Genomic DNA, 106769 nt, shown 5'->3' with positions numbered 1-106769 from the left:
TGTGGCGACGAGCAACGGCTTTGACTGATGTGGAGGTCTTGCAGGCCTCTTTGGCGACCTGCAGTTTGAAACGAGCGTCGTATCTGTGCATGTATTCCTCGGGGTTGGATCTGGCGTCCAACTCCCGGGGGTCACTTCAGGGATGGGTTTACGGCGTCTCCCGCAACCGGACCCACCCCGCCTACCCACGAGTAGCCAGCTTTTGCCGTCGCCGTTGATTCGGCAGGTGCAGGGCTGCAAGCCCTGCCGAACACCCCCTACCTGCGGGGTGCGAGCTGCTCGAGCATTTCCCAGGACTTCAGGCCGCGCGGCCCGAGGTGATGGGCCAGCACCCGCCGCATCGGCAGGCGCAGGCTGGCCAGGTCGGCGGCATGGGGTTCTTCGTCGGCCGCCAACGCCAGCAGCGCCGAGCCAGTGGCCGCCGCCCGGCGTTCCCCACCGCGCTCGCTCAGCAGGCGCTGCGCGCCTTCCTGCGGGTCCAGTTCGTAGCGCGCGGCCGGGTCGATCGGCTGGCCGTCGCTCGCGCTGTCCAGATCGAAACCCAGGCCCAGCGCGGACAGCAGCTCGCGTTCGAAGCGACGCAGGGTCCAGGCCAGGCCGGCGCCCACGGCCAGCCGCGCACGTGCCTCGCCGTAGGCCAGGTACAACCCGGGCAGCGGGTCCTGGCGCGGGGCCAGGCGCAGGGTCAGTTCACTCAGGTAGAAGCCGGCCAACATCGCCTGGCCGACCAGGCGTGGCGCGGCATCCAGCGCCTCGGCACCGCGCAGCTGGGCCAGTTCACCGCGCTGCTGGGCACTGAAGCGGATCCATTGCAATGGCTGCAGGGCAGCGCGCAGCACCTGGCCCTTGGCGGTTGACACACCACGCGCGAGCAGGCCGATACGGCCATGCTGCGCGCTCAGCACTTCGACCAGCAGGCTGGTCTCGCGGTAGGCCCGTGCATGCAGCACGAAGCCGGTGTCGTCCTCGATCAGCATCGAAGCGACCGCAACGACTTACTCGTAACCGAAGGCCTTCAGTGCGGCCTCGTCGTCGGACCAGCCTTCACGCACGCGCACCCAGGTCTCCAGGAACACCTTGGCCCCGAACAAACGTTCCATCTGCAGGCGGGACTTGGCGCCGATCTCCTTCAGCCGGGTGCCACCCTTGCCGATCACGATCGCCTTCTGGCCTTCACGTTCGACCCAGATAACCGCACCGATGCGCAGCAGGTTGCCATCTTCGGTGAAACGCTCGATTTCCACCGTGGTGGCATACGGCAGTTCCTCGCCGAGCTGGCGCATCAGCTGCTCGCGCACCAGTTCACCGGCCAGGAAACGCTGGCTGCGGTCGGTGATCTCGTCCTCGCCGAACATTGGCGGGGCTTCCGGCAGCAGCTTCAGCACATCGCGCACCAGCGCTTCCAGGCCGTTGCGCTTCTGCGCGGAGATCGGATGCACGGCGGCGAAGTCGCGACCTTCGGTCACCTGCTGCAGGAACGGCAGCAGCGCGCCCTTCTCCTTCAGGCGATCGATCTTGTTGACCACCAGCACCACCGGAATGCCAGCGTCGCGCAGCACATTGAAAGCCAGGCTGTCCTCTTCATCCCAGCGGCCGGCTTCGATCACCAGCAGGCCGGCGTCGACGCCTTCCAGCGAGCCGCGCGCAGCGCGGTTCATCACCCGGTTCATCGCCCGCTTCTGCACCTTGTGCAGGCCGGGGGTGTCGACCAGCACCAGCTGTCCTTCCGGATAGGTGGCGATGCCCAGCAGGCGATGGCGCGTGGTCTGCGGGCGGTTGGAAACGATGCTGACCTTGGCGCCGACCAGGGCATTGGTCAGGGTCGATTTGCCCACGTTCGGGCGGCCGATGACGGCCACGCTGCCGCAATGATGGGAAGTTTGTTCGCTCACTTGGAATCCAGTTGTTCTAGGACGGCCGCAGCCGCCTGTTGTTCGGCAAGCCGCCGCGAGGCGCCTTCGCCCTCGGTGCTGGCGGCCGGGTCGGCTACGTTGCAGCGTACCCGGAAGTGCTTGGCGTGGTCGTCACCGGATTCTGACACCAGCTCGTACTGCGGCAACGCCTTCTGTCGGGCCTGCAGCCATTCCTGCAGGCGGGTCTTGGGATCCTTCTCAGGCCGGCCCGAGGCCGGCAGCGCCTCGATCGAGGCACTGAACCAGGGCAGCACCACTGCCCGGCAGGCCTCGAAGCCGGCATCCAGGTAGATCGCAGCCACCACGGCTTCCACCGCATCGGCCAGGATCGAGTCGCGGCGATGACCACCGGACTTCATTTCGCCCGGGCCCAAGGTCAGCCGCTCGCCCAGTTCCAGGCTGCGCCCGATCACCGCAAGCGCGCCTTCACGCACCAGCTCTGCGCGGGCGCGGGTCATCGCCCCTTCGTCGGCCTTGGGCCAGCGCCGGTACAACGCCTCGGCCGCCATCATGTTGACGATGCTGTCGCCAAGGAACTCCAGCCGCTCATTGTGCGGCGCACCGGCACTGCGATGCGTCAGCGCCTGCTTGAGCAGCGCCGGGTCGCTGAAGGCATGACCGATCAGGTCGCCACGTTGGATGAATTTACTGGGCACCGCTTCGTGTCAGGTCCTGGGAAGAATCGAATTTGCCAACCACATCGAGGTTGCCGATCAGCTGACGGCGCACTTCGTAGTTGACCTTGAGGGTCCAGCCATTGTCGCGACGGTCGAACTTCACGTTGGCCGGCTTCACGTTGTCCGAGTAGTTGATGTACAGGCGCTTGAAGAACAGGTCCTGGATGCGCGCCGGCTCCATGCTGCCCACGCCCGGCTCGTTGGCCAGGCTCTTCATCGCCGAGCGCACAGCGTAGTACTCCTGATACATCGGGAACAGCTTCATGCCGATGTAGAGGAAGAAGCCCACCACGATCAGGACCGTCAGGAACGAGGTCAAGGTCATGCCACGCTGCGTGTTCATCGTCTTCATTGCGTTCTCCCCAGATACGCGTTGGATGTGAAGGTACTCAGTTGATGCTCGAGCCGATCCGCGACGGCTCGAAGCCATCCTTGCACAACCAGCCCTGGCAGTTCAGCCAGATCAGGAACGCCTTGCCGCGCAGGTTTTCTTCCGGCAGCAGGCCCCAGAACCGGCCATCATCGCTGTTGTCGCGGTTGTCGCCCATCACCAGGTACTTGCCGGCCGGCACGGTCCACTGGCCCTGGCCGCGCGGATAGTCGGTCTCCAGCACCGTGTGGGTGCGGCCCGGCAGGTGCTCGAGCAGCAGGTTGGCGCCCTCGCCCTGGCCCTTGTGGCCGGCGTAGATACCCTTGTTGTCATACTTCAGCGGCTCGCCGTTGAGGATCACGCCGTCGCCTTCGAAGACCACGGTGTCACCCGGCACGCCGATCACGCGCTTGATGAAGTTCTCGCCCTTGGCCGGATCGTTCTCGCCATGGCCGGGGAAGTGGAACACCACCACGTCACCACGCGACGGCTCGCCAAACGGCACGATCTTGGTGTTGCTGATCGGCAGGCGCAGGCCATAGGAGAACTTGTTGACCAGGATGAAATCGCCAATCAGCAGGTTCGGCATCATCGAACTGGATGGAATCTTGTACGGCTCCGCAATGAAGCTGCGCACGACCAGCACGATCGCCAGCACCGGGAAGAACGCACGCGAGTAATCCACCAGCACCGGCTCGGAATCGAGCAGGCCCGCGCGCTGGGCGCGACGCTTGGCGAGGTACAGCTTGTCCGCAAGCAGGATCAGGCCCGAGGCCAGGGTCAGCACGACCAGGAGGATCTCAAACAGTTTCATTCAGGGTCCTTTGCAACGTCACCAGACGACCGGCCCCGCAGGGCCGGTGCGGGCTTACTTGTTGTCCATCTGCAGCACGGCCAGGAACGCTTCCTGCGGGATCTCCACGCGGCCGACCTGCTTCATGCGCTTCTTGCCTTCCTTCTGCTTTTCCAGAAGCTTCTTCTTGCGCGAAACGTCGCCACCATAGCACTTGGCCAGCACGTTCTTGCGCATGGCCTTGACCGTGGTGCGGGCGATGATCTGCGAGCCAACGGCGGCCTGGATGGCCACGTCGAACATCTGGCGCGGGATCAGGTCCTTCATCTTTTCGCACAGCTCGCGGCCGCGGCGGTCGGCATGGCTGCGGTGCACGATCAGCGACAGGGCATCGACCTTGTCGCCGTTGATCAGCACGTCCACGCGCACGAACGGGCCGGCGTCGAAGCGCACGAAGTGGTAGTCCAGCGAGGCATAGCCACGGCTGACCGACTTCAGCTTGTCGAAAAAGTCCAGCACCACCTCGGCCATCGGCAATTCATAGCTGATCTGCACCTGGCTGCCCAGGTAATTGATGCCGATCTGGCTGCCGCGCTTTTCTTCGCACAGCTTGATGATGTTGCCGATGTACTCCTCGGGAGTGAGCACGTTGGCACGGATGGTCGGCTCGCGGATCTCCTCGACCTGGTTCACCGGCGGCAGCTTGGCCGGATTGTCCATGTTGATGATCGAGCCATCGGTCTTCAGGACCTCGTACACCACCGTCGGCGCGGTGCTGATCAGGTCCAGGTTGTATTCGCGCTCCAGGCGCTCCTGCACGATCTCCATGTGCAGCATGCCCAGGAAGCCGCAGCGGAAGCCGAAGCCCATCGCCTCGGAGCTTTCCGGCTCGAAACGCAGCGCGGCGTCGTTCAGGCGCAGCTTGTCCAGCGCTTCGCGCAGGTCCGGGTAGTCCTCGGCGTCGACCGGGAACAGGCCGGCGAACACGCGCGGCTGCATTTCCTGGAAGCCCGGCAGCGGCTTCGGGGCTGGGTCGCCGGCCAGGGTCAGCGTGTCGCCGACCGGCGCACCGTGCACGTCCTTGATGCTGGCGGTGACCCAACCCACTTCACCGGCCTTCAGCGCCGGCAGCACCTTGCGCTTCGGGGTGAACACGCCAACGTTGTCGACCTGGTGGTTGCGGCCGGTGGACATCACCTGCAGCTTGTCACCGGCCTTGATCTCGCCCTGCATCACGCGCACCAGCGACACCACCCCCAGGTAATTGTCGAACCACGAATCGATGATCAGCGCCTGCAGCTTGTCGGTGTCGCGCGGCGCCGGCGGCGGGATGCGGTGCACGATCGCTTCCAGCACATCCTGCACGTTCAGGCCGGTCTTGGCGCTGACCGGCACCGCGTCGGAGGCGTCGATGCCGATCACGGCCTCGATCTCGGCCTTGGCGCGCTCGATGTCGGCGGTGGGCAGGTCGATCTTGTTGATCACCGGCACCACTTCCAGGCCCTGCTCCACCGCGGTGTAGCAGTTGGCCACCGACTGCGCTTCCACGCCCTGGGCGGCATCGACCACCAGCAGCGCGCCTTCGCAGGCGGCCAGCGAGCGGCTGACTTCATAGGAGAAGTCGACGTGGCCGGGGGTGTCGATGAAGTTCAGGTGGTAGGTCTGCCCGTCCTTGGCCAGGTACGGCAGCGACACCGACTGCGCCTTGATCGTGATGCCACGCTCGCGCTCGATCGGGTTGGAGTCGAGCACCTGCGCTTCCATCTCGCGGGCCTGCAGGCCACCACAGAGCTGGATGATGCGGTCGGCCAGCGTGGACTTGCCGTGGTCGACATGGGCGATGATGGAGAAGTTGCGGATGTTCCGCATCGAATCAGAAGACATAGGTGGCGGCGGCGCGCGGCGTCGTCAGGGTAACGGCCGATTATCGCATGCCCGGCGCCCGCCCGCGAAAACGGCCTCATCGAGCCGGGCCCGGAATGGCCGAAGCCCCGCCGGGGCGGGGCTTCGGGGTAACCACGTGGCCGCCGGGGCGGCCCTGCACCGGCCTTATTGGCCAGCCTTGACCGCTACGAACGCGCTGTTGCCGCTGCCGGTGCGCACCAGCAGCATCACCACGTCGCCCTTCTTGTAGCTGGACAGCGCACGGTTCAGCGCGTCCACGCTGCCGACCTGGGTGCTGGCTACCTGCAGGATCACCATGCCCGGAGACAGGCCCGCATCGCGCGCGCCCTGGCCCTTGACCCCGGTGATGCGCACGCCCTCGCCCGATTCCAGGCCCAGCTGCTTGCGCTGCGGCGCGGTCAGGTCACTGACGTCCAGCCCCAGCAGGGCGTTGGCGCCGGCCTGTGGAGCCGCATCGCTGTTGCCGGCAGCCGGGCCACGCGAACTGGCCTGCGCATCTTCGGTCAGTGCGGTCAGGGTGGCGCTGAGGTCGCGCGGCTTGCCATCGCGGATCACGCCCAGGGTGACCCGGCTGCCCGGTGCCATCGCGCCGATCAGCGGGGGCAGGTCGGACCAGCTGTTGACCGGCGCGCCGTTCACCGAACGGATCACATCGCCGATCTTCACCCCGGCCCGGGCTGCAGCCGAGTCCGGCACGATCTGGTTGACCAGGGCGCCGCGGCTGTCCGGCAGGCCCATCGCCTGCGCTTTCAGGCCGTCGATTTCCTGCACCACCGCGCCGAGCTGGCCACGGGTGACTTTGCCGGTCTTCTTGATCTGCTCGACCGCGCTCATCGCCAGGTCGATCGGGATCGCGAAGCTGATGCCCATGTAGCCGCCCGAAGCAGAGAAGATCTGCGAGTTGATGCCGACCACTTCGCCACGCGTGTTCAGCAGCGGGCCACCGGAGTTGCCCTGGTTGATCGCCACGTCGGTCTGGATGAAGGGCACGTAGCGCTGGTCCGGCCCGCCGGTGCTGCGGCCAAGGGCACTGACCACGCCGGCAGTGACCGAGTGATCGAGGCCGAACGGCGAGCCGATCGCGACCACCCATTGGCCCGGCTTGAGGGAGTTGGAGTCGCCAACACGCACGGTCGGCAGGTTCTTGCCGTCGATCTTCAACAACGCGACGTCGTACTGCTGGTCGCTGCCCACCACTTTCGCGGTGAACTCACGGCGGTCGCCCAGCTTGACCTTCACCTCGCTGGCATCGGCCACCACGTGGTAGTTGGTCAGTACATAGCCATCGGGCGAGATGATGAAGCCCGAGCCCATGCCACGGCCCTTGATGCTGGGGCCGCCATCCGGCCCACCCGGACCCTGCCCGGGCATCGGGAAGTCCGGGCCGAAGAAGCGGCGGAAGAACTCCGGCATGTCATCGTCGCCCATCGGGCCGCGGGCGACCTGGCGGTTGTTGCGGACGATGGTGGTGTCGACGTTGACCACGCCCGGGCCGACCTGTTCGACCAGATTGGTGAAGTCGGGCAGGCCGCTGACCAGCGGCTGCGCCGGTGCCCGCGCTGCTGCAGCTGGCGCAGGCTGGGTCTGCGCGGCAGGCGCGGGGGCCTGTGCGCAGGCCACCAGGGGAAGGGTCAGGGCCAGCAGACCCATGGCCTGCGTGCGGAGTCGGGGAGTCATCGGACGGCAACCTCCGGATCGGATGGAAAGAGGAATACGGACCCCGCCGGCGGCGGGGCGTGAAAGCGCCCGGCTCAGTCGCGCGGGCGCGGCGGCACCGGCAGGTCGTCCTGCAGGCGCGGCTCGAACGGATAGAACGCCGCGCCGCCGGCATGGGCCGGGAAGCTGGCATTGAGTGCGCCACCGGCAGCGGGCGCCAGGCTGGAGCGCGGCCACGGCCGGGCCTGCAGTCCGCCCACCTCGCCGAACGGCAGGTTGCGGCTGGCGTTGGCCGGCACGGTCGGGGTCAACGGCGCCGGCGCTGCGGCGACGGCCCGTTGCGGGGCCTCGTCGCGCTGGGCGGCACGCGCAGCCTGCTGGGTACGCGTGGCGCTGGCACGGCGGGCGTCCTGACGACGGCTGGAAGCGGCCATCGCCACAGCCGGCGCAGCAGCCACGGCCATCGCGGCCGTATCCACCGAAGCCTCGGTCACCGGGGCCGGCGCGGTGGGCGCCGGCGCCAGCTCCGCCTGGCTGGCGATCACCTGCGGCGCCAGCGGTTCACCCGGCGTGGCCTCCTTCAGCTTCTCGCCGCCGATGAACAGCGCGACGGCGGCCACCGACGCGGCCAGGGCGGCGCCGCCGCCCCAGGCCCGCCAGCCACTGCGGCGTACCTGGCGACGCGGCTCGACCTGCGGCGCCGGTTCGGCCGCGATCGCGGCGGCCACGGCCGCGCTGAAGCCTGCCGGCGCCAGCGCCGACGCCTGCCCGCGCATCACGTCGCCCAGCAGCTGCCAGCGTTCCTGGCATCCGGCCAGCTCGGGGTCGTGCTCCATCCGGCGCAGCAGGAAGCGCGCTTCGTCGGCGCCCAGCTCACCATCGACCAGGGCCGACAGCTGCTCGCGATGGCGCTGGTCCAGGCGCTGTCCGGCGGGCGATTGGTGGTTCTGCGATTCGTTGAACGGTTTACTGGTCATACGCGGCTCTTCTCACGGGTGGCGCTGCCGATGTCCAGCAGCGGCCGGAGTTCGGTGTCGATCGCCTCGCGCGCCCGGAAGATCCGTGAACGCACCGTGCCGATCGGGCACCCCATCTTCTGCGCGATATCCTCGTAGCTCAGGCCTTCCACCTCGCGCAGGGTGATTGCCGACCGGAGTTCTTCCGGCAGCGCGTTGACGGCCTTCATTACCGTCTGTTCCAGCTCCTGGCGCATCAACTCGCGTTCGGGCGTGTCGGTGTCGCGCAGGCGGGTACCGGTGTCGAACTGTTCGGCGTCGCCGATGTCGATGTCATCGGTCGGCGGCCGTCGATTGTGTGAAGCCAGGTAGTTTTTGGCGGTATTCACGGCGATTCGATGCAACCAGGTTGAGAACTGGGCGTCGCCACGGAAACTCCCGATCGCGCGGTAGGCGCGGATGAAAGTGTCCTGGGCGACGTCCTGACATTCGCTCCAGTCGGCGATGTAGCGACCGACCAGGGCCACCACCCGATGCTGGTACTTGCGCACCAGGACATCGAAGGCGGCACTCTCGCCGTGCTGCACGCGCCGGACCAGTTCCAGATCCAGCTCCTGTGGTGTATCAACCTCGGCCATGAGGGGCCGCACTCCTGTCAGCCCAACCGACGTCGGGCAATGAGACTGCCAATCCCGGGAAAAGTTCAGTCGCCGATCACCTGGCGCCGCACCAGCTTTTAACCACCGTTCCGTTAGCGTCCCGGTCCACGGCCATGGATCCGGGGGCGCCACTCCCCTGCTATTGGGATTTGACGCGGGGGAAACAACCTCTGGATCATAGCCGCTTCTCCATACACAACCGGATGGAACGTCCATGCTCTCAGGCTTCGATGGTCTCCGCTTCAGCCACTGGCACCCCGAGATCCGCGACGACGGCGTGGTGGTTCTCTCCCTGGATCGTCAGGACAGCAGCGTCAACGCCATGTCGCAGGACGTGCTGCTGGAGCTGGGCGACCTGCTTGAGCGCATCGCGCTGGATCCGCCCAAGGGCGTGGTGATCCAGTCGCTGAAGAAGGCCGGCTTCATTGCCGGTGCCGACCTGAAGGAGTTCCAGGAGTTCGACCGTCGCGGCACTGTCAACGACGCGATCCGGCGTGGCCAGGCCACCTACCAGAAGCTGGCCGAACTGCCCTGCCCGACCGTGGCGGCGATCCATGGCCACTGCCTGGGAGGCGGCACCGAACTGGCGCTGGCCTGCCGCTACCGCGTGGCCTCCAACGACAGCAGCACCCGCATCGGCCTGCCGGAAACCCAGCTGGGCATCTTCCCGGGCTGGGGCGGCAGCGCCCGCCTGCCGCAACTGGTGGGTGCACCGGCGGCGATGGACATGATGCTGACCGGACGCACCCTGTCGGCCTCGGCCGCGCGGGGGATCGGCCTGGTCGACAAGGTGGTGGCGCCGGCGGTGGTGCTCGACACCGCCGTCGCGCTGGCGCTGTCCGGCACCAGCCGCCCGTTCAAGCAGCGCGCGATGGCCTGGGCCACCAACACCTGGCTGGCACGCCGGCTGCTGGCGCCGCAGATGGTCAAGCAGGTCGCACGCAAGGCGAAGAAGGACCAGTACCCGGCGCCGTACGCGCTGATCAGCACCTGGCAACGCAGTGGCGGCAAGCCGATCCAGGCGCGTTTGGACGCCGAGCGGCGCGCGGTGGTGAAGCTGGCCAGTACACCGACCGCGCGCAACCTGATCCGCATCTTCTTCCTCACCGAGCGACTGAAGGGCCTGGGCGGTGGTGATTCCGGCATCCGTCACGTGCACGTGGTCGGCGCCGGCGTGATGGGCGGCGACATCGCCGCGTGGGCCGCCTACAAGGGCTTCGAGGTGACCCTGCAGGACCGCGAGCAGCGCTTCATCGACCCGGCCATGGAACGCGCGCAGGCGCTGTTCGCCAAGAAGGTGCGTGACGAGAGCAAGCGCCCTGCCGTGGCCGCGCGCCTGCGTGCCGATCTGGAAGGCAACGGCGTGGCCGAAGCCGATCTGGTGATCGAGGCCATCATCGAGAACCCCGAGGCCAAGCGTGCGCTGTACCAGACGCTGGAACCGAAGATGAAGCAGGACGCGCTGCTGACAACCAACACTTCGTCGATCCCGCTGGTTGAACTGCGCGATCACATCCAGCGCCCGGCGCAGTTCGCCGGCCTGCACTATTTCAACCCGGTCGCGCAGATGCCGTTGGTGGAGATCATCCATCACGACGGCATGGCGCCGGAAACCGAACGCCGCCTGGCCGCGTTCTGCAAGGCACTGGGCAAGTTCCCGGTGCCGGTGGCCGGCAGCCCGGGCTTCCTGGTCAACCGCGTGCTGTTCCCTTACATGCTGGAAGCGGCCACCGCGTATGCCGAAGGCATTCCGGGCCCGGTGATCGACAAGGCCGCCGTGAAGTTCGGCATGCCGATGGGACCGATCGAACTGATCGACACCGTGGGGCTGGACGTGGCTGCGGGCGTGGGCCGCGAACTGGCGCCGTTCCTCGGCCTGCAGATTCCGGCGGCCCTGCAGACGGTGGAACAGGACAAGCGCGGCAAGAAGGATGGCCAGGGCATCTACACCTGGGAGAACGGCAAGCCGAAGAAGCCGGACGTGGCCAGCGATTACCAGGCCCCGGCCGATCTGGAGGACCGCCTGATCCTGCCGCTGTTGAACGAGGCGGTGGCGTGCCTGCACGAAGGTGTAGTGGCCGATGCGGACCTGTTGGATGCGGGCGTGATCTTCGGTACCGGTTTCGCGCCGTTCCGTGGCGGCCCGATCCAGCACATCCGTGCGGTGGGTGCCGATGCGATCGTCGAGCGGTTGAAGGCGCTGCAGCAGCGGCATGGCGACCGCTTCGCCCCGCGCCCGGGCTGGGACAACCCCGCCCTGCGCGAACCGGTGGTCTGAGTTTATCGGCCGGGCCTGCGGCCCGGCACCCGCATAGGCAACGTCAAGTTCCACAGCAGAAGCCAGAGCCAAAGCGGCTCTGGCTTTTCTGTTTGTTGGGCGGGTGGGTTGCGCAGGACCGTTGGCGCCATGGATGGCGCCATCGAGCCCCCATGGATGGGTTTACGGCGTGTCCTGCGCAACCCACCCGCCCGGCCAAGCGCGGTTTTTGATCTTGCTTCCGACTTCAGCGACCAACCCCACAGCCACGAGGGGCTGCGCCGTTGGCTGGAACAACCTGTTACCCATACGGGGCATGTACCCGTCACAGCTGCATGCGATGCTGACCACCTGATCCCTGCCAGCGAGAACGCCCGCATGACCACCATCATCGCCCCGCGCGTGCACGACATCGGCGGCCTCGAAGTCCGTCGCGCCGTCCCCACCCTGCAGGCGCGCAGCATCGGCTCGTTCGTGTTCGTCGACCAGATGGGCCCGGCACTCATGCACCCCGGCACCGCCATCGACGTGCGCCCGCATCCACATATCGGCCTGGCCACCGTGACCTACCTGTGGTCGGGCGCGATCGGCCACCGCGACACGCTGGGGTCGGACCAGGTGATCCGTCCCGGCGACGTCAACTGGATGACCGCTGGTCGCGGCATTGCCCATTCCGAGCGGACACCGCAACCGGACCGCGCCCACGACAACCCGATCCACGGCATGCAGACCTGGGTGGCGCTGCCGAAATCGCACGAGGAAATCGAACCGGCCTTCTACCACCATGCCGCGGCTACACTGCCCGAGCAGCGCCGCAACGGTGCCTGGCTGCGGGTGATCGCCGGCCGCGCCTATGGCGAGGAATCGCCGGTGAAGGTGTTCGCCGATACCCTCAACGTGGCGATCGATCTCGACCCGGATGCGGAGATCGATATCGATGACGGCCACCGCGAGCGCGCGCTGTACATCCTCGAAGGCGACGCACAGCTGGATGGCGTGGACATCCCTGCACAGCATCTGGTGATTCCCGAGGCCGGCGCACGCGGCCGCCTGCGCGCGAAGACGCCGGTGAAGGCGATGCTGTTCGGTGGCGAGCCGCTGGATGGCCCGCGCCACCTGTGGTGGAACTTCGTATCCAGCTCGAAGGAGCGCATCGAGCAGGCCAAGCACGATTGGGAGGCCGGCCGATTCGGCACCATTCCGGGCGACGACAAGGAGTTCATTCCGCTGCCGCAGTATTGAACATCGCGTGTTGCACACATCCGAGGGTGTATCCCTGCACCCGGCGTTGACGCTACAGTCACCCGCTGAGCACTGAAATGTGACATAAATCACACTTTCGCCCTCAAAGGAGTGCAACACATGAGCATGGGTAAACGCTTGTCCGCCGAATTCCTCGGCACGTTCTGGCTGGTGTTGGGCGGCTGTGGCAGCGCGGTGCTGGCCGCCAAGTTCGGTGGCGACGGCAATCCGCTGGGTATCGGGTTCCTCGGCGTCGCCCTGGCCTTTGGCCTGACCGTGGTGACCGGCGCCTATGCGTTCGGCCATATCTCCGGCGCGCACTTCAATCCGGCAGTCAGCGTCGGCCTGTGGGCCGGCGGCCGCTTCCCGACCAAGGACCTCGTGCCGTACATCATCGCCCAGGTGGCTGGCGGCCTGCTGGCCGGCTTCATCCTGCTGCAGATCGCGTCGGGGGCCAGCGGCTTCGCCATCGATGGCAGCCAGGCCGGTGCGTTCGCCAGCAATGGGTATGGCGCGCTGTCGCCTGGCGGTTACAGCGTGGCAGCGGCCTTCCTGTGCGAAGTGGTGCTGACCGCCGTGTTCCTGATCGTGATCATGGGCGCCACCCATGGCAAGGCGCCGGCTGGCTTTGCGCCACTGGCGATCGGCCTGTCGCTGACCCTGATCCACCTGATCAGCATCCCGGTCACCAACACCTCGGTGAACCCGGCCCGTTCCACCGCCGTGGCCTTCTTCGCCGGCAGCGGCGCAGTAAGCCAGTTGTGGCTGTTCTGGGTCGCCCCGCTGCTGGGCGGCGCGATCGGCGGCATCATCTACAAGTGGATCGGCAACGACCGCTGAGGCCTGTGCGCACCATTGCGGCCGACCATCGGCCGCAATGGTTACGTCTGCAACTTCGATTTGTGCGATCGCTCACGTTCCGTTAAGGTTGAGTTGACCGTCCGTGCACACGCCGGGCGGGGCGGCATCCGGGGATGGGATGCCACAGCCGCCAGTCCATCTGGTGGAGCCACACGACCGACCACCTTGGGGGATGCATGAAGTTCGCGCCTGTAGTGTTGTCGAGCCTGCTGTTCGCCGCAGCCCAGGCTGCCGCGCAGGCTCCCGCGGAATGTCCTTCGTTGCCGGCCAGCAGTGGCCTGCAGTGGCAGCAGCAGGTGTTGGCCGACCTTCTGGTCTGCCGCGCCAGCACCGGGGATGGACGCGAGGTACTGAGCCTGATGCTCAGCGCGCGTGACCCCAATATTCCGTTGAACCGGGCACTGCGCCAGGAAAAAGGCAGCTTCGGCGGTGAACCACTTTACTGGTACCAGCCCGATCTCGGTGGCCAGCAGCCGCCCGGCTATGCCGAGCGCCGCATCAGCGTGGTCAAGCTGGACAAGAAGCGCTACGCGCAGATTTCGCTGTACCCGGACAGCGCCCAGGAGCTGGGCTCGCTGCAGCAGTTGGCGCAGGGCATGAGCCTGACCCCGTCAGCCGTGGCCGCGGGGCGCTGAAGGTGACGGGGATGACTGCCTGGCAGCATCCCCGCAGGATCCGACTCGCGGGACGTCCGCCGGGCGTGGCCCGGCGGCGTTGCCGGCTTCTTTCGACGGGCCATGCCCGGCGCAATCCATCAGAACTTGCCTTCCTGGAAATCGACGAAGGCCTGCATCAGTTCCTGCCGCGTGTTCATCACGAAGGGGCCATGGCGCATCACCGGTTCGCGCAGCGGACGGCCGGCAACCAGGATCAACCGCGCGCCTTCACTGCCCGCCGAGAGGTGCAGTTGCTCGCCTCCGCCCAACACTGCCAGTTCCTGGCGTGCAACGTCGCGCGCAGCGTCCTGCTCGCCCACCGTCAGCCCGCCCTCGAACACGTAGGCAAAGGCGTTGTGCCCTTCCGGCAGCGTGTAGGTCCAGGCCCGATCAGGCGCCAAGGTGATGTCGAGGTAGAGCGGATCGGTGGCCGGTTGCACGATCGGACCCCGGGTGCCGTCCACGCTGCCGGCAATCACCTTCACTGTCACACCCGGCTCCGGCTGCACCACCGGAATCCGCTCGGGCGCGAATTCCTGGTACTTCGGGTCAGTCATCTTCTCCTTTGCCGGCAGGTTCACCCACAGCTGGAAGCCGCGCATCTGCCCGCTTTCCTGCTCGGGCATCTCCGAATGCACCAGGCCACGCCCAGCGGTCATCCACTGCACGCTGCCCGGGGTCAGCAGGCCTTCGTTGCCGTGGTTGTCGCGATGCCGCATGCGCCCGTCGAGCATGTAGGTGACGGTCTCGAAACCGCGGTGCGGATGTTCCGGGAAGCCGGCGATGTAATCCTCGGCGCGGTCGGTTCCGAATTCATCGAGCAGCAGGAACGGATCCAGATCGGGCAGCGTGGGGCCGCCGATGACGCGGGTCAGGCGCACGCCAGCACCGTCGGAGGTGGGCAGGCCACGGATGGTGCGCAGCACGCGGGCCGGTTCGGGAAGGCTCATGGCGACTCCTGTTGGATGGATGCCAGTGAAGATGGACGCCATACGGCCGTACGCCAATGGATGGCGCCGCAACCGATTGTTCCATCCCTGATGTTCGCTGCACGTCAGCACAACGAACGTACGACCAAAGTACTACCGCCGATTCGTCCTGCGCCAATTGACCCTGTCGAAGGCAAGCGGGACTCTTTGACTGTCTTTCCGGGAGAGAGCACCTCATGAAAGGGTTTTCAAAACTGGGCTGGGCGGTACTCGCCCTGCTCGGCGCATTCTGTCTGGGCACCGTGGCACTGCGCCGCGGCGAGCACATCAATGCGCTGTGGATCGTCGTCGCTGCGGTTTCGCTGTACCTGGTCGCCTACCGCTTCTACAGCCTGTTCATCGCCAACAAGGTGATGCAGCTGGATCCGACCCGGGCCACCCCGGCGGTGATCAACAACGATGGCCTGGACTACGTGCCGACCAACAAGCACGTGCTGTTCGGCCACCACTTCGCCGCCATTGCCGGCGCCGGCCCGCTGGTCGGCCCGGTGCTGGCCGCGCAGATGGGCTACCTGCCCGGCCTGCTGTGGCTGGTGGTGGGCGTGGTGCTGGCCGGCGCAGTGCAGGACTTCATGGTGCTGTTCCTGTCCAGCCGTCGCAACGGCCGCTCGCTGGGTGACCTGGTGCGCGAGGAGATGGGCCAGGTACCCGGCACCATCGCCCTGTTCGGTGCGTTCCTGATCATGATCATCATCCTGGCGGTGCTGGCGATGGTGGTGGTCAAGGCGCTGGCCGAAAGCCCGTGGGGCATGTTCACGGTGATCGCGACGATGCCCATCGCGATCCTGATGGGCGTCTACATGCGCTATATCCGCCCTGGCAGGATCGGCGAGATCTCGGTGGTCGGCCTGATCCTGCTGCTGGCCGCAATCTGGTACGGCGGCAAGGTCGCCGCCGACCCGGTGTGGGGCCCGGCGTTCACCTTCACCGGCACCCAGATCACCTGGATGCTGATCGGCTACGGCTTCGTCGCTTCGGTGCTGCCGGTGTGGCTGCTGCTGGCCCCGCGCGACTACCTGTCGACCTTCCTCAAGATCGGTACCATCATCGCGCTGGCCGTCGGCATCCTGATCGTGATGCCGGAACTGAAGATGCCGGCGCTGACCCAGTTCGCCGCCAGCGGTGATGGCCCAGTGTGGAAGGGCGGCATGTTCCCGTTCCTGTTCATCACCATCGCCTGCGGTGCGGTGTCGGGCTTCCATGCGCTGATTTCGTCCGGCACCACGCCGAAGCTGCTGGCCAATGAAGCGCACATGCGCTACATCGGCTACGGCGGCATGCTGATGGAATCGTTCGTGGCGGTGATGGCGCTGGTGGCGGCCTCGATCATCGATCCGGGCATCTACTTCGCGATGAACAGCCCGGCTGCGGTGATCGGTGCCGATGCAGCCTCGGCGGCGCACTACATCACCAACACCTGGGGCTTCACCATCACGCCCGAACAACTGACCGCGACCGCGGCGGCGATCGGTGAACCGACCATCCTGCATCGCGCCGGTGGCGCGCCAACGCTGGCGGTGGGCATCGCGCAGATCCTGCACGAAGCGATTCCCAGTGGCAGCGACGCGATGATGGCGTTCTGGTACCACTTCGCGATCCTGTTCGAAGCACTGTTCATCCTGACCGCAGTGGACGCCGGCACCCGCGCCGGACGCTTCATGCTGCAGGACCTGCTGGGCAATTTCGTGCCGGCCCTGAAGAAGACCGAATCGTGGACCGCCAACATCATCGGCACTGCGGGTTGCGTGGCACTGTGGGGCTACCTGCTCTATACCGGCGTGGTCGATCCGTTCGGCGGCATCCAGACGCTGTGGCCGCTGTTCGGCATCTCCAACCAGATGCTGGCTGGCATCGCGCTGATGCTGGGCACGGTGGTGCTGTTCAAGATGAAGCGTGACCGCTATGCGTGGGTCACCGCGGTACCGGCGGTGTGGCTGCTGATCTGCACCACCTATGCCGGCTTCATCAAGATCTTCGACAGCAACCCGGCACAGGGGTTCCTGGCCCAGGCACACAAGTTCCAGGCTGCCATTGCCAGCGACACCATCACCGCACCGGCCAAATCGGTGGCGCAGATGAAGCAGATCGTGGTCAATGCCTACGTCAACACCGGCCTGACCGCGCTGTTCCTGCTGGTGGTGGGCGCTGTGCTGGTGTATTCGATCAAGACCATCCTGGCGGCACGCCGCAATCCGCAGCGCAGCGACCGCGAGACCCCTTACGTGGCACTGAAGCCGCACGAAATGGTGGATCTGTGATGAGCACGCAACTGGTTCCCGCCGGCCAGTACCAGGCGCACCGCCGCATCTGGCGGCGCCTGGTGCAGACCGCACGTCTGTGCTGTGGCATTCCCGATTACGACAACTATGTCCGGCACATGCTGGAAAAGCACCCGGACCAGGAGCCAATGGACTACAAGACGTTCTTCCGCGAACGCCAGGAAGCGCGCTACGGTGGGCGCAATGGTGGCCGCTGCTGTTGAGGGTTGGGTGCCGGGCTTGCAGCCCGGCGCCCGCAGAGGCAACTGCAACTGCAACGGCGAAAGCGTCGGCTCTGGTTTTCCGTGAATTTGGCGGGGTGGTGTCGGATGGCGGGAAGCCGTAAACCCGTCCTTGGGGGCTTGGCCGCAGCATCCATGCCGCGGACACCCCGCCATCCGACACCACCCCACCTTCGACAGATTTCCGTTGACGGCAAGAAGCATCAGGGGGCAGATCCGTTTCCGCGGGGAAACGGATCTGTCCTTTCTTTGTTCATGGATACCCATGAAGTGCATCCACGCATGACGTGGATCTATCCGGTGGCAGGCAAAAAGAAAGCCGAGCGTGGGCTCGGCTCTGCACGGGGAAAGCGTGTCCACGGCAATTGCCGTGAACACGCAACATGATCGTCAGCTCAGGACTCAGCCGCCGGCCATCCACTTCAGGATCAGGCCGGTGACATACGCCAGCCCGGTGCCGGTGGCATAGCCCACCGTACCCAGCAGCACGCCCACCGGCGCCAGCGTCGGGTGGAACGCTGCTGCCACCACGGGAGCCGAAGCGGCTGCGCCGATGTTGCCCTGCGAACCAATGGCGAAGAAGAACAGCGGCGCGCGCAGCAGCTTGGCCACCACCCACAGCACCAGCACGTGGGTGGCCATCCAGATCGCGCCGAGCAGGAACAGCCACGGCCTGTCCAGCAGCGACAGCAGGTTCATCTGCATGCCGATGCAGGCAATCAGGAAGTAAAGGAACACCGTGCCCAGCCGCGAAGCGCCTGCCGCTTCCAGCCGGCGCGCACGGGTGAAGCTCAGGCCCAGGCCCATCGCCGTGGACAGCAGGATCACCCACACGAACTGGCTGTCCAGGCTGAACTGGCTGGCCCAGCTGATATTGGCCTTGAACCAGCCCGACAGCGGCGCGGCGATGGCGTGGGCCAGGCCGACGCCACCCAGAGCCACGCCGACGATCACCATCAGGTCGGTCATGCTGGGAATGCGCGCGTTCTGTGCCTCGTAGGCGCTGATCCGTGCCTTCATCTCGTCGATGGCGCGGGTATCGGCCCCGTTGCGGGTGTCGATCTGCTGCGCGCGGTTGGCCAGGAACAGCAGGATCGCCATCCACAGGCTGGCACAGGCCACGTCGACCACGGCGAACTGGCCGAAGGTGGTGGCGTCGGTGCCGAACACCTCGCGCATGGCCACCATGTTGGCGCCGCCACCGATCCAGCTGCCGGCCAGCGCGGCCATGCCGGCCCAGGTATCACCGGCCACGGTTTCCGGGTGGATCAGCTTCATCAGCTGGAACGAGACGATTGCGCCGAGCATGATGCCAGCGGTACCGGCACAGAACACGAGCAACAGCTTCGGGCCGAGCTTGATGACGCCCTTCAGATCGATCGACAGGGTCAGCAGGACCAGTGCAGCCGGCAGCAGCACGTCACGCGCGACCGGGTTGTACAGCGAGGTGTTGTGGCCATCGATGACACCGGCGGTGTTGTAGATGGCGGGAATGAAGTAGCACAGCAGCAGCGCCGGCACCCAGGCGAAGATCTTCTTCAACAAGGGGGTCGGACCACTGGCAGCCCAGAAGATCAGGGCCAGGGTGGCGGCGATCAGGCCCAGTCCAACGATATCGTTGCTGATCAGGGCGGTAGCGGGTTCGGTCGGCATGGGATCCTCTGTCGATCGAAAGAGCGGAAAAAAAAGCGCCGCATAAAGCGGCGCAGTTCCAGATTAACACTGTCTTCACGCCGGGTCATGCCGCAGCGCGGAGCAGGTCGGCCGCTTGATCAGGCGGGGCGCGAAGCGCCAAAGTCCAGGGTGACGCGTGTCCCGCGCAGCTCGCAGGGCTGCAACTGCAGTGTCCAGCCCAGGTGTTCACACAGCCGCGCGATCAGGTCCAGGCCGATGCCGCTGCCACGGTCGGCACGCCCGCCGCGGGCCATGCGTGCATGGATCGCCGCGATCTCCTCCGGGCTCATGCCGTGCCCGGGGTCCTGCAGGGTCAGCACCGCCGACGGACTCAGCTGCAGTTCGATATGGCCGCGACCGCTGTTCTCGATGGCATTGCGCAGCAGGTTGCCGATCGCCGCCTGCACCACCGCCATCGGCGCGACGATATCCACCGGCGCGGCCTGGATACCGATGCTCAGGTCCTTGTCGCCGAGGAGGTGGCGATGGTCGTCGACGATCTCCGGCAGCAGCTGGTCCAGCGCGATGCGCTCGGCACGCGCCGCCAGGCGCGCCGGATCGCGCGCCAGCACCAGCAGCAGCTCGATCAACTGCTCCACGCTCTGCGCCGTTCGCAACACCCGCTGCATCTGCTGGCGGGCGCGCTCGGGCAGGCCCGGTTGCTCCAGTGCCAGTTCGGCGGCACCGGTCATCACCGCGATCGGCGTGCGCAGTTCGTGGCTGGCGGTGCTGATGAAGACCCGCTCACGCTCGACGAACTGCTCATTGCGGTCAAGGTAATCGTTCAGTGCATCGGCGATGGTATGCAGTTCGGAACTGCCGCGTGGATCGACCTCGATGCGCTGGCCCTGCACGCCCGGCCGCAACGCGGCGATGTGCTGTGCCAGCAGGCTCAGCGGGCGCACCATGCGTTCCATGCCGAACGACGCCATCAGTACGGTGACGAAGATCATGATCACCCCGGCCAGCATCACCCAGCGCGTGGCGAACTGTTCCAGGTCATGAAAATCGGAAATGTCCAGAACCAGCGCGACCCGGCCCATCGACTCGGTTTCGCGCACCATCACCGCCGTCTCACGGCCCTTGATCATTACGCCGTCATGCAGCCCCGGATGCAACGTACGCAGAGCGTCGGGCAGGTTGACCGCATCGAAGCGATACAGGCTGAGCGTGTCCGAATCCTGCCAGCGGTAATGCGGCTCATGCTCGACGTGCTCGACGATGCTGTCCAGTTCGGAGTTGAGCAGTGCGCGCCAGGCGGCGTGCTCGGCATGCTCGTGCACATAGTTGCCAACGCTGAACACCGCCAGTGAAAGCAGCGCCAGATAGCCCAGCAACCACCACACGACCCGACGGTACAACGGGCCCGGCTTACGCGCCTTCATCGTCATCCTTGCCGGCATCGCTGGTGGAACTCACCGCCAACCGGTAGCCCACCCGCGGCAGCGTGTGGATCAGTTTCTTGGCGAACGGGCCGTCGACGCTGCGACGCAACTCGTAGACGTGCGAGCGCAGCAGGTCACCATCCGGCGGCTCATCGCCCCACAGGGCGAACTCCAGCTGCTGTCGTGTCACCGCCCCCGGGCTGGCCCGCATCAGCACTTCCAGCAATTTGCGGCAGGCCGGGTACAGGTGCAGCAGCTGGCCCCCACGCTGGGCCTCCAGCGTTGCCAGATCCAGTACCAGGTCGCCCACCTGCAGGCGCTTGCGCGGGTTGCGGCCCTGCGCACGCAGCAACAGCGCCTCCAGCCGCACCTCCAGTTCTGGCAGCGCGAACGGCTTGGTCAGGTAGTCGTCGGCACCGGCGCGGAAGCCGGCAATCTTGTCCGGCAGCTCGTCACGCGCGGTCAGCATGATCACCGGCACTTCCGATGCTTGCTCGGCGCGCAGCCGGCGCAGCACCTCCGGGCCCTCCATGCGCGGCAGCATCCAGTCCAGGATCACGGCGTCGTAAGGGTGGCTGCCGGCCAGGTGCAGGCCGGTGATGCCATCCGGGGCCACGTCAAGCACATGCCCGCGCGACTCGAAATAGTCGAACAGGTTGGCTACCAGCTGGCGGTTGTCCTCGATCACCAACAGACGCATGCACGAAACACCCACGGAAGTTCGTACCATGGTAGCGCCGCGCATGTCGGAATGCGGTCGCCCCGGCCCCGCTCTGACGCTTTTCCCACCCCCGCCACCTCAGAATGGCCGTTTTGCTCCCGGAGCCTGCCGTGCCCGTAGCCCTGCCCCGCCGTTGGCGCCTGCCCCTGTTGTGGCTGTTGATCGTTGCTGCGCTGGCAGCGGGGATCGGCCTTCGGCAGCCGCAGCCGCCGGACGAGCCGCGCTTCGTGCTGGCGGCCCGGACCATGGTCGAAAGCGGGCAATGGCTGCTGCCGCACCGAGGCGTGGAGCTGTATGCGGAGAAGCCACCGGTCTTCATGTGGCTGCAGGCGGCGGCCTACGAGATCGTCGGCAGCTGGCAGTGGTCGTTCCTGCTGCCGTCGCTGCTGGGCGCCCTGCTCAGCCTGTGGCTGGTGTCGGATCTGGCACGCCGGCTGTGGTCACCGCGGCATTCCCTGTATGCCTTGGCGGCGCTGTTCTGCACCCTGCAGTTCGGGCTGATGGCCAAGCGCGCGCAGATCGACATGGTGCTGGTGGGCATGACCACGGTGGCCCTGTGGGGCCTGATGCGCCATCTCTGCGAGCGCCGCAACCTGCCCGCACTGTGGCTGGCGGGTTTCGCGGCCGGCCTGGGGACAGTGACCAAGGGTGTGGGTTTCCTGCCGCTGTTGATGGTGCTGCCATGGTTCGGCTGGTGGCTGTACCAGCGTTGCCGCGGCCTCAGGGGGGATGGTCCGCACCCGGCAACGCTGCTGTGGCTGATCCCGGCCTTCCTGCTGGGCGTGTCGGTGTGGCTTGCGCCGCTGGGCTGGGCCCTGCTGCACACGCCCAGCGCCGAACTGCAGGCCTACGCGCATGAGCTGTTGTTCAAGCAGACCGGTACCCGCTATGCCAACGCCTGGCACCACCGCCAACCGGTCTGGTACTACCTGCAGGTGATCCTGACCCTGTGGCTGCCCGGCAGCCTGTTGCTGCCGATGCTGTTCAGACCCTGGTGGCGCCGCCTCCGCCGAGGCGACCGCCGGCAGTGGCTGCTGCTCGGCTGGGCCATTCTGGTGCTGGTGTTCTTCAGCGCCAGCCCGGGCAAGCGTGAGGTGTATGTGCTGCCGATGCTGCCGGCAATGGCACTGGCGGCGGCGCCACTGCTGCCGGGCCTGCTGCGCCGGCTGTGCGTGCGCCGCTACCTGTTCGGCTACAGCGTGGTGCTGATGCTGGCCACCGGCGTGCTCGGCGTCATGCTGTTGACCGAGCACCCTTGGGCCCTTGCGCAGCTTGAGCGCCGGGCAATGCCCGATACGCTGCTGCCGGTGCTGGGCGATGGCCTGCTGACCTTCGCCATCGCCCTGGCCACGCTGATCGTGTGGCTGCGGGTGCGCCGCGCCGCAACGCTGGTGCTGCTGACCCACGGCATGCTGTGGATGCTCTACGGCCTGGTGTTGATTCCGGCGCTGGATCCCTACGCTTCGGCATCGGCGCTGATGCGCCGGGTCGGCGCACGGATCGGGCCGGACGCCGAACTGGCGCTGGTCGCCTGGCGCGAGCAGAACCTGCTGCAGGCCGACCGCGCGGTGCGCGAGTTCGGCTTCAAGCGGCCTTGGGCCGAGCAATGGCACGATGCCGGCCCCTGGCTCGCCGAAGCGCCGGACAAGCGCTGGCTGCTGGTGCTGGACGATGCAATGAGTCCCTGCGTGGACCCGGCCAAAGTGATCGACATCGGCATGGCCAACAGGAATCGTTGGCAACTGCTTCCCGGCTCCGCGTGGAACCCGGAATGCCACGCCGAACGGACAGGATCGACCGCAGACGAAGACTGAACGTTGACGTGCGCCGGGGAGTCATTAACCCGGCGCGAACGGGCGTCCGACCCTTCTCCGACATCAAGGTGACGAGCATGAGCGCGGATTCCCGAACCGCCCCTTCCCAGCATGCCCGTTCGTCCCATTGATGCGGTTGCGCCGCCTGCGACATCGCCACTGGCGTCAAGATTCGCCGTAACTCACTTCTGGCTGCCTGTCGCAATCGGTCTGCCCCTGTTTACGCTGCTGATGGGTTTCGGCGGCGATCAATGGGTCGCCGATCACCTGTTCCGTCTTGAAGGTGGCCACTGGGCGTTGCAGGACGCCTGGGTCACCCGCACAGTGGTGCACAAGGCCGGCAAATGGCTGAGCACGTCGGCGGCGCTGGTCGCGATCCTGTTGTGCGTGCACCACTGGCGCAAGGGAGGCGATCGCACCCTGCGATGGGCGCTGCTTTATGTCGTAATTGCCATGGCGCTGGGGACGGGCGTGATCTCCCTGCTGAAGGCCCTGGTGCCGATGGAATGTCCCTGGGACCTGCTGCGCTACGGTGGCCATCAGCCCTATATCGGCCTTTTCACGCAGCGCCCGGCCGGAATGCCCGCCCAGGCGTGCTTCCCTGCCGGCCACGCCAGCGCGGGCTATGCGTGGCTGTGCCTGTACTATTTCGCCCTGCTGTGGCGCCCGTCGTGGCGCTGGGCTGGGTTGTGGATCGGCCTCGGCACCGGCCTGGTGTTCGGCATCAGCCAGCAGCTGCGCGGCGCGCATTTCCTTTCGCATGATGTTGCCACCGCGTTGATATGTTGGCTGCTGTCACTCGGCCTGTACCTGATCGTCAAAGGCATCCTGATCCGCCATCCGCTGGACCGTCCCAACCGCCAGGAAGCAAACGCATGAGTGCATCGGTCCAACGCCCCGCCGGCCCTTCTGCGTTGGCGGGTCTTCGCCACTGGCGGCCACAGCTGTCCACCGAAGCGCTGATCGCGCTGACCAGCCTGTTCTTCGCGGTGGCCGGCAACGGCCTGTTCTGGCACAGCGCGATGGCCAGCCATCCGGGCAGCCTGCGCTACGCGCTGTCGCTGCTGCTGTTGCTGCTGGGTGCGCACGGCGTGCTGCTCGGCATCCTGGTCTGGCGCTGGAATGCCAAGGTGGTGATCAGCCTGCTGCTGCTGGTGACCGCGTTCGCCGCGCACTACATGGGCCGCTACCACATCTACCTGGATGCGGACATGCTGCGCAACGTGCTGGCGACCGACCCCAAGGAAAGCCGCGAGCTGATGACCGTGTCGCTGATATGGCCGGTACTGCTGCTGGCGGTGCTGCCGATGCTGGTGCTGTGGCGCGTGCAGCTGCGCCGCCGCAGCTGGGGCCGCAGCCTGCTGTGGCGGCTGTGCTTCCTTGCAGTAGCCGCAGTGACCGCCATCGGCGGTGCCCTGATCTCGTTCCAGGATGTCTCGGCACTGATGCGCAACCAGCGTGAAGTGCGCTATCTCGCGACACCGGCCAATGTCCTGTTGGGCATGCCGCGTGCATTGCGTGGCGACAATCCGGTGCAGCGCGCGCCGAAGCTGCCGATCGGTACCGATGCCAAGGCCACCCCGCGCGCGCCGGCCAGCAAGCCGCGCCTGCTGGTGATCGTCATGGGCGAGACCGTGCGTGCGCAGAACTGGGGGCTCAACGGTGGCCGCAACACCACGCCGGAACTGGCGCAGGCCAGCGTGATCAATTTCCCGGACATGCACTCGTGCGGCACCAGCACCGAGGTTTCGCTACCGTGCCTGTTCTCCCCATGGGGTCGTCACGACTACGACGAAAAGAAGATCCGTGCGCACCAGTCGCTGCTGCACGTCCTGGACCGCGCCGGCATCGTGCCGTTGTGGCGTGACAACCAGTCCGGCTGCAAGGGCGTGTGCGAAGGCCTGGACTTCCAGTCGCTGTCCGATGCCACCACGCCGGGCCTGTGCGCCGATGGCCGCTGCATGGATGAGATCCTGCTGCAGGACCTGGCCACCCAGGTGCGGGCCAGGCCCGGCGACCGGGTGGTGGTGCTGCACCAGCTGGGCAACCACGGACCGGCCTACTTCGAGCGCTATCCGGCCGCCTTCGCCCGCTTCAAGCCAACCTGCGATACCCGTGACATCGGCCGCTGCTCGCGCGAAGAGATCACCAACAGCTACGACAATGCCGTGCTGTACACCGATCACTTCCTGAGCAAGACCATCGGCACGCTGCAGGGCATGCAGGACTACGACACGGCGATGATCTACCTGTCCGACCACGGCGAATCGCTGGGCGAAAAAGGCCTGTTCCTGCACGGCGTGCCCTACGCCATCGCCCCGGCCGAGCAGACCCGGGTACCGATGACGATGTGGTTCTCGCCGGGCTTCGCGAGCAGCCGCGGGTTGGACCTGCAATGCGTGCGCAAGCGCTCGACGGCATATACCGACCATGACAACCTGTTCCCGTCGGTGCTGGGCCTGATGCAGGTGAAGACCTCGCTATACGAGCGCGACCGCGACGTGTTCGCCAACTGCGAGAGTTGAGGGTTTGTCGGCAGGGCTGCGCCCTGCACCCGCCGAGGCCACTGCACAAGCAACGGCAACAGCAGAAGCAGGCGATTCGTGGCTTGGCGGGGCGGTGTCGGAATGCGGGGACGCCGCAAGTACGTCCATGTAGGCTTGGCAGCCGCATCCATGCGGCTGACACCCCGCACTCCGACACCGCTCCACCTCTGACAGATTGTCCCGATCTGGTAGATCCACGCCATGCGTGGATGAATTTCCATCGGAATCGAATAGTCGAATTGAATTCGAAAAGCATCCACGCATGGCGTGGATCAATGAAAGGTCGCGGAAATCTGTCGAAGGCGGGGTGGGTCCGGTTGCGGGGGCGTGAGCGCCATGGATGGCGCGACCGAGCCTCCATGGACGGATTTACGGCGCCCCCCGCAACCGGACCCGCCCCGCCAAACCACGGATCGTCCGCTGTTGCTGTTGCTTCGGCTTTGCCGTTGCTTGAAAGCCTCTGCGGGTGCCGGGCGCGGCCCGGCCGACTTCCGCCACTTGCGGTGGCAGCGACGGCCCACTAGCCTTCGGCCGTCGTTCACCACCCAAGGACCGCCCGTGAAACACCGTCATCTCCTGCTGGCCTCGGCTGTCGCCGCCGCCACGCTGGCCCTGGCCGCCTGCAAGAAGGAACCCACCCCAGGCACCGATACCGCCAGCAGCAGCGCCCCGGCCGGCGAAACCGCCGACCAGTTCGTGGCCCGCATCAATGCCGAGTTCAAGGCCGCCTACCCGGAGATGACCTCGGCGCAGTGGCTGTCCTCCACCTACATCAACAGTGATTCCGAACGCATCGCGGCCAAGGCCAACGAGCGCTCGCTGACCCAGCTCAACAGCTGGATCGAACAGGCCGCCAAGTTCGACGGCAAGCCGATGAGCGAGGACAGCAAGCGCGCGATCCACCTGCTGAAGCTGATGTCGTCGATGCCGGCGCCGCGCGACCCGGCCAAACTGGCCGAGCTGACCCAGATCGCCACGCGCATGGAAGGCAGCTATGGCGCCGGCAAGTACTGCACCGATGCCAACGACCCGAACTCCTGCCGGCAGCTGGGCGAGCTGGAGCAGGTGCTGGCACGCAGCCGCGACTACGACAAGCAGCTCGACGCCTGGCAGGGCTGGCACAGCACCACCAAGAACATGCGGGGCGACTATCAGAAGTTCGTCGGCCTGGTGAACGAAGGCGCCAAGGGCATGGGCTTCACCGATGCCGGCCAGATGTGGCGCAGCGGCTATGACATGCCGCCGGAGCAGATCGGCCCGGAAACCGATCGCCTGTGGGAACAGGTCAAGCCGATGTACGAACAGCTGCACTGCTATGCGCGCGCCAAGCTGGACAAGACCTACGGCAAGGACAAGGCCGAAGTGGGCAATGGCCTGATCGCCGCGCACCTGCTGGGCAACATGTGGCAGCAGGACTGGTCCAACCTGTGGGACCAGCTGGAACCATATCCGGGTGCCGGCAGCCTGGACATCACCGCTGCACTGGAAAAGCAGTACCAGACCAACCTGAGCGCGGCGCTGGCCAAGGCCGGCAAGGACGCCAGTGTGGCGGCCCAGTACAAGGCGCAGCGCGAAGCCGAACTGCGCACCGCCAAGCAGATGACCGAGCGCGCGCAGGACTTCTACGTGTCGCTGGGCATGCCGTCACTGCCGCAGTCGTATTGGGAAAAAACCCAGTTCATCAAGCCTGACGACCGCGACGTGGTCTGCCACGCCAGCGCCTGGGACATGAACATGGAAGGCGACGTGCGCACAAAGATGTGCATCAAGCCGAACGAAGAGAATTTCACCACCATCTACCACGAGCTGGGCCACATCTATTACGACCTGGCCTACAACCCGCTGCCGCCGCTGTTCCAGGGCGGTGCCAACGACGGCTTCCATGAAGCGATCGGCGACACCATCGTGCTGGCGATGACGCCCAAGTACCTCAGCTCGATCGGCCTGGTCGACGCGCCGACCGAAAGCCGCGAGGCGGTCATCAACAACCAGATGCGCATGGCGCTGTCGGGCGTGTCGTTCCTGCCATTCGGACTGATGATCGACCGCTGGCGCTGGGGCGTGTTCGATGGCTCGATCACCGCCGACAACTACAACAAGGCATGGTGGGACCTGAAGGCCAAGTACCAGGGCGTGGCCCCGGCCAGCAGCCGTGGCGAAGAATTCTTCGATCCGGGCGCGAAGTATCACGTGCCGGGCAACACCCCGTACACCCGTTACTTCCTGGCGCGCATCCTGCAGTTCCAGTTCTACAAGGGCCTGTGCGACGCCTCGGGGTACAAGGGCCCGCTGCATGAGTGCACCTTCTACGGCAACAAGGAAGCCGGCCAGAAGTACTGGGCGATGCTGAGCAAAGGTGCCAGCCAGCCGTGGCAGGCCACGCTGAAGGAGCTGACCGGCACCGACAAGCTCGATGCCGGCCCGATGATCGAGTACTTCACACCGGTCAACGAGTGGCTGAAGCAGCAGAACGAAGGCCAGATGTGCGGCTGGCAGGCCAACGCGGCCCCGGCGGCGAAATGAGAAAAGGGGCGGGTCCGCGAGGATCCGCCCCTGATGTAGCGCCGGGCCGCGCCCACGTGACCGGTGGGCGCCATTGCAGCGAACGCATCGCCATGCGCGCGGAGCCTTTCGCCAAGCAGTGAGAGTGATTCATGCCCGGCGGCTCTTCATCGCACCGCTGCGCTCGCCGGGCATGGCCCGGCGCTACCCACGGCGGATCAGCTGTTCTTCTTCGCTGCCATCGCCGCGGCCAGCTCGGCCTTGAACTCCTCGAAGGTCTGGCCCTTCTCCTTTGCTTCGGCCTGTGCGGCATCACGAAGTGCATCGGAGTACATCAGGCGCACCGGCGTGCCATTGCGTTCGTGCAGCTCACCGGCCTGCATGATCAGCGCCAGCACCTGCGCAGCGCTCTCGCTGTGGCCGGCGATGCGGCCATCCATGCCCAGCACCCATTCGCCATCGCGGCGAACGACACCGGCCAGCAGGGTGCGCTGCGCGTCGCGCAGTTCGGCATGCGGCTCCACCGGCGACGCCTGCGCGGCTGCCTTGTTGGCGGCCTGCTTTTCCTGGCGACGGCGCTGGTCGCGGCGGGTCTTGGAGCTGGTGGACATGGTGCGGTACCGCTGCGAAGGGGGCGCAAGGATAACGCACCCCGCCCGCAGCGCTGCTTCACGCGTGCTCGATCCAGCACGGTCAGTCCAGCACCTTGCCGTGCCGCCAGTAGCCCATGAAGGTGATCGCGCGGCGGTCCAGCCCGCAGTCGCGGACCAGGTGGCGACGGATCGCCATTACCGCCGCCGCCTCGCCTGCCACCCAGGCATACAGCGGCCCGGCCACGCGGGTATCGGCCTGCTCCCAGAGGATCTGCGTATCGACGTCGATCTCCTCCAGCGCATCGCCGGCAGCCGCGCCCGGGGCCGCTGCCAACCGCGCCTGGACCGCCTGCAGCAACGGCTGTCCATAGGCGGCCCGCCCGCGCGGCAGCCAGACCAGCTCGGCGCTGGAGGGCGCCTTCAGGTGCACGGCATCACCGGCCTGCGCCACCTCCAGCAGCGCCAGCGTGCGCGGCGGATCGACCATGGCCGCCAGTTCCTCGAGGATGCCGGCCACCGCCGGCAGCGCGGTTTCATCCGCCACCAGCAGCACCTGGCCGACTCCCATCGGCGGTTTCCATTCCCAGCCTTCGCTGCTGTCGGCACAGTCGGCATCGGGGGCCAGCAGCACTACGCGGTCGCCCGGGCGAGCGTGGACGGCCCAGCGCGAGGCCGGCCCGGTTTCGCCATGCAGCACGAAATCAACGTCGACCTCGCCCTGCTCGGCACGCAACTGCCGGATCGTGTAGGTGCGCATGGGCGGGCGCTGGTCGTCCGGCAGTGCCCGGTAGCGGGGATACCAGTCCTCGCCGCTGGGCACCGGCGGCACGTCCTGGCCGGGCAAGGGGAGAACACCTTGATGCGCTGGTCCGGGCCTTCGGTCTTCATCCGCGCCACGTCGGCACCGGTGAATACCATGCGGTCCAGGGAAGGAGAAAGAACGCGGCGCTCCTTCAGCGCCACCTCGAACAGGCGGTAGGTCTGCTGCGCAGCCATGGGGGAACCTCATGCAACGACATCGGATCGGCTGGCTGTCGTGCATCCACGCACCGGCTGGCTGGAGTCCCCAGCCTAGTCCGGTCGTTCCTCGCCGCAAGCGTTACGGGCATCGCGGCGTGCCCTACCCCTGCGCGCTGCTCAATCGCCCGTGCAGGCTGCCTGCGCCGCGCGCTCAAGCCGGTGCTCCCAGTACCAGAACACGAAGCCGGCGCCAAAGAACGCGGCCTGGCCCAGCGCCAGGTGCAGCGGGCTGGCACTGAGCAACGGCGACACCACGCCGGCCACCACGGTGCTGATCATCAGCTGCACGAAGGCCTGCAGCGACGAGGCCAGGCCGCGCTGGTGCGGATACATGTCCAGCACCGCCAGCGCCAGGATCGGGAAGATCAGCGCCATGCCCATGCCGCCCAGGAAGATCGGCAGCACTGCCCACGGCAACACGAACTGCGGCGACAGCGCCACGTAGCCGACATTCAGCAGCGCCGACAGCGCGCACAGGCTGAAACCGATGGCGACCTGGCGGGTGGGCGTGGTGTGCCCGGCCATGCGCCCGGACAGGAACGAGCCGGTGGTCATGCCGCCGATGGTGGGGATGAACAACCAGGCGAAACCGCCCTCGCCCAGGTGCAGGTGCTGCATCACGAACACCGGCGCCGACGAGATGTACAGGAAGATGCCACCGAAGCCGATGCTGCCGGCCAGCGCCAGGCGCAGGAAGCGCGGGTTGAAACCGATGCGCACGTAATCGCGCATCAACGCGTGCGGCGACAACGGCACGCGCGCTTCGACCGGATGGGTCTCCGGCAGGTAGCGTGCAGTGGCCGCCAGCAGGGCCAGCGCGAACACCACCAGGAACCAGAAAATCAGCGGCCAGCCGGCGCCACTGAGCAGGATCCAGCCACCGATGATCGGCGCGATGGCCGGGGCGATGCCGAACAGCATCGACACCTGGCTCATCAGGCGCTGCGCGTCGTGGCCATGGTAGAGATCGCGGATCACCGCGCGGCCGACGATCATGCCGACACCCGCCGACAGGCCCTGCAGCGCGCGGAACGCCAGCAGCGTGGCCAGATCGGTGGACAGCGCACAGCCGACCGAGGCGCCGACGAACACCACCAGGCCACCGAGGATCACCCGCTTGCGCCCCCACGCATCGGACAGCGGGCCATGCGCCAGGCTCATCAGGCCATAGAACAGCAGGTACACGCTGATGGTCTGCTGCACCGCCACCTCGTCCACCGACAGGCGCTGCGCCAGCTGCGGGAACGCGGGGAAGATGGTATCGATCGAGAACGGGCCGAACATGGCCAGGCCGGCAAGCAGCAGGGCCATGCGGCGGGTGGAGGGAGCAACGGCGGCGGTCATGAAGGAAGCGTCCGGCAGGGCCATGCGCGGCACGCACGGCGGGCGCCGGTCCCGCTGCAACGGGGACGGCGCCAGATGAATTCGGGTATCCGCCCATCATAGGTGGGGATTGCGCCCGATGCCATGCAGCGGTGCACAAAACGCACGGCCGGGCCATCGGCCATTCAGCCGCGGGCCCGCGCCGGGGCGCGGCCAGCGGGCCCGCAACGGGCTATAATCGGCGGGCAACACGGTGGGAGAAGCGGAACACCGCTGCCGAAGGCGCAACGCCCGTAATCGCTCAGGCCCGATACCACCCGTAACAGAACTCTGGAGAGACCGGTTCGATCCGGCGCCGAAGGGGCACGAAGCCGCGGTTTTCCGCGCTTCCAAACTCTCAGGCAAAAGGACAGAGGGGCGCCCCGCAGACCGCCGACCGGCGGCTTGTGCCCGTGCGTGTGCCCTTTCCTGACGGATCCTTCGCCATGTCCCAGAACACCCCTTCCCTGCGTGAGCTCGAGCACCACAATGCGTTCGTCGAGCGCCACATCGGCCCCAACGATGCCGAGATCGCGCAGATGCTCGACGTCGTCGGCCACGCGTCGCTGGATGCGATGACCGATGCCATCGTGCCGGCCAAGATCAAGTCGCCGGCGCCGCTGGCGCTGCCGGAGTCGATGACCGAAGTGCAGGCACTGGCGAAGATCCGTGCGATCGCCGACAAGAACACCGTGCTGCGCAGCTTCATCGGCCAGGGTTACTACGGTACCCACACGCCGAACGTGATCCTGCGCAACATCCTGGAAAACCCGGCGTGGTACACCGCCTACACCCCGTACCAGGCGGAAATCTCGCAGGGCCGCATGGAAGCGCTGATCAACTTCCAGACCCTGTGCGCCGACCTGACCGGCATGGAGATCGCCAACGCCTCGCTGCTGGACGAAGCCACCGCCGCCGCCGAAGCGATGACCCTGGCCAAGCGTTCGGCCAAGTCGAAGTCGGACACCTTCTTCGTGCACGATGCCGTGCACCCGCAGACCCTGGAACTGCTGCGCACCCGCGCCGAGCCCATGGGCATCGTGCTGCGCGTCGGCACCCCGGCCGAGGCACTGGAAGCAGAAGCCTTCGGCCTGCTGCTGCAGTACCCGGACACCTTCGGCCAGGTCGGCGACTACAAAGCGCTGGTCGATGCCGTGCACGCACGCGGCGGCCTGGTGGCCGTGGCCACCGACCTGCTGGCCCTGACCCTGCTGGCTGCCCCGGGCGAATGGGGCGCGGACATCGTGGTCGGCAACAGCCAGCGTTTCGGCGTGCCGTTCGGCTTCGGTGGCCCGCACGCCGCCTTCATGGCCTGCCGTGACGCCTACAAGCGCTCGATGCCGGGCCGCCTGATCGGCGTTTCGGTCGATGCCCAGGGCAATCCGGCATACCGACTGACCCTGCAGACCCGCGAGCAGCACATCCGCCGCGAGAAGGCCACCTCCAACATCTGTACCGCACAGGTGCTGCTGGCAGTGATGGCCTCGATGTATGCGGTCTACCATGGCCCGGAAGGCCTGACCCGCATCGCCCGCCGCACCCACCGCCTGGCCGCCATCCTGGCAGCGGCACTGCGCAACGCCGGCGTACAGGTCGGTGGCGACTTCTTCGACACCCTGCACGTCACCGGCGTGCACGCCGATGAGATCCACGCCAAGGCACGCGCCGCAGGTTACAACCTGCGCGCGATCGACAGCGACTCGGTCGGCATCAGCCTGGACGAGACCGCCACCCGCGCCGACGTGGTCGCGCTGGCCGCCGTGTTCGGCGCGCAGGCCGACATCGATGCGCTGGACGCAAGCACCGCCGACGCGCTGCCGGCCGGCCTGCTGCGCCAGTCTGCGTTCCTGACCCATCCGGTGTTCAACACCCACCACAGCGAGCACGAACTGCTGCGCTACCTGCGTTCGCTGGCCGACAAGGACCTGGCGATGGACCGCACGATGATCCCGCTGGGTTCGTGCACCATGAAGCTCAACGCCACCGCCGAGATGATCCCGGTGACCTGGCCGGAGTTCTCGCAGATCCATCCGCTGGTGCCGGCTGACCAGGCGCTGGGCTACAAGGAACTGATCGACACGCTGGAAGCGATGCTGGTCGAATGCACCGGCTACGACGCGGTCAGCCTGCAGCCGAACTCCGGCGCGCAGGGTGAGTACGCCGGCCTGCTGGCGATCCGTGCCTACCACCGCTCGCGCGGCGAGGGCCATCGCGACATCTGCCTGATCCCGGATTCGGCGCACGGCACCAACCCGGCCTCGGCGCAGATGTGCGGCATGAAGGTGGTGGTCACCAAGACCGATGCCAACGGCAATGTCGATGTGGAAGACATCCGCCTCAACGCCGAGAAGTACAGCGACCGCCTGGCCGCGATCATGATGACCTACCCGTCCACGCACGGCGTGTTCGAGGAAGAGGTGGTCGAGATCTGCGAGATCATCCACAAGCACGGCGGCCAGGTGTACACCGACGGCGCCAACATGAACGCCCTGGTCGGCGTGGCCAAGCCCGGCAAGTGGGGTTCGGACGTTTCGCACCTGAACCTGCACAAGACCTTCTGCATTCCGCACGGCGGTGGCGGCCCGGGCGTTGGCCCGTGCGCGGTCAAGGAACACCTGGCCCCGTTCCTGCCGGGCAAGCTGGGTGACAACGGCCCGGTCGGCATGGTCAGCGCCGCCAGCTTCGGCAGCGCCTCGATCCTGCCGATCAGCTGGATGTACATCGCGATGATGGGCCGCGAAGGCCTGCGCAAGGCCACCCAGGTCGCGCAGCTCAACGCCAACTACATCGCCAAGCGCCTGGCGCCGCACTTCAAGACGCTGTACACCGGCCGCAACGGCCTGGTGGCGCACGAGTGCATCCTCGACGTGCGCCCGCTGGAGAAGACCAGCGGCATCGGTGCCGAGGATGTGGCCAAGCGCCTGATCGACTTCGGCTTCCACGCCCCGACCCTGAGCTTCCCGGTGGCCGGCACGCTGATGGTCGAGCCGACCGAGAGTGAGTCGCTGCACGAGCTGGACCGCTTCATCAACGCGATGATCCAGATCCGCGAGGAAATCAGCGCGATCGAAGACGGCCGCCTGGACCGCGAGGACAACCCGCTGAAGAACGCGCCGCACACTGCCACCGCAGTGACCGCCAGCGAGTGGACCCACGCCTACCCGCGCGAACTGGCTGCCTTCCCGCTGGCCAGCCTGAAGCAGAGCAAGTACTGGCCGCCGGTGGCACGCGTCGACAACGTGTACGGCGACAAGAACGTGATGTGCGCCTGCATCCCGGTCGACGCCTACAAGGATGATGAAGTCGAGGCTTGATTCCTCGCGGCATCGGTAAGTGAACGGCCCGCGCAAGCGGGCCGTTTTCATGAGGGTGTGTGGACCAGGGCCCACACGCACAAACATCTGATCACGGGTCCGGCATCTGCCCCAGGCTCAACTGCCAGGACACACCGAACCGGTCCTGCACCCAGCCGTAGCGGTTGCTGAAGTCATAGTCGCCCACCGGCATCAGCCAGTGGCCGCCCTCGCCCAGCACGCGCGCGGCGCGCTCGAACTGCTCGGCGCCGGAGCACTCGACGAACAGCGAGATCGACGGGCTGAAGGTGAAATCGTGCACGTCCAGGCTGTCAAAGCACAGGTAGTGGGTGCCACCGAGCAGGAAGATGGCCTGTCGGACCTGCCCGGGCACGCCGGCACCGGCGCCGTCCGGATGGCGCTGCATTGCCAGCAGGCGGAAATCGGCGAAGGCCTCGGCGTACAGGGCCAGGGCGGCCTCGGCCTGGCCGGTGAACATCAGGAAGGGGCGACTGCGCAGCATGCGGTACTCCCGGTCGACGGGCCGCAGGCGGCCCACCTGCGCACAGTGCCACGCGGAGTGTGTGCCTGTTGTAGAGCCGAGCCCATGCTCGGCTGGCGATCGCGCAAACAGCAGCCTCGACCGTAGGGTCGGCTCTACAGAATCACGCCTCGCGCATGCGCCGCGCGATGGCGCTGCCGGCGGCGATCGTGGCGGTCAGCGCCACCATCGACAGGAACTGCAGGCGGGTGTGCGACTCGCTCAGCAGCAGGCCGAAGATCAGCGCCAGGATCGCCAGCGCGCAGCAGGTCAGCCACGGGAAGCCCGCCATGCGGAACGGCAGCCGGGTACCCAGGCGATCCGCGCGGCGGCGCAACACCAGTTGTGAGACCAGCGACAGCGTCCACACCAGCAGGCAGGTCGAACCGACGATGTTCAGCAGCACCGGCAGCACCCGGTCCGGGAACAGCAGTTCCATCACCGTGGCGGCGAAACCGAACAGCACGCTGGCCAGCACGGCAATCACCGGCACCTGGCGCGGATCGGTCCAGCCCAGCACGGCCGGGGCTTCGCGGCGCTGCGCCAGCGAATACATCATGCGCGAGGCGCCGTAGAGGTTGGCATTGAGCGCCGACAGCAGCGCGATCACAGCGATCAGGGTGATGGCGGTGCCTGCACCCGGAATACGGGCAATGTCCAGCACCGCGGCGAAGGGCGACTTCAGCGCCTCGCTGGTCCACGGCACCACGGCGATGATCACGCTCAGCGAGCCGATGTAGAACACCAGGATGCGCCACGCCACGGTGCGGATGGCACGGGCGATGCTGCGCTCCGGGTCTTCGGTCTCCGCCGCCGCAACGGCCACGATCTCGGTGCCACCGAAGGCAAACACCACCACCAGCAACGCCGCGCCGATCCCGGCCAGGCCCTTCGGCGCAAAACCACCATGCTCGGTGAAGTTGCTCAGCCCAGGCGAGGTCACCTGCGGGAGCCAACCCATCAGCAGCGCCACACCGATGGCAATGAACGCCAGGATCGCCGCCACTTTCAGGATGGCGAACCAGAATTCGAACTCGCCGAAGTTCTTCACCCCGAGCAGGTTGATCGCGGTGAAGAACAGCATGAAGGCCAGCGCCGCCATCGGTACAGGTACTGCTGGCCAGACCGTGGCCAGCAGACCGGCCGCTCCCACCGCCTCGGCGGCGATCACGATCACCAGCTGCACCCACCACAACCAGCCGACGGTGGCACCGGCGGTGGCGCCCATGGCATCGGCGGCATAGACCGAGAACGCGCCGCTGGTCGGTTTGGCCGCCGCCATTTCGCCCAGAGCGTTCATCACGATGATCACCAGCGCGCCGGCGACCAGATACGACACCAGGACCGCCGGACCGGCCGCCTGCACACCTACGCCCGAGCCGAGGAACAGGCCGGCGCCGATGGCGCTGCCCAGGCCCATCATGATCAGCTGGCGGGGCTTGAGCGAATGTCCGAGGCGGGACGGCGAAGCGGTCGGAATCGAGTTGGGCATCGGCAGGGCTGGCGGCGGGCTACAGGGGCGACACCTTACCCTGTCCCATGCCTGCGGGGATAGGCACAGCGCAGCAGGCGGCTCAGGCCAGTGCCGGCTCTCCGACACTGCCACCAATACGGGCGCGGTAGGCACGCGGCGAGAAACCGGTTTCAGCCTTGAACTTGCGGGTAAAGGCGCTCTGGTCGCTGAAACCGCAGGCCTGGCCGATGCTGGCGATGCTCTCGTCACCGTGCAGCAGGTGCATGGCCATCTGGATCCGCAGCCGGGTCAGCACCTGCTGCGGGGTCATCTGGAACACCTTGCGGAAGCTGCGCTCCAGCTTGGACAGCGAGAAGCCGGTGATGTCCAGCAGGGTCTGCATGCGCACGTTCTCGGCGTAGTGCGCGTTGAGGTGGGCCAGCGCCAGCCGCAGCTGCTCGTACTGGGTGCCGAGGCTGTCCTTCTGGCCCAGGTCGCGGGAAATGCCGATCAGGCCCTCGATGGCGCCATCGACCAGCAGCGGGCGCTTGCAGGTCAGGCACCAGCCCGGTTCGCGGTTGGCGAACAGGTGCAGCTCCATCAGGTTCTCGATCACCTCGCCGGACAGCACGCGGGCATCCTGGTCGACATAGTCCGCGCTGAGGCCGGTCGGGTAGATCTCGGCCGCGGTCCGCCCGATCACGTCCTTGCGCGCGCGCAGGCCCAGCCGTCGCAGCATGGTCTGGTTGACGTGGGTGTACCGCCCCTGGCGGTCCTTGATGAAGAACAGCACGTCCGGGATGGCGTCGAACAAGGCTTCGATGTCGGCGGGCTCGACTCGCATGCGGCAAGCATACCCGAGCCCGCTTTTGCCCGTACGTTCACCTTTGCCGGACCGGGGTTTAACGGGCTCGGTTCCAGTGTCGTGGTTCCCTTTGACGATCCGGAGCCACCCTCCATGGCCGCCAGCAAGCAGACCGGCAAGCGCGCAACCACCCCGCCCGAAAGCCACCCACGGGGCAATGGCGATGAGCTCCACCAGCAGGCCGGGGGCAGCCATCCGGTGATGACCACCGATCAGGGCATCCCGGTGGCAGACAACCAGAACTCCCTGCGACAGGGGCCTCGGGGGCCCACGCTGCTGGAAGACTTCATCCTCCGCGAGAAGATCACCCACTTCGATCACGAACGCATTCCCGAGCGCATCGTGCATGCACGTGGCAGCGCGGCACATGGCTACTTCGAGTTGACCCGGTCACTGGCCGCCCATACCCGCGCGCGCATCCTGACCGAGGTAGGGGTGAAGACACCCGTATTCACCCGTTTCTCGACCGTGGCCGGTGGCGCAGGCTCGGTGGATACCCCGCGCGACGTGCGCGGCTTCGCGGTCAAGTTCTATACCAGGGAGGGCAACTGGGACCTGGTCGGCAACAACATTCCGGTGTTCTTCATCCAGGACGCCATGAAATTCCCGGACCTGGTGCACGCAGTGAAGATGGAACCGGACCGTGCCTTCCCGCAGGCCGCCTCGGCCCACGACACCTTCTGGGACTTCATTTCGCTGATGCCCGAGTCGATGCACATGATCATGTGGGCAATGAGCGACCGTGCCATTCCGCGCTCGCTGCGCATGATCGAAGGCTTCGGCGTGCACAGTTTCCGCCTGCTGAACGAGGCAGGCGAGTCGACCTTCGTCAAATTCCATTGGCGGCCAAAGCTGGGCATCCAGTCAACGGTCTGGGACGAAGCGCTGAAGCTGCAGTCAGCCGACAATGACTTCCATCGCCGCGACCTGTTCGAGGCCATCCAGCGCGGCGACTTTCCCGAATGGGAGCTGGCGGTGCAGTTGTTCACCGAAGAAGAAGCCGACGCATTCCCGTTCGATCACCTGGACCCGACCAAGATCATTCCCGAATCGCTGGTGCCGTTGCAGGTGATCGGGCGCATGGTGCTGGACCGTTGGCCCGACAACTTCTTCGCCGAGACCGAACAGGTGGCGTTCTGCCCGGCCAACGTGCCGCCGGGCATCGACTTCAGCAACGACCCACTGCTGCAGGGCCGCCTGTTCTCCTACCTGGACACCCAACTGCTGCGCCTTGGCGGCCCGAATTTCCACCAGATCCCGGTGAATGCCCCGAAGTGCCCATTCGCCAATCATCAGCGCGACGGCCACATGCAGATGCAGGTGCCCAAGGGCCGCGTCGCCTATGATCCCAGCTCGCTGCAGGAGGACTCACCGCGTGAGACGCCTGCGGGTTTCCGCAGCCACGCCAGCGCCGACGATGGCCGCAAGGGCCGTACCCGCGCGGAGAGTTTCGCCGACCACTACAGCCAGGCCCGCATGTTCTTCCGCAGCCTTGAAACGCCGGAGCAGGCGCACCTGGCATCGGCGCTGGTGTTCGAGTTGTCCAAGGTGGAAACGCTGAAGGTGCGGGTACGTACCGTCAGCCACCTGCGCAACATCGATGACTCACTGGCGCGGCGCGTGGCCGATGGTCTGGCCTTGCCCGCCCTGCCCGACCCGGCACCCACCGCCACCCCGGCGCGGGACATGCCTCCCGCTCCCGAGGTGCGTGTGATCGGACGCAACAAGCCTACCCTGCAGGGTCGCTGCATCGGCATTCTGTTCGACGAAGGCTCCGACGCCCGCATCATTGCCAGCCTGAGCAAGGCAGCCAGGAAAGCAGGTGCAGACGTGAAGCTGGTCGCGCCCAAAGTCGGTGGCGCCACGCTGAGCGATGGCGCGATGCAGGCGGCGGATGGGCAACTGGCAGGCACGCCATCGGCTGTGTTCGATGCGGTGGCCGTGGTGCTGAGCGTAGACGCATCAAAGGCGTTGTCGAAAGAGAGCGCCGCGCTGGAGTTCGTCAGCCAGGCGTGGGCACACCTGAAGGCCATCGCCAGCGACGCGGGAGGCCAAGCGCTGCTGAAGGCGGCGCGGGTCGGCAACGATGCCGGCATCGTCGAAGCGGAAGACGCCAAGGCATTCCTGGCGGCGGCCGCCACCCGCCAGTGGGCGCGTGAGCCCAAGCTGCGCCTGCTGGCCTGACCACAACGACAGGAGAATCGTCATGCCCCGTGGTGACAAATCCGCATATACCGAAAAGCAGAAGCGCCAGGCCGAGCACATCGAGGAAAGCGAACGTGATCGCGGCGCGAGTGAAGGCACCGCCGAGCGCATTGCCTGGGCCACCGTGAACAAGCAGGACGGCGGCGGCAAGCGTAGCGGCAGTGCACGCAAAACTACAAAGAAGGCGACCCGCAAGAAGACCGCCAAGACGTCGACAACCAGAAAGACGGCAGCGAAGAAGGCGCCGGCGAAGAAAGCGGTGGCAAAGAAGGCGGTGGCAAAGAAGGCACCGGCTCGCACGACCGCGACAAAGAAGGCCGCAAAGAAGACAGCGAAGAAGGCTGCGGCAAAGAAGGGGAGTACGGCCGCCTCGCGGAGCGCCGCCGCGAAGAAGGCAGCCAAGACGCGGGCCGCGAAGAAGTCCGTGCGCAAAGTGGCGGCGAAGAAAGCTGCGCGTACGCGTGCGCGCGGCTGATGCTTCGGTCAGAAGGGGAGCGTCCTCATCCATGCCGCAACTTCGGCTGCGTCAGCATCAGCACGGGCCTGCAGCAGTAGATGGGGCCCTTCCAGCGAAATACGGCCGCTCAAGGCGGCCGTATTCCTGTCGCTGCAGTGGCAGCCCGCTCAGGCTGCGCGACGGGGCGCAGCGGAGACCGCCGCGCCTTCCATCTTGAATACCGACACCGACGTGGTCAGTGCATGCGCCTGTTCCTCCAGCGCGCGGCTGGCGGCAGTGGCTTCTTCCACCAGCGCAGCGTTCTGCTGGGTCACCTGGTCCATCTGCACCACCACCTGGTTGACCTGCTCGATGCCGGCGGCCTGTTCCTTGCTGGCCGCTGCGATGTCGCTCATCAGCTGGGTGGTGCGCGAGCTGGCCTGGGCCACGCGGGCGATCGCGGCTTCCGATTCAACAGTGACGGCCAGGCCACTCTTCACCTTTGCAGCGGCGTCTTCGATCAGCTCCTTGATTTCCTTGGCGGCGACACCGGCACGCTGCGCGAGCGTACGCACCTCGCTGGCGACCACCGCAAAGCCACGCCCCTGCTCGCCCGCGCGCGCGGCTTCCACTGCAGCATTCAGCGCCAGGATGTTGGTCTGGAACGCGATGCCGTCGATCACCGTGGAGATTTCCGAGATGCGCGCCGAGGACTGATCGATTTCGCCCATCACCGATGCCATCTGTGCCATCGCCTGCTCGGTCTCGCGCACGGCGGCGCCGGCAGCGTGCGCTTCGCTGTCGGCCTGACGCGCCAGTTCGGCGTTCTGGCGTACGGTGGAGGTCAGCTCCTCCATCGACGCGGCCGCTTCTTCCAGATTGGCCGCCTGCTGCTCGGTTCGGCGCGACAGGTCGTTGTTGCCAGCGGCCAGTTCCTGCGCCGCGTTGTTGATGCTGTCGGCAGCCACTTGGATGCCGCGGACGATGCCGGTCAGCTGCGCGGTGGTGGTGTTGGCATCGTCGCGCATGCGCGCGAACACGCCTTCGTACTCGCCCTCCATGCGTGCGGTCAGGTCGCCATGCGAGATCGCGCGCAGCACGTCGGAAACATCGGCGATGCTGGCCTGCGAACTGGCCATCATGCCGTTGAGGTGCTCGACCATCGTCTTGAACTGGTACTGGAAGGCCCCGGCATCGCCACGCATGCTGAAATCGCCGGCGCGTGCGGCACGGGCCAGTTCATCGATCTGCGCGTTGATCGCCATCAGGCTCTGCTTCACCGCGGCCAGGGTGCGGGTCAACGTGCCCTTTTCGCCCGGATAGTCCGGCAGGTCGCGGCTGAGGTCACCGATGGCGTAACGCTGCATTACTTCAGCCATCAGCAGTTCCACCTGCACGTGCGATTCGACCAGGCTGTTGGTGGCCTGCACCATGCGGCCGAAATCGCCGGGGAACGCACTGGCGTCCATGCGATAGCGGATTGCGCCGGCCTCGTGCTGTTCCGCCATCTGCAACTGCGCGCCGATCGCCGCCTGCACACTCTGGCGCACGCTGGCCATCGCCTCACCCAGCTGGGTCAGCTCGTCGCGGCCACCGAGGCGGAACTCCTGGTCCAGCTGCCCCTTGGACAGGCGCTCGGCCAGGTTCACCGCGCGCGCCAGCGGACCGGTCAGGCTGCGGCCGATCATCACCGAGGCGCCGATGCCAGCAAGCAGCGCAACGCCGCCCAGCACCAGCAACTGCAGCAGGCTGCGCTCGCCCAGGCGGATCGCCTCGGCGGCAGCCTCACGGCTTTCCTTCTCCTCGAAGTCCACGCCATCGGACAGCGCCTTGTTCCAGCCGTTGGCGGCGTCCTGCACCGGGCCCAGGGTCAGCGCCACGGCACCGGGATAATCGCCCTGCTCCATCAGTTCGCTGGTCTGCTTGTTGAGCGGGCGAGCAACGGCTCGCTTGGCGGCGATGGTTTCAGCGATGGCCTTGCCTTCGGCGTCACTGGGCAGCGCCTGGTAGGCGCTCCAGCTGGCCTCGTAGCGCTTGACGAGATCAGCAATGCGCTTCTCGTCGCTGGTGCGGTGATGACCCTGGCGGATCAGCATCTCGCGGCGCACCACCATCATCTGGTTGTTGGCATCAAGCATCTGCGACAACAGGCGCACCTTGGCCACGCTGACCTCGACCACCTGCTGCATCGCGCGCTTCTGCACGACACTGGCAGTGGCGCCGGTGGCCACCACGGCGGCAACCAGCAGCAGCAACAGGCCAAAGCCCAGCCCAAGACGCCAGGCAACCCTGACGTTCCTCAAGTAGTTCATGGGGGTATCCAAAACGGGGGGATGCGCCCTTATCGGCGGCACGGCAGGCAATCTTGATCGCCATCCACCAATGGCGTCGGCCACTGTTCACCTTGGTGAGTCCCCGTCCCAGTGGCACCTGCCGGTGCAAACCGGCCGCAATGACATGCCTGCTCATGCGGGCATCAGATCCCTTTCACGGTGGCTCGGCGCCGTCTGCGGGCAAGGTGGTGGCGTTCCCTGCTGGAGTCCCCGATGCCGTTACCCATGCCCCGATCCGCCCTGCTCGCTCTCTCGCTGCTGGCATCACCTGCCTTCGCGCAGGCGCCGCCGCCTGGCCTGCCTGCCCCCATTGCCGAGAAGGCAGGACCGGACACCGCACCCCGCTCTGTCCTGCACGCCCAGGTGCTGCTGGATCGCGCGAATTTTTCCCCCGGCCCGATCGATGGCGAAGTGGGCAGCAACCAGCGGCGCGCGGTGTCGGGCTTCCAGGCGGCGCATGGGCTGAGCGTAACGGGTGAACTGAATGACGCTACCTGGAAGGCCCTGCAGGCCGATACGATCACGCCGCTGGCAAGCTACACGCTCACGGCTGAAGATGTTGCCGGCCCGTTCCAGCCCATACCGAAAGGGCCCGCCGCACAGGCCAAGCTGAAGTCGCTGGGCTTCAGCAGCGTGGAAGAAGGCCTGGGCGAGCGCTTCCACGCCTCCCCTGAGCTGCTGAAGGCACTCAATCCCGGCGTCGATCTGGCCAAGGCCGGCAGCCGCATCCAGGTGCCCAACATCGGAACGGGGGCCTTGCCGAAGGCGGCGAAGATCGTGGTCGACAAGTCCGACTCCACACTTCAATTGCTGGATGCGCAGGGCAAAGTGATCGCACAGGTGCCTGTCTCATCCGGCAGCCAGCACGATCCGCTGCCGATCGGCGAATGGAAGATTCTCGGCGTGTATCGCGACCCGCCGTTCCACTACAACCCGAAGCTGTTCTGGGATGCGCGCAAGGGCGAAAAGAAGGCGACGCTGCCGCCTGGCCCGAACAATCCGGTCGGACGGGTCTGGATCGACCTGTCCAAGCCACACTACGGCCTGCATGGCACGCCCGAGCCCGGCCATGTCGGCAAGACCGAGTCGCATGGCTGCGTGCGCATGACCAACTGGGATGCGCTGCGCGTGGCCGATGCGGTGGATACTTCGGTGCCCGTGGTGATGCAGGAGTGAGCCGATGCGTCTTTCGCAGCTGATCGTGCTGGGTGTTCTGCTGGGATTGGGTGCAGGTTGGTGGCTGCACCGCGATATGGATGAGCCGGTGACCGACGCGCTGCCGGAAGCGCCATCGACGGTGGCCGCCGCGCCGGTGACGGAACCGGTAGCGCCAGGCGCAACAGCCCCACCCGCCTCCACCGCGCCGCCGGCCGCGCAGGCTGCCGGTGCACCGTCCGGCCTGCTGCTGCCCGTGCAGGGCATCCTGGCCTCGCAGCTGCGCGATACCTTCACCGATGCACGCAGCGAGGGCCGCGTACACGATGCCATCGACATCATGGCCGATGCAGGTACGCCGGTACTGGCGGTGGCCGATGGCACGGTGGAAAAACTGTTCGACAGCGAGCGCGGTGGACTGACGATCTACCAGTTCGAGCCCAGCGGGCATTGGTGCTACTACTACGCGCACCTGCAGCGCTACGCCGATGGCCTGGCCGAGAAGCAGGTGATCAAGCGCGGCGAGGTGATCGGTTATGTAGGCAGCACCGGCAACGCCAGTGCCGACGCGCCGCATCTGCATTTTGAGGTACACGTGCTGGGGCCGGAGAGGCAGTGGTGGAAGGGGGAATCGATCAACCCCTACCCATTGCTGCGAGCAGCCGGACGCTGACGCGTCAGCCGATCACGCTGCATGCGGCGCGCAGGCCTTCCTGCAGCCTGTTCACTTCGGCCATCCATTCGTCCAACGAGTCGGATTCCTCTTTCAATTCCCGCAGTTCACAGTCCTCGGCCTGTACACGCTGGACAGCGAGTTGTGCAAGCAACAACATCGCTGACGATGGCACCTGATTGCATGCCTTGACCCAAGCGAGTAACGCTTCTTCCTCGGCAATGGCAGCCGTCGGCTGGCCCAACAGTGCCAGCACCACCTCTGCAGCCGCGACCGCCCTGCCCGCTTCAGGTGCCTCTAGGTAATCATTGGGGTTGATAGCCGCGCGCAGCGCTTCCTCCACTATCGAGAGATCCGTGCATTCCGTCAGATCGCAGGCCAGATCGCAGGCATCGTCATTATCAAATGAACCGTGTCCCCATGCGCCCATGTGATTGCTCCTAATTGGCAGGCAGATACCGTGCAGGACCCGCACGGTAGTCATCCATCATGTTGCTGGCGACGAGTCTCCGCCAGCGCAAGCTGCATGCAAGACGCCATGCGTGGCGGCAGCCATTGGCACGCGGCGATCCCCGGCAGACTCCCGCCTGTCGTCCCGTGTTGATTTAAGGTGAAAAGCGACAAGATCCTGTTCAGACCGATGAAGCGCCGTGGTCGCGTAGAGACTGGATTCTCCGCAACCAACCGTGCCGCGCGCACTGCAGCGACGCTCCACCCGCGCATGAAGACGAACGGCAGGTCGATGCGGCTGAATTGAACCGCCCTTTGACGTCAGCGCAGAAGGACCGGCGGGCTGTTACCCGGTATGGGCATGATCCTACCCCTCTCGGGCAAGTTTCCGGTGATCCATGAGTGCCACCACACTGGGTCTGGCACTACCTCGCGGGAGTGCGGCGCTGCCAGCGCCGCAAGGTGAACGTGAACACTGCCAAGGCAGCCCCCGGAATCAGCAGGAACAGCGCCGCCACCTTCCAGAAGAAGAACGGCCACAGCCAGACGTAGTCCAGGTCGGTCAGCTTCAGTAGATCCAAGGGTGGCTGCAGCTCGATGTCTGCCGCGCGCCCCTCGAGCGCAGGGTCCACCTCCAGCACGGTTACCCGCAGCCATGAACGGCCACGTGGCAATGCATCGCCGCGGCCATAACCAAAGTAGGACGCCATGAGGCCGCTGGATTCAACCGATGCCAGTCTGCGGTTGATGCCCTGCCCGGCCACTCCCGAACGCTCTTCTGCGCGGAAGTCTCCATGATCGGTGGGAGTATCGATGCGCAGCAGCACTTCAGGGTCAGCCTCAGTACCGTCCGCGGCATACCGCAGTCGCAGCCGCAGTGGGTCATCGATGAGGCGGTAGACCGTCACCTCAGCCGTCGCGCCCGGGCTCAGCAGCAGCGGCAGGGTCTGGGTGCGCGAGGCCAGATGATTGGCGATGGCGCCCAGCGCCAGCACCACGCAGGCGACGCCCCACAGGCTCCACAACACCCACAGGGTGATCCGCACCACGGTCTCGCCTTTCACGCTGGCATCCTGGTCATCGCTTCGCTTCCTTGCCGGCACTGGACTGGCGACACAGTAACGAAAAAGCCCCGCGTTCGCGGGGCTTCTTCCTTCTGCGACGCCAGGCAGGGCCCAGCGCTACCGGTCTCTCACTCAGGCAAACGGATCCTGCAGGACCATGGTGTGGTCGCGGTCCGGGCCGGTGGAGACGATGCTGATCGGGCAGCCGGCCAGCTCTTCCAGCGAACGCAGGTAGGCGCGTGCGGCCGGCGGCAGGTCGTCCCACTGGGTGATGCCATGGGTGTTCTCGCTCCAGCCCGGGAACTCCAGGTACACCGGGGTGCATTCTTCCCAGCCCTGCGCGTCCAGCGGCGCGTACTCGGTGCGCTTGCCGTTGTATTCGTAGGCGATGCAGACCTTCAGCTTTTCCATGCCGTCCAGCACGTCCAGCTTGGTGATGCACAGGCCGCTGATGCCGTTGATGGCCACGGCGCGCTTCAGCGCGACGATGTCCATCCAGCCGCAGCGACGCGGGCGGCCGGTCGAAGCGCCGTACTCGGCGCCGCGGTCACGGATGCCCTGGCCGACTTCGTCGTCCAGTTCGGTCGGGAACGGGCCGCCGCCGACGCGGGTGGCGTACGCCTTGGCAATGCCCAGCACGTAGTCGATCGAATCGGCGCCGACGCCGGAACCGGCCAGCGCACCACCGACGGTGGTGTTGGAGCTGGTGACGTACGGGTAGGTGCCGTGATCGATGTCCAGCAGCGCACCCTGCGCGCCTTCGAACAGCACGCGCTTACCCTGCTTGCGCAGGTCGTGCAGGATGCCGGCCACGTCGGACTTCATCGGCTGCACGTATTCGCCGAAGGCCAGCGCCTCGTCGAAGGTCTTCTGGAAGTCGACCGCATCGGTGTTCAGATACTTGGTCAGCACGAAGTTGTGGTAGTCCAGCGCAGTGCGCAGCAGTTCTTCCAGCTGCTTCGGGTAGTGCAGGTCGGCGATGCGGATGCCGCGGCGCGCCACCTTGTCTTCGTAGGCCGGGCCGATGCCACGGCCGGTGGTGCCGATTGCCTTGCCACCGGCAGCGCGCTCGCGCGCCTGGTCCAGGGCGATGTGGTACGGCATGATCAGCGGCGCGGCCGGGGAGATCTTCAGGCGCGAACGCACTTCCACGCCGGAGCCTTCCAGCTCGGCGATTTCCTTCTGCAGCGCGGCCGGCGAGATCACCACGCCATTGCCGATCAGGCACAGCGCGTCGTCACGCAGGATGCCCGACGGGATCAGGTGCAGGACGGTCTTCTTGCCGTTGATGACCAGGGTGTGGCCTGCATTGTGGCCGCCCTGGAAGCGCACGACGGCGCCGATTTCCTCAGTGAGCAGATCGACGATCTTGCCCTTGCCTTCATCGCCCCACTGGGCACCCAACACTACGACAGACTGACCCATGACGGGCTCCTCGATTTGTAGCGGCCATCGGGGCCGCGGACGGGTAAACCGTGGCGGGGCTGGCCAGCACCTGGAGGGCGGCTCCAAACGGGGAGCGGCCGGCGATGGAAGGCCCAGACACGGAAAAAGCCGGACGGGGAGGCCCGTCCGGCTTTTGTGCATTATCCGGGTTTCCGGGGTCGGGTGCCACCTTTCCGACGGACGGCTTCACCGGCCGGTCAGCCGCCCCGCCCGGTCGTGCCGGCCGTTGGCCGGCACGACCGGGTTGCCGGCCAGCGGCCGGCACTACCCTCTCAATGCCGCGCCCACCACAGCAGGCTCAGGCCGGCCAGCAGCACCAGCCCACCGAAGCTGCGCAGGGCCGGGCTGGGCAGGTCCAGCAGGCGTTCGGCCATGCGCTTCCAGGCGAACGGGGCGACGAACAGGAACAGGCCTTCCAGCACCGCGACCAGGCAGACGGCGGCAAACAGATCTTTCATCGGGAACTCCGGAAAAAGCACGGGGCCCGGCGTCTGGCCGGGCCCCGTGGGGTACTGCCCTGCGACCTCAGCGGTCGTTCTTCAGGTACTGCAGGAACGGGTCGTTCTTGTCGAGCACGATCACGCCATTGCCGTCGGTCATGGAGCCACGGTAGGCCTCCAGGCTGCGGTAGAACGCATAGAACGACGGATCGGCCGAGCCGGCCTTGCCATAGATGCGGGCCGCCTCGGCATCGCCTTCACCGCGCAGGCGCTGCGCATCACGCTCGGCCTCGGCGATCAGCACGGTGCTGTCGCGGTCGGCCTGGGCACGGATGGTCAGCGACTGCTCCTCGCCCTCCGCACGCAGCTTGGCCGCTTCCTGCTTGCGCTGGGCGCGCATGCGCTCGTACACGTCGTTGATCACCTGGCTGTCGGTCGGCAGGTCCACCTGCTTGATGCGCAGGTCGATCATCTGCATGCCCAGGCCAGCCACCGCTTCGTTGATGCCCTTCAGCTGCTCGGCGATCAGCTCGCTGCGGTCGCCGGACACCAGCTGCTGCAGGGTGCGCGAGTTGATCTGGTTGCGCAGCGAGTCGGTGATGATCGGCGCCAGGCGGGCGTTGGCCACACGCGGGTCGCCGCCGGTGGCACGGAAGTAGTCACCCACGTTGGAGATGTAGCCGATGGCGAAGAAGTCGACGCTGACGTCCTTCTGCTCGGCGGTGAAGTAGCGCGCCGGCGCAGTGTCGAGCACCTGGAAGCGGCGGTCGAAGACCTTCACCGTTTCCACCACCGGCACCTTGAAGTGCAGGCCCGGCTTGATGTCCGAACGCACCACCTTGCCCAGGTTCAGCACCATGGCGGTCTGGTCCTCACGGACCACGTACACCGAGCCGAGCAGGCCCAGCACCACCGCCACGATCACGGCGATCCAGATAGGACTCTTCATCGGCTGCCCTCCTCACGGCCGCTCGGTCGCCCGGTCGGGCGGCCCACCGGCCGGCCCGGATCACGGGAAGCTTCCGCCGCTGCACCCGGCAGCGACGGCATCACCACGTCCGGGTTGGCCACTGCGGCCGGAGCCGACGTGCTGGGACGGGTATCGCCGGTCATCGGCACGTAGATCAGCTGGCGGCCATCGCCACCGATCACCTTGCGGTTCTCGCTCAGCACCTGCTGCACGGTCTCCAGCCACAGGCGCTTGCGGGTCACTTCCGGAGCGTCCTTGTACTGGGCCTGCAACAGGCTGAAGCGCTGCGCGTCACCCTCGGCCTTGGACACCACGGCCTGCTTGTAGCCTTCGGCAGTGGTACGGGCGCGCGAGGCTTGGCCCCGGGCTTCCGGCACGACCTTGGCGGCATAGGCCTGGGCCTCGTTGATCAGGCGTTCCTTGACCTGCTGGGCACCGTTGACCTCGTCGAAGGCCGGCTTCACTTCCTCCGGCGGACGGGCGTCCTGCAGGGTCAGGCCGGTCACGGTCAGGCCGGTCTTGAACGCCTTCAGCAGCGCCTGCAGGCGCTCCTCGGCGGCGACGGCCAGCGGACCACGGTTGTTCAGCACGGCGTTGAGGTCGGCGCGGCCAACTTCCTCGCGCACGGCGCTCTGCGCCGACTGCTCCAGCACCTGGTTGGCATCCACGGTGCCGAACAGGTATTGCTGCGGGTCGTCGATGCGGTACTGGACGTTCAGCGAGACGTTGACGATGTTCTCGTCGCGGGTCAGCACCGGCACCTGGATCGAGAACGTCTTGATCTCGGTGGCATTGACCTTGGTGACCGATTCGATCGGCCAGGGCAGCTTGAAGTTCGGGCCGGGCTGCAGAATGCGCGAGAACTGGCCGAAGCGCAGCACCACACCGCGCTGCTGTTCGCCGATCAGCTGGAAGCTGGAGAACAGCACCAGCAGCACCACGGCTGCCACCACCCAACGCACGATGCCGCCGTCGAACAGGTCCTTCAGCGGCCCGGGCAAACCGCCCCAGCCACCACCATTGCCACCGCCGCGTGACCCGAACGGCCCGCGTCGATTGTCCTCGGGGCCTTGTCCGCCCTTGTTGCCGCCGGGTGTATTCCAGGCCATGCACGCTCCATCAAGATTTGGGCTGCGGCGCGGGCCCTTCCCGCACCGCCAGCCGTGAAACCATCACCGATCATACAAGATGGGGCGGATCGGCAGGATCGAAAGGGGGGCAACGGGGTAAGGTGGCGTTTTCCTCGAAGTCAGGCAACGCCGATGGCCCCCACCACCCCGTTCACCGCCTTCCGCATCGAAAACGACGACGCCGGCTATCGCAGCGGCCTGGTCCGGCTCGGGGTCGACGACCTCAACCCCGGCCAGGTGCTGATCCGCGCCCACTGGTCCTCGGTCAACTACAAGGACGCGCTGGCCGGTACTGGAAAAGGGAAGATCCTGCGCCGCTTCCCGCTGGTGGGCGGCATCGATGTGGCCGGCACCGTGGTCGCCAGCACCGACCCGGACTGGCGTGAAGGCGACGCGGTGCTGGCCACCGGCTGCGGCCTCAGCGAGACCCGCGACGGCGGCTACAGCCAGTACGTGCGGCTGGAATCGCGCGCGGTGATCGCCCAGCCGGCCGGGCTGACCCCACGCGAGGCGATGGTGCTGGGCACCGCCGGCTTCACTGCGGCGCTGGCCCTGCTGCGCATGCAGGACAACCGGCAGACCCCGGAACTCGGACCGCTGGCAGTCACCGGTGCCAGCGGCGGCGTCGGTGCGCTGGCGCTGTCGATCTTCAGCCGTGCCGGCTACAGCGTGCACGCGGTCAGCGGCAAGCCGGACCAGGCAGGATTCCTGCGCAGCATCGGCGCCACCGAGGTACTGCCGCGCGACGCGCTGGCCGACACCGGAGCGCTGCAGTCGGCGCGCTTCGGGGGTGGCCTCGATAATGCCGGAGGCGACATGCTGGCCAGCCTGCTGGCGCAGACCGTGCCCTACGGCAGCGTGGTCAGTGCCGGCCTGGCAGCCAGTCCGACGCTGGACATGACGGTGATGCCGTTCATCCTGCGCGGTGTCTCGCTGCTGGGCGTGTCCTCGGCCAATGCGCCACGCGGACTGCGTGAGGAAGTGTGGTCGCGGCTGGGTAGTGACTGGAAGCCGCAGCACCTGGACCGCATCTGCACCGCCGAAGTCGGCCTCGATGGCCTTCCTGCCGTATTCGAACGGATGCTGGCGGGCGGTTCGCTGGGTCGCACCGTGGTACGGATCGACTGAACGTCGCAGGCAGGCGACGGACGGCAGACGCGGCCCTCCCGCCGGTAATGGGCCCGCACTACACTGCGGGCATTACATGGGGAACAACATGGCACGCATTCTGATCGTCGACGACTCACCGTCGCAGCTGTTGGGGATACAGCGCATCGTCGAGAAGCTCGGGCACCAGATCCTGACCGCCACCGATGGCGCCGCCGGGGTCGAAACCGCCAAGGCCGAGCTGCCCGACCTGGTCCTGATGGACGTGGTGATGCCCAACCTCAACGGCTTCCAGGCCACCCGTACCCTCGCCCGCGACGAGGCGACCCGGCATATCCCGGTGATCCTGGTGACCACCAAGGACCAGGACACCGACCGCATGTGGGGCATGCGCCAGGGCGCCAAGGCCTACATCACCAAGCCGTTCTCGGAGGACGAGCTGTCCGAGGTGCTGGAGCGCGTGTTCGCGGGCCAGGGCTGAGACGCGCGCGGTGTTGCCGGCCGCTGGCCGGCAACCACGCATCACCGTCCAGGGCAATGAAGTTGCCGGCCAGCGGCCGGCACCACCTTCAAATGGTCTCGCCGAACGCCTTGGCCAGATTGCGGTACGCCTTCTTCTGAGCCTCATCGGTCGCAGCCGGGGCCACGATCTCGATTTCGACGATCTGGTCGCCGTCCGGGCTGCCCGGCAGGCCACGGCCACGCAGGCGCAGCTTGCGGCCGGCATCGGAATCGGCCGGAATCTTGAGTTCCACCGCACCACCCAGGGTCGGCACGCTGATGCTGGTGCCCAGCGCGGCCTGCCACGGCGTGAGCGGCAGCGTATAGAGGATGTTGCGACCATCGACCTCGAACTGCGGGTGGGCGGCGTATTCCACCTCCAGCAGCAGATTGCCGCCATGGTTGCCCTGCCCTGCCAAGCGGATCACCTGGCCCGGGCGGATGCCCTTGGGCACGCGCACGTCCAGCTGCTTGCCGTTGACGGTGATGCGCAGGCTGTCGCCGCTGTAGGCCGCTTCCAGTGGCACCGACAGCTTGGCGCGGGTATCGCGGTTGGGCGCATGGCCCTGGCTGCTGAAGCCCGGACCGCCCCCCGCGCCCGCTCCACCGCGCTGGCGCGCGAACAGGCTTTCGAAGAAGTCGCTGAAGCCGCCGTTGGGGCCGCCGCCACCGAACACTTCCTCGAAATTGAAACCACCGGCGCCGCCGTAGTTCGGCGGCACGTTGAACTCCTCGCCCGGGCGATAGCCCTGCGCGCGCAGCTGGTCATAGGCCGCACGCTTTTCCGGATCGCGCAGCGCCTCGTAGGCCTCGTTGACCGCCTTGAACTTGTCTTCGGCCCCGGCCTCCTTGCTGACGTCCGGGTGGTACTTGCGTGCCAGCCGGCGGTAGGCGGTCTTGATCTCCGCCTCGCCCGCGCTCGGTTCCACCCCCAGGGTGGCGTAGTAATCCTTGAATTCCATCCAGCTACCTCGATTCGCTTCGGCCGCGCCGGTGGCGCCGCCCCGGGTTCATTCTACGCGCCTGCGAGGCTACGCCGCCCCTCGTGCGGCCCCGGTGAGGCCGACTGATCCTGCGCAATGCGGCTGCCATCCCCGTGCGCCACGCTGTGGCTGGAAGCCCCTGCCACAAAGCCGGAAGATGGAGCCTGCACACCGGGTTTCCAATGTCTTGACGCCCCTCTCCCATCCGGCCCACTAGCCTGCCCCAGCAAGGAGTTCCCATGACCATCCATGTCGGCGACCGCATTCCGGAAGTGACCCTCAAGCGCATCCGCGAGGGCATTGAAACGCTTGATACGCATTCGTTGTTCGATGCGCGCAAGGTGGTGCTGTTCGCCGTGCCCGGCGCGTTCACCCCGACGTGCTCGGCACGTCACCTTCCCGGCTACGTCGAAAAGTTCGAGGCCTTCCGCCAGCGCGGCGTCGACGTCTACTGCATGGCCGTCAACGACCCGTTCGTGATGAAGGCCTGGGCCGCCGACCAGAGCGTGCCCGACGGCCTTCTGATGCTGTCCGACGGCAATGCCGAGCTGACCCGCGCCTTGGGTCTGGAGCTTGATGCGAGCGCGTCGGGCATGGGCATCCGCTCGCGTCGTTTTGCCCTGTACGTCGACGACGGCGTAGTTCGAGAGGCCTGGGTTGAACAGCCCGGCCAGTTCGAAGTGTCTTCGGCCGAGTACGTGCTGGAGCATCTCCCCACCTGATTCCCCACCGCAGAAGGAAACGGCCAGCCATGTCCACGCAGCCAGCCAAAGCCAGCAAGCCCGCCGCGGAAATTGCCGGCATCAGCGACCGCAAGACCCTGCGCGAACGCGCCCGGCGCAACATCGAAGATGGTGCGATCACCGACAGCTACAGCGCTGACCGCGAGGTGGTGATCAAGCTGCTCAACGACGCACTGGCCACCGAGTACGTCTGCGTTCTGCGCTACTACCGGCACTACTTCATGGCCAAGGGCATGCTGGCCGACGCGGTGAAAGCCGAGTTCCTCGAGCATGCACAGCAGGAGCAGGCGCATGCCGGCAAGCTGGCCGAGCGCATCGTCCAGCTGGGCGGCGAGCCGGATCTCAACCCGGATACGCTGACCGCGCGTTCGCACGCCGAATACAAGGAAGGCAGCGACCTGCGCGACATGGTGCGCGAGAACCTGGTGGCCGAGCGCATCGCCATCGACAGCTATCGCGAGATGATCAACTTCATCGGTGACCGCGATACCACCACCAAGCGCATCCTTGAAGAGATCCTGGCGCAGGAAGAAGAGCACGCCGACGAGTTCGCCGACCTGCTGGATGGGTGGATCGGGGAGTAGTCGCTACGCCACGCGATCGCTGCCATCTACGGCGTTGTAGAACCGAGCCCACGCTCGGCTGACCGCTGCACGCACGTCGCAGGAGCAGCCGAGCATGGGCTCGGCTCTACAGCAGCGTGACAACATGCGGGAAGTGCCATCCAAGGTCGGCATCTAGCGCAGGACGTTGAACCGCACCTGCGTCCAGGCGCCGTCGGCTGCCAACGCGGTCAGGGTGTGCGTGCCGGGTTCGGCGAACTCTCGCTGCATCAGCTGCGCGCCGTGGGTCTGTGCAATCCAGCGTCCATCCAGCAGCCACTCCACCGCCTGCTCGCTGCCCAGCGCGCGCAGCTGCAGGCGTACGCCATGTTCCGAATTCGGCGCGCGCGCCAGCGTGGCGCCATCGTTGAGCCCATCGATGTGCAGCGCAACGCTGGCCTCGCGGCCATCATCACGGCAGTCCGGCGACAGCGCCGGGAGCTGCGAGGCTTCGCGCGTGGCCTTGGACAGCCATGGCGACAGCAACGCTGGCCAGCGCGCGATCTCGCGCGCGACTTCTTCGTGCGGCAAGCGGCAATCGGCTGACACGCGCAGACCGGTACGCGCATCGGCAAGGTAGCGCTGCCGACCTGGTTGCCAGCGCCGTGCTTCGCGCTCGGGGAAGGTCGGTGGTGCCGCGCCTTCCAGCAGATAGGCTGGCATCAGCCGCTGGCAGAGCGCAGCAGGCAGGCCTTCGGCACGCTCACCAGTCGGCCAGCAGATGTCTTCCTGGCTGACGCTGGCCGGCATCGGCGCGGCCGCCGAATCACCGCGCTGGCGCGGCAGGCTGTCCACCACCTCGAACATCAGCGGCAGCGCGGTCACCGCGCCGTACTGGCCCGGTAGCGGTGTGCCGTCCGGTCGGCCCACCCACACGCCCACGGTGTAGTGGCGGGTGCTGCCAATCGCCCACGCATCGCGGTACCCGTAGCTGGTGCCGGTCTTCCACGCCACGCGCGGGCGGCCACCGACATCGAACGTCCCGACGCTGTACCCCGGCCGCGGATTCGATTCCAGCATCTCGCGCACGATCCAGCTGGCGCCGGGCGAAGCGAGGCGCCGCTCGATCATCGGTTCGTCATCGGTGTAGCGCACGCGCCCGGCGATGCCGTTGCGGTTGAGCGCGGCGAACGCGCCGACCAGGTCTTCCAACCGCGCGCCGGTGCCGCCCAGGATCAGCGACAGATTGGGCGTACTGCCTGGCGGGAAGCGCAGCTGGATGCCCGCGTGCGACAGACGTGCAGCGAAGCGCGCGGCGCCGACCCGCTGCAGCAGGTCCACCGAGGGCACGTTCAGTGACAACCGCAAAGCGCTGGACGCGCCGATCGGCCCGTTGAAGGCCATGTCGAAGTTGCCGGGGCGGTAGCTGCCGAAACTCTGCGGCGCATCCACCAGCAGGCTTTCCGAATGGATCAGGCCATCATCCAGCGCCATCGCATACAGGAACGGCTTGAGCGTGGAGCCCGGCGAGCGCCAGGCCTGCACCATGTCCACGTGGCCGAGCCGCTGGCGGTCGCCGAAGGACAGGGTGCCCACATAGGCACGTGCCTGCAGGGTCTGGTTGTCGACCACCAGCAGGGCGGCCGAGGTGCGTTCTGGCAGCGTCGAGAAGTAGCTGGCCACGCGCTCTTCCAGCGTGCGCTGCAGGCCGATATCAATGCTGCTCTGGATGCGCGCTTTGCCCGGCTGCGCTGAATGCAGTCGCTGCGCCAGCAGTGCCGCATGCAGCGGCGGCCGCAGCGAGCGCGCCACCACGTTCTCGATGCGCGCGTCCTCCACTTCCTCCGGCGTCCACGCACCCAGTTCGGCCATGCGTGACAGCACCTTGTCGCGCGCCTTCTGCGCCGCTTCCGGATGGCGGTCCGGGCGCAGCCGGCTTGGCGCCTGCGGCAGCACCGCCAGCAACGCGGCCTCGGCATGCGACAGCTGCGCCGCCGGCTTGCCCAGGTAGGCCCAGCTGGCCGCTTCCACGCCCTCGATGGTGCCGCCGTAAGGCGCGCGCTCCAGATACAGGGCCAGGATCTGCTGCTTGCTCAGATGCACTTCCAGCTGCACCGCGCGCAGCATCTGCTTGAGTTTGCCCCAAGGCGTGCGCGAGTGCGGGTCGAGAATGCGCGCCACCTGCATGGTCAGGGTCGAACCGCCGGACACGATGCGGCCGCCGCGCAGCAGCTGGCCGCTGGCACGCAGCATCGCCACCGGGTTGATCCCCGGATGGCGCCAGAACCAGCGGTCTTCGTAGGTCAGCAACGCCTGCAGGTACAGCGGCGAGACGCTGTCGATCGAGGCAGGATAACGCCACACGCCCTCGGCATCGGCGAACGCACGCAGTGGCGTGCCGTCGGCGGCCACCACCAGAGTGCTGGTTTCGCGCTGCTTCGGCAGCGGGGGCGGGAAGGCGAAATCCAGCACCAGCAGCAGCGCCAGCGTGGCGGCCATGCCCCAGCGCAGCCGCGGCCACAGAGGCTGCAGCCGGCGGCGCAGGGCTGCCAGCCGGGTCGTCATCCTGTTCTTCATTGCAGGTTGCCAGCAGGACGGGCCGCGCCGTCGCGGCCCGTCCGCGCGGTCACGGCTGTACCACCGTGATCGTGGTCGGGTTGCTGCGGCCAACGCCGCGCAGCTGCGGCCGGTACATGTCCTCCACCAGCGGTGGCGGCACCGAGTAGGTACCCGGGGTCACCGCGCGCACCAGGTAGAACACGTTGGCCTTGCTGCCACGCGAGAGCTTCAGCGCAGCCACGTAGCGGTCGTCGCGGAACTCCTCGTGCTTGGTATCGGCCGCTTCACCGCGGTCGCTGATGGTGATGCCATCGACCACCACATCGGCCCACTGCTTGGCGTCGCCCAGGTTGAAGTTCTCGATCTCCAGGCCCGCCGGCAGCAGGTCGGTCAGCAGCGCATCGGGCATCGTGGTGTCGGCGGTGACGGTGACGCGCACGATCAGTGCTTCGCCTTCCTTCAGAGGTCGCGGCGACCACGGTTTGCCATCGGTACCGAAGTAGCTCCGTTCAATACCCAGCACGCTGTTGTCCGGCGCCGGTGCGCTGCGCGGGATGCCGGCCACGTCGATGCTGGCGAACATCGGCGGCTGCCCCTGCGGAGTGAAGCGCACACCGCTGGCCAGCTCACTGGCGCTGAAGTTGCGGCCGAACAACTTGCGCTCGCCGATGGCTTCGGTGTTGCCACCGATCACCAGCTCTCCGGCCACCAGCGCCTTCTGGTTGGCGGCGAGCGCCTTGCCAAGACGTGCAATCGCCACCTGTTCCTGCGTGCTCAGCCACATCCAGCCGGCATTGCGACGGGCATCCAGGCCACGGCCGAGATCGACCGCACGTGCGTCCCAGGCGGGCTTGGCCAGCTTGTTCTCGTGGGTCAGCGCGATCATCAGCGCGTCATCGCGGATCGCACTGCCGTAGTCGCCGAAGTACGACGGGCGCTCGCTGCTGGACTTGGCGAAGGCCGCCGCCAGCGCGGCCTGGCCACGCTTGGCATCGCCCTGCAGCGACAACGCCACGCCCAGATGGACCAGCGACAGGCCGCCCACCGCCTTGCTGCGCTCGTTGTCGTACAGCGTGCGCAGGGTACCGAGCGGTGCACGGTTGACCCGGGCCAGCACGTAGCCCGAATAGGCCTGGTTGGCGAACTTCAGCTTCTCGCGGTCGTCCTGGCCGTAGAACTGGTTGCCGCCGGACAGCAGATCCTCGCTGAGCCGGTTGAGCGCCTTCTGCAGCACGTTGTCGGGCACCGCGAAACCGGCATCCTTGGCGTCGAGCAGGAACTCGGCGATGTACGGGGTCAGCCACGGGTTCACGTAGCCGTCGTCACCCCACATCGAGAAGTTGCCGTTGGCCACCTGCATCGACGCCAGGCGACCGAACGCACCTTCCATGCGCTCGCGACGGGTCTTGGCATCCAGGCCGTCGGCACCGAGCATCGACGACGTCGCCTGGTCCAGGATCAGCGCCGCGTAGCCCTTGCTGGTGGTCTGCTCGGCACAGCCATATGGATAATTCAGCGCGCCCTGCAGTGCACTGGCGAACGGAATCGGCGGCAGCGGGCTGACCAGCAGGCGGGCATTGACCGACTCCGACATCAGGCCATCGGTCAGGCTGTTGTCGAGGCTGACCGCCGCCAGCGGATCGAGCGTACGCACCTGCGAACGCAGCACCTGCGGCCACGCCGCACGCACCGGCAGGTCGTAACGGCGATCGGCCTTGAAGCCGTTGCCGTCCACCCGCACCCGCACCTTGGCCACGCTGTGGCCCTCACGCGCGGACAGCGGGAAACTCAGCGTGGTCTTGGCATCGGCATTCAACTGCACGCTGCGGCTGCCCTCACCCAGGTTCAACGGGCCCTCGCTTTCCACCTTCACGTTGAACTGCCCCGGCTTGCCTGTGAAGTTCTGCACGTCCAGGGTCACGGTGCTGCGGTCGCCCGGGGCCAGGACGCGCGGCATGCTGGCTTCGGCCAGGATCGGCGCGCGTACTATGGTTTCCACGTCGCGCTTGCCGTACTGGTCATCGCTGTAGACCAGCGCCGACACCCGCAGGGTGCCGTTGAAATCCGGCACCTTCAGGCGGATGCGGGCATTGCCCTTGGCATCGAGCTGCACCGGGCCGGAGAACAGGTCCACGGTCTGCACGCGCGCGGTCGGGCGCTTGGCCTGCGGCAATGCCTGCAGTGCCATGTCGCCACCGAACTTCAGCTTGCCGCTGCCACCACCGAAGCTCTCGATCACCCGGCTGTAGATGTCATAGGTATCGATGCCGAGGCGACGCTGGGCGAAGAAGTGCGCGCCGGCGTCGGGCACCGGGAAACGGGTGATGTTGAGGATGCCCACGTCCACCGCCGAGACGGTGACGTGCGCCATCTTGCCGGCCAACTGTGGTGCGCTGACCGTCACCGGCAGGTCCTGCTCCGGGCGCATCTGCTTGGGCGCGGCCAGGCCGACGGCCACGGTGCGGCCCTTGCGGTCCATCGGCACATGCACCACACCCACGGCACGGGCCGGAGTGATCTTGCTCGGCGCACTGCCGCCACGGAACACCAGCGCGGTGATGTAGACGTCGTGGCGTTCCCAGTCAGCGGTGACCGGAATCTTGAAGGTCGAACCCGGCTTGGCCTCGATGTCCTGCACGTACAGCATGCGGTCGGTCTCGACCATCAGGATGCCCTTGCCGGCATGCGGCGGGGTCACCGTCACTTCCAGGGTGTCGCCGGCCTTGTAGCCGGTCTTGTCCAGGCCCAGCTTGACCTTGTCCGGGCGCGCGTCCAGGCCGCGGTTGTCATCGCCCCAGCTCCAGCCGGCGCGGAACGGGTAGCGGCTGGTCAGGCCGGTGGACGGATCGAACACGTCCACGCGGTACTCGCCCCACTCCACCGGGAAATCGAAGGCGACCGCGCTGCCGCCGGCATCGACGGTGCGCGTTTCCTTGTTCTCGAAACGGCGGGTGAAGTCGTAGTCCCAGCGGTTGTCGTTGAAGGTCCAGTGGTAGTCGCGCAGCTCGCGCACCAGGGTGATCTTCAGGCCCTTGGCTGGCTGCGGTGTGCCGGCGGCATCCACGCGCATCAGTTCGAAGCGTGCGTTGCCGTTGGAATCAGCACCATCGTCGGGGTTGAACAGCGGGCGCACGCCGACCAGCGCATTGGCCGGCCACATCACCCGCTTCAGGGTACGGGTGACCGTGCGGCCACCGGTTTCATACAGGCTGCCGGACAGCACCACGGCAATCGGTGCCTTGGCCTTGGCCGCCTCTTCCGGCAATGCCACGTCCTCGCGCAGCTGGCCGTTGGCCGGCAGCGTGGTGTCGATCACGTCCTTGGCTTCGCGAGGCAGCTGCAGGGTCGGGTCACCGAAGAAGTAGCCCGGCAGGCCTTCCACCGGCTGCTGCTCGGCGGCCACCGCCATGCGCGCGGTGAAGCGGTTGCCATCGGCCGGTGCCCCGTACAGATAGGCACCATTGGCCTGCAGGCGCAGGTCCTCACCCGGCTTCAGCGTCTTCTGCGCGCTGTCCAGGTCCAGTTTCATGCGCTCGGGCAGGAACTCCTCGATGCGCAGGGTCATGCCCTGGATCGCTTCCTTGCTGGCCGGGTCGGTGCGGAACTCGACCTGCCAGCGCCCGGTCGGCGCCTCGGCGGGGATCACCTGCTCGAAATTGATGTAGCCCTGGTCACCCGGCTGCAGGCGGGTCTCGCGGAACGTCTTGCCGTCGGGCTGCTTCAGGCGCAGGAACACCGGTTGCGCCTTGACCGGCTTGCCATCGTTGTCACGCAGCAGCGCGGACAGGCGCACGGTCTCGCCCGGGCGGTACAGGTCGCGGCCGGACCAGGCATAGACATCGAACCATGCGTTGTCGCGGCCGGCCACGGCGAATTCGCTCAGGTCCAGCGCTGGCTGGTTGAACGGCAGGAAGCTGGTGTCCTTGCCGCTGCTGGCGACCAGCACGTGGGTGGCATCCAGGGTGTAGTTCAGCAGCGCATTGCCGTTGCCGTCGGTGCTGCCCTTCAGCACCACCTCGCCCTTGGCGTCGAGCACGCGCAGGTCGATGCCCTTCAGCGGCGCGCCGTCCTTGAGACCGGCGGTATGCACGAACAGCTTGTCCTTGTAGGCGCGGGTGTGCAGGCCGATGTCACTGACCGAGAAGAACGCGGTATCGAATTCGCCCTCATAGTCGCCGGTGCGCTTGAGCAGTGCGAAGTACAGGCCCGGCTCCTGCAGTTCCTTGATGTCCTGGGTCGGCAGGTAGGTCAGCACCCGCTCGTTCTGCTTGCCGCCAAGGATGAAGCGGTTGACGTAGACCGGCTCGGCCAGCTTGTTGATCGGGCTGCGCTCGTAGTCGCTGCTGAGCTCCCAGCTGCCACGGCGGCCACCGCGCTGGTACTGGCTGAAGAAGGTCGGCAGGTCCTTCTCGCGCACGCGCAGGAACTCGACGTCCACTTCCGGCACGTTCACCGAGACCACCGGCAGGCCACGGCTGTCCTTGGCCGGCAGCACGCTGCCCTGCGAGGCGAACCCAACCACCGGCTTCAACTGGCCGCTGAACACCTTCTGCTTCAGTTCCTTGCCCAGCCGGCTGCCATCGGCGGCCAGCAGGTCCGGCGAGACCACCAGGCTGAATTCCTTGCCGGCCTCGACGAACGGGTAGCGCAGGGTCAGGCCGTCATCGGACAGCGTCCAGCCGCTGTCGTCGGTGCCGACCTTCTCCTCGAAGCGCACCAGCGTGTCGAAATCCTGGGTGCCGACCAGCGGGCGCGAGAACTCCAGCGCCAGCGACAGGCCGTCATTCTTCTGGTCCGGGTAGGCGCGCAGAAGGGTGAATTCCTTCACCTGCTCGGACTTGGTGGTGATCGCCTCGCCACTGGCCTTGGGCAACTGCCCGCTGTCGTTGCGGCAGCCGGCCAGGCCCAGCAACAGGCCTCCTGCCAGTACCGCCGCCGCCCATCCCCACCGCTTCCGCCGTGCCGGACCGCTCATGTCGTCACTCCTTGATCGAGGTGGCCATTATAGGCAGGCCGCGTCAAGGTGTTGACGCGAATTCGGCAATTGCCGCGGGTGCGGGTGGTGCCGGCCGCTGGCCGGCAACCGGCATGGCAGGTTGGATGGGATTGCCGGCCAGCGGCCGGCACTACCGATCAAACTACCCCGGCAGGTACAGGTCCACGTAGTCGGTCACCGGCATCGCGGCCAGCGCCACCGGGTCCAGTGAAGCGGCCCAGATGCGCTGCTGCTGGGCGGTCGGGAAGCGGTGGGCCAGGTGCCGGCGGAACTTGTCCATCAGCAACGGAATGCCCTCCTCACGTCGGCGCGCGTGGCCCAGCGGGTATTCCACCAGTACCTCGGGCAGCTCAGTACCGTCGCTGAAGCGCACGCTCAGGCCGTTGGCGATGCTGCGCTTGCCCGGGTCCAGGTAATCGGCGCTGAGCTGCGGGTCCTCATTGCAGGCCATCTTCGCGCGCAGCGCATCAATGCGTGGATCGGCAGCAACGTCGTCCTCGTAATCCTCGGCCACCAACCGCCCGTGCAGCAACGCGATGGCGACCATGTACTGCACGCAGTGATCGCGGTCGGCCGGGTTATGCAACGGCCCCTGCTTGTCGATGATACGGATGCAGGCTTCCTGGGTGCGGATGGCGATGTGCGCGATGTCCTCGACCCGCCGTTCCATCGCGCGCAGCTGCTGGTACAGCGTGACCGCCGCCTCCACTGCAGTCTGGCCGTGGAACTCGGCCGGGTAGCTGATCTTGAACAGCACGTTCTCCATCACATAGCTGCCCAGCGGTCGCCCCAGCGTCAGTGCCTGACCGTGCATGGATACGGCCTCGAAACCCCATGTCGGTGCACTCAATACGCTGGGGTAGCCCATCTCGCCGCTGGCTGCCATCAGCGCCAGACGCACGCCACGACTGGTCGCATCGCCGGCCGCCCAGCTCTTGCGCGAGCCGGTGTTGGGAGCGTGCCGGTAGGTGCGCAGCGCTTGGCCATCGACCCAGGCCAGCGACAGCGCATTGAGCATGCGCTCGCGGTCCAGCCCGAGCAACTGCGCGACCACGGCCGTGGTGGCCACCTTGACCAGCACCACGTGGTCCAGCCCGACCCGGTTGAAGGAGTTCTGCAGCGCCAGCACGCCCTGGATCTCGTGCGCCTTGATCATCGCCAGCAGCACGTCGTGCACGGTCGGCGGCGGGCGGCGCAGGGCCTGCGCGTTGCGCCCCAGCCAGTCGCAAACAGCCAGGATGCCGCCGAGATTGTCGGAAGGATGGCCCCACTCGGCAGCCAGCCAGGTGTCGTTGAAATCCAGCCAGCGCACCATTGCGCCGAGGTTGAAGGCGGCCTGCACCGGGTCCAGCACGTAGTGCGTACCCGGCACGCGCGCGCCGTTGACCACGCTGATGCCCGGCACCAGTGGACCGAGCAGCTTGCTGCAGGCCGGGAAGGACAGCGCTTCCAGGCCGCAGCCCAGCGTATCAAGCAGGCAGTGATGCGCGGTCTGGAACGCCAGCGGTGAGTCGATGCGTACGTCGCGCACGTAATCGACGATGTCCACCAGAAGCGCATCCCACGCTGCACGCTCGTTGGATGGGGTGTGGCTGTCGGACATCGTCGATCTCCTCGTTGCGGTGCACGGTTGCCCGTGCACCATGCCAACCAAGGTTGGCATCTACCAAAGCAATCGATCTCTGCGGCCCGGTAGTCGCCAACCTTGGTTGGCGTTTACCAACGCATCACTCGGCCGGCACCCGCACTTTGCCTTCCATCAGCACGCGGGCGCTGCGGCTCATGATGGCCTTGGTCACTGTCCACTGGCCGTCAACGAGACCTGCCTGCGCACCCACGCGCAACGTGCCCGAGGGATGACCGAACGTAACCGCTTCGCGTTCGCCGCCACCGGCGGCGCGATTGACCAGCGTGCCCGGAATCGCCGCGGCGGTACCGATCGCTACGGCGGCGGTACCCATCATCGCGTGATGCAGCTTGCCCATCGACAACGCGCGCGCATGCAGGTCGATGGCCGACGCCGGAATCGCCTTGCCACTGGACGACACGTAGTCCTGAGCCGGTGCAACGAACGCCACCTTCGGCGTGTGCTGGCGGGTCGCGGCGTCTTCCAGTTTCGGGATCAGGCCCATGCGCAGCGCGCCGTAAGCACGAATGGCCTCGAATTTCTGCAGCGCCGCCTTGTCTTCGTTGATTGCAGGCTGCAGCTCGGTGCCGGTGTAGCCCAGGTCGGCCGCATTGAGGAAGATGGTCGGAATCCCGGCCGTGATCATGGTCACCTCGAAGCTGCCCACGCCGGGCACATCCAAGGTGTCCACCAGATTGCCGGTCGGGAACATCGCGCCCGCATCGCCATCATCGGACGGATCGATGAATTCCAGCTGGATCTCGGCCGCCGGGAAGGTCACGCCATCCAGCTCGAAATCACCGGTCTCCTGCACTTCGCCATCGCGCATCGGCACGTGCGCGATGATGGTCTTGCCGATGTTGGCCTGCCAGATGCGCACGGTGCACAGGCCATCGCGCGGCACGCGGGCGGGATCGATCAGGCCATTGGCAATCGCGAACGGGCCGACCGCAGTGCTGAGGTTGCCGCAGTTGCCGCTCCAGTCGACGAAGGCGGTATCGATCAAGACCTGGCCGTACAGGTAGTCCACATCGTGGTCCGGCACAGAAGCGGTGGAGATGATCACGCATTTGCTGGTGCTGGACGTTGCACCGCCCATGCCATCGGTCTGCTTGCCATACGGATCGGGCGAGCCGATCACGCGCATCAGCAGCGCATCGCGTGCGGCACCTGGCACCTGCGCGGCTTCGGGCAGGTCGTGCAGGCGGAAGAACACGCCCTTGCTGGTGCCGCCACGCATGTAGGTGGCGGGAATACGGAGTTGCGGGAGGAAGGTCATGGATGTGTTCCTTGCAAAGAAAGACGGCCCGTTGCCGGGCCGTCGGATGTCTTACGCCACCTTGGCGCCTTCCAGGAAGTCCTGGGCGAAGCGCTGCAGCACGCCGCCGGCCTCGTAGATCGCCACTTCCTCGTCGCTGTCCAGGCGGCAGGTGACCGGCACGATCACGTCCTGGCCGTCGCGGCGGTGGATGACCAGGGTCAGCTCGGCACGCGGGGTACGCTCGCCGATCACGTCAAAGGTCTCGGTACCGTCGATGCCCAGGGTCAGGCGGGTGGTGCCCGGCTTGAACTCCAGCGGCAGCACACCCATGCCGATCAGGTTGGTGCGGTGGATGCGTTCAAAGCCTTCGGCCACGATCGCTTCCACACCTGCCAGACGCACGCCCTTGGCGGCCCAGTCACGCGAGCTGCCCTGGCCGTAGTCGGCACCGGCGATGATGATCAGCGGCTGCTTGCGCTCCATGTAGGTCTCGATCGCTTCCCACATGCGCATCACCTTGCCTTCCGGCTCCACACGCGCCAGCGAACCCTGCTTCACGCTGCCATCGTCGTTGCGCACCATTTCGTTGAACAGCTTCGGGTTGGCGAAGGTGGCGCGCTGTGCGGTCAGGTGGTCACCGCGGTGGGTAGCGTAGGAATTGAAGTCCTCTTCCGGCAGGCCCATCTTCGCCAGGTATTCGCCGGCGGCACTGGACGCCAGGATCGCGTTGGACGGCGACAGGTGATCGGTGGTGATGTTGTCCGGCAGCACCGCCAGCGCCCGCATGCCTGCCAGTGTGCGCTCACCGGCCAGTGCACCCTCCCAGTAGGGCGGGCGGCGGATGTAGGTGCTCTGCGGGCGCCAGTCGTACAGCGGGCTGACTGCGGCACCGTTCTCCACGCGCACGTTGAACATCGGGTTGTAGACCTTGCGGAACTGCTCGGGCTTCACCGAGGCCTTCACCACCGCGTCGATCTCGGCATCGCTCGGCCAGATATCCTTCAGGCGCACCTCGTTGCCATCGGCGTCCACGCCCAGCACGTCCTTCTCGATATCAAAGCGAACGGTGCCGGCGATGGCATAGGCGATCACCAGCGGCGGCGAGGCCAGGAAGGCCTGCTTGGCGTACGGGTGGATGCGGCCATCGAAATTGCGGTTGCCCGACAGCACGGCCGTGGCGTACAGGTCACGGTCGATGATTTCCTGCTGGATCTTCGGGTCCAGCGCACCGCTCATGCCGTTGCAGGTCGTGCAGGCGAAGGCGACGATGCCGAAACCGAGCTGCTCCAGGTCAGGCAGCAGGCCGGACTCTTCCAGGTACAGCTGCACCGCCTTCGAGCCGGGCGCCAACGAGGACTTCACCCACGGCTTGCGCAGCAGGCCACGTTCGTTGGCCTTGCGCGCCAACAGTGCTGCGGCGATCACGTTGCGCGGGTTGGAGGTGTTGGTGCAGCTGGTGATGGCGGCGATGATCACCGCGCCATCGGGCATCAGGCCCTGTGCCTGCTCGGCCTTGCCCGCTGCCAGCTTGGCCTCGTCGGCGATGCCGCGCTCGGCCAGCTCGGCGGTCGCCACGCGCTTGTGCGGGTTGGACGGGCCGGCCATGTTGCGTACTACGCTGGACAGGTCGAAGCGCAGCACGCGCTCGTACTGCGCGGTGGCCAGGTCGTCAGCCCACAGGCCAGTGGTGCGGGCGTAGTTCTCCACCAGCGCCACCTGCGATTCCTCGCGGCCGGTCAGGCGCAGGTAATCGATGGTCTGCCCGTCGATGTAGAACATCGCGGCGGTCGCGCCGTATTCGGGGCACATGTTGGAGATGGTGGCGCGGTCACCGATGGTCAGTGCCGCCGCCCCCTCGCCGAAGAATTCAAGGTACGCGCCGACCACGCGCTCCCTGCGCAGGAATTCGGTCAGCGCCAGCACAACGTCGGTGGCGGTGATGCCCGGCTGCGGCCTGCCGGTCAGCTCGACGCCGATGATGTCCGGCAGCCGCATCCACGAGGCACGACCGAGCATCACGTTCTCCGCTTCCAGGCCGCCCACACCAATGGCGATCACACCCAGCGCATCCACGTGCGGGGTGTGGCTGTCGGTGCCCACGCAGGTGTCGGGGAAGGCCACGCCGTCCTGCACGTAGATCACCGGCGACATCTTCTCCAGGTTGATCTGGTGCATGATGCCGTTGCCCGGCGGAATCACGTCCACGTTCTGGAACGCCTGCTTGGTCCAGTCGATGAAGTGGAAACGGTCTTCGTTGCGGCGATCCTCGATGGCGCGGTTCTTCTCGAAGGCCTGCGGATCGTAGCCACCGCATTCCACCGCCAGCGAGTGATCGACGATCAACTGCACCGGCACCACCGGATTGACCTTGGCCGGGTCACCGCCCTTGTCAGCGATCGCATCACGCAGGCCGGCCAGGTCCACCAGAGCAGTCTGGCCGAGGATGTCGTGGCACACCACGCGTGCCGGGAACCACGGGAAGTCGAGGTCGCGACGGCGCTCGATCAGCTGCTTCAGCGAATCGCCGAGCGTGGCCGGATCGCAGCGGCGCACCAGGTTCTCGGCCAGCACGCGCGAGGTGTACGGCAGAGTGGCATAGGCGCCGGGCTGGATCGCATCGACGGCGGCGCGCGCGTCGAAATAGTCCAGCGCGCTGCCGGGGAGGTTCTTGCGGTAATCGGTATTCATGGGCTGGCGGAATGCTTGGGGCGGGCCGGGTGCCGGCGGTGCGGCGGCGAAAGCATCCGGCCGGCACGCGGCCGGCCGGATGAGTACAGCAGGTGGATCAGACGCGCTTGTCGATGGCGACGAAGTCGCGGTCTTCCGGACCGATGTAATTGGCGCTCGGGCGGATGATCTTGCCGTCGATGCGCTGCTCGATGATGTGCGCGCTCCAGCCGGCGGTGCGGGCGATCACGAACAACGGAGTGAACATCGCGGTCGGCACGCCCATCATGTGGTAGCTGACCGCACTGAACCAGTCCAGGTTCGGGAACATCTTCTTGATGTCCCACATCACCGATTCCAGGCGCTCGGCGATGTCGTACATCTTCATGCTCGACTGCTCTTCGGACAGCTCGCGGGCCACGTCCTTGATCACCTTGTTGCGCGGATCGGACACGGTATAGACCGGGTGGCCGAAGCCGATCACCACTTCCTTGCGCTCGACGCGGGCCTTGATGTCTTCCTCGGCTTCATCCGGGTTGTCGTAGCGCTTCTGCACTTCGAACGCCACTTCGTTGGCACCGCCATGCTTGGGACCGCGCAGCGCGCCGATGCCACCGCAGATCGCGCTGTACATGTCGCTGCCGGTGCCGGCGATGACGCGGCAGGTGAACGTCGAGGCGTTGAACTCGTGCTCGGCGTACAGGATCAGCGAGGTGTGCATCGCCTTCACCCACGAGTCCTGCGGCTTCTCGCCGTGCAGCAGGTGCAGGAAGTGGCCACCGATCGAGTCATCGTCGGTTTCCACGTCGATGGCACGGCCGTTGTGGCTCCAGTGGTACCAGTACAGCAGCATCGAGCCGAGGCAGGCCATCAGCTTGTCGGCAATGTCGCGCGCGCCCGGGTGGTTGTGGTCGTCCTTCTCCGGCGCCACGCAGCCGAGCACGGAGACACCAGTGCGCATCACGTCCATCGGGTGTGCCGACGGCGGCAGTTCTTCCAGCGCGGCCTTCACCGCCGCCGGGATGCCACGCAGCGACTTCAGCTTGGCCTTGTACGAAACCAGCTCGGCGCGGGTCGGCAGCTTGCCGTGCACCAGCAGGTAGGCGATCTCCTCGAATTCGCTGGTGTTGGCCAAGTCCAGGATGTCATAGCCACGGTAGTGCAGGTCGTTGCCGCTGCGGCCCACGCTGCACAGCGCGGTGTTGCCGGCAGCGGTGCCGGACAGGGCGACGGACTTCTTCGGCTTGAAGGTGGGGGTTGCGGTCGTATCGTTCATGTTTCCCTCCGAAACTTGATGGTGCAGGGTACTGCTTATTTCTTGGCGGCGAACAGCGCATCGAGCTGCTGCTCGAAGGCGTGATAGCCGATGCGGTCGTACAGCTCTTCGCGGGTCTGCATGGTCTCCACCACGTTGCGCTGATGGCCATCGCGGCGCACCGCCTGGTACACGTTCTCGGCCGCCTTGTTGGCCGCGCGGAACGCCGACAGCGGGAACAGCTGGATGGCGACGCCGGCCGAGGCCAGTTCATCGCGACTGAACAGCGGGGTGGCACCGAATTCGGTGATGTTGGCCAGCACCGGCACCTTCACCGCGTCCACGAAGCGGCGGTAGGTGTCCAGATCGTAGGCGGCCTCGGCGAAGATGCCGTCGGCACCGGCCTCGACGCAGGCGATGGCGCGCTCGATCGCCTTGTCCACGCCGTCCACCTGGATGGCATCGGTACGCGCGATCAGGAAGAAGTCCGGGTCGGTCTTGGCATCGGCAGCGGCCTTCACACGGTCCACCATTTCGCCCTGCGAGACGATTTCCTTGCCCGGACGGTGACCGCAGCGCTTGGCGCCAACCTGGTCTTCGATGTGGCAGGCGGCCGCGCCTGCCTTGATCAGCGACTTCACGGTGCGCGCGATGTTGAACGCGCTCGGGCCGAAACCGGTGTCGATGTCGACCATCAGCGGCAGGTCGCAGACATCGGTGATGCGGCGCACGTCCACCAGCACGTCTTCCAGGGTGTTGATGCCCAGATCCGGCAGGCCCAGCGAGCCGGCGGCAACACCGCCACCAGACAGGTAGATGGCGCGGAAGCCGGCGCGCTTGGCCAGCAGGGCGTGGTTGGCGTTGATTGCGCCGATCACCTGCAACGGCGATTCGGCAGCCAGCGCCTCACGGAAGCGGGCACCGGCGGAGAAAGGGGCGGAAGCGGTCATGCGGCGATCCAGGTTGAAGTACGGGACAGAGGGCGCAAGCCCCGTGCCAAGCTGCAAGCCTTTGATTTCACAGACATGACCACCCCGCAACAGTGAAACATATGAAACATTGAAACGGATGTATCATGAAACATTCCGACCAATTGCTGCCGTCATGTACCTGCCCCGCACCCCGCTGCGCCACGCCGATGCCGACCCCGGCCGTCCGGTGATCTGGACCGTCAGCGTTTCGCGCCTGACCGGCCTGCTCGGCGACGTCATCCCCGAGTTCGACCGCCGTGCGCGCATCGAGCAGATCAACCTCGGCTTCGAGGAAGCCGTGGACGTGATCGGCAAACGCCTGCGCCGTGAGCATTGCGACGTAGTGATCGCCGGCGGCTCCAATGCCGCCTGGCTACGCGGGCGGCTGGAGCTGCCACTGGTGCCGATCCAGGCCAACGGCTTCGACCTGATGGAAGCGCTGGCCCGTGCCCGCCGCATAGCCAGCCGCATCGGCCTGGTCACCCACGCCAGCGACGTGCCGGTGTTCAGCAACTTCCAGCAGAGTTTCGGCCTGGATATCGAGCATCGCCGCTTCGTCACCCGCGAGGACGCGCGCGACTGCATCGCCGACCTGCGCGCCAACGGCATCGAGGTGATCGTCGGTACCGGCATGGCCATCGACCACGCCGAACAGGCCGGCCTGCCGGGGGTACTGCTCTATTCGGCCGACTCGGTGCGGCAGGCGTTCGAACATGCACTGGAGCTGACCCAGGCCTTGGCCCGCTCCGGTGGCAACCACGCCGCCCCGCGCCGACGCCCTGCAGCGCGTGCAGACGCGCCTGAACTGCTCGGCGACAGCGAAGCCATGGCACAGGTGCGCGCGCAGATCGCGCTGTATGCCCCACATGACAGCACCGTACTGGTCACCGGCGAAACCGGCACCGGCAAGGAACTGGTCGCGCGCCAGCTGCACGCCGCCAGCGGTCGTCGCGGGCGCTTCGTGGCGCTGAACTGCGGCGCGATCAGCGAATCGCTGCTGGAAGCGGAGCTGTTCGGCTACAGCGATGGCGCCTTCACCGGCGCACGTCGTGGCGGCCGCGTTGGCCTGGTCGAGGCCGCAGACGGCGGCACGCTGTTCCTGGATGAAATTGGTGAACTACCCCTGCCGCTGCAGACCCGCCTGCTGCGCGTGCTGGAAGAACGCGAGGTGCTGCGTGTCGGTGCCACCGAACCGACGCCGGTCGACCTGCGCGTGGTGGCCGCCACCCTGCAGTCGCTGGAGCAGCGCGCGGCGACCGGTAGTTTCCGTCGCGACCTCTACTACCGCCTGGCCGCGCTGCGGATTGCCCTGCCCTCGCTGCGGGCGAGGCGTTCGGACATCCCGCTGCTGGCACACCACTTCTTCCGCCAGCTGCGTGGCATCGACGCGCCATTGGATGAGGATGCACTGGCGGTGCTGAGCGCAGCCCAGTGGCCCGGAAACGTGCGCGAACTGCGCAATCTGGTGGATCGACTACGCATCCACTGGCAACCCGGTGAAGGGCTGATTGATGCCGCGCGACTGCTGCAGCTGGCGCCTGAGCTGGTTAAGGAAGGCGTCGCGGCACTGCCAGTGGAAAGCAACGGCAAGCGACCGCCGCGTGCGCAGCTGGAGGCGCTGCTGCAGGAACACCGCAATGACCGCGAAGGCATGGCACAGGCGCTGGGCGTCTCACGCACCACGCTGTGGCGGTGGCTGCGTGCGGAAGGTTTGTAGAGCCGAGCCCATGCTCGGCTGCTTCTGCAGGGACAACAGCCGAGCATGGGCTCGGCTCTACAGCAGCCCGGCACCGCCCTGACTTACGGGTACAGCAGGCGCTTGCTCCAGCGCCCTTCGGCGCCGGCTTCATAGCACCAGCGTTCGTGCAGGCGGAACTGCGCGCCGTACCAGAACTCGATGCGGTCAGGCACCACGCGCAGGCCGCTCCAGCCGTCGGGGCGCGGCACGTCCTTGCCTTCGAAGCGCGCTTCGACCTCGGCCACGCGCGCATCGAATTCCTCGCGCGTTGCCAGCGTCTTCGACTGCTGCGAGGCCCACGCGCCGATCTGGCTCATGCGCGGGCGGCTGGCGAAATAGGCGTCGGCCTCAGCATCGGCGACCTGCTCGACACGGCCCTCGATGCGTACCTGGATGCCGGCCTCGCGCAGGCTGCGCCACAGGAACAACAGCGCGGCCTGCGGATTGGCCTGCAGCTCACGGCCCTTGTGGCTGTCCAGGTGGGTATAGAAGACGAAGCCGCGCTCGTCGAAGGCCTTCAGCAGCACGGTGCGCGCCGAGGGACGGCCCTGCGTATCGGCGGTCGCCACCGTCATCGCGTTCGGCTCGACCTCGCGGCTCTGCCTGGCCTCTTCGAACAGGGCGGCAAACGTGGACAGGGCTTCTGCGTACAGGTCGCTCATGATTGCGTTCTTCTCACACGGATTGGGCTATTGTGGCTGCATGGCCGCTGCTGCGTATATGCCCCAGGTGAAAGGATTCCCCGAAACATTGGCCGAACAGGTGCTGGACGATGCACTGGGCAGCGGCGCAGCAGTTCCAGTATTGGCGATCAGCGGCCTGCAGGGGAGCGGCAAATCGACGCTGGCCGCGCAGGTGGTGGCCCGCGCCCAGTCGCGCGGCCTGAACGCAGCCACGCTGTCCATCGATGATGTCTACCTCACCCGCGCACAGCGCCAACGGCTGGCCCGCCAGGTGCATCCGCTGCTGATCACGCGCGGCCCGCCGGGCACCCACGACCTGACGCTGGCCCACGCGGTGCTCGACGCCGTAACCGCACGCCAGCCTTTGGCGATGCCCCGCTTCGACAAGCTGGCCGACGAACGCGTGCACGAAGCGCAATGGCCGCGTATCGAGCAGCCCCTCGACCTGCTGGTGTTCGAAGGCTGGTTCCTGGGCACGCCGGCGCAGGATGACGCCGCGCTGGACAGCCCGTTGAACGCACTGGAGCGCGAAGCCGACGCCGATGGTCGCTGGCGGCGCTGGTGCAACCAGGTGCTGGCCCGCGACTACCCGGCGCTGTGGCAGCGCTGCGACCGCCTGTGGTTCCTGCAGCCGCCGGATTTCTCGGTGGTACCGCGCTGGCGCTGGCAGCAGGAGCAGAACCTGCAGGCCGCGCAGCCGGGCCGGCACGGCATGAGCCGGCCACAGCTGGAGCGCTTCGTGCAGTACTACGAGCGGGTCAGCCGCCAGGCGCTGCATGCCCTGCCCGCCCTGGCCGACCACGTGGTGGTGCTGGACGGCCAGCGACAGGTGCAGGACGTGCGCTGAGCGCGCCTATTCCACCAGGAAGGTCACCCGCAGGTTGACCCGCCATTCGGTGATTTCGCCGCTGCCATTGGTCACCACCTTGGTCTCGTTCACCCAGGCGCCCTGGATGCCCTTGACCGTCTCGGAGACCTTCTTCAGACCGCTGCGCACGGCGTCCTCCACGCTCTTCGGCGAGGAGGCGGTGATTTCGATGACCTTGGCGACCGTCATGGCCTGTACTCCGGTTGGCGCGGGAAACCCCGCAGGAACGCCTACCCTGACGTGAAGGACGTAAAGGCCGGGGCACGGAGGTGTTAGCATCAGAGGGCATGAATCCTGCTCCGAACCTGATCCTGATCGGCCCGATGGGCGCCGGCAAAACCTGCATCGGCCGCCGCCTGGCCGAGCGCTTCACGCTGGACTTCGTCGATGTCGACCAGGCCATCGTCGACGCCGCCGGCGCCAGCATCCCGACCATTTTCGAGCACGCCGGCGAAGCCGGCTTCCGCAGCCATGAGCGGCAGGCCCTGGCCCGCGTGCTCGAAGGCCGAGGCCAACTGGTCTCCACCGGCGGCGGAGCGGTGCTGGATCCGGACAACCGCGCATTGATTGCCCGGCGCGGCTTCGTGGTCTACCTGCGGGTCGGCGTGGCCGCGCAGCTGGAACGCCTGGCCCGCGACAAGGGCCGGCCGCTGCTGCAGCGCCCGGACCGCGAGCAGGTGCTGCATGATCTGGCCGCACAGCGCGACCCGCTGTACCGAGAACTGGCCGACCTCACGCTCGATACCGACCCGTATACCGCTGCCGACGCGACTGCCCAACTGGTAGTCAAGCTGGCCACGCAATGGCAGCGCCAGGACATGACCACATGACTTCCCCCGCCCTGCTGCAGGTCGCCGTTGGCGGCGATCGCCCCTACTCCATCACCATCGGCGCCGGTGCCCTGGCCGATGGCGCTGCACTGGTTTCACACGTGCGCGGCCGCCATGTGCTGCTGCTCAGCGACAGCGAAGTGGCTCCGCGCTATCTGGCGTCGGCCAAGCAGACGCTGTTGGCCGCACGCCCCGACCTGATCGTCGGCGAGCACGTGCTGGCCGCCGGCGAAGCCTCCAAGACGCTGGCCGAATTCGGCCGTGCGATCGAAGCGCTGGCTGCGCTCGGCGCCACCCGCGATGCCTGCGTGTTCGCGCTGGGCGGCGGCGTGGTCGGTGATCTCGCCGGCTTCGCCGCGGCCTGCTGGATGCGTGGCGTGGACTGCGTGCAGCTGCCCACCACCCTGCTGGCGATGGTCGATTCGTCAGTCGGTGGCAAGACTGCGGTCGACATTCCGGCCGGCAAGAACCTGGTCGGCGCCTTCCATCCGCCACGCGCGGTCATCGCCGATACCCGCGTACTGGCCACCCTGCCGCCGCGCGAGCTGCGTGCGGGCCTGGCCGAAGTGGTGAAGTACGGCGCGCTGGGTGATGCCGTGTTCTTCGAATGGCTGCAGCAGCATGCCGATGCGCTGCTGGCCGGCGAGGATGCTTCTCTGGCCGAAGCCATCGCGCGCAGCTGCCGGCACAAGGCCGCCATCGTCGAGCGCGATCCGTTCGAGAAGGGCGAACGTGCCCTGCTCAACCTCGGCCACACCTTCGGCCATGCCATCGAAACCGAGCAGGGCTACTCCGCGCCCGGCCGCGATGCGCTGAACCATGGCGAGGCAGTAGCGGTGGGCATGGTGCTGGCGGCGAAGCTGTCCACCGAGCTGGGCCTGGCCGACGATGCCGACCGCGTGCGCCTGCAGGCACTGCTGGAACGCCTGGGCCTGCCGGTGGCAATCCCGGCCGGGCTCGACCCGCAGGCCCTGCTCGGCCGCATGCGCCTGGACAAGAAGAACGTGGCCGGCCGCCTGCGCCTGGTGCTGTGGCGCGGCATGGGGCGTGCCGAAGTGGTGCCGGACGTGGATGAGGCGGCGGTGCTGAAGGTGCTGGGCGCGGGCTGACCTTTCCGCGTTCGCCGGGCATGGCCCGGCGCTGACGGATTGTGCTGCGGCATGAAGCGCAGCCGAGCGTGGGCTCGGCTCTACAGGTCCGTGCCGCCCCGGGGCGATACAATCGGCGCCATGCACGTCTACCTGCAACATCCCGACGCCGGCGCGCAGGCACCGCGCTTCCTGCGCCTGAGCCTGCAGCCGGACCTGTTCGGCGGCTGGGAACTGTTGCGCGAGAGCGGTCGCGTCGGTGGCCGCTCGCAGCTGCGGCGCGAGCTGTTCCTGCAGGCCGACGAAGCCCGCCATGCCTTCGAGAAGGCCCGCGATGCCGAACTGCATCGCGGTTTCCAGATCCTCTCGCACGGCGACTGACGCCGCTGCCAACTTTCGTCCAAGGAATGCCCATCGTGACCAGCCCTCTCCGCAACGATCGCCTGCTGCGCGCCCTGCGCCGCGAACCGGTGGACTGCACCCCTGTCTGGCTGATGCGCCAGGCCGGCCGCTACCTGCCGGAGTACCGCGCGACCCGGGCCAAGGCCGGCAGCTTCCTGGCCATGGCCAAGACCCCGGAGATTGCCTGCGAAGTCACCCTGCAGCCGCTGCGCCGCTTCCCGCTGGATGCGGCCATCCTGTTCTCGGACATCCTCACCATTCCCGATGCGATGGGCCTGGAGCTGTACTTCGTCGAAGGCGAAGGCCCGAAGTTCCGGCACCCGGTGCGCGACGAAGCCGCCATCGCCCGGCTGGCGGTGCCGGACATGGAACAGGACCTGGGCTACGTGATGGATGCGGTACGGCTGATCCGCCGCGAACTGGACGGCCAGGTGCCGCTGATCGGCTTCTCCGGCAGCCCGTGGACACTGGCCTGCTACATGGTGGAAGGCGGTGGCAGCAAGGACTTTGCGCGCATCAAGGCCATGGCACTGAACCACCCGCAGGCCCTGCACCGCCTGCTGGAGGTCACCACCGACGCCGTGATCGCCTATCTCGGCGCGCAGCGCGCGGCCGGTGCACAGGCGCTGCAGGTGTTCGACACCTGGGGTGGCGTACTGTCGCCGTCGATGTACCGCGAGTTCTCGCTGCGCTACCTGCAGCGCATCGCCGAGGAGCTGGAGCGCGGCGAAGGCAGCGAGCGCACGCCGCTGATCCTGTTCGGCAAAGGCACCGGCCTGCACCTGGAAGCGCTGTCGCACACCGGTGCCGATGCGCTGGGCCTGGACTGGACGCTGGACCTGGACGAGGCACTGCGCCGCACTGGTGGCCGCGTCGCCCTGCAGGGCAACCTCGACCCGACCACGCTGTACGCCTCGCCGGATGCGATCGCCGCGGCCGCCGCACGCGTGCTCGACACCTATGCCGCCGGCAACGGCGGCTCGCGCGAGGGCCATGTGTTCAACCTTGGCCACGGCATGTCGCCGGACATGGACCCGGCACACGTCCAGGTGCTGGTCGACGCGGTGCACGCGCACAGCCAGCGCTGAGCATTCCGCAGGCCATCACGGCGCGACCTTGATCGCGCCGTGACCCGCAGTGCGCGATCATGGCGGCCCCCACGCTGCACCGGCCGCACGCCATGCCTACATCGTCATCGACCTACAACCGCCACCGTCCCCTGCTGTGGCTGGTGTCCCTGGCGATCTTCATGCAGATGCTGGACTCGACCATCGTCAACACGGCGTTGCCGGCGATGGCGGCCAGCCTGGGCGAGAGCCCGCTGCAGATGCAGTCGGTGGTGTTCAGCTATGCGCTGGCGGTGGCCACCTTCATTCCCGCCTCGGGCTGGATTGCCGACCGCTATGGCACCCGGCGCACCTTCCTGGTGGCGATCATCCTGTTCACCCTCGGCTCGCTGGCCTGCGCGTTGGCCCAGCACCTGCACCAGCTGGTCGGTGCGCGCGTGCTGCAGGGCATCGGCGGTGCGATGCTGCTGCCGGTCGGCCGGCTGGCGGTGATGCGGTCGGTGCCACGCGAGGATTTCCTGCGCGCGATGAGCTTCATCGCCATCCCCGCGCTGGTTGGCCCGCTGATCGGCCCCACGCTGGGCGGCTGGCTGGTCGAGATCGCCTCATGGCACTGGGTGTTCCTGATCAACCTGCCGATCGGCGTGATCGGTTTCATCGCCGCGATGAAGATCATGCCCGACCACTACGCCAGCCATCGCACCCGCTTCGACCTGCGTGGCTACATCATGCTGGCCTTCGCGATGGTGGTGCTGTCGCTGGCGCTGGACGGCATCTCCGGCCTGGGTACGCCACATGCGCTGGTGATGCTGATGACCGTGGCCGGCCTGGCTGCGCTGGTGGGTTACTGGCTGCACGCCGCCAACTCCACCGCGCCGTTGTTCTCGCTGGCCCTGTTCCGCGTGCCCAGCTACCGCATCGGCATCCTCGGCAACCTGTTCTCGCGCATCGGCAGCAGCGCCATGCCGATGCTGATCCCGTTGCTGTTGCAGGTCGGCCTGGGCCTGGGCCCGATGAACGCCGGCCTGATGATGGTGCCGGTGGCGGCGGCCGGCATGGTGTCGAAGAAGCTGGCGGTAAAGCTGGTCGAGCGCTACGGCTACCGCCGCGTACTGATGGTCAACACCGTGCTGGTGGGCCTGGCGATGGCCAGCTTCATCCTGATGACACCGGGCCAGCACCTGGCCTGGCGCCTGCTGCAGCTGGCGTTCTTCGGTGCGGTCAATTCGCTGCAGTTCACCGTGATGAACACCGTAACCCTGCGCGACCTGGACCGCGAGTTCGCCAGTTCCGGCAACAGCCTGCTGTCGATGGTGATGATGCTCGCCGCCGGTTTCGGTGCTGCGGCGGCCGGCAGCCTGCTGGCCGCGTTCGGCAACCACCTGGACAGCAACAGCGCGACCGCCGCGCTGCATGCCACGTTCCTTTGTGTGGGCGCGATCACCCTGACCTCGACGATGATCTTCTGGCAGCTGCCCGATACCAAGCCGGAGCCACGGCAGGTCGAGCACGTCGCGGAGTGAGGGTGGTTCGGCAGGGCCTGCGGCCCTGCACCCGCGGTAGTGCCGGCCGCTGGCCGGCAACAGCAACAGCCAAAGCGGCATTCCGTGGGTTGGCGGGGCGGTGTCGCAGCGCGGGGACGCCGCAAGTACGTCCCTGTAGGCTTGGCAGCCGCATCCATGCGGCTGACGCCCCGCACTGCGACACCGCCCCACCTCTGACAGATTTTCGCGATCGGGTAGATCCACGCCGTGCGTGGATGAGCGTCCATTGAAATCGAACATTTCGATATCTGTGAGATTTGAGCCGAGCATGGCTCGGCTCTACACAGGGCGCCGGCAGCTCGCGAGAATCTGTCAAAGGCGGGGTGGGTCCGGTTGCGGGGGCGTGAGCCGCATGGGCCCGAGGCATGCCTCGGGCGGGTTGGGCAGGACGCCCAACCCCGGTCTTGCCGTGTGCGCAGGATTGCGCACACGAGCAAGCGGCGACCGAGCTTACATGGGTGAGGGCGCTTTGCTTGCGAAGCACTGCTTCGCAAGCGCCCGAACGCACAGCCGCCAGCGGCTGGGCCGGGCCCCGGAGGGGGACTTGCAGCGTCCCCCGTAACCGGACCCACCCCGCCATCCCACAGGAAGCCAGCTTTTGCTTCGGCGGTTGCTGTTGCTCCGGCTTGCAGCAGGTGCAGGGCCGCAGGCCCTGCCGCCGCACCCTACCGCCCCATGACCCTGGCGATCGCTTCCAGCAGCAGTTCACCGGTCACCGGCTTGCGCAGGAAACCGCCGATGCCGGCCGCTTCCACCTGCTGCTGCAGGTCCGGATCGGTCCGCGCGGTCACGGCAAGCAGCGGCAGCATGTAGCCCTGGTTGCGCAGGTGCTGGGCCAGTTCGAAACCGCTCAGGCCCGGCAGGTCCAGGTCCAGCAGGCCGACGTCGAAATCGCCGGCACTGATCTCGCGCAGCGCCGCCAGCGCATGGCCTGCATGCACCACCTCATGCCCACGCGCACTCAGCAGCCCGCGTATCACATCGGCCACGGTCGCGTCGTCTTCCACCAGCAGTACCCGCAATGGCGGCATGTTGGCCGCTTCCTGGCGGTGCGTATCACCCTCTGCCTCGGCATGGGCATCGACCACCATCGGCAACGGCAACGTCACGCCGAAGCAGGTGCCACGACCGAGCTGGCTCTCCACCTGGATCCGCCCTTGCATGGCATGCGCCAGTTCGCGGCAGATTGCCAGGCCCAGGCCACTGCCACCGTACTGTGCAGCGGTGCGTGCGCCATCGGCCTGCTCGAAGCGGCGGAAAAGGCGCTGCTGTTGTTCCTGGCTGATGCCCGGGCCGGTGTCGCGCACTTCGAAATGCAGCGATCGCAGTTCGGCGTCGCTACGCGCGTGCAGGGTGATGGTGCCGCGGCTGGTGAACTTGACCGCATTCGAGAGCAGGTTCAACAGGATCTGCCGTACCCGCATTGCATCGCCGTTGGCCTGCAGGCCGGCGGGCAGCTGGTTGTCGAGCGTGAAACGCAGGCCCTTCTGCGCCGCCAACGGCCCCATCAGCGCGGCCAGGTCCTGCAGCAGGCTGCCCAGTGCGAACGGCTTGTGCTGCAGCTCCAGGCGGCCCGATTCGATCCGCGCCAGGTCCAGCGCATCGTTGACCAGATGCAGCAGGTGCTCGCCGGCATGGCGGATCGATTGTGTATAGCCACGCTGCTGCGGATCCAGCGGCGAGGCCAGCAGCAGCTCGCTCATACCCAGCACACCGGTCATCGGTGTACGTATCTCGTGGCCAAGATTGGCCAGGAAGCGGGTCTTGGCCGCCGACGCCTGTTCGGCCAGTTCCTGCTTGTGCAGCGCAAGCTGGTAGGCGTGGCGACGTTGCAGGCGCCGACGGTAAAGCCAGGCGAACCAGCTGGTCAGCAGCAGCGCGAACGAGGCAAGCATCAACAGGCCGGACAAGCTGCGCCACCACGGTGGCTGCACGCGGAATTCCAGGCTCTGCACACGTGACCAGACATGGTCAGCCGACCGCGCCTGCACTTCCAGCCGATAGCTGCCCGGTGCCAGCCGCGAGAACAAGCGCTCACCGGCCGGCCCCACTTCCACCCAGTCCGGGTCATAGCCGGCCAAGCGGTAACGATAGGTGTTGGACGCCGAATCGGCGAACGACAACAGGCGCGCGACGATGCGCAGATCGCGGTCGCCGTCGGCGATCTGCAACGGCGCGTCGTGGGTGAGGTCCAGCACCTGCTCGTTGCGGCGCACCTCCACCCGCTCGATCACCAGCGGCGCACGCCGCATCGACGGACGTACCTGCTTCGGGTCGAACACCACCACACCGGCCGGTGTACCTGCCACCAGATGACCGTCTGCCGACATCACCAGCGTGTGTTCGCGGAATTCCTGGCTCGGCAGGCCATCGTGCACGCCATACAGGCGCACACTCTGGCCGTCGGCCCCGATGCGCACCAGGCCACGCGCACTGGTTGCCCACGCAACCCCCTGCGCGTCGACCACCAGCCCCGAGGCGGAGATCGCCGGGTAGCCCTGCTCTGCACCGATCACGGCCTGCCGCTCCAGCCGGCCCTGGCTCCAGCGGTAGCGCGACAGGCGGCCATCTTCGGACAGCCAGACCTGGCCATCGGTGCCCACGTGCAGTGCATGGATCGCGGTCGCCGGCGCACCCGGCACCGGCTGGAAACGCTCGCTTTCCGGCAGCCACTGCAGCAGGCCACGGCTGCTTGCCAGCCAGATATGGTCCTGTGGCCCGCATTCCACGTCCAGATTGAGCTGGCCCTGCTGCAATCCACGCTGGCCATTATCCAGTTGGCGCCGCAGGCGCCCATCCAGATCGCGTTGCTGAAGCCCCGACGGCAGCATCAGCCAGAGACTGTCACCATCACAGGTCATCATGGATTCGATGACTCCTTCCATGGTCGCGTCGGCGCCGGCATCCCGGCCCCAGCGGCGCAGATCACGCCGCTTCGGGTCATAGCGCAGCAGTGCGTCGTTGGAACCGATCCAGACCTGGCCGCGGCGATCCTCGCGCACCGAGGTCAGCCAGTGCATGCCGTTGACCCAGGTACGGTGCTGTTCGATGCTGCCGGTCTTCGGATCGAAGCGGTCCAGCGCGCCGTGGCTGCCGACCGTCCAGATGCCGCCATTGCTGGAGGGGCTGGTGCCCAGCACGAAGGCATTGCGCAGCGAGCGCGGGTCGTCCTCCAGCCGCGACAGCACCGAGAACTGCCACCAGCGCGGCAACAGGTGCCACAGGCCGGCATTCGTGCTGGCCAACCAGATGCCGCCCTCGCGATCCTCGTAGGCACCTGTCCAGTTCGGGCGCACCGGGCCACGTGCCACCGCGCTGTACAGGGGCACGGCCTGGTACTGGCCATCGACCGCCCGGCCGAGGCCGGTGCGGGTGTCCAGCCAGTGCCCGCCCTGCTCGTCGCGCAGCATCATGCCCAGCACCTGCTCGCCTTCGGGCAGCTTCCAGGACGGTGCCTCGAATCGACCATCGGGACGGCGCACCATGGCACCGGCCATCGTGCTGATCCAAAGGCTGCCATCGGATTCGGCCGTCAAGCCATTGATCAGCAGGCTGGGAATGATGCCGGCCCCGACCCGCTCAAAGTCCGTGCCGGTCCAGCGCGCGACGCCATGCTTGGTGCCGATCCACAGGCTGCCGTCAGCAAGGGTGGCCAGGTACGGCACCGATGCCGCCGGCAGGCTGCGCGGGTTGTTCGCTTCAGGCAGGAAGCGCTGCAACCGGTCCTGGTTGTCCAGGCGGTACAGACCACCTTCGTGGGTGCCGAACCAGACCGAACCATCCGGCGTGGTGGCCAGGCTCCAGACCGTGTTGGTGCCCATCAACGGCTGGCTGCTGCGGTCGTAGAAGTGCAGCTGGCGGCGATCGGCCGACATCCGTACAAGGCCGGCGTTCTCGGTGCCGATCCAGAGCTGGTTGCGGGCATCGACCAGCACCGTCCAGATGCGGTTGTCGCGCAGGCCGTCTTCCGAGCGCCAGATCCGGTAGTTGCGCCCGTCGTAGCGGGCCAGGCCGTCATTGGTAGCGATCCAGAGGTAACCGTAACGATCCTCGGCCATGCGGTTCACGGTGTTGGACGGCAAGCCGTCGAACACCGTCACCTGGCGCGGGTTCGGTGGCACCGGCTGCGCCGCAGCGGGTGACAGGCCGCACAGGAGGACCAGCAGCAGCATCGCCGCCCGCAGATACACCACCGATTGCCTCCTCACGCTGCTTCTGATGATTCCCGCACTACGGGCGTCGGCATGGTAAACCGAAAGTCGCGACGTTCACGCCCGGCGCTGGCGCATTCAAAGGGCGGTTTGTCGTTTTGCGCGCGCCTGGGCAATGGCAGTCACCAGCATGTCACCGGTCACCGGCTTGCGCAGGAAGCCATCGAACCCAGCCGCCAGGACCTGGGTCTCGGCGTAGGCGTCGGACCGTGCAGTGACCGCCACCAAGGGAAGTTCATAGCCCATGGTGCGCAGCTGCCGGGCGATGGCGGTGCCGTCCAGCGCCGGCAGATCCAGATCAAGCAGGCCCACGTCAAAGCCATCGGTGGCGATCTCCGATAGCGCGCCCAAACCATGCAGCACGTGCACCACGTCGTGGCCACGGCCACGCAGCAGGCCGGCGATGACCTCGGCCACGGTCGCGTCATCCTCCACCAGCAGGATGCGTAGTGGCGGCAGCATCGGCAGTACCGGCAATTCGCCCGGCGCATTGGCGGCCTGCCGGTTCCAGGGCAGCGGCAGCCATACCCGGAAGCGGGCGCCCTTGCCCGGCTGGCTGTCCACTTCAATGCGCCCGTTCATGGCCACGGCCAGCTCCTGGCAGATCGCCAGGCCCAGCCCGCTGCCTCCATAGCGCGACGCGGTGCGCGGGCCATCGGCCTGTTCGAAGCGATGGAACAGGCGGTCCTGCTGCTCGGCGTTGATGCCCGGGCCGGTGTCATGCACTTCGAAGCAGAGTCCACCACCGTTGTCTTCCAGCCGCACGGCCAGGCCGACGTGCCCGCGCTCGGTGAACTTGATTGCATTGCCCAGCAGATTGAGCAGGATCTGCCGCACGCGCATCTCGTCGCCACTGACGCTGATCGGCCCAGGTGGAATGTCCCCACGGCGGAACTCCAGATTGCGCTGCGTTGCCATCGGCTGCATCAACGCCTGCACCTGGTCGAGCAGGCTGGCCAGATCGAACGGGCGCAGGTCCAGCTCCAGCCGGCCGGCCTCGATGCGGGCCAGATCCAGCGCGTCATTGACCAGCCGCAGCAGGTGGCTGCCCGCCTGCTGGATCGAGCCTGCATAGCTGCGCTGCACTGGATCCAGCGGGGTGGCCAGCAGCAATTCGCTCATGCCGAGCACGCCGGTCATCGGCGTGCGCACCTCATGGCCCAGCGTGGCCAGGAACCGGCTCTTGGCCTGTGATGCCTGCTCCGCCAGCTGCTGCTTGTGCACGGTCAACTGCCATTGCTGGCGGCGGCGCAGCCGCGCACGGATCGACCACACCACGATGAGCAGCAGCAACGAGCCGATCAGCAGGTAGCCGAAGATCGCCATGCCGCTGCGCCACCAGGGTGGCAAAACCTTTACCTGCAGCCGCTGCGAAGGTGTCCAGGCGCCACTGGCTGTCGCCGCCTGGACTTCAATGACGTAGCTGCCGGTCGGCAGCCGCGACAGCGTGCGTTGGCCGTCACCGCCCTGCTCCACCCAGTTCTGGTCGTAGCCCTGCACCCGGAAGCGGTAGCGGTTGCCCTGCGGGTTGGCATAGGAAAGCAGCCGCGCATCAATCTGCAGGTCACGGTCATCCGGCCCCAGCAACAACGTGCCGCTGGTCGGCAGCGGTTGCCAGCCACGGGCATCATCGCGCCGCACGCGGACCTCGGCGATCACCAGTGACGAAGGCGGCAGCGTGGTATCGGCGGCATTCACATCGAACTCGACCAGGCCGGTCTGGGCCACCGCCAGCACGCGACCGTCGGCATTCACCGCCGGCGGCCGACTGGTGAACTCGGCGTCCGGCAGGCCATCGCGTTCGTTGAACTGCTGCAGGCGGCGCGCTTTCGGATCCCATCGCAGCAGGCCACGTGGCGTGGTCGCCCACAGGCGGCCGTCTTCGGCCAACGCCAGCCCCCCCATGCTCACCGGCGGCACGCCCGCACTGCCATCAATGCGCTGGATCAGGCGCAGGCTCATGCCATCCCACTGATAGCGCTCGAGCGCACCTTGCCGGGCCAGCCACAGCTGCTGCGGATCGACCCACACCAGGTCATAGATCAGCCCGCGCGAAACGCCCGGCACCGCTTCGAAGCGCCCGGCCTGTTCACGCCAGATCCCCATGTCGCCCATCACCCAGGCCTTGCCCTGGGCATCGAAGCGGATCTGCTCAATCGGTGAATCGGCCGTCTTGCGGAAATCCTCCAGCGGGTAGCTGCGCAGTATGCGGCCGTCGGCACTGCGTTGCTGCAGGCCGAGGTTCATCACCGACAGCCAGACCGTGCCATCGGGGGCCTGCCGCATCAGATCGACGCGCTGGCGCAGGTCCGCGCCCCCGTCGATACGCCAATCGTGCAACGCGCCGGTGGCCGGGTCGTACACGCTGATGCGGCCGGCACGCCCCAGCCACAGGCGCCCGTCCGGCCGCGGCAGCACCGACCACACCGCCCCGCTGCCAATCTCGCGATCGCTGGCCAGCAACCGCAGGGTTCCCTGCGCATCCAGCTGGTACACGCCATGTGCCGAGCCAACATAGTAGTTCTGGCCATCGCTGGCTGCACTCAACAGGTACTGGCTGTCCAGCGGCTTGCCGTCAAGCTGGTTCCAGATCGAAAACCGGCGCCAGTCCGGGGGCAGGTAGGCCAGGCCCTGGGTCAGCAGCGCCACCCACAATCCGCCCTCGTGGTCCTGCAGCAGATCGAGCACACCACTCTGGGCAGTGAGGAAACCACTGCCGCGGTCGCCATCGAGCCGCCACAGCATGCTGGCATCTCCGCGCAACAGGCCATCGGAGGTGCCTGCCCAGTAACCGCCCTGGCGATCAGCCAGCACCAGCGCCGAACGCAGGCGCGCACTGTCGGCCCAGCGTGGACGGCTGACCCGGTCCTGCGGGTCGATACGGTAGAGGCCGTCATTCTGGCTGCCGGCCCAGATCGAGCCGTCGGGGTCGCGGCTCAGGCGCAACACGCTCAGCGCCCCCAGTTCGCGCGGTGCGACAGCCTCGAACCCAGTCCCGTTCCAGCGCGCAATGCCCGCCTCGGTGCCGATCCAAAGGCGTCCCTGCGCATCGACCAGGCTGCTGTAGATGGTATTGCTGGGCAATCCCTCGGGACGGGCCGGATCATGCTCGAAGAAGCGCAGGCTGCCATCTTCACCGAAACGGCAGACGCCATGGCCGCTGGTGCCGATCCACAGTGCATCCTCGGCGTAGGCCAGCGTCCAGAACTGGCTCATGCAGGGGCCGTTGACGGTATCAAAGGTCTTGAAGCGTTCGCGGTCGGCATCCAGCCGGGCCACGCCCTTGCCATTGATGCCGACCCAGACGCGGTCCAGGGGATCGACCAGCAGGGTCTCGATTTCGTTGCCGGGCAGCGAGCCCGGCTGCTCCGGATCATGTTCCCACACCCGCAGGTTGCCACCGTCATAGCGCACCAGGCCACCATCGGTGGCGGCCCAGACATGGCCCTGGCGATCCTCGGCCAGCGCCAGCACCATGCGCGAGGGCATGCCTTCGGCGGCACCGAAACGGCGCAGCCGCGGTGTCTCGGCCATGTCCGGGGCCGCAGCCGCCGTGGCAAATGCCATCAGCAGCAGCCCCATTCCCGCGATGCCCCGGCGCCACAGGCGCCAACCGCTCGTCATCCTGAACCCCCTGTCCTGCCCCGATTGTCACACAGCGCCGGGTTCATGCCTGCAACAGGCTGTTTCCACCGGTGGACCCACCACGAACTGTTGCAGCCATGCACGCAACGTTGGCGGGGGGCTGTGCGTATGATCGCAACGTCCCCTTCCGGAGCCCGCCATCGATGCGTCCCTGCCTGGCCCTGCTGCCGATGCTGCTCGCCACCGCTCCCGCCTTGGCCGATGCGGATACCTATCGCCTCGATCCGGTGCATACCCGTGTGCTGTTCACCATCGACCACGCCGGTTACTCGCAGGCGATGGGCACGGTCTCCGGCAGTGAAGGACGCCTGCAGTTCGATCCCGACAACTGGCGCGAAGCCACACTGGACGTCGAGGTTCCCGTGTCGCGATTGGACCTTGGTGATGCCAAATGGAACCAGGCCACGCTGGCGCGCAGCCTGCTGGATGGTGAGCGCTTCCCGAAGGCACACTTTGTCTCCAGTCGGGTCGAACCGATCGATGCAAGGCGCGCCCACGTGATCGGCAACCTGACCCTGCGCGGGGTCAGCCAGGAAATCACGCTGGACGTGACCCTCAACGCCATCAAGCGCTACCCCCTGCCCCCATTCCGACGCACCGCCGGTTTCTCGGCCAGCACCACGCTGAGCCGGCGCGCGTTCGGCATCACCGCCTGGCCGGGCGTCATCGGTGATGCAGTGCAGTTGAGGATCGAGGCTGAAGCCACCCTCGACCGCAGCGACGCCCCGGGAACTCCCGCTCCCGTTCCGCACTCCGACCCCAAGATGGCCCGCTAGAGGACCTTTCATGACCGCCAAGAACACCCCCGCCGCCTGGGGGAGTGTCAGCCAGATCCTGCATTGGTTGATCGCACTGCTGATCCTCGCCCTGGGCGTGGTCGGCCTGACCATGGGCGAGCTGCCCAAGACCCCCAAGTATTTCTGGGTCTATACCGCGCACAAGTCGATCGGCATCACGGTGCTGGCGCTGGTGCTGTTCCGCCTGGGCTGGCGCCTGTATGCCGGTGCGCCGAAGCCGGTGCCGGGCGTGCCCAGCTGGCAGGAACGCATCGCCAGCGCCACCCACGTGCTGCTGTACGTGCTGATGTTCGCCATCCCCCTGTCGGGCTGGCTGTACGACTCGGCCAGCGGCCTGCGCCCGTTCCGCTGGTTCGGCCTGGTGGATGTGCCCAAGCTGAGCGGACCCGACCCGCAGGTTGTCGCGGTGTCACATGCCATCCACGAATACGGCTTCTGGCTCTTGATCGCGGTGGTACTGGCCCATGCCGGTGCCGCCTTCTACCACCACCTGTTCCAGCGCGATGCGACCCTGTCCCGCATGTTGCCGCGCGGCTGGCTTGCCTCCCCTCAGAAGGACTGACCGATGAACCTGAAACTGACCACTCCGGCCGCCGTGGCCGCCGCCCTGGCCGGCATGCTGGCTACCGCCCCGGCGCTCGCTGCCGACTATGCGCAGGCCCCCGGCGCCGGCTCGATCCTGGTGTTCGCGACCAAGTACGACGGCGAGGTGTTCACCGGCAGCTTCCCGGGCTTCGCCACCAAGCTCAGCTTCGACCCGGCCAATCCGGCCGCCGGCTCGCTGGACGTGGTGATCCCGCTGGCCGGTGCCAAGAGTGGCAACAGCGACCGTGACTCGACCCTGCAGGGTGCCGACTTCTTCAACGTCGGCAAGTTCGCCACTGCGCGCTACACCGCCAAAGGCTTCCGCGCGGTCGGCAACGACCAGTTCGCCGCCGATGGCACCCTCGAGCTGCGTGGCGTCAGCAAGCCGGTCACCCTCACCTTCACCTGGAAGCCGGGCGCCCAGCCGGTGCTGACGGGCAAGGCCACGGTCAAGCGCCTGGACTTCGGCGTCGGCGGTGGTGACTGGGCCGATACCAAGACCATCCCGGATGAGACCGCGATCAGCACGATCGTGAAGTTCGACGCGAAATAACACGCCTCCGGTAGTGCCGGCCGCTGGCCGGCATCACCGGGAACAGAGGGGTTGCCGGCCAGCGGCCGGCACTACCGATCGACGGCCAGCCAGGCCTGCACCGTGGCCGCGTCGAACGGCCAGTCCAGCTCGCGGTCATCGCGCTCGTCGCGGAGCACCGGCACCCGCGCGCCGTAGCGCGATTCCAGCGCCGGCTGGTCATCCAGGAACACCGATTCGAACTCCGGCGCCCGCGCCTTGGCCAGTTCGGCCAGGGCCATGTCGCACAGGTGGCAATCGTCACGCTGGAACAGAGTCAACACCGGTTTTGCTCCCTCTGCCGAAATGCTGCGCCGCAGCCATGGAAGTGCGGCGTGAGCCGCTAGAATAGCGGTCTCTTCCGGTACCCGCAGTACGGCATCCATGGCTGTCAGCACGTTCGACGTTTTCAAGATCGGCATTGGCCCGAGTTCCTCGCACACCGTCGGGCCGATGAAGGCCGCCGAGCGATTCATCCATCGCTGGCTGCTCGATCCGGGCCGCCTGCCCGAGGTCGCGCGCATCCGCGCCGATGTCTATGGCTCGCTGGCGCTGACCGGCCGCGGCCACGGCACCGACAAGGCGATCCTGCTCGGCCTGGAAGGCCAGCGCCCGAACCTGATCGACCCGGACATCATTCCGGCTACGCTCGAGCGCATCCGCAGCAGCAAGCGCATCCAGCTGATGGGCCAGCACGAGATCGCTTTCGACGAGAAGCGCGACCTGGGCATGAACAAGCGCCAGAAGCTGCCGTACCACACCAACGGCATGCGCTTCACCGCCTACAACGCCGAGGACGAAGTAATCGCTACCCGCGATTACTACTCCGTCGGCGGCGGCTTCGTGGTCAACCAGGACGACGCGGCCGACGACCGGATCGTGCCCGATGAGACCCCGTTGCCCTACCCGTTCAAGAGCGGCGACGAGCTGCTGGCGCAGACCGCACGCAGCGGCCTGAGCATTGCCCAGCTGATGTTCGAGAACGAGAAGTGCTGGCGCAGCGAAGACGAGATTCGTGCCCAGCTGCGCGAGATCTGGAGCGCAATGCAGTCTTGCGTGGCGCGCGGTATCCGCGAGGAAGGCGTGCTGCCGGGTGGCCTGAAGGTGGGCCGTCGTGCGCCGGCGCTGTACCGCGAGCTGTCGTCGAAGCCGGAAGCGGCAATGCGCGATCCGCTGACCACGCTGGACTGGGTCAATCTGTACGCACTGGCGGTGAACGAAGAAAATGCCGCCGGTGGCCGTGTGGTAACTGCGCCGACCAACGGTGCCGCCGGCGTGCTGCCGGCGGTGCTGCATTACTTCGACCGTTTCTGCCCCGGCGCCAATGAGCAGCGCGTATTCGACTTCCTGCTGACCTCGGCAGCGATCGGCATCCTGTACAAGGAAAACGCCTCGATCTCGGGCGCCGAAGTGGGTTGCCAGGGCGAAGTGGGCGTGGCCTGCTCGATGGCCGCCGGTGGCCTGGTCGCGGCACTGGGTGGCAATCCCAGCCAGATCGAGAATGCCGCGGAAATCGGCATGGAGCACAACCTCGGCCTGACCTGCGACCCGATTGGCGGCCTGGTGCAGATCCCCTGCATCGAACGCAACGCGATGGGTGCGGTGAAGGCGATCAATGCCTCGCGCATGGCGATGCGCGGCGACGGCAAGCACAAGGTGTCGCTGGACAAGGTGATCAAGACCATGCGCGATACCGGCCGCGACATGCAGGACAAGTACAAGGAAACCAGCCGCGGTGGCCTGGCGGTGAACGTCATCGAGTGTTGAGGTCGACCGGGCCCGGCGCGATGGCGCCGGTCCGCAGGTAGAGCCGACTGTCAGTCGACTATCGCGCGCAGCGCGGGATGTTCGCGGTCTGATCGAAGAGCAGTCGACTGACAGTCGACTCTACCCCGTTGTCCCTGGCTGGCCGGTCGGACGACACCATCACTGCGTTGCGGTTAGGCTCGGGGCTCCCCTGCCCAGGACTGCCCCATGCGCGTGATCGCTACCGCCCTGCTTGCCTGCCTTCCGCTGTCCGCCCTCGCCGCGCCCAGCTATGGGCCGCGCCTGGAGGGCTTCGACTACGGCTATCCAGTGAAGACCTTCGCGCTGGAATCGCAGCGACAGCCGCTGGAGATGGCCTACCTGGACATCGCGCCGAAGAAGGCGCCCATCGGCGTGGTGGTGCTGCTGCATGGCAAGAATTTCTGCGCGGCCACCTGGAAGGAATCGATCAAGCCCTTGGTTGCCGCCGGCTACCGGGTGATCGCCCCGGACCAGGTGGGTTTCTGCAAATCCAGCAAGCCCGAGCGCTACCAGTACAGCTTCGCGCAGCTGGCCGCCAACACCCATGCGTTGCTGCAGCAACTGCAGCTGGGTGATGTGCCGGTGCACCTGGTCGGTCATTCGATGGGTGGCATGCTGGCAGTGCGCTACGCGCTGATGTTCCCACAGGACCTGCGCAGCCTGGCACTGGTCAACCCGATCGGGCTGGAGGACTGGAAGGCGCTGGGCGTGCCGTGGCGCAGCGTGGACGCGTGGTACGCCGGCGAAATGAACATCAGCTATGACAGCATCCGCCGCTACCAGCTGGACGTGTACTACGACGGCAAATGGAAGCCGGCCTACGAGCCGTGGGCGCGGATGCAGTCAGGCATGTATGAAGGGCCGGGCAAGCAGGCCGTTGCATGGAGCCAGGCCCTGGCCTCGGACATGGTGTTCAACCAGCCGGTGGTGTACGAGCTGAAGAACCTGCAGGTACCCACCACGTTGTTCATCGGCCAGAAGGACCGTACCGCGATCGGCCGTGACCTGGCGCCGCCGACGGTGAAGGCGACGCTGGGCAACTATCCGGCACTCGGCAGAGCGGCAGCCGCGGCGATTCCGGGCGCGACGCTGATCGAGTTCGCCGAACTGGGCCATTCGCCACAGGTGCAGGACCCGAAGCAGTTCAACAGCGCGCTGTTGAAGGCGTTGAAGTCGCGCTGACCGGCAAGCGTGCCCCTCTAGAGCCGAGCCCACGCTCGGCTCATGCGGCAAGATGGGGATTCTGCCAGGAGCAGCGGGGCGTGGGCTCGGCTACAGGAGCGGTGCGATCAGCCGACGATCCGCAACACATCATCCAGCAGCGCGGCCGCAGTCACTTCCGCACCCGCGCCCGGCCCCTGGATCAACAGCGGCTGCAGGCGATAGCGATCACTATGGATGGCGACGCGGTTGTCGGTGCCCGCGCCCTGCGCCAAGGGATGGTCGGCCGGAAGCTCACGCAGGCCCACCTGTGCACCCTCGGCATCAACGCGGCCAACGAAACGCAGCACACGACCATTGTCGCGCGCCTGCTGCCAGCGCGCCTGCAACGGCGCATCCAGCTGCTCGAGCGCCGCCACCGCATCCTCCAGCGGCAGCGCTGCCAGCGCTTCAGGCACCAGTGAATCCACCTCTACCTGCGACGCATCCAGCGCCAGCCCGCTGCTGCGGGCCAGGATCAGCAGCTTGCGCCGCACGTCCTCGCCGGACAGGTCAAGTCGCGGATCCGGCTCGGTGTAGCCGGCCGCCAGCGCCTCACGCACCGCCGCCGAGAACGGCGACTTGCCGTCATAGCGATGGAACAGCCACGCCAGCGAACCGGACAGCACGCCCTCGATGGCATGGATGTGATCACCACCGGCCAGCAGCGCACGCAGGCTGCTCAACAGCGGCAGGCCGGCGCCGACGGTAGCGCTGTCGCCGTAGCGCGCACCCGTGTCTGCGCAACGCTCGGCAATGGCCTGCGCGCGTGCCAGCTGCGCACCACGCCCCAGCTTGTTGGCGGTGACCACGTGCACGCCGCGCGCCAGCCACTGTACGTGGCGCGCGGCTACGTCTTCGCTGGCGGTGGCGTCGACCACCACGTCGCCACGCTCCAGTCCTTCGGCACTCGCCCACGGTGGCGAACTCTGGCCATCGCGCGGTGCACGCCGTGCCAGTTCCAGCGGCACCGCCAGGTCACGATCGATCTCCAACGCAGTGCGTGAATTGGCCAGCCACTGCACGCTGGGCAGTTCCAGCCCACGTGCCTGCAACGCCTGGTAGCGCTGTACGAAGGCCGAGCCGACCGTGCCGGTGCCAAGCAGCGCCAGTCGTCCCACGCCCAGAGCAGGAATCTCTGCGGCGAGCGCGCTCATGCATCCACCGCCTGTTTGCGGCGCGCAGCCGCATCAATCACCGCTTCGGCACGCTGCAGAGCGGCGCCGAGATCGGCCAACAGGTCACGCTCGGCCTCGATGCCGACCGACAGGCGCAGCAGGCCTTCGCTGATGCCGGCAGCGGCTCGCGCTTCGGCGCTCATCGCGGCGTGGGTCATGGTGGCCGGATGCGCGATCAGGCTTTCGACGCCGCCCAGTGATTCGGCCAGCGTGAAACAGCGCAGGCCATCGACGAATGCACGCACTGCGGCATGCGGATCGTCGCCTTCGCAGTCGGCCAGTTCGAACGAGAGCATCGCACCGAAACCACTCTGCTGGCGCGTGGCGATGCTGTGGCCTGGGTGATCGGCCAGCCCCGGGTAATAGACGCGGCCGACCGCCGGATGCTGGTCCAGCAGGGCAACGATCGACGCGGTGTTTTCCTGGTGCACGCGCAGGCGCGCATCCAGCGTGCGCAGGCCGCGCAGGGTCAGGAAGGCATCGAACGGTGAACCCGTCAGGCCCAGCGCGTTGCCCCACCACACCAGCTGCTCGTGCAGTGCCGGATCACGCGCGACCACTGCCCCGCCCACCACATCGCTGTGGCCGTTGATGTACTTCGTGGTGGAGTGCAGCACCAGGTCCGCACCGAACGACAGCGGTTGCTGCAGCGCTGGCGACAGGAACGTGTTGTCGACCACCACGAGTGCACCGGCCTTGTGCGCGGCATCGATGACGAAGCGCAGGTCGGTGATGCGCAGCAGCGGGTTGGACGGCGTTTCCACCAGCACCAGCTTCGGCTGGGTGGCCAGCGCCTGCGCCAGTGCACGCGGATCGGTCAGGTCGGCGGTGACCAGTTCAAAGTGGCCCTTCCTGGCCAGCGCATTGAACAGGCGCCAGCTGCCGCCGTACGCATCGTGCGGCACCACCAGGGTATCGCCCGGCTGCAGCAGTGCGTTCAGCACCAGGTTGATCGCGCCCATGCCGGTCGCCGTGATGACGCCACCGGCGCCGCCCTCCAGTTCCGCCAGCGCCTCGCCCAACAGGTCGCGGGTCGGGTTGCCACTGCGCGTGTAGTCGTACTGGCGCTTGTTGCCGAAACCTTCAAAGCTGAAGTTCGACGACAGCACGATCGGCGGCGTGACCGCGCCATGCGCAGTGTCCCGATCGATGCCGGCACGGACAGCGGCAGTGGTGCGGCTACAGGACGGCTCGTTGGCGTGCAGGCTCATGCGGACTCTCCAGAAGTACGGAAGGCGGTGGCGAGGATCGCGTCAATGCGATCGGTTTCTTTGAGGAAGGCGTCGTGGCCATAGGGCGAGCGCAGAACGCGCAGGCTGCCGCGCGGGCCCAGCCCTTCGACCAGGCCGACCAGGTCGGCCAGCGGCACCAGGCGGTCGCCCTCCACGGCCACCACCACGGTCGGCGGCAGGATCGCGGCCGGGTCGACGCGGTGCAGATCGATCGATTCGGACAGGCGCAGGTAAGCGGTCACCGGCGTGCGCGCGACGTACTGCGCGCCGGCCGCGTCGAGATAGTCTTCGGCAGCCACGCGCACGCGGCCATTGATCACTTCCGGTGCGGCATCGAAGCGCTCGCCGAATTCTTCCGGGGTACGGTAGCTGAGCATGGCAAACTGCCGCGCCAGGGCCAGGCCGTGGTCTTCGCCGCACTGCAGCTGGCCCAGCGCGACCGCGCGACGCTGCAATGCGCGCCAGGCGGCGGCATAAGGGTGCGGACGATGCGCACCGCTGGCCAGCACCAACTGGCGCACGCGGGCACGATGCCGGATCGCGAACTGCTGGCCGACCAGCGCGCCATACGAATAGCCGACGAAGGCTTTGAGCGCGCGAATGCCGAGATGATCCAGCACCAGCGCCAATGCGTCGGCCTGATCGGCGGTATCGATCGGCACGTCCAGCGCACCGTCGGCACCGACGAAATCGACGGCCAGCACGCGCAGCAGCTGCGGATCCAGCGCGCGCCCGCTGCCGACCAGGCCTTCGGCCCAGCCCTTCTCGCTGAACTGTGCATTGGACGCCACGTGGCGATGGGCGGAAATGCCACCGGCCAGTACCACCACCGGCGCATTGGCCGGGCCGACCCATTCATAGCGCAGGCGCACCGGACTGGGACCTGCGTGACGCATCGACAGCACTGCGGCGAACTCGCCGCGCTCGGCATGCACGCGGTCTGCGACCGGCACGCTGACGGGGACAAAGGGTTCGGGGCGAATGGCGGTGCTGGCGGCGAAGCTCATGGCGGGATCCGGTTGGGGAATCGGCCATCGAGCCTTCGCGGGGCCCGCGTTCGAGATGCACGTGCGGTGCATGGTTCGAACCATCTTTCGGTGGACGCCACGGTCCCCGCAGGATTTGGCACCTACGCAGACGCTTGCGCGCCTGCGGGCTGCCCCGGCTTCAAAGGGCCTGTCCCTCTGCCGGTCTCGATGGTGGAGTCACGATGCCAGCCCTTTCCGGCACTGTCAATCCCTTCATGCGGATAAAGCGATAGATATTTCCAGGGTCACTCTGCGAGGGCCGTCCCGGTCGCCCCGTTCAGGATCGGGTACAGTCCCGGCGGTCCTCTCGCTGGAAACCCCGATGCCGCGCCTGCCCCTGTCCTGCCTGCTGTTGCCTCTGCTGGCGAGCGCGACCGTACACGCCGGCGACTGGCGCCAAGGCTGGGGACTGGCTCCCCCTTCCGCCCGTGCCACCCGCGCAGGCAGTGCCGAGGGCGCCGCCCCCATGGCCCAGTTGCGCCTGCAGCCGGTCGGTACGCAATGGCAGGCGCGGATCGACAACGGGCTGGCAGGGCCGCTGCAGATCCAGCTGCGCGCCGCCCCCGGACACCCGGTCGAAGGCCTCCCGGTCGAGTCGCTGATCCAGGGCGACAGCAGCCTGGTGGTCGGCCACCTGCCCGCCCCGATCGATGGCCGCATGCTGGATCTGCGACTGCAGTCGGTGCCGGGCAACCCGGCCGCACAGGCCGAAGATGTCGCCTATCGCCTGCCGTTCGATGCGGCCCGCCTGCGTGTGGACCAAGCGCCGCAGGGGCGATTCAGCCATGACGACGAGGAGAACCGCGACGCGGTCGACTTCGCACTGCCGGAGGGCACCCTGGTGCTGGCCGCGCGCGAGGGCACGGTGATGCAGATCCAGGATGGCTTCCGTGGCAATGGCCAGGACCGCGAGCGCGATGGTGCCCGTGCCAATTTCATCCGCGTGCTGCACAGCGACGGCAGCATGGCCCTGTACGGCCACCTCCAGGACGGCGGCATGCGCGTGCGCCGCGGCCAGGCGGTGGGAGCCGGGCAACCGATCGGCCTGTCCGGCAACAGCGGCTACAGCACTGCGCCGCACCTGCACTTCGTGGTGCAGGTCAACCGCGGCATGGGCCTGCGCTCGGTGCCGGTGCGCATCTTCGCCGGGCAGGGACAGCTGCAGTTCGCCCGCCAGGGCGAAGCAGACGGCGGTACCGGGCGCTGACCGGCCCCGGCCGGTATAATCGGGCGCTTATCTCTTTGAATAGCGCCCCGGGCGGGCGCCACTGCCATGTCCGAAGTCGCCAACGAAGCGTCGCGTCGCCGCACCTTCGCCATCATTTCCCACCCTGACGCTGGCAAGACCACGCTGACCGAAAAGCTGCTGCTGTTCGGAGGCGCGATCCAGATGGCCGGTTCGGTCAAGGGCCGCAAGGCCGCCCGCCACGCCACCTCCGACTGGATGGCACTGGAAAAGGAGCGCGGCATCTCGGTCACCTCCTCGGTGATGCAGTTCCCGTACGAAGGCAAGATCGTCAACCTGCTCGACACCCCCGGCCACGCCGACTTCGGCGAGGACACCTACCGCGTGCTGACTGCGGTGGACTCGGCGCTGATGGTGATCGACGTGGCCAAGGGCGTGGAAGAGCGCACCATCAAGCTGATGGAAGTCTGCCGACTGCGCGACACCCCGATCATGACCTTCATCAACAAGCTCGACCGCGAGGGCAAGGAACCGATCGAGCTGCTGGATGAAGTGGAAAGCGTGCTGGGCATCCAGTGCGCCCCGGTCACCTGGCCCATCGGCATGGGCCAGCGCCTGAAGGGCGTGGTGCACCTGCTGACCGGCGAAGTGCACCTGTATGAGCCGGGCCGCAACTTCACCCGCCAGGATTCCACCATCTTCCCGTCCATCGATGCCCCCGGCCTGGCCGAGAAGATCGGTGCACAGATGCTGGCCGACCTGCGCGACGAGCTGGAACTGGTGCAGGGCGCCAGCCACCCGTTCGACCTGGACGCCTACCGCGCCGGCAAGCAGACCCCGGTGTTCTTCGGCTCGGGCGTGAACAACTTCGGCGTGCAGCCACTGCTGGACTTCTTCGTCGAGCACGCGCCATCGCCGCAGGCGCGCTCCACCACCGGCCGCCAGATCGCACCGGAAGAGAACAAGCTGACCGGCTTTGTGTTCAAGATCCAGGCCAACATGGACCCGCAGCACCGTGACCGCGTGGCCTTCATGCGGGTCTGCTCGGGCCGTTTCAGCGCCGGCATGAAGACCTTCCACGTGCGCACCGGCAAGGAAATGAAGCTGGCCAACGCGTTGACCTTCATGGCCAGCGATCGCGAGATCGCGGCCGAGGCGTGGCCGGGCGATGTGATCGGCATCCACAACCACGGCACCATCTCCATCGGCGATACCTTCACCGAAGGCGAAGCGGTCACCTTCACCGGCATTCCCAACTTCGCCCCGGAACTGTTCCGTCGCGCACGCCTGCGCGATCCGCTCAAGCTCAAGCAGCTGCAGAAGGGCCTGGCCCAGCTGTCCGAGGAAGGCGCAACCCAGTTCTTCCGCCCCCTCACCAGCAACGACCTGATCCTGGGTGCGGTGGGTGTGCTGCAGTTCGACGTGGCCGCCTACCGCCTGAAGGACGAGTACGGCGTGGAAGCCACCTTCGAGCCGGTCAGTGTGACCACCGCGCGCTGGGTCCACTGCAGCAACGAGAAGAAGCTGGAAGAATTCCGCGAGAAGAACGCTCTGAACCTGGCCCTGGATGCGGCCGGGCACCTGGTCTACCTGGCGCCGACCCGGGTCAACCTGCAGCTGGCGCAGGAACGCTCGCCGGACGTGCGCTTCTCGGCCACCCGCGAAGCGGCGCATACCGTTTCGGTGGGCTGATGCCACGGAGGCGGATCCGCGCCTGGTAGATCCACGCCATGCGTGGATAGGCGCGGATTCATCCCCCATACGGTGACGGGCGTGCACATGGCGGCCATCGCGGCGATGATAGGGGGACGCGGGTCCCCCTCCCCGCGAACAACGCCCATGCCCATGTCCACGACGTCCATTGCTTCGATCCGTGAAGAAGTCGCCAGCGCCCTGACCCATGGCCTGGGCGCGGTATTCGCCCTGGCCGCCAGTGCGGTGTTGATCACCCTGGCTGCGATCTACGGCGACGGCTGGCAGCTGGCCAGCGCGATCGTATTCGGTATCGCGCTGCTGCTTCTGTACACCGCCTCCACCCTGTATCACGCCATCCAGCATCCGGTCGCCAAGGGCCGGCTGAAGGTGTTCGACCACTGCGCGATCTACGTGCTGATCGCGGGCACCTATACCCCGTTCACCCTGATCGGCCTGCGCGGTCCGTGGGGCTGGGGCCTGTTCACTGCGATCTGGGCGCTGGCGCTGGCGGGTGTGGTGTTCAAGCTGTTCTACACCGGCCGCTTCAAGGTGCTCTCCACGGTGATCTACATCGCCATGGGCTGGCTGGTGATCGTGGCGATCAAGCCGATGTGGGCCTCGATCGACGGTGGCACCCTCGCCTGGCTGTTTGCCGGCGGCCTGTCGTACACGCTGGGCACCTATTTCTACCACCGTGAATCGATCCCGTACTCGCATGCGATCTGGCACCTGTTCGTGATCGGCGGCAGTGTCTGCCACTTTGTCGCGGTCACCATGCAGGTGTTGTAAACGACCGCTCGAACGCAGCGCGTGCACGCCATGCACATGGACGCTTCGCGCCCTGTCCACGAAGAGGGGGCAACCATGGCAGCGTGAATGCTGCCGCCTCCCCTGCTGCAAAGCGCACGCACCGCTGGCGCCTCCGCCGTCCCGGCCCACGTGGCCGGCGCTGGCTGACGATCCTGGTCTTCATGCTGGCGGCAATACTGGTGCTGTTCGCGTTGTGGGACTGGAACTGGTTCAAGGGGGCCGTGGAGCGTGCGGTGCAGGCACGCACCGGCCGCGCACTGCACATCGGGAACCTGGATGTCGACCTCGGCCGCACCAGCACGATCCGCGCCGATGCGATCACCTTCGCCAATGCCAGCTGGGCAAAACAGCCCGCCATGGCCACGGCGGACCGCGTCGAGATCGATGTGCGGGTGTGGCCCCTGCTGCGCGGCAGCGTGCAGCTGCCCGAAGTACGCCTGACCCGGCCGGATGTGCTGCTGGAAACCGCACCGCGCAAGGGAGACCCGGGCAACTGGGATTTCCTCGGCGGCAGCACCGGCGGGGCAAGCCCCCAACTCAAGCGGCTGCGCATCGACGACGGTCGCCTGCAGTTCCTCGACACGCTGGGCCGCACCGACATCCTCGTGGACGTGCGCAGCGGCCAACCGAAGCAGGCCGACACTGCGCCACCGCTGCTGGTGCAGGGTAAAGGCCGCTGGCAGGGCAATCCGTTCACGCTGCGCGGCGGCACTGAATCCCCCCTGGAACTGACCGACAGCGACCACCCGTTCCGCATCCATCTCGATGGCCGGGCCGGCGCCACTCACGCAGTCGCCAGTGGCACGCTGACCAACCCCTTCCAGCTGCGCGTGTTCGACCTGCAGTTCGCGCTCAGCGGCCAGGACCTGGCCGATCTCTACCCTCTGCTCGGCATCGCCATCCCGCCCTCACCGCCCTATGCGTTGAACGGACGCCTCAAACGCGACCACGACGTCTGGCGTTACGACAGCTTCACTGGCAAGGTCGGCGACAGCGACCTGGGGGGCAACCTGCAGTTCGAGGTGGGACGCGATCGTCCACGGCTGACCGCCACGCTGCAATCCAGGCGCCTGGACTTTGATGACCTTGCCGGCTTCGTCGGCGCCCCGCCAAAAACCGGCGGCGGCGAAACGGCCAACGCAGAGCAGAAGGCCGAGGCCGCACGGATTGCCGCCCGTGCACGGGTGCTGCCCGACACGCCCTACAACCTGGGCAAGCTGCGCGCCATGGATGCCGACGTGCGCTGGAAGGCCCACCGCATCAACGCCCCTTCGTTGCCGCTGGACGACATGGATGCGCACCTGTTGCTGGATGACGGCGTGCTGCGGTTGGACCCGCTGAACTTCGGCGTCGCCGGCGGCGACATCCGCAGCACGATCCGCATGGACGCGCGCCGTCCGCAGATCAGCACCGCGCTGAAGGCCAGCGTGCGCGGCGTGCAGCTGGGCCAGTTGTTCCCTGACGCCAAGCTGGCTGAACAGGCCAAGGGTGGCATCGGCGGCGAGGTGGACCTGAGCGGCCACGGCAACTCGATCGCCGCAATGCTCGGCAGCAGCAGTGGCAAGGTCGGCCTGGCGATGGGCCGCGGCCATGTCGGCAACCTGGTAATGGAACTGGCGGGGCTGGACATCACCGAATCGCTGAAATTCCTGGTGACCGGCGACAAGCAGATCCCCCTGCGCTGCGCCTTCGCCGACTTCGGCGTGCGCGACGGCCTGATGACCAGCCAGGCGATGGCGGTGGACACCACCGACACGATCCTCATCGGCGAAGGCACGGTGAGCCTGCGCGACGAGACCCTGGACCTGCTGCTGAAGCCACGCCCGAAGGACAGGAGCATTCTGGTACTGCGTTCTCCGCTGCACATCAGTGGCACCTTCAAGGACCCGTCATTCCGGCCCGACTTCAAGGCGTTGGGTATTCGTGGCGCCGTGGCCCTGGCGCTGGGCAGCATCGCGCCGCCGGCGGCGTTGCTGGCGACGATCGAACTGGGGCCGGGGAAGGATGCCGACTGCGGCGGGCAGTATGCGAAGTAGGTTTACAGCGTTGTTCGCGGCGCCTGCATTGATCGCGGCTTGAGGGGGACGGGTGACGCAGGCAGGACACGCCGCAAGTACGTCCCTGTAGGCTCGATGGCGCCATCCATGGCGCCAACGGTCCTGCCTGCGTCACCCGTCCCCCTCCCGACAGTTTCCTGCGCGCGCGGAACGAGAGCGGAAATTCAAAGTTAAAAGAAAAAAGCAAAGTCAAAAGCTGTTGCCAACCAAGGTTGGCACCTACAAAAGGCGAGGCACCGCGCATGTACGCACCGCGCTCGCAGAAATGTGTCCAGAGGCGGAGGGCATGGGCGTGCAGGACCGTTGGCGCCATGGATGGCGCCATCGAGCCCCCATGGATGGGTTCACGGCGTGTCCTGCACGCCCATGCCCTCCGCCTCCCCGCAGGACAGGAAGGCGCTGCTCTCAGCTCTGGCTCTGGCTTCAAAAAGCGGGCCGGCGGGCCGCAGGCCCGCCAGCGACACCCTCACCCGGCGACGATGTACTGCTGCAGCTGGTCCAGCTCGCGCCGCTGCGCATCGATCACCGACTTCACCAGGTCGCCGATCGAGATCACCCCCAGCACCTGCGCGCCTTCCACCACCGGCAGGTGGCGGATGCGGTAGTCGGTCACCAGCTGCAGGCAATGCTCCACCTGCTCGCCCGGCGAGACCGTCACCACCTGTGCGGTCATGATCTCGGCCACCGCCGTATCTCGTGAGGAACGATCACGCAGCACGATCTTGCGCGCGTAATCGCGCTCGGAAAGAATGCCGACCAGCCGCGGCCCCTCCATCACCAGCACCGCACCAATACCCTTTTCCGCCATCAGCCGGATCGCATCGATCACCGCCGCCTCCGGCGCGACCGCATGCACTTCAGGAGACTTGCCGTCCAACAGTTGCCGTACCGTGGTCATCTGCCTGCCCTCCAAGGGTGGGTTGCAGGGCAGAGTCTGCCACGGCGGATGCTAGCCACGTGTCAACCAGGTACAACGGCCGCTGCTTGGACTCTTCGTACAGCCGCCCCAGGTACTCACCGATCAGGCCCAGCGCGATCAGCTGCACCCCGCCCAGGAAAAGGATCACCGCCATCATCGTCGGCCAGCCCGCCACCCGGTCGCCATACAGCGCCGCCTTGATGATCACCCACACACCGAATACGAAGGCCACCGCCGCCGTTGCCAGCCCCAGGTAGGTCGCCGCCCGCAACGGCACGGTGGAGAAGCCGGTAATGCCCTCCAGCGCGAAGTTCCACAGCCGCCACAGGCTGAACTTGCTGGTGCCGGCCACGCGCGCATGGCGGTGATAGGGGACCGCGATCCGCTTGAAACCCACCCAACTGAAGAGCCCCTTCATGAAGCGGTGGCGCTCACGCATCTCGCGCAGCGCACTCAGCGCACGCGGCGACAGCAGGCGGAAATCACCGGTATCGGCCGGGATCGGCGTGCGTGACAGACGACCGATCACCCGGTAGAACATCGCCGCCGTGGCGCGCTTGATCCAGGCCTCGCCGTCGCGGGCCATGCGCGTGCCATACACGTTGTCATGGCCCTCACGCCAGCGCGCGACGAACTGCGGCACCAGTTCCGGCGGATCCTGGCCGTCGGCGTCGAGGATCATCGCCGCGCCTTCGCGCACCAGGTCCAGCCCGGCGGTCAGCGCCGCTTCCTTGCCGAAATTGCGCGACAGCTTCAGTGCGGAAACCCGCGCATCGGACTGGGCCAGGCGGGCGATCACCTCCCACGTGCCGTCATGGCTGCCGTCGTCCACGTACAGGATGTGGCCGTCGATGTCGGGCAGCGCGTCGAGCACCGCGCACAACCGCGGATGCAGCAACGGCAATGCCAGGGCCTCGTTGTAGGCGGCGATGACGAAAGTAAGCCGTTCGCGGGTCATGCCCGGATTGTACGTTGCCGCCGCCCGCAGATCAGGCAGCGCGCGCTCACTCTTCCGAAAGGTACGCGGCCCCACCCAGCTGCCGTGCCTGGCGCTGGATCCAGGCCGCACGCCGCTGCACGTACGGCCCTGGCTTTGCCGCGTTGTAGCGCCGCGGCGCCGGCAACACCGCCGCCAGCCGCGCGCTATCGGCCGGGCTCAACCGCGCCGCATCCTTGCCCCAGAATGTCTGTGCCGCTGCCTGCGCGCCATATACACCATCGCCGAACTCAGCAATGTTGGCGTACATCTCCAGGATGCGCTCCTTTGGCCACAGCGCTTCGATCAGCACGGTGTACCAGACCTCCAGCCCCTTGCGGATCCAGCTGCGGCCCTGCCAGAGGAACAGGTTCTTGGCCACCTGCTGGCTGATCGTGCTGGCGCCACGCAGTCGCCCGCCCTTGGCATTGTGGTCGCGGGCCTTCTCGATGGCCTGCAGGTCGAAGCCATTGTGGACGGGGAAGCGCTGGTCTTCGGCCGCCACCAGCGAGATCGGCAGGCTCGGCGCCATCTGGTCCAGGTCGCGCCACTGGTAATGCAGGCGATAGGACCAATCGGCCTCGCCCAGCGCCTCGCCATAGCGCCACAGCATGACCGTGGATACCGGCGGGTCGATGAACCGCAGCACCAGCACCTGCAGGCAGCTGAAGGCCGCCAGCAACACCGGCAGCCACAGCAGCCGTTTCCAGCGCCAGCGCCTGCGGCGTGGGCCTTCTGCTACGGCTTCCACCTTGTGCTGCTCTCCCCCTGCCCCCATTACTGGTGCATCCTTCTTCTATCTGGTTGTCGGCGCATTATCCGGCAACCGCCCCCGTTTACGCGCGATGTGAGCCGATGACCGCCAACCCCGATTCCCTGATCCGCTTCCTGCTGCCCGACGCTGGCGTCCGTGGCGTCCACGTGCGCCTGCAGGCCACCTGGCAGGAAATCCTGTCCCACGCCGCGTACCCGGACACCGCTGCCGAACTGCTCGGCGAGGCCTGTGTTGCCTCGGCGCTGTTCACTGGCCATACCAAGATCGATGGGCGCCTGTCGATCCAGCTGCGTAGCAGCACCGCCCTGCGCACCCTGTTCGCCGAATGCACCGCCGCCGGTACCCTGCGCGGCATCGCCCAGCTCAGCGAGGGGGCCGATGCGCCGCGCGACCTGTCCAGCCTGGGTGATGACGCCCTTCTCGCGATCACCATCGAAAACCCGGGCCTGGACCCGCGCGAGCCGCAGCGCTACCAGAGCCTGGTCGCACTGACCGCACCGGAGCTGGACGAGGCCTTCGAAGACTACTTCCGCCAGTCCGAGCAGCTGCCGACGCGCCTGCTGCTGGCCGCCGACCGCAATGGCGCCGCCGGCCTGCTGCTGCAGAAGCTGCCAGGCGATGAGGGTGACGAGGACGGCTGGGCGCGTGCCAGCGCCCTGTTCGAGACCCTGGGCAAGGCCGAACTGCTGGCCACCCCGGCCGAGCAGCTGCTGCACCGCCTGTTCCACGAGGAGAAGCCGGAACTGATGGGCGACAAGCCGCTGTCCTTCGCCTGCTCCTGTTCCCGCGAGCGGGTCGCATCGATGCTGCAGTCGCTGGGCGAGGACGAGGCACGTGCCGCGGCCGCGGACACCGGCGCCGTCGAGGTCCGTTGCGAATTCTGCGGGCGGGAGTATCACTTTCCTTTGACGGAGTTCGACATACTGTTCCACGGTGCCGAGGGGACTGTAGCGGCGCCCGAACGGCTTCAGTGAACAGCTTGTCTTGCATCTGGGGGGATCAAGGCTTGTTAAGAATTCATAAACACCCTACGATCAAGTTCCCGTCTCTACGGGAACTTCCGTTGTCCATCCTTGTCTGAACTGGTCCGATGCGTACCTTCCTGCGTCTACCGCTGGCCCTGCTGATCGCCCTTGGCGCGATCACGGGCGCGCACGCGCAGAGCAAGGACACCCGGACCGTGCTGCCGGTATGGAACAAGGGCAGCGGCAAGGTCGAGGCATTGCTGTACCTGGAGCCCACCGGTGAACAGGCTGCCGGCGCCCGCTGGCACTTCGGCCGCAACTCGCTGGATGCGGCCTTCGGCCTGTCCTCCGGCGATTCGCTGGGCCTGCTCTGCAACAGCAGCAGCGGGACCAGCATGAGCGGCCTGGCCAGTCACTGCATGCTGGCCAGCCTGGGTGACGATGACGACCTCAACAGCCGCCGCTTCACCGGGACTGCCGCGCTGAACCGCGGCAGCGGCCGCCTCGGCATCACCGCGGGCACGGGCCGTGAAACCCTGCCGGCGTGGCTGTCCGGCCCGAACAAGACACCCTCGCTGCGCGCCGAGCAGAACGATCTGACCGTGTTCGCGCAGAAGAACATCGGTCGCGAGGGTTTTGTCTCGATTGCCGGTACCTACGCCAAGGCGCGGCTGGTACCGTTGGCCGACGCAGCGCCGTCCATCGCCGACCGCTGGGACAGCAAAAGCCTGAGCATTGGCGCCGGGTACGGCAATTTCACCGGCAGCATCATCGGCCGCGTGATCGACGTGCCGGGCAAGCCTGGCAAGTGGGAAGGCCTGGGCATCGGCCTGACCTGGCGCACCCCGTGGTCCGGCCAGCTGACCGTTGGCGCCGAGAACGTGATCAGCCGGGGCAAGAATCCGTTCTCCCCGCGCAATGAAAGCAATGACGACGGCACCGTGCCGTACGTGCGTTACGAACAGGATCTCTGACCCGGCCCACGTGGGTCTTCACTGCAATGACTTCTTCCGGGCGCCGAAAGGCGCCCGTTGCATGTGCGCGCTCGTGATACACGCAGCGCGCTTTTCGGCGTACTCGATACCGTGCAACGCATGCCGACACACTGTGATACAAATCAACGAGAACTTTTTTCGTCACTTTGCGCTAACAAACGAGACATCGTCAGCGCACGTGCACTTCAACCCTTTGATTTCCAGTGTGAAATTTCATTTTTACCAAAATCACAGGCTTGATTAACGCAGCTTTAATTCTTGGCCAACGCCCGCTACTATCGGTTCAGCCCTCGCGATTTGGGAGCGCTTTTCGCTCCCCCGCCGGGCATTAACCCAGCCAAGATTTCTTGGAGAGAGAGAGCCAATGAATTTCCAGTCCAACAAGCTGCGCGACGCCGTTCTGGTCGCGCTCGTTGCCGGTGTGGCGTCCACAGCCACCGCCCAGGCTCAGGAAGCGACCAACCTTGACCGCATCTCGGTCACCGGTTCGCGCATCAAGAGCACCGACATCGAAACCTCGCAGCCGGTCCTGAGCCTGACCCGCGCCGACATCGAAAAGCAGGGCGTGACCTCGGTCGCCGACATCCTGCAGCGCGTCGCCGCCAACGGCGCCGCGCTGAACCGTACGTTCAACAACGGCGGTGATGGCTCGGCCGGCATCAGCCTGCGCAACCTGGGTTCTGCGCGTACCCTGGTGCTGGTCAATGGCCGTCGCTGGACCACCGGTCTGGATGGCAGCGTCGACCTGAACACCATCCCGACCGCGATGATCGAGCGTATCGACGTCCTCAAGGACGGCGCGTCGACCATCTACGGTTCGGACGCGATCGCCGGCGTGGTGAACATCATCACCAAGCAGAACTTCGATGGCGCGGAAGCCAACTTCTACAAGGGCCAGTACAGCGCTGGTGACGGCGAACGCGAAGCAGCCGACTTCACCATCGGTACCACCACCGATCGCGCGTCGCTGATGCTGGGTGTCTCCTACGTGAAGGAAGACAAGGTCATGGCTGGTGATCGCAAGATCTCCGCCGGCGGCCCTCCGTTCTTCGACGGCCAGAGCAGCACCGGCATGCCGGGTTCCTACCTGCGCAATGACGAGCGCTATGTCCTGATCAACGGCGTGGAAACGCCGTTCAATGCCAACGTCCACGGCTACAACACCGCACCGGACAACTACCTGCTGACCCCGCAGGAGCGCACCTCGCTGTTCGCATCGGGCTCGTACAACATCACCGACAACGTCACCTTCCGCACCGAGGCGATGTACAACGAGCGCAAGTCCGAACAGCTGCTGGCCGCCATGCCCGTCACCGGCATGCGCCTGAGCAAGGACAGCATGTACAACCCGACCGGTGAGGACCTGACCGGCGTCAACCGTCGCTTCAACGAGAGTGGCGGCCGTTCGTTCAACCAGAACGTCAAGAACTGGCACTTCTACGGCGGCTTCGAAGGCTTCTTCGAGTTCGCCGATCGCAACTTTGACTGGGACGTCGGCTACCGCTACGACAAGACTGACCAGAACGACCTGACCTATGGCCTGTTCAACCTGGCCAACCTGCGCAACGCCTATGGTCCGTCCGAGCTTCGTGGTGGCGTGCCGGTGTGCGTTACCGCTCCGGGTGGCGACATCATTCAGGGTTGCGTGCCGGTCAATGCGCTGGGCCCGGAAGGCTCGATCAGCCAGGGTGCCATCGACTACACCTCGTTCACCGCCCACGACTCTTCCAACCTGGTGTCCAAGGGCTACTACGCCAACATCTCCGGTGAAATCGCCCAGCTGCCGGCAGGTGCCCTGGCGTTCGCCGCAGGCTACGAGTACCGCAAGGAATCCGGCCAGTTCGATCCGGACGCCTTCATTGCTGCGGGCCTGAGCACCGGCAACGGCGCCAAGCCGACCAAGGGCAGCTATGACCTGGACGAGTTCTTCCTGGAACTGTCGATCCCTGTCCTGGCCGATCTGCCGGGCGCCAAGCTGCTGGACTTCAGCGCGGCAACCCGCTACTCGAAGTACAGCAACTTCGGCAACACTACCAACAACAAGTTCGGCTTCCGCTGGAAGCCGATCGACGACCTGATGATCCGCGGCAACTACTCGGAAGGCTTCCGCGCGCCGAGCATCAGCAACCTGTTCGCAGGTGATGGCGATTCGTTCGAAACCTACGCCGATCCGTGCGCGGCCGCCAATGGCCCGACCGGTGCAGTGCTGGCGCAGTGTATTGCCCAGGGTGTTCCGGCTGGCTTCGTGCAGCCCAATACCCGCGACGATGACGGCGTGCCGCAGTCCGGTGCCGCCCAGACCGCCGAGCCGTTCACCTGGAAGTCCAACCCGAACCTGAAGCCGGAAACCTCGACCAGCAAGACGCTGGGCCTGGTGTGGAGCCCGAGCTTCGTGACCGGCCTGAACGTGACCCTGGACTGGTGGCAGATCAAGATCGATGATGCCATCACCCGTCCGGCAATCCAGGACATCATGAACTACTGCTACGGCGGCTCGCCGGCTGAGCAGGCAGCCTACTGCGGCCTGATTACCCGTGACCCGACCTACGGCACTGCCGCCGAGCGCTACACCATCACCAACGTCGACATGCCGCTGCAGAACCTGGCGTCGTACAAGGTGGAAGGCTGGGATCTGGGCATCCTGTATCGCCTGCCGGAAACCTCGATCGGCCAGTTCACCATTACCCTCGACAGCACCTACCTGAGCAAGTGGGAAACCAAGGCCACCGAAGACTCGCAGGTCGAAGGTCGCCAGGGACGTTACCTCGATCAGGATCCGTACTGGCGCATCCGTTCCAACCTGTACGTCGACTGGTCCTATGGTGATTTCGGCGTCAACTACGGCCTGCGTTACAAGTCGGGGATGACCGAGTCCTGCCTGCTGGGTGGTTCGCTGCGCAACTACTGCTCGGATCCCGAGAACCGCGAGAACCACATGGGCGCGACCACCTACCACGACGTCCAGTTCCGCTACAACACGCCGTGGAAGGGCACCATCATGGTCGGCCTGAACAACGTGTGGGACAAGGATCCGCCGGTCTCGTACTCGACCTCGTACAACATGTTCGACCCGCAGTACGACCTGCCGGGCCGCTACATGTACATGCAGTACAAGCAGAAGTTCTGATCGATCCACTGATCGGCTGATGCAGCAACGGCCCCACAAGGGGCCGTTGTTTTTTGTGCATTCCAGGCTGCGGCAGCACCCAACGAAAAAGG

The 106769-nt window shown here is 66.8% G+C and carries 83 protein-coding genes, 2 pseudogenes and 2 riboswitches; of the genes and pseudogenes, 38 read left to right on the top strand and 47 right to left on the bottom strand.

Annotated elements, in window-relative coordinates; translation table 11 throughout:
• From AC5P9W_RS17315 to rpoE, 10 genes are all read right to left on the bottom strand, one after another.
• Nucleotides 1-91: transposase (locus tag AC5P9W_RS17315; protein WP_288037469.1), on the bottom strand; the 91-nt coding region annotated here is incomplete at its 3' end.
• A gap of 166 nt (nt 92-257) precedes the next feature.
• Nucleotides 258-977 carry a DNA repair protein RecO gene (gene recO / locus AC5P9W_RS17310; protein WP_111098935.1) on the bottom strand — a complete coding sequence of 240 codons (720 nt, stop codon included), beginning with the start codon at nt 975-977 and terminating at the stop codon, nt 258-260.
• A gap of 18 nt (nt 978-995) precedes the next feature.
• The gene (era, locus tag AC5P9W_RS17305; protein ID WP_019662166.1) at nt 996-1892 is read right to left on the bottom strand and encodes a GTPase Era; all 897 of its coding nucleotides are present in this window, start codon (nt 1890-1892) and stop codon (nt 996-998) included.
• The gene (rnc, locus tag AC5P9W_RS17300) at nt 1889-2569 is read right to left on the bottom strand and encodes a ribonuclease III (protein WP_019662167.1); all 681 of its coding nucleotides are present in this window, start codon (nt 2567-2569) and stop codon (nt 1889-1891) included. The genes era and rnc overlap by 4 nt, the downstream gene beginning before the upstream one ends.
• A complete protein-coding gene (locus AC5P9W_RS17295) occupies nt 2559-2942 on the bottom strand; it encodes a DUF4845 domain-containing protein (RefSeq protein ID WP_010482821.1) in 384 nt (127 codons plus the stop codon). Before AC5P9W_RS17295 ends, rnc begins: the two co-directional genes overlap by 11 nt.
• Before the next feature lie 37 nt (nt 2943-2979).
• Nucleotides 2980-3774, bottom strand: a complete 795-nt coding sequence (gene lepB, locus AC5P9W_RS17290; RefSeq protein WP_019662168.1) for a signal peptidase I — start codon at nt 3772-3774, stop codon at nt 2980-2982.
• A gap of 54 nt (nt 3775-3828) precedes the next feature.
• On the bottom strand, nt 3829-5622 hold the full coding sequence (gene lepA / locus AC5P9W_RS17285) for a translation elongation factor 4 (protein ID WP_206621979.1): 1794 nt from the start codon (nt 5620-5622) through the stop codon (nt 3829-3831).
• Nucleotides 5623-5802: 180 nt separating this feature from the next.
• Nucleotides 5803-7335: a DegQ family serine endoprotease gene (locus tag AC5P9W_RS17280; RefSeq protein WP_019662170.1), complete on the bottom strand. Its 1533-nt coding sequence runs from the start codon at nt 7333-7335 to the stop codon at nt 5803-5805.
• A gap of 74 nt (nt 7336-7409) precedes the next feature.
• Nucleotides 7410-8291 carry a sigma-E factor negative regulatory protein gene (locus AC5P9W_RS17275; protein ID WP_021203461.1) on the bottom strand — a complete coding sequence of 294 codons (882 nt, stop codon included), beginning with the start codon at nt 8289-8291 and terminating at the stop codon, nt 7410-7412.
• Nucleotides 8288-8908: an RNA polymerase sigma factor RpoE gene (rpoE, locus tag AC5P9W_RS17270; protein ID WP_019662172.1), complete on the bottom strand. Its 621-nt coding sequence runs from the start codon at nt 8906-8908 to the stop codon at nt 8288-8290. Before rpoE ends, AC5P9W_RS17275 begins: the two co-directional genes overlap by 4 nt.
• 235 nt (nt 8909-9143) lie before the next feature.
• Between rpoE and AC5P9W_RS17265 the strand changes: the two genes are divergently transcribed.
• From AC5P9W_RS17265 to AC5P9W_RS17250, 4 genes are all read left to right on the top strand, one after another.
• Nucleotides 9144-11207: a 3-hydroxyacyl-CoA dehydrogenase NAD-binding domain-containing protein gene (locus tag AC5P9W_RS17265; protein WP_171952935.1), complete on the top strand. Its 2064-nt coding sequence runs from the start codon at nt 9144-9146 to the stop codon at nt 11205-11207.
• A gap of 357 nt (nt 11208-11564) precedes the next feature.
• Nucleotides 11565-12428, top strand: a complete 864-nt coding sequence (locus tag AC5P9W_RS17260; protein ID WP_021203180.1) for a pirin family protein — start codon at nt 11565-11567, stop codon at nt 12426-12428.
• 120 nt (nt 12429-12548) lie between these two features.
• Nucleotides 12549-13268: an aquaporin Z gene (aqpZ, locus tag AC5P9W_RS17255; RefSeq protein WP_019338641.1), complete on the top strand. Its 720-nt coding sequence runs from the start codon at nt 12549-12551 to the stop codon at nt 13266-13268.
• A gap of 197 nt (nt 13269-13465) precedes the next feature.
• Nucleotides 13466-13924, top strand: coding sequence for a hypothetical protein (locus AC5P9W_RS17250; RefSeq protein WP_188250365.1), 459 nt, complete (start codon nt 13466-13468; stop codon nt 13922-13924).
• A 119-nt stretch (nt 13925-14043) separates the two neighbouring features.
• On the opposite strand, the gene AC5P9W_RS17245 is transcribed toward AC5P9W_RS17250, so the two are convergent.
• Nucleotides 14044-14895: a pirin family protein gene (locus AC5P9W_RS17245; protein ID WP_019662177.1), complete on the bottom strand. Its 852-nt coding sequence runs from the start codon at nt 14893-14895 to the stop codon at nt 14044-14046.
• A 215-nt stretch (nt 14896-15110) separates the two neighbouring features.
• On the opposite strand from AC5P9W_RS17245, the gene AC5P9W_RS17240 reads away from it, so the two are divergent.
• Together AC5P9W_RS17240 and AC5P9W_RS17235 are read left to right on the top strand one after the other, a co-directional pair.
• A complete protein-coding gene (locus AC5P9W_RS17240; protein ID WP_019662178.1) occupies nt 15111-17192 on the top strand; it encodes a carbon starvation CstA family protein in 2082 nt (693 codons plus the stop codon).
• Nucleotides 17192-17416, top strand: a complete 225-nt coding sequence (locus AC5P9W_RS17235) for a YbdD/YjiX family protein (RefSeq protein WP_005410613.1) — start codon at nt 17192-17194, stop codon at nt 17414-17416. The genes AC5P9W_RS17240 and AC5P9W_RS17235 overlap by 1 nt, the downstream gene beginning before the upstream one ends.
• A gap of 420 nt (nt 17417-17836) precedes the next feature.
• Here AC5P9W_RS17235 and AC5P9W_RS17230 read toward each other — a convergent pair whose 3' ends face one another.
• The 3 genes from AC5P9W_RS17230 to AC5P9W_RS17220 all read right to left on the bottom strand — a co-directional run bounded on the left by AC5P9W_RS17230 (nt 17837) and on the right by AC5P9W_RS17220 (nt 21193).
• Nucleotides 17837-19087, bottom strand: coding sequence for a DUF819 family protein (locus AC5P9W_RS17230; protein ID WP_021203179.1), 1251 nt, complete (start codon nt 19085-19087; stop codon nt 17837-17839).
• 119 nt (nt 19088-19206) lie between these two features.
• On the bottom strand, nt 19207-20493 hold the full coding sequence (locus tag AC5P9W_RS17225; protein WP_021203178.1) for a sensor histidine kinase: 1287 nt from the start codon (nt 20491-20493) through the stop codon (nt 19207-19209).
• Nucleotides 20480-21193, bottom strand: coding sequence for a response regulator transcription factor (locus AC5P9W_RS17220; protein WP_019662181.1), 714 nt, complete (start codon nt 21191-21193; stop codon nt 20480-20482). Before AC5P9W_RS17220 ends, AC5P9W_RS17225 begins: the two co-directional genes overlap by 14 nt.
• Nucleotides 21194-21297: 104 nt before the next feature.
• Between AC5P9W_RS17220 and AC5P9W_RS17215 the strand changes: the two genes are divergently transcribed.
• From AC5P9W_RS17215 to AC5P9W_RS17200, 4 genes are all read left to right on the top strand, one after another.
• Nucleotides 21298-23028, top strand: coding sequence for an ArnT family glycosyltransferase (locus tag AC5P9W_RS17215; protein ID WP_194445345.1), 1731 nt, complete (start codon nt 21298-21300; stop codon nt 23026-23028).
• 111 nt (nt 23029-23139) lie between these two features.
• Nucleotides 23140-23907 carry a phosphatase PAP2 family protein gene (locus AC5P9W_RS17210; RefSeq protein ID WP_021203176.1) on the top strand — a complete coding sequence of 256 codons (768 nt, stop codon included), beginning with the start codon at nt 23140-23142 and terminating at the stop codon, nt 23905-23907.
• Complete coding sequence (locus tag AC5P9W_RS17205; RefSeq protein WP_206621876.1) at nt 23904-25553, top strand: phosphoethanolamine transferase; 1650 nt, start codon at nt 23904-23906, stop codon at nt 25551-25553. The genes AC5P9W_RS17210 and AC5P9W_RS17205 overlap by 4 nt, the downstream gene beginning before the upstream one ends.
• Before the next feature lie 579 nt (nt 25554-26132).
• The gene (locus AC5P9W_RS17200) at nt 26133-28097 is read left to right on the top strand and encodes a M2 family metallopeptidase (RefSeq protein WP_206621877.1); all 1965 of its coding nucleotides are present in this window, start codon (nt 26133-26135) and stop codon (nt 28095-28097) included.
• Between the two features lie 197 nt (nt 28098-28294).
• On the opposite strand, the gene AC5P9W_RS17195 is transcribed toward AC5P9W_RS17200, so the two are convergent.
• From AC5P9W_RS17195 to AC5P9W_RS17185, 3 genes and pseudogenes are all read right to left on the bottom strand, one after another.
• Complete coding sequence (locus AC5P9W_RS17195; RefSeq protein WP_008265644.1) at nt 28295-28687, bottom strand: hypothetical protein; 393 nt, start codon at nt 28685-28687, stop codon at nt 28295-28297.
• 82 nt (nt 28688-28769) lie between these two features.
• A pseudogene (locus AC5P9W_RS17190) lies at nt 28770-29665 on the bottom strand (siderophore-interacting protein).
• 141 nt (nt 29666-29806) lie between these two features.
• Nucleotides 29807-31033 (bottom strand): multidrug effflux MFS transporter, encoded by a 1227-nt coding sequence (locus AC5P9W_RS17185; RefSeq protein ID WP_031270798.1) that lies wholly within the window; start codon nt 31031-31033, stop codon nt 29807-29809.
• 299 nt (nt 31034-31332) lie between these two features.
• Nucleotides 31333-31435, top strand: a riboswitch (glycine riboswitch).
• A 62-nt stretch (nt 31436-31497) separates the two neighbouring features.
• On the opposite strand from AC5P9W_RS17185, the gene gcvP reads away from it, so the two are divergent.
• Nucleotides 31498-34365, top strand: coding sequence for an aminomethyl-transferring glycine dehydrogenase (gcvP, locus tag AC5P9W_RS17180; protein WP_021204410.1), 2868 nt, complete (start codon nt 31498-31500; stop codon nt 34363-34365).
• Nucleotides 34366-34456: 91 nt separating this feature from the next.
• Here gcvP and AC5P9W_RS17175 read toward each other — a convergent pair whose 3' ends face one another.
• From AC5P9W_RS17175 to AC5P9W_RS17165, 3 genes are all read right to left on the bottom strand, one after another.
• On the bottom strand, nt 34457-34867 hold the full coding sequence (locus AC5P9W_RS17175) for a VOC family protein (protein ID WP_005410627.1): 411 nt from the start codon (nt 34865-34867) through the stop codon (nt 34457-34459).
• Between the two features lie 142 nt (nt 34868-35009).
• On the bottom strand, nt 35010-36377 hold the full coding sequence (locus AC5P9W_RS17170; protein ID WP_005410628.1) for an amino acid permease: 1368 nt from the start codon (nt 36375-36377) through the stop codon (nt 35010-35012).
• An 82-nt stretch (nt 36378-36459) separates the two neighbouring features.
• On the bottom strand, nt 36460-37182 hold the full coding sequence (locus AC5P9W_RS17165; protein WP_021204412.1) for a helix-turn-helix transcriptional regulator: 723 nt from the start codon (nt 37180-37182) through the stop codon (nt 36460-36462).
• Nucleotides 37183-37296: 114 nt separating this feature from the next.
• Between AC5P9W_RS17165 and AC5P9W_RS17160 the strand changes: the two genes are divergently transcribed.
• Complete coding sequence (locus tag AC5P9W_RS17160; RefSeq protein WP_188250367.1) at nt 37297-39387, top strand: catalase; 2091 nt, start codon at nt 37297-37299, stop codon at nt 39385-39387.
• Between the two features lie 22 nt (nt 39388-39409).
• On the top strand, nt 39410-39883 hold the full coding sequence (locus tag AC5P9W_RS17155; protein WP_164144778.1) for a hypothetical protein: 474 nt from the start codon (nt 39410-39412) through the stop codon (nt 39881-39883).
• A gap of 8 nt (nt 39884-39891) precedes the next feature.
• Here AC5P9W_RS17155 and AC5P9W_RS17150 read toward each other — a convergent pair.
• Nucleotides 39892-39984, bottom strand: a pseudogene (locus AC5P9W_RS17150) (alpha/beta fold hydrolase); the annotation flags it as partial.
• 48 nt (nt 39985-40032) lie between these two features.
• Nucleotides 40033-42156, bottom strand: coding sequence for a methyl-accepting chemotaxis protein (locus tag AC5P9W_RS17145; RefSeq protein WP_495219373.1), 2124 nt, complete (start codon nt 42154-42156; stop codon nt 40033-40035).
• Nucleotides 42157-42390: 234 nt separating this feature from the next.
• Between AC5P9W_RS17145 and AC5P9W_RS17140 the strand changes: the two genes are divergently transcribed.
• Nucleotides 42391-43353 (top strand): L,D-transpeptidase family protein, encoded by a 963-nt coding sequence (locus AC5P9W_RS17140; RefSeq protein WP_346484208.1) that lies wholly within the window; start codon nt 42391-42393, stop codon nt 43351-43353.
• Between the two features lie 4 nt (nt 43354-43357).
• Nucleotides 43358-44005 (top strand): M23 family metallopeptidase, encoded by a 648-nt coding sequence (locus tag AC5P9W_RS17135; protein WP_155029950.1) that lies wholly within the window; start codon nt 43358-43360, stop codon nt 44003-44005.
• 4 nt (nt 44006-44009) lie between these two features.
• Here AC5P9W_RS17135 and AC5P9W_RS17130 read toward each other — a convergent pair whose 3' ends face one another.
• The 6 genes from AC5P9W_RS17130 to hflK all read right to left on the bottom strand — a co-directional run bounded on the left by AC5P9W_RS17130 (nt 44010) and on the right by hflK (nt 49484).
• Entirely contained in the window at nt 44010-44435 is a 426-nt protein-coding gene (locus AC5P9W_RS17130) for a DUF4259 domain-containing protein (protein WP_180832163.1), read from the bottom strand.
• 445 nt (nt 44436-44880) lie between these two features.
• Nucleotides 44881-45519 (bottom strand): hypothetical protein, encoded by a 639-nt coding sequence (locus AC5P9W_RS17125; RefSeq protein WP_111102338.1) that lies wholly within the window; start codon nt 45517-45519, stop codon nt 44881-44883.
• A gap of 132 nt (nt 45520-45651) precedes the next feature.
• Nucleotides 45652-46944, bottom strand: coding sequence for an adenylosuccinate synthase (locus AC5P9W_RS17120; protein ID WP_019660036.1), 1293 nt, complete (start codon nt 46942-46944; stop codon nt 45652-45654).
• A gap of 293 nt (nt 46945-47237) precedes the next feature.
• Nucleotides 47238-47423, bottom strand: a complete 186-nt coding sequence (locus AC5P9W_RS17115) for a DUF2065 domain-containing protein (RefSeq protein WP_005410640.1) — start codon at nt 47421-47423, stop codon at nt 47238-47240.
• Between the two features lie 67 nt (nt 47424-47490).
• Entirely contained in the window at nt 47491-48354 is an 864-nt protein-coding gene (gene hflC, locus AC5P9W_RS17110; RefSeq protein WP_019660037.1) for a protease modulator HflC, read from the bottom strand.
• Nucleotides 48351-49484 (bottom strand): FtsH protease activity modulator HflK, encoded by a 1134-nt coding sequence (gene hflK, locus AC5P9W_RS17105; protein ID WP_005410642.1) that lies wholly within the window; start codon nt 49482-49484, stop codon nt 48351-48353. Before hflK ends, hflC begins: the two co-directional genes overlap by 4 nt.
• Before the next feature lie 153 nt (nt 49485-49637).
• On the opposite strand from hflK, the gene AC5P9W_RS17100 reads away from it, so the two are divergent.
• Together AC5P9W_RS17100 and pilH are read left to right on the top strand one after the other, a co-directional pair.
• Complete coding sequence (locus AC5P9W_RS17100) at nt 49638-50633, top strand: YhdH/YhfP family quinone oxidoreductase (RefSeq protein ID WP_005410643.1); 996 nt, start codon at nt 49638-49640, stop codon at nt 50631-50633.
• An 88-nt stretch (nt 50634-50721) separates the two neighbouring features.
• The gene (gene pilH, locus AC5P9W_RS17095; protein ID WP_005410644.1) at nt 50722-51093 is read left to right on the top strand and encodes a twitching motility response regulator PilH; all 372 of its coding nucleotides are present in this window, start codon (nt 50722-50724) and stop codon (nt 51091-51093) included.
• A gap of 88 nt (nt 51094-51181) precedes the next feature.
• Here pilH and AC5P9W_RS17090 read toward each other — a convergent pair whose 3' ends face one another.
• Nucleotides 51182-52075, bottom strand: coding sequence for a DnaJ C-terminal domain-containing protein (locus AC5P9W_RS17090; RefSeq protein WP_021204418.1), 894 nt, complete (start codon nt 52073-52075; stop codon nt 51182-51184).
• A 260-nt stretch (nt 52076-52335) separates the two neighbouring features.
• Between AC5P9W_RS17090 and AC5P9W_RS17085 the strand changes: the two genes are divergently transcribed.
• Together AC5P9W_RS17085 and AC5P9W_RS17080 are read left to right on the top strand one after the other, a co-directional pair.
• Nucleotides 52336-52818 carry a peroxiredoxin gene (locus AC5P9W_RS17085; protein ID WP_021204419.1) on the top strand — a complete coding sequence of 161 codons (483 nt, stop codon included), beginning with the start codon at nt 52336-52338 and terminating at the stop codon, nt 52816-52818.
• Nucleotides 52819-52847: 29 nt separating this feature from the next.
• Nucleotides 52848-53423 (top strand): ferritin-like domain-containing protein, encoded by a 576-nt coding sequence (locus AC5P9W_RS17080; RefSeq protein WP_019660039.1) that lies wholly within the window; start codon nt 52848-52850, stop codon nt 53421-53423.
• Nucleotides 53424-53576: 153 nt separating this feature from the next.
• Here the strand turns inward: AC5P9W_RS17080 and pbpC are convergent, their stop codons facing one another.
• The 7 genes from pbpC to prpB form a co-directional block, all read right to left on the bottom strand.
• Nucleotides 53577-55958, bottom strand: coding sequence for a penicillin-binding protein 1C (gene pbpC, locus AC5P9W_RS17075; RefSeq protein WP_495219372.1), 2382 nt, complete (start codon nt 55956-55958; stop codon nt 53577-53579).
• A gap of 49 nt (nt 55959-56007) precedes the next feature.
• Entirely contained in the window at nt 56008-60915 is a 4908-nt protein-coding gene (locus tag AC5P9W_RS17070; protein WP_495219371.1) for an alpha-2-macroglobulin family protein, read from the bottom strand.
• A 163-nt stretch (nt 60916-61078) separates the two neighbouring features.
• On the bottom strand, nt 61079-62539 hold the full coding sequence (locus AC5P9W_RS17065) for a bifunctional 2-methylcitrate dehydratase/aconitate hydratase (RefSeq protein ID WP_495219370.1): 1461 nt from the start codon (nt 62537-62539) through the stop codon (nt 61079-61081).
• Between the two features lie 124 nt (nt 62540-62663).
• Nucleotides 62664-63842 (bottom strand): 2-methylaconitate cis-trans isomerase PrpF, encoded by a 1179-nt coding sequence (gene prpF / locus AC5P9W_RS17060; protein ID WP_495219369.1) that lies wholly within the window; start codon nt 63840-63842, stop codon nt 62664-62666.
• A 51-nt stretch (nt 63843-63893) separates the two neighbouring features.
• Entirely contained in the window at nt 63894-66512 is a 2619-nt protein-coding gene (gene acnD / locus AC5P9W_RS17055) for a Fe/S-dependent 2-methylisocitrate dehydratase AcnD (RefSeq protein ID WP_021204424.1), read from the bottom strand.
• Nucleotides 66513-66609: 97 nt separating this feature from the next.
• A complete protein-coding gene (gene prpC / locus AC5P9W_RS17050; protein ID WP_005418357.1) occupies nt 66610-67767 on the bottom strand; it encodes a bifunctional 2-methylcitrate synthase/citrate synthase in 1158 nt (385 codons plus the stop codon).
• Between the two features lie 35 nt (nt 67768-67802).
• The gene (gene prpB / locus AC5P9W_RS17045; RefSeq protein WP_005418360.1) at nt 67803-68696 is read right to left on the bottom strand and encodes a methylisocitrate lyase; all 894 of its coding nucleotides are present in this window, start codon (nt 68694-68696) and stop codon (nt 67803-67805) included.
• Between the two features lie 154 nt (nt 68697-68850).
• Between prpB and prpR the strand changes: the two genes are divergently transcribed.
• Complete coding sequence (prpR, locus tag AC5P9W_RS17040) at nt 68851-70434, top strand: propionate catabolism operon regulatory protein PrpR (protein WP_111098800.1); 1584 nt, start codon at nt 68851-68853, stop codon at nt 70432-70434.
• Nucleotides 70435-70517: 83 nt separating this feature from the next.
• Here the strand turns inward: prpR and pdxH are convergent, their stop codons facing one another.
• Complete coding sequence (gene pdxH, locus AC5P9W_RS17035) at nt 70518-71117, bottom strand: pyridoxamine 5'-phosphate oxidase (RefSeq protein ID WP_019660049.1); 600 nt, start codon at nt 71115-71117, stop codon at nt 70518-70520.
• Nucleotides 71118-71157: 40 nt separating this feature from the next.
• On the opposite strand from pdxH, the gene AC5P9W_RS17030 reads away from it, so the two are divergent.
• On the top strand, nt 71158-71985 hold the full coding sequence (locus AC5P9W_RS17030) for a D-glycerate 3-kinase (protein ID WP_021204427.1): 828 nt from the start codon (nt 71158-71160) through the stop codon (nt 71983-71985).
• Nucleotides 71986-71991: 6 nt separating this feature from the next.
• Here AC5P9W_RS17030 and AC5P9W_RS17025 read toward each other — a convergent pair whose 3' ends face one another.
• Nucleotides 71992-72195 carry a dodecin family protein gene (locus AC5P9W_RS17025; protein WP_005410663.1) on the bottom strand — a complete coding sequence of 68 codons (204 nt, stop codon included), beginning with the start codon at nt 72193-72195 and terminating at the stop codon, nt 71992-71994.
• 98 nt (nt 72196-72293) lie between these two features.
• Here AC5P9W_RS17025 and AC5P9W_RS17020 point away from each other — a divergent pair, with 98 nt between their 5' ends.
• The 5 genes from AC5P9W_RS17020 to mdtD all read left to right on the top strand — a co-directional run bounded on the left by AC5P9W_RS17020 (nt 72294) and on the right by mdtD (nt 76916).
• Nucleotides 72294-72836 carry a shikimate kinase gene (locus AC5P9W_RS17020; protein ID WP_021204428.1) on the top strand — a complete coding sequence of 181 codons (543 nt, stop codon included), beginning with the start codon at nt 72294-72296 and terminating at the stop codon, nt 72834-72836.
• Nucleotides 72833-73945, top strand: a complete 1113-nt coding sequence (gene aroB, locus AC5P9W_RS17015; protein ID WP_188250378.1) for a 3-dehydroquinate synthase — start codon at nt 72833-72835, stop codon at nt 73943-73945. The genes AC5P9W_RS17020 and aroB overlap by 4 nt, the downstream gene beginning before the upstream one ends.
• Nucleotides 73946-74065: 120 nt before the next feature.
• A complete protein-coding gene (locus tag AC5P9W_RS17010; protein ID WP_019660053.1) occupies nt 74066-74305 on the top strand; it encodes a WGR domain-containing protein in 240 nt (79 codons plus the stop codon).
• Between the two features lie 26 nt (nt 74306-74331).
• Nucleotides 74332-75414, top strand: coding sequence for a uroporphyrinogen decarboxylase (gene hemE / locus AC5P9W_RS17005; protein WP_049468774.1), 1083 nt, complete (start codon nt 74332-74334; stop codon nt 75412-75414).
• A gap of 92 nt (nt 75415-75506) precedes the next feature.
• Entirely contained in the window at nt 75507-76916 is a 1410-nt protein-coding gene (gene mdtD / locus AC5P9W_RS17000; RefSeq protein ID WP_103282599.1) for a multidrug transporter subunit MdtD, read from the top strand.
• Between the two features lie 686 nt (nt 76917-77602).
• Here the strand turns inward: mdtD and AC5P9W_RS16995 are convergent.
• Both AC5P9W_RS16995 and AC5P9W_RS16990 read right to left on the bottom strand, forming a co-directional pair.
• Nucleotides 77603-81130, bottom strand: coding sequence for a hybrid sensor histidine kinase/response regulator (locus tag AC5P9W_RS16995; protein ID WP_019660056.1), 3528 nt, complete (start codon nt 81128-81130; stop codon nt 77603-77605).
• Nucleotides 81131-81226: 96 nt separating this feature from the next.
• Nucleotides 81227-84772: a sensor histidine kinase gene (locus AC5P9W_RS16990; RefSeq protein ID WP_262212646.1), complete on the bottom strand. Its 3546-nt coding sequence runs from the start codon at nt 84770-84772 to the stop codon at nt 81227-81229.
• A 164-nt stretch (nt 84773-84936) separates the two neighbouring features.
• Here AC5P9W_RS16990 and AC5P9W_RS16985 point away from each other — a divergent pair, with 164 nt between their 5' ends.
• Genes AC5P9W_RS16985 through AC5P9W_RS16975 form a run of 3 tightly spaced genes read left to right on the top strand, consistent with a single transcriptional unit; the run spans nt 84937 to nt 86728 of the window.
• Complete coding sequence (locus AC5P9W_RS16985; RefSeq protein WP_495219368.1) at nt 84937-85569, top strand: YceI family protein; 633 nt, start codon at nt 84937-84939, stop codon at nt 85567-85569.
• Between the two features lie 10 nt (nt 85570-85579).
• Complete coding sequence (locus tag AC5P9W_RS16980) at nt 85580-86152, top strand: cytochrome b (protein ID WP_005410672.1); 573 nt, start codon at nt 85580-85582, stop codon at nt 86150-86152.
• A 3-nt stretch (nt 86153-86155) separates the two neighbouring features.
• Nucleotides 86156-86728: a YceI family protein gene (locus AC5P9W_RS16975; protein ID WP_134734745.1), complete on the top strand. Its 573-nt coding sequence runs from the start codon at nt 86156-86158 to the stop codon at nt 86726-86728.
• 71 nt (nt 86729-86799) lie between these two features.
• Here AC5P9W_RS16975 and AC5P9W_RS16970 read toward each other — a convergent pair whose 3' ends face one another.
• On the bottom strand, nt 86800-87030 hold the full coding sequence (locus tag AC5P9W_RS16970; RefSeq protein WP_058981142.1) for a glutaredoxin family protein: 231 nt from the start codon (nt 87028-87030) through the stop codon (nt 86800-86802).
• 100 nt (nt 87031-87130) lie between these two features.
• Between AC5P9W_RS16970 and AC5P9W_RS16965 the strand changes: the two genes are divergently transcribed.
• Nucleotides 87131-88513 (top strand): L-serine ammonia-lyase, encoded by a 1383-nt coding sequence (locus AC5P9W_RS16965; protein ID WP_021202030.1) that lies wholly within the window; start codon nt 87131-87133, stop codon nt 88511-88513.
• Between the two features lie 207 nt (nt 88514-88720).
• The gene (locus AC5P9W_RS16960; RefSeq protein WP_019660062.1) at nt 88721-89716 is read left to right on the top strand and encodes an alpha/beta fold hydrolase; all 996 of its coding nucleotides are present in this window, start codon (nt 88721-88723) and stop codon (nt 89714-89716) included.
• 107 nt (nt 89717-89823) lie between these two features.
• On the opposite strand, the gene AC5P9W_RS16955 is transcribed toward AC5P9W_RS16960, so the two are convergent.
• The 3 genes from AC5P9W_RS16955 to metX are packed head-to-tail and all read right to left on the bottom strand — an operon-like array spanning nt 89824 to nt 93151.
• Nucleotides 89824-90891, bottom strand: a complete 1068-nt coding sequence (locus AC5P9W_RS16955; protein WP_021202028.1) for a homoserine dehydrogenase family protein — start codon at nt 90889-90891, stop codon at nt 89824-89826.
• A complete protein-coding gene (locus tag AC5P9W_RS16950) occupies nt 90888-92123 on the bottom strand; it encodes an O-succinylhomoserine (thiol)-lyase (RefSeq protein WP_111098789.1) in 1236 nt (411 codons plus the stop codon). The genes AC5P9W_RS16955 and AC5P9W_RS16950 overlap by 4 nt, the downstream gene beginning before the upstream one ends.
• Nucleotides 92120-93151 carry a homoserine O-succinyltransferase MetX gene (gene metX, locus AC5P9W_RS16945; RefSeq protein ID WP_019660065.1) on the bottom strand — a complete coding sequence of 344 codons (1032 nt, stop codon included), beginning with the start codon at nt 93149-93151 and terminating at the stop codon, nt 92120-92122. The genes AC5P9W_RS16950 and metX overlap by 4 nt, the downstream gene beginning before the upstream one ends.
• Before the next feature lie 77 nt (nt 93152-93228).
• Nucleotides 93229-93347: riboswitch (SAM riboswitch) on the bottom strand.
• Nucleotides 93348-93494: 147 nt separating this feature from the next.
• Here metX and AC5P9W_RS16940 point away from each other — a divergent pair.
• The 4 genes from AC5P9W_RS16940 (at nt 93495) to AC5P9W_RS16925 (ending at nt 98899) form a co-directional block, all read left to right on the top strand.
• Nucleotides 93495-94379, top strand: a complete 885-nt coding sequence (locus AC5P9W_RS16940) for a M23 family metallopeptidase (RefSeq protein ID WP_111098788.1) — start codon at nt 93495-93497, stop codon at nt 94377-94379.
• A 66-nt stretch (nt 94380-94445) separates the two neighbouring features.
• Nucleotides 94446-96050, top strand: a complete 1605-nt coding sequence (locus AC5P9W_RS16935; protein ID WP_495219367.1) for a peptide chain release factor 3 — start codon at nt 94446-94448, stop codon at nt 96048-96050.
• Nucleotides 96051-96203: 153 nt separating this feature from the next.
• Entirely contained in the window at nt 96204-96842 is a 639-nt protein-coding gene (gene trhA, locus AC5P9W_RS16930; RefSeq protein WP_021202025.1) for a PAQR family membrane homeostasis protein TrhA, read from the top strand.
• Between the two features lie 83 nt (nt 96843-96925).
• Complete coding sequence (locus AC5P9W_RS16925; RefSeq protein ID WP_329866951.1) at nt 96926-98899, top strand: AsmA family protein; 1974 nt, start codon at nt 96926-96928, stop codon at nt 98897-98899.
• Nucleotides 98900-99386: 487 nt separating this feature from the next.
• On the opposite strand, the gene AC5P9W_RS16920 is transcribed toward AC5P9W_RS16925, so the two are convergent.
• From AC5P9W_RS16920 to mtgA, 3 genes are read right to left on the bottom strand one after another with little or no spacing between them, the layout of a single operon-like run.
• Nucleotides 99387-99818 (bottom strand): CBS domain-containing protein, encoded by a 432-nt coding sequence (locus tag AC5P9W_RS16920; RefSeq protein WP_019660070.1) that lies wholly within the window; start codon nt 99816-99818, stop codon nt 99387-99389.
• Nucleotides 99778-100797 carry a glycosyltransferase family 2 protein gene (locus AC5P9W_RS16915; RefSeq protein WP_021204700.1) on the bottom strand — a complete coding sequence of 340 codons (1020 nt, stop codon included), beginning with the start codon at nt 100795-100797 and terminating at the stop codon, nt 99778-99780. Before AC5P9W_RS16915 ends, AC5P9W_RS16920 begins: the two co-directional genes overlap by 41 nt.
• A gap of 46 nt (nt 100798-100843) precedes the next feature.
• Nucleotides 100844-101593: a monofunctional biosynthetic peptidoglycan transglycosylase gene (gene mtgA / locus AC5P9W_RS16910; protein WP_111098786.1), complete on the bottom strand. Its 750-nt coding sequence runs from the start codon at nt 101591-101593 to the stop codon at nt 100844-100846.
• A gap of 77 nt (nt 101594-101670) precedes the next feature.
• Here mtgA and hslO point away from each other — a divergent pair, with 77 nt between their 5' ends.
• From hslO to AC5P9W_RS16895, 3 genes are all read left to right on the top strand, one after another.
• Nucleotides 101671-102564, top strand: a complete 894-nt coding sequence (gene hslO, locus AC5P9W_RS16905) for an Hsp33 family molecular chaperone HslO (protein WP_495219366.1) — start codon at nt 101671-101673, stop codon at nt 102562-102564.
• A 116-nt stretch (nt 102565-102680) separates the two neighbouring features.
• The gene (locus AC5P9W_RS16900; RefSeq protein WP_019660074.1) at nt 102681-103529 is read left to right on the top strand and encodes an XOO1806 family protein; all 849 of its coding nucleotides are present in this window, start codon (nt 102681-102683) and stop codon (nt 103527-103529) included.
• Between the two features lie 385 nt (nt 103530-103914).
• Nucleotides 103915-106677, top strand: a complete 2763-nt coding sequence (locus tag AC5P9W_RS16895) for a TonB-dependent receptor plug domain-containing protein (RefSeq protein WP_111098784.1) — start codon at nt 103915-103917, stop codon at nt 106675-106677.
• Nucleotides 106678-106769: the final 92 nt, after the last annotated feature.

The sequence above is a fragment of the Stenotrophomonas sp. YJH_SMC_33 genome (assembly GCF_059372295.1).
The sequence above is the reverse complement of the archived record's forward strand: the minus strand, read 5'-3'. Positions and strand labels throughout refer to the sequence as shown.

Bases quoted from the DNA above. Each gene is read 5' to 3' on its own strand.
- recO (WP_111098935.1), bottom strand. From the start codon at position 977: ATGCTGATCGAGGACGACACCGGCTTCGTGCTGCATGCACGGGCCTAC.
- AC5P9W_RS17295 (WP_010482821.1), bottom strand. From the start codon at position 2,942: ATGAAGACGATGAACACGCAGCGTGGCATGACCTTGACCTCGTTCCTG.
- lepB (WP_019662168.1), bottom strand. From the start codon at position 3,774: ATGAAACTGTTTGAGATCCTCCTGGTCGTGCTGACCCTGGCCTCGGGC.
- lepA (WP_206621979.1), bottom strand. From the start codon at position 5,622: ATGCGGAACATCCGCAACTTCTCCATCATCGCCCATGTCGACCACGGC.
- AC5P9W_RS17280 (WP_019662170.1), bottom strand. From the start codon at position 7,335: ATGACTCCCCGACTCCGCACGCAGGCCATGGGTCTGCTGGCCCTGACC.
- AC5P9W_RS17275 (WP_021203461.1), bottom strand. From the start codon at position 8,291: ATGACCAGTAAACCGTTCAACGAATCGCAGAACCACCAATCGCCCGCC.
- rpoE (WP_019662172.1), bottom strand. From the start codon at position 8,908: ATGGCCGAGGTTGATACACCACAGGAGCTGGATCTGGAACTGGTCCGG.
- AC5P9W_RS17265 (WP_171952935.1), top strand. From the start codon at position 9,144: ATGCTCTCAGGCTTCGATGGTCTCCGCTTCAGCCACTGGCACCCCGAG.
- AC5P9W_RS17260 (WP_021203180.1), top strand. From the start codon at position 11,565: ATGACCACCATCATCGCCCCGCGCGTGCACGACATCGGCGGCCTCGAA.
- aqpZ (WP_019338641.1), top strand. From the start codon at position 12,549: ATGAGCATGGGTAAACGCTTGTCCGCCGAATTCCTCGGCACGTTCTGG.
- AC5P9W_RS17250 (WP_188250365.1), top strand. From the start codon at position 13,466: ATGAAGTTCGCGCCTGTAGTGTTGTCGAGCCTGCTGTTCGCCGCAGCC.
- AC5P9W_RS17245 (WP_019662177.1), bottom strand. From the start codon at position 14,895: ATGAGCCTTCCCGAACCGGCCCGCGTGCTGCGCACCATCCGTGGCCTG.
- AC5P9W_RS17240 (WP_019662178.1), top strand. From the start codon at position 15,111: ATGAAAGGGTTTTCAAAACTGGGCTGGGCGGTACTCGCCCTGCTCGGC.
- AC5P9W_RS17235 (WP_005410613.1), top strand. From the start codon at position 17,192: ATGAGCACGCAACTGGTTCCCGCCGGCCAGTACCAGGCGCACCGCCGC.
- AC5P9W_RS17230 (WP_021203179.1), bottom strand. From the start codon at position 19,087: ATGCCGACCGAACCCGCTACCGCCCTGATCAGCAACGATATCGTTGGA.
- AC5P9W_RS17225 (WP_021203178.1), bottom strand. From the start codon at position 20,493: ATGAAGGCGCGTAAGCCGGGCCCGTTGTACCGTCGGGTCGTGTGGTGG.
- AC5P9W_RS17220 (WP_019662181.1), bottom strand. From the start codon at position 21,193: ATGCGTCTGTTGGTGATCGAGGACAACCGCCAGCTGGTAGCCAACCTG.
- AC5P9W_RS17215 (WP_194445345.1), top strand. From the start codon at position 21,298: ATGGCCGTTTTGCTCCCGGAGCCTGCCGTGCCCGTAGCCCTGCCCCGC.
- AC5P9W_RS17210 (WP_021203176.1), top strand. From the start codon at position 23,140: ATGCCCGTTCGTCCCATTGATGCGGTTGCGCCGCCTGCGACATCGCCA.
- AC5P9W_RS17205 (WP_206621876.1), top strand. From the start codon at position 23,904: ATGAGTGCATCGGTCCAACGCCCCGCCGGCCCTTCTGCGTTGGCGGGT.
- AC5P9W_RS17195 (WP_008265644.1), bottom strand. From the start codon at position 28,687: ATGTCCACCAGCTCCAAGACCCGCCGCGACCAGCGCCGTCGCCAGGAA.
- AC5P9W_RS17185 (WP_031270798.1), bottom strand. From the start codon at position 31,033: ATGACCGCCGCCGTTGCTCCCTCCACCCGCCGCATGGCCCTGCTGCTT.
- gcvP (WP_021204410.1), top strand. From the start codon at position 31,498: ATGTCCCAGAACACCCCTTCCCTGCGTGAGCTCGAGCACCACAATGCG.
- AC5P9W_RS17175 (WP_005410627.1), bottom strand. From the start codon at position 34,867: ATGCTGCGCAGTCGCCCCTTCCTGATGTTCACCGGCCAGGCCGAGGCC.
- AC5P9W_RS17170 (WP_005410628.1), bottom strand. From the start codon at position 36,377: ATGCCCAACTCGATTCCGACCGCTTCGCCGTCCCGCCTCGGACATTCG.
- AC5P9W_RS17165 (WP_021204412.1), bottom strand. From the start codon at position 37,182: ATGCGAGTCGAGCCCGCCGACATCGAAGCCTTGTTCGACGCCATCCCG.
- AC5P9W_RS17160 (WP_188250367.1), top strand. From the start codon at position 37,297: ATGGCCGCCAGCAAGCAGACCGGCAAGCGCGCAACCACCCCGCCCGAA.
- AC5P9W_RS17155 (WP_164144778.1), top strand. From the start codon at position 39,410: ATGCCCCGTGGTGACAAATCCGCATATACCGAAAAGCAGAAGCGCCAG.
- AC5P9W_RS17145 (WP_495219373.1), bottom strand. From the start codon at position 42,156: ATGAACTACTTGAGGAACGTCAGGGTTGCCTGGCGTCTTGGGCTGGGC.
- AC5P9W_RS17140 (WP_346484208.1), top strand. From the start codon at position 42,391: ATGCCGTTACCCATGCCCCGATCCGCCCTGCTCGCTCTCTCGCTGCTG.
- AC5P9W_RS17135 (WP_155029950.1), top strand. From the start codon at position 43,358: ATGCGTCTTTCGCAGCTGATCGTGCTGGGTGTTCTGCTGGGATTGGGT.
- AC5P9W_RS17130 (WP_180832163.1), bottom strand. From the start codon at position 44,435: ATGGGCGCATGGGGACACGGTTCATTTGATAATGACGATGCCTGCGAT.
- AC5P9W_RS17120 (WP_019660036.1), bottom strand. From the start codon at position 46,944: ATGGGTCAGTCTGTCGTAGTGTTGGGTGCCCAGTGGGGCGATGAAGGC.
- AC5P9W_RS17115 (WP_005410640.1), bottom strand. From the start codon at position 47,423: ATGAAAGATCTGTTTGCCGCCGTCTGCCTGGTCGCGGTGCTGGAAGGC.
- hflC (WP_019660037.1), bottom strand. From the start codon at position 48,354: ATGAAGAGTCCTATCTGGATCGCCGTGATCGTGGCGGTGGTGCTGGGC.
- hflK (WP_005410642.1), bottom strand. From the start codon at position 49,484: ATGGCCTGGAATACACCCGGCGGCAACAAGGGCGGACAAGGCCCCGAG.
- AC5P9W_RS17100 (WP_005410643.1), top strand. From the start codon at position 49,638: ATGGCCCCCACCACCCCGTTCACCGCCTTCCGCATCGAAAACGACGAC.
- pilH (WP_005410644.1), top strand. From the start codon at position 50,722: ATGGCACGCATTCTGATCGTCGACGACTCACCGTCGCAGCTGTTGGGG.
- AC5P9W_RS17090 (WP_021204418.1), bottom strand. From the start codon at position 52,075: ATGGAATTCAAGGATTACTACGCCACCCTGGGGGTGGAACCGAGCGCG.
- AC5P9W_RS17085 (WP_021204419.1), top strand. From the start codon at position 52,336: ATGACCATCCATGTCGGCGACCGCATTCCGGAAGTGACCCTCAAGCGC.
- AC5P9W_RS17080 (WP_019660039.1), top strand. From the start codon at position 52,848: ATGTCCACGCAGCCAGCCAAAGCCAGCAAGCCCGCCGCGGAAATTGCC.
- pbpC (WP_495219372.1), bottom strand. From the start codon at position 55,958: ATGAAGAACAGGATGACGACCCGGCTGGCAGCCCTGCGCCGCCGGCTG.
- AC5P9W_RS17070 (WP_495219371.1), bottom strand. From the start codon at position 60,915: ATGAGCGGTCCGGCACGGCGGAAGCGGTGGGGATGGGCGGCGGCGGTA.
- AC5P9W_RS17065 (WP_495219370.1), bottom strand. From the start codon at position 62,539: ATGTCCGACAGCCACACCCCATCCAACGAGCGTGCAGCGTGGGATGCG.
- prpF (WP_495219369.1), bottom strand. From the start codon at position 63,842: ATGACCTTCCTCCCGCAACTCCGTATTCCCGCCACCTACATGCGTGGC.
- acnD (WP_021204424.1), bottom strand. From the start codon at position 66,512: ATGAATACCGATTACCGCAAGAACCTCCCCGGCAGCGCGCTGGACTAT.
- prpC (WP_005418357.1), bottom strand. From the start codon at position 67,767: ATGAACGATACGACCGCAACCCCCACCTTCAAGCCGAAGAAGTCCGTC.
- prpB (WP_005418360.1), bottom strand. From the start codon at position 68,696: ATGACCGCTTCCGCCCCTTTCTCCGCCGGTGCCCGCTTCCGTGAGGCG.
- prpR (WP_111098800.1), top strand. From the start codon at position 68,851: ATGTACCTGCCCCGCACCCCGCTGCGCCACGCCGATGCCGACCCCGGC.
- pdxH (WP_019660049.1), bottom strand. From the start codon at position 71,117: ATGAGCGACCTGTACGCAGAAGCCCTGTCCACGTTTGCCGCCCTGTTC.
- AC5P9W_RS17030 (WP_021204427.1), top strand. From the start codon at position 71,158: ATGGCCGCTGCTGCGTATATGCCCCAGGTGAAAGGATTCCCCGAAACA.
- AC5P9W_RS17025 (WP_005410663.1), bottom strand. From the start codon at position 72,195: ATGACGGTCGCCAAGGTCATCGAAATCACCGCCTCCTCGCCGAAGAGC.
- AC5P9W_RS17020 (WP_021204428.1), top strand. From the start codon at position 72,294: ATGAATCCTGCTCCGAACCTGATCCTGATCGGCCCGATGGGCGCCGGC.
- aroB (WP_188250378.1), top strand. From the start codon at position 72,833: ATGACTTCCCCCGCCCTGCTGCAGGTCGCCGTTGGCGGCGATCGCCCC.
- AC5P9W_RS17010 (WP_019660053.1), top strand. From the start codon at position 74,066: ATGCACGTCTACCTGCAACATCCCGACGCCGGCGCGCAGGCACCGCGC.
- hemE (WP_049468774.1), top strand. From the start codon at position 74,332: ATGCCCATCGTGACCAGCCCTCTCCGCAACGATCGCCTGCTGCGCGCC.
- mdtD (WP_103282599.1), top strand. From the start codon at position 75,507: ATGCCTACATCGTCATCGACCTACAACCGCCACCGTCCCCTGCTGTGG.
- AC5P9W_RS16990 (WP_262212646.1), bottom strand. From the start codon at position 84,772: ATGACGAGCGGTTGGCGCCTGTGGCGCCGGGGCATCGCGGGAATGGGG.
- AC5P9W_RS16985 (WP_495219368.1), top strand. From the start codon at position 84,937: ATGCGTCCCTGCCTGGCCCTGCTGCCGATGCTGCTCGCCACCGCTCCC.
- AC5P9W_RS16980 (WP_005410672.1), top strand. From the start codon at position 85,580: ATGACCGCCAAGAACACCCCCGCCGCCTGGGGGAGTGTCAGCCAGATC.
- AC5P9W_RS16975 (WP_134734745.1), top strand. From the start codon at position 86,156: ATGAACCTGAAACTGACCACTCCGGCCGCCGTGGCCGCCGCCCTGGCC.
- AC5P9W_RS16965 (WP_021202030.1), top strand. From the start codon at position 87,131: ATGGCTGTCAGCACGTTCGACGTTTTCAAGATCGGCATTGGCCCGAGT.
- AC5P9W_RS16960 (WP_019660062.1), top strand. From the start codon at position 88,721: ATGCGCGTGATCGCTACCGCCCTGCTTGCCTGCCTTCCGCTGTCCGCC.
- AC5P9W_RS16955 (WP_021202028.1), bottom strand. From the start codon at position 90,891: ATGAGCGCGCTCGCCGCAGAGATTCCTGCTCTGGGCGTGGGACGACTG.
- AC5P9W_RS16950 (WP_111098789.1), bottom strand. From the start codon at position 92,123: ATGAGCCTGCACGCCAACGAGCCGTCCTGTAGCCGCACCACTGCCGCT.
- metX (WP_019660065.1), bottom strand. From the start codon at position 93,151: ATGAGCTTCGCCGCCAGCACCGCCATTCGCCCCGAACCCTTTGTCCCC.
- AC5P9W_RS16940 (WP_111098788.1), top strand. From the start codon at position 93,495: ATGCCGCGCCTGCCCCTGTCCTGCCTGCTGTTGCCTCTGCTGGCGAGC.
- AC5P9W_RS16935 (WP_495219367.1), top strand. From the start codon at position 94,446: ATGTCCGAAGTCGCCAACGAAGCGTCGCGTCGCCGCACCTTCGCCATC.
- trhA (WP_021202025.1), top strand. From the start codon at position 96,204: ATGTCCACGACGTCCATTGCTTCGATCCGTGAAGAAGTCGCCAGCGCC.
- AC5P9W_RS16920 (WP_019660070.1), bottom strand. From the start codon at position 99,818: ATGACCACGGTACGGCAACTGTTGGACGGCAAGTCTCCTGAAGTGCAT.
- AC5P9W_RS16915 (WP_021204700.1), bottom strand. From the start codon at position 100,797: ATGACCCGCGAACGGCTTACTTTCGTCATCGCCGCCTACAACGAGGCC.
- mtgA (WP_111098786.1), bottom strand. From the start codon at position 101,593: ATGGGGGCAGGGGGAGAGCAGCACAAGGTGGAAGCCGTAGCAGAAGGC.
- hslO (WP_495219366.1), top strand. From the start codon at position 101,671: ATGACCGCCAACCCCGATTCCCTGATCCGCTTCCTGCTGCCCGACGCT.
- AC5P9W_RS16900 (WP_019660074.1), top strand. From the start codon at position 102,681: ATGCGTACCTTCCTGCGTCTACCGCTGGCCCTGCTGATCGCCCTTGGC.
- AC5P9W_RS16895 (WP_111098784.1), top strand. From the start codon at position 103,915: ATGAATTTCCAGTCCAACAAGCTGCGCGACGCCGTTCTGGTCGCGCTC.